Origin of the sequence: Prevotella sp. E9-3 (assembly GCF_022024015.1) — a bacterium.
Lineage (GTDB): Bacteria > Bacteroidota > Bacteroidia > Bacteroidales > Bacteroidaceae > Prevotella.
The window spans coordinates 1,384,115-1,499,457 of record NZ_CP091786.1; the positions used below are offsets into that span (position 1 = coordinate 1,384,115).

The following is a 115,343-nucleotide window of genomic DNA, read 5'->3' on the forward strand; positions in this document are numbered from 1 at the left end:
GTTCGAGCAGAAGCACGCTTGGCTGCATCAATCATCAAGAGCAGTTCCATCAAGTTGTCGGAATTGGGAAAGGTACTCTGTACAAGGAATACATCGCGTCCGCGAATTGATTCCTCATAGCTTACGGCAAACTCTCCATCAGAGAATTTAGTCATAACCATTTTGCCGAGTGGGCAACCCAAACTTTGGCAGATTTTCTCTGCCAGATACCTCGTGGCAGTGCCCGAGAAGACCATGTAAGAGTTTTGTGTACTCATAATTTATGTTAGGTGTTCAAAAACTATTGCTTCAGGCTTTACGAAACGGCTTTCTGGAGTTTGTGGAAATGATCAATGATGTCATTGAAATCCTGACCGTGATGAATGCTGAAACGGTTCCACAGGTCTCCACATATTACTACTCCGCCAAATCCTAATTCGCGACACAGACGAATGTTGTCCAGATTGATGCCTCCCATCGCGTAGACTTTCTTATCAATAAGTCCCCGACGCGATGCCTCCTTCAAAGTCTCGTAGCTCAGCGTCTGCTTGTCGTCGGCGTTACTCTGACTATCAAATATGGTCTTAAGAAAAACGTATTTTGATTCTTTCTTGGCATTGCTTAGTTCTTCAATAGAATGACATGTGCGACTTACGTTACCCTTATAGCCAATAGGCAGACTGTCGTTGGCGTCATTTAAGTGAATGCCTCGCAAACCATACTCTTCACGAAGGTAGAAATGATCGTGAACAGTTATCATTTTGTAATAATCGTCGGGTAGGAGGGTGAGTAACCTTTCTGAATAGATGGGCTCTGAACCGGGTTTGAATAAGTGCAGGTTCTCCATACCTTCTTCAAAAAGGGTAGTAAGAATTTTGTCTTCTTCCACGAAAAACGTGGCTTTGGTCATGATGATAAGTTTCATCTTCTCTTTAACTCTTTCGTTTTGCAAAGTTACGCAAACTTTTTGAGACAACCCACTGTTTTATGGAAAAATTAGATAAACATACATTTTTTTTATATCGAAATGCAATAATAAAAAAGTTCATCCCCCGATTCACATCGAGGGATGACACAACACAAACACAAAATAAAAACACAGTCATTAACGACTGGTAAATATCGTTATAGTAGAGTATTACTGAATGCCGTCTTCACGCAACTTCTGCTGCCAGCGCCAAGCAGTTTTCAGTACCTCTTCTGTAGGAGTCTCAGCTTTCCATCCTAATACTTTATTGGCCTTGTCAACATTGCCCCATACCTTCTCGATATCGCCTTCTCGACGGGGAGCATAGGTCCAATTCAGTTTCACACCTGTTGCCTTCTCAAAGCCTTCAACAACTTCAAGTGTTGACAAGCCCTTGCCGGTACCAATGTTGAATACTTCAACTGCATCGGTGTTAGGATTGTCCAAAACACGTTCCATTGCTTTAACATGAGCTTTAGCAAGATCTACCACATAGATATAGTCGCGGATGCAGGTGCCGTCTGGAGTACCATAGTCATTACCGAAAATCTTTAACTGTGGACGAATGCCGATAGCTGTCTGAGTGACAAAAGGAATGAGGTTCATGGGCACACCGTTGGGCAGTTCGCCAATCAGTGCAGAGGGGTGTGCACCAATCGGATTGAAGTAACGCAGAATAACGCTCTTGATGGGCGCACCGCTATGAATGAAGTCTTGGATAATCTCTTCGTTCACTTGCTTGGTGTTTCCGTAGGGTGAAAGGGCTTTCTGAATAGGTGCGTTCTCAGTGACAGGCAGGTTCTCTTCTGAAGGCTGACCATAAACTGTGCAGCTTGAAGAGAAGATAATTCCTTTAACATTGTATTTAGGCATCAGCTCAAGCAAGTTGATGAGCGATGTCAGGTTGTTACGGTAGTACATCAGAGGCTTCTCAACACTTTCGCCAACTGCCTTAGAGGCTGCGAAATGGATGATACCTTCAATTTTTGGATACTTCTTAAAAATTCCTTCCAATGCTTCCATGTCGCAGCAGTCCACCTTCTCGAAGGCAGGACGTTTTCCGGTGATTTTCTCAATACCATCAACTACGTTAGCGTTAGAATTTGAAAGATTGTCGATTATTACTACCTCATAGCCTGCTTCCTGCAGTTCGACAGTAGTGTGGCTTCCAATAAAACCGGTGCCACCTGTAACCAAAATTGTCTGTTTCATTTATTTTTGTAATTTAAGAACTTTCTGCAAAGGTAGGTAAAATATGCGAGAGCACTCACAGATTAACACATATTAATACATAGTGCCGATTACGCTTTCCTCTCTTGTTTTAGTATTTAAGTTTCATGAATACGGGATAGTGGTCGGAATAGCTCAAATCCTCTTTATGATAGCTCAAACCACTTAACGACTCGTCGTGGAAAATATAGTCTATGCGTATCTTTTTGTTTCCACGCATGGTGTACATGAATCCTTTTCCGCATTCCTTGAATCCGTCAACCAGATTCCCTTTCATTGTGTTGTACACATACGAATAGGGCACATCGTTGAAGTCACCACAGACAATTACTGGGTAGGGACTACTTTGAATTTCCTTAGCCACTATGTTTGCCTGAATGGCACGATTCACCATTCCAAGGGTGTAGTTATCGAAAAATGCGCGTACCAAAGCATTCTCTTCAATGGGATTACCGGCTATCTCTCGTTTGGCTGCTCTGTGCAGTGTGCTGTTGATGCCAGTAGTCTCAAGGTGTACGTTGAAAACACGAATTGTCTTTCCCAGTACATTCACATCTGCCCACATGGCACTATTGTTTGTTTTGTTGTTAAAGTCAATACATTTCGAATCAACGATAGGATAACGGCTGAAGATAATCATGTCATCTTTGCCTTTTGCCACGTTTCCAAAGAATTTCTTGTAATTCTCCGTATTGTCTTTGTTGCCACTGTGGGTCATGTATTCCTGAATGCAGAGGATGCTCACGTTCTGACGTTTCATGGCCGAAAGAATATCTTCAGCCTTAAAACCTGTCAACTCCCGTCCGAAAAGGGCTACGTTGTAGGTAGAAACCGTAAAACTCTCAGGCTCGTCTTCATCGTTCCAGAAACCAAACTGAAACAGTGTTCCGATGAAAGGAATGCAGCACAATAGCGTGATTGACGGAATTACTACCCAATGCCATCTTCTTCTGATAATCCAAAAAAGTAATGTTATGAAGTTGGCAATAATAAGTAAGGGTAATGCGTACACAATGAGAGCCATAGCAGTTTCGTGTACAGGATTTGCATTTCCACCAAAAAGTCCAATTATCGTAAAAATGGAAATCAGCAGTGTGATAACCAATAGCATGAACGAGAAGTATTTGTATATGCCCAACTTAGCCATAAACCTTATTCTCCAATGAATTTCTTGATAATTTCAATAAGGTCTTCTACTCGGAAAGGTTTGGCCATGAATGCATCGCATCCTGCTTCTTTAGCTTCACGTATGTTCTCTTCGAAAGCGTAGGCACTCAATGCAATAATCGGGGTGTCATGATCCACCTCTTTTATAATACGCGTAGCATCGAGTCCGTCCATTTCTGGCATACGAATATCCATTAGGATAAGGTCAGGGCGCTCGTCTTCGTTCATGGTAACGGCTTCTATGCCATTATGAGCACGCAAAAGTCTGTAACGTTTCTGGAGAACGATGCGTACCAGTTCAAAGTTACTCTCTTCGTCTTCTGCCACCAACACGGTCTTCATGTTCGACTCGTCAATATTACTATCTACACGGATTGTACGAACATTCGTTGAAGTACGATTGCTGGTCGCTATACCGCCGAATGTTCCATGGAATGGCATTTCGAAAACAAAGGTGGCTCCTTTGCCTAATTCTGACTCAACTGAGATATGTCCACCCATCTTTTCGACGATAATCTTACATAGTGCCAGTCCTAAGCCATAGCCTTTCTGTTGATCAGCATCTTTTGAGGCATAGACGTCAAAAATATGGTCAATGAATTTGGGATCAATACCGGAACCTGTATCTGATACGAAGAACTCAATATTCTGCCCCTCGTCCTTCATGCGGTATCCGTATGTTATTTCGCCCTTCGGCGTATGCTTTAATGCGTTTGATATGAGATTCGAGAATACCTGTGTCAGTCGATTTTCATCAGTGGTCATTACTACTGGCATCCCCGGCTTGTTAATATTCAATTTTACTGTCTCAGGACAACGGAATTTGAACAGCTGCTTAATGCTGTTCATCAAGGTGTTAAGGTCTGTTGGAGCTTTCTTGATAACGATTTCTCCCGACTCCACACGACTTAAGTCTAGAATCTCATTTACAAGACTCATTAATCGTGTGTTATTGCTCTCAATGATTTCCATATATCCCATACGGTCTTCAGGAGAGTCTGTTTCAACCATGATGCGTGAGAATCCCTCAATGGCATTTAGGGGAGTTCGAATTTCGTGAGACATGTTTGCGAGGAAAAGAGACTTCATCTGGCTTTCTTTAATAGCCTTTGCAGCCTTTTCCTCGTATTCTTTTAGTTTCTTGTTGGCTTGTTCCAAACGATTATTTACCTCTGCCAATTGGTGAGTAGCATCGGCTAACTTTTGGAGCAATATTTCCTTTTCGTCTTGATTCATCATCAATTATTCGTAATCCTAGTATTACTTCACTGAAATTTCGGCACCAAAGTTACATGTTTTTTCTTAAATGTGTGTCGATTTTTCGTGAAAATGTATCGATTTTACGTTATTTTTATTCTAAAACATGTATTTTTACTCGAAATGCTTCAAAAATGATGATTTTATATTAAAAAATATTGTTATTACATCGGAAGACTTTTAGCCTCTCTTTGCTTTTTCCCATGCGCCACTTGTGCTGTGAGTTCTCAAGTATTTGATTCCTCTAAATACATTGATGTTCATAAATAGGAAATAGTAAGGTACGTACAGCAATTTCTGTTTTTTACCTTTTATTGTAAATAAATATCCGGCAAAAGCGGCTAAATAAAAGGCTACCTGCAATATCCATACCCATGTATAGATGGTTCCTGCCTTCATGAATACCAGTAGTACGTTCAGTGGAATCAGTGCCATTAGGGCAAAGGGAGTGATGCTCCATCGTAATACACGGTGTGATACAAAGAAGAAACTTACTTTGGGATATTTGAATGGATTCATCAAATCTTTGAGCCACCAGATGCTTTGCAGTCCGCCAGCTGCAATACGGCGTTTACGCTTGGATTCTTCTTCCATGTTGGCCGATCCGTATTCCATTGCGTATGCTTCGCTGGTGTAAGCTATCTTGTATCCCTTTTTCAGGATGAGCATCGATATCATGAAATCGTCCAGTAAGGCATTACTTGGGGCTTCCTCGTAAACGCTCATGCGCACGGCAAACAGTTCGCCGGCTGCTCCCATGGCTGAGTATAACTCGTTGTCCCAGCGTTTTAGTGTACTCTCGTATTTCCAGTATAATCCTTCGCCTTCTGATGCAGTCTGACCTTCATGACGGGCACGCACTCTTTTCTCGCCACTCACGCATCCTACATCTTCTCTCATGAATTGTCGTACAATTTCTTTGATGCATTGTGTATTGAGCATCGTATTTGCATCTGTGAACACCACAAACTCGGCTTTGTTCTCTTTGAGTCCGTGCTGCATGGCTGCAGCCTTTCCTCTGCGCTCTGGCGAGAACACCAGTTTTATCTCATCGCCGTATTCGCTGAGCAATTCATTGGAATGATCATTACTGCCATCTGTTACCCACATCACGCAGAACTTCTCTTTCGGATAGTCTATCTGACGGATGTTCTCCATCTTCTCATGGATGATGTCTTCTTCATTGTACGCACATATCATCAGTGTTACGTCTGGCCACTGTGTCTGATCCGAAGGTAATTCTACTATAGTAGTTTTCTTTCCGAACAATCGCTTCAGTTTCAGAATTATCCACAACAATAGTCCATAGCCTAAATAGGTGTAGAATACAAGTGCTATGCAAACCCAAAAGATGATTTTAAGTGTAATCATAAGCCAAATGTTAAGTTAGAAAGTTAATAATTATGGTTTTTGTTTTAAAGTCCGAAGAGTACTTTCAGTCCGTTGTCAACACCCGAGAATCCCATGAAGGCAAGGCTCAGCAGTCCTGCTGATACCAACACGATGGCCATTCCCTGCATGCCTTTCGGTACGTTCGACAGTTCTAACTGTTCGCGAATGCCTGCAAATACGGTTAGTGCAAGTCCGAATCCAATAGCTGTTGACAATGCATAGACCACTGAATGAATGAGGTTGAAATCTTTCTGTACCACGAGGATGGCTACGCCAAGCACTGCGCAGTTCGTAGTAATCAGTGGAAGGAAGATGCCCAAAGCCTGATATAGGGATGGTAACGCCTTCTTTAGTACAATCTCTACCATCTGCACAAGTGATGCGATGACCAGGATGAAGACAATGGTCTGTAGGTATTCAAGTCCGAAAGGAGTGAGTATGTAAGTTTGAATTGGCCAGGTCACGATGGTGGCCAGTGTCATAACAAAGGCTACTGCTGCCGACATGCCCAGTGATGTCTCTATCTTCTTTGAAACACCCAAAAACGGACAGATTCCTAAGAACTGTGCGAGTACGATGTTGTTGACGAAGATTGCCGAAATAAAGATAAGTATGTATTCCATAATCCTTTATGCCTTGTTGATTCTGTTGATGATAGCGATAAGAAAGCCTAAAGTGATAAAGGCTCCCGGCGGTAGTACGAATAGAAGAATGTTGTAGGCCTCTGGTATCAGCACAAAACCGAAAACTGAACCTGAACCAAGAATTTCGCGAAATAAGCCAAGGAGTGTCAACCCGAGTGTGAAACCCAATCCGATGCCAATACCGTCGAACAGTGAGGCTACTGGACTTTGTTTGGCAGCAAAAGCTTCTGCACGTCCAAGAATGATGCAGTTTACTACAATCAGTGGAATGAACAGTCCTAATGCTGTGTCTATGTCGGGCAGATAAGCCTTGATCAACATCTGAAGGATGGTTACGAAGGCTGCGATTACCACAATAAACACAGGGATGCGCACTTTGTCTGGAGTGACATTCTTCAGGCATGAGATAACGAAATTAGTACATATCAGCACTGTCATTGTTGCCAGTCCCATGGCCATACCGTTTGTTGCGCTTGTTGTTGTGGCCAGTGTAGGACACATTCCCAACATCAGCACAAAGGTAGGATTCTCCTTTACTATGCCGTTTTTGATAATATTGATATAATTCATAGCTTTATTCCTCCTTCTTTTGTTTGCTGGCTCCACTTTCGCCGTCTGTGTTATGGGTCTTATAGGCCAGATAGGCGTTGTTTACTGCTTTCAGGAATGCACGGCTTGTAATGGTCGAAGCGGTAATGGCATCTATTTGTCCGCCATCTTTCGATACACTCAGCGGTTCTGATGGATTCTTGCCTATGATGTCGCCTTTTTCTCCTTTCTGGAACCATTTGTCGGCCTTGGCACCTAATCCTGGCGTTTCAGCGTGTTCCAATATGGTATAGCCGAGGATTGTTCCTTCAGGATTAAAGCCTACCAGCACCTTCAGATCACCGCCAAAACCTCCTGTAGTACTTTCAACAGCGGCACCTAAATTATTCCCGTTTGAGTCGTTCGCCTTGTAGATGATATAGGTAGTTTCCTTGCCTTTGTCATCTTTTTGGCGGATTGTGTCAGTCTTTTCCACTATTACGTCGTCGCTTTCCATCACTGTCATGATACCATCTGCCAGTGCTTTCTCCTTCTGAGCCTTGATAGGACCACTTGTCAGGTTGTTCACATAGGCAAGAATACCACCCGTGATCACTGCTACTCCAGTGAGCACCAGCGTCATGTTTAGTAAAGTCGATTCAAGTTTCTTCATCTTTCTGCCTCCTTTACTTTTCTGCCGGCTCTTCGCCAAAGCGTTTGGGTTTCACATAATTATTAATAATAGGTGTAAAAGCATTCATGATCAGGATAGCAAACGACATGCCTTCGGGGTATGAGCCCCAGTTGCGGATGATGACAGTCAGCATACCGATACATACACCATAGATAATCTGGCCTTTGTGCGTCATGGGTGAGGTTACATAGTCTGTAGCCATGAAAATGGCTCCCAAAAGCAGACCGCCTGTCAGTATTACTGTTGTTGGATCGGCATAGATAGGGTTGCTCAGGTGAAGGAGTGTGCTGAACACAAATACAGTTCCGATGATGGACACAGGAATATGCCAAGTAATAATCTTTCTCCAAAGCATAAAGGCTAGTCCGGCCAATAATGCCAGTCCACAGATTTCACCAATCGTTCCGGCACCTCCACTTAGGGCGTTGTCACCCAGCAACAGACTGAAGGAGTCTGGCAGTTGGTCTAATATCTCCACATCACCACTCTTGATAGCTTGTTTCATCAGTGCCAGAGGGGTGGCTCCTGTTTCTGCATCGGTATAACTGAACCATTGTCCCTCAATAGGCCATGATGTCATCTGGGCGGGAAATGCCACCAGTAGAGCACATCTGCCTACCAGGGCAGGATTGAAAATGTTCTGTCCAAGTCCGCCAAATGCCATCTTGCCTACGCCGATGGAAAACAACGCTCCGATCAGGATAATCCATATTGGAAGATTTGAAGGTAGGTTCATCCCCAACAACAGTCCGGTGAGAATAGCTGATCCGTCGGAAATGGTGTTTTGCTGATTCTTCAGCATATATTTGTTGATGGCCCATTCCAGTAATACACAGGCTATCACGCTTGTGGCACACACGATGATGGAGCCAATGCCAAAATAAAAGAACGATACCAGTAGGGCGGGAAGTAGGGCGATGATGACACCATACATGTTGCGCTCTACGCTGTCTGTTCCATGTGCGTGTGGCGAAAGTGAAACAATTAGTTTACTCATAGTTATTTCTTTGCATTTCTGTTTCTAATGATTCCCATGACGGTAGATTTTCCCTGACGGATATTGTCGAGCAGTGGACGGTGTGCGGGACACGTGAACTGGCACGAACCGCATTCTATGCAGCTCACAATATCTTCCTTTTCGGCTTTCTCCCAGTTTCTCGTCTCACTGATTTTTGCCAGCAGGTATGGCTCCAGTCCCATCGGACATACGCTCACACACTTAGCACAGCGGATACATGGCTGAGGGTCTTTCCTTACCGCATCATTGCCGCTGAGAATGGTGATGGAGTTTGTACCCTTACACACTGGTACCTCTGTCGAGGTAAGTGCTTTTCCCATCATCGGACCACCAGCGAGCAGTTTGTTGTCGCCTTCGGGCATACCACCGCAAGCATCGATGAGTTCTTGCATGGGTGTTCCCATCCTTACAAGGAAATTGCCAGGATGCTTTAGCTGTTTGCCTGTCACTGTGGTGTAACGCTCAAACAGCGGTTTACGCTTCATCACTGCCTCATATACTGCAAAGGCTGTTCCCACGTTTTGTACAATGGCACCTACATTTACGGGAATTGCGGGTGGGGCAGGGACCTGACGGCCTATCACTGCATCTACCAGTTGCTTCTCACCTCCCTGAGGATAGCGTTGTGCCAGGGCTACCACCTCTACATGGTAGTTTGAAGAGGCAAACACCTCGGCGCATTTCTTAGTGAACAGTTCGATGGCTGCAGGCTTGTTTGTCTCTATGCCGATGTAGCCCACTTTTACTTTTGCTGCCATCATCAACAGCTCCAAACCTACGAGTATCTCGTCGCTCTTTTCCATCATCAGTCGATAGTCTGCTGTGATGTAAGGCTCGCATTCCACTGCATTGATAATCACACATTCTGCTTTGGCTGTTGGGGGAGGGCAGAGCTTAATGAATGTTGGGAAACCTGCGCCGCCCATACCTGTAACACCTGCCGCCTTAATGCGTTCCACAATCTCTTCGGGGGTCAGCTCTGGGTGTGAACTTACCGTTTCCAGTTTTTCTGATATGTCAATTGTATCTTCCCATTCGTCACCCTCCACATTGATGATGATGGCAGGTTTCCGATAGCCTGTAGCATCAATGGCTGTATCTATTTTGAATACTGTACCGCTCACAGATGAGTAGATGGGGGCCGATACAAATCCGCCAGCCTCTGCTATCAACGTACCTACTTTTACCTTGTCGCCTTTCTGTACCACAGGTTTTGCTGGCGCTCCAATATGCTGACTCAGTGGAAAAATGGCTTGTTTGGGCAGGGCTGCTTTCACAGTGGCCACTTCGTGTGTCAGTTTGTTTCCTTGAGGGTGGATACCTCCTATGCTGAATGTCTTGATCTTCATGCGTTAGCCTCCTTTTCTTCAGTTTTTGGCTCAATAGGTTTAGGGACAGGGAAGTTTACTGCTACAATGGCCTTCGTCGGACAGATGTTCACACACTTCCTACACATTCTGCATCTGTTGAAGTCTATGTACGAGCAGTTATTCTCTATAGTGATAGCTCCAAAGGGACATTCTTTTTCGCATTTGCCACAACCTATGCAACTTTGTTTGCATGCTTTCATTGAGACCGCACCTTTGTCTTTGTTCACACAGCCAACATATACTCTGCGGTTTTTTACCCCTTTCTTTCTTAGTTCGATAATGTTTCGCGGACAGACTTTTGTACATGCTCCACATGCTGTACATTTGTTGTCATCAACTTCGGGTAATCCAGTTACCTCGTTGATGGCGATAGCTTCAAACTGGCAAGCGCTCACACAGTCGCCACAACCCAGACAACCATATCCGCAACCTGTTTCGCCAGCTCCGCAGGCATTCATGGCTGCACAGGTGCGCAGACCGTTATATTCAGCTATCTTCGGACGAATTTCACAACTGCCATTGCATCTCACTACGGCCACCTTCGGCTCTCCATTGGCAATGGCCATGCCTAAAAGGTTTGCTACCTGTGTCATTGTCTCAGATCCTCCTACAGGGCACGATAGTCCCTCGATGCTTCCTTCGTTGGCTCCTTTTACCAGCGCATTGGCCATACCGCTGCATCCAGGAAAACCGCATCCGCCACAATTGGCACCGGGCAGCAGACTGCCAACCTGTGCTATGCGCGGATCTTCATAGACAGCAAATTTCTTGGAACATAGGAAAAGTACCAAAGCGGCAATAAGGCCGATGGCTCCAAGAACTATTACTGCAATTAAAATAAAATTCATAATTATTTGTTAATATATAAGTATATCTGTTTTGAACTTTTTGTAGATAGTAGCTAAATCATTCTATAGTAAATCGTACTCTGTTTTCTATCTTATTTTTGTAAATTCCTATTATTATATAATAAGGTATAAGGGAACAGATAGCAGTCAGAGCTGCTACGCCATCGCTGCCGCTATACCATTTGGCAACAATCAGCATCGTAGTCATAAGGGCGAGTGGAATGCCAAAACTAAATAGGATAGCATCACGTGCCGCCTCGCCAGAGATGCTCACAACTACTTCATCGCCAGGAGCCAACGCTCTCGCAGGCGTCTTTATCTCCACAATCTTCTCCTGCTTTTCCGAAGCGGTGCAGTGTTGCGCAATCTGACAGGTACCACATGCCGAAGCTTGGGTTATCCTGACTCTAACAGTGCCCTTTTCTACACTCACTATGGTGCCGGAATGTTTTATGGAGATATTCATTGTTTGCTTAGTAAACTGTATTATTGCACTGCAAAGTTATAATTTTTATGTGTTTTTGTGGTATAGATTTTTGATTATTTTTAAAAAATAGTCTTAATCGTTTGCGTTTTTCAAACTTTTTTGTACTTTTGCATCATCAGTAAATATCATCTTATGGAAACGACAGAGCAGACATTGCAACAAATAGATAGAGCAATCCGTAAAATAGCCGATAAGTTCCCCGCCCAGCACGAGGCTACTCAACTCACCGATATTCATATTTGTGTTTCACAGGATACGGGTGAACTGACGGCTTTCGATGACGATGATAACGAAATCACCCGTTGTGTTATTGAACAGTGGATTGATGAAAAGAGCGATGATTTCTATGAGCAGGCAGCATCTGTTCTTCGCCAGTCCCTTCAGGCTCAGTCTGAACTCGTTGAGTCTATGTCTGTGTTGAAGCCCTTCGCCTTCGTACTCGAAAACGATGAGAAGGACGAGCAACATGAACTTTATGTCGTTGACGATGATACCATCATCATCGATCCTATCATGATGGACAACCTGGATGAGGATCTCAACACCTTTTTTGAGAACTTGATGAAAGATTGTTGAACTAAAAAGCCTACGGAAATGCATATTTATACCGTTTGCTTTTCGAAAATCAAGACAAATAAAAATCGCAAACTAGAACGACGAGGTTAAGAAAAATTGCCTAAATTGTAATTGAAACGTCCTCTATATTGCAACTGAACTCATCTTATATCGCAATTCTTTAACTTTTATACTGCAACTGAACGTCTCTTGCAGTATAACTGAATAGCAATTGCAGTATAGGTTTTATTCAGTTGCAGTATAACTACCATTCAATTGCAGCCTATATTCGGGGAATATTAAGAAAAAAGAGACGCCTTTTTTAATATCATAAACGTAATTCTTTAATTCTCAGTGTGTTGTGAATAATTTGTAACATACCCCATAATTCGCGTGTAGAAGTTCGAAGTAGGAGTTGGTGAATTTCGTGCGATTCTCGCGCGTCTTGACGTAATAAATATGCATTCGTTTAGTGCATATAAATACTAAAGACGGCGCTATACAAAGAAATGAGTGATTTTTGACTTTGTCGGTGAGTCGATTTCTTTCTTTTTGAGTCAGATTTATTGCCCTATATATATAAAAATAAGGTGAGTTTTTTCTCGTTACTCCGATAAAAGAAAAAATATCACTTTTTCTTGAAAAAAGTTTGCAATAGTTTTGGTAGTTTGAGAAAAAGCCGTACCTTTGCATCCGCTTACGAGGAACACCTCCTCACAAGCGACTAAGAAAGAGTTCTTTGAAAGATTTACATAGACAGTGAAGTAGTACAAGAAGCGAGTACTTTTATTAGTACTTGGGTAACAAAAGTCAAACCGTTAAATTCTTGAATGAATTACTGGATAGTTGTTCTGAGACAGAGTAAGAGATACTGGTTCTACTAGTTACACTAGTGGTACTAGTTCTAGAGATACAGATTTTACAATGAAGAGTTTGATCCTGGCTCAGGATGAACGCTAGCTACAGGCTTAACACATGCAAGTCGAGGGGCAGCATGTTGGTTGCTTGCAACCAATGATGGCGACCGGCGCACGGGTGAGTAACGCGTATCCAACCTTCCCCCTAGTAGGGAATAGCCCGGCGAAAGTCGGATTAATACCCTATGTTGTTCATTGAAGGCATCTGATTTGAACCAAAGGTTTTCCGCTAAGGGATGGGGATGCGTCTGATTAGGTTGTTGGCGGGGTAACGGCCCACCAAGCCCACGATCAGTAGGGGTTCTGAGAGGAAGGTCCCCCACATTGGAACTGAGACACGGTCCAAACTCCTACGGGAGGCAGCAGTGAGGAATATTGGTCAATGGACGGAAGTCTGAACCAGCCAAGTAGCGTGCAGGATGACGGCCCTATGGGTTGTAAACTGCTTTTGTCAGGGAATAAAGTGAGGCACGTGTGCCTTTTTGTATGTACCTGAAGAATAAGGACCGGCTAATTCCGTGCCAGCAGCCGCGGTAATACGGAAGGTCCGGGCGTTATCCGGATTTATTGGGTTTAAAGGGAGCGCAGGCCGGAGATTAAGCGTGACGTGAAATGCCGCGGCTCAACCGTGGAAGTGCGTCGCGAACTGGTTTTCTTGAGTGAGTACGACGGAGGCGGAATTTGTGGTGTAGCGGTGAAATGCTTAGATATCACGAAGAACCCCGATTGCGAAGGCAGCCTCCGAGTCCTTAACTGACGCTAAAGCTCGAAAGTGCGGGTATCGAACAGGATTAGATACCCTGGTAGTCCGCACGGTAAACGATGGATGCCCGCTGTTTGCGATATACAGTAAGCGGCCAAGCGAAAGCGTTAAGCATCCCACCTGGGGAGTACGCCGGCAACGGTGAAACTCAAAGGAATTGACGGGGGCCCGCACAAGCGGAGGAACATGTGGTTTAATTCGATGATACGCGAGGAACCTTACCCGGGCTTGAACTGCAGGAGAACGATTCAGAGATGATGAGGCCCTTCGGGGCTCCTGTGGAGGTGCTGCATGGTTGTCGTCAGCTCGTGCCGTGAGGTGTCGGCTTAAGTGCCATAACGAGCGCAACCCTTTTCATTAGTTGCCATCAGGTGATGCTGGGCACTCTGGTGATACTGCCACCGTAAGGTGTGAGGAAGGTGGGGATGACGTCAAATCAGCACGGCCCTTACGTCCGGGGCTACACACGTGTTACAATGGGTGATACAGAGAGCCGGTCGTCCGCAAGGACGATCCAATCCTTAAAGTCATCCTCAGTTCGGATTGGGGTCTGCAACCCGACCCCATGAAGCTGGATTCGCTAGTAATCGCGCATCAGCCATGGCGCGGTGAATACGTTCCCGGGCCTTGTACACACCGCCCGTCAAGCCATGAAAGCCGGGGGCGCTTGAAGTCCGTGACCGCAAGGATCGGCCTAGAGCGAAACTGGTAATTGGGGCTAAGTCGTAACAAGGTAGCCGTACCGGAAGGTGCGGCTGGAACACCTCCTTTCTGGAGAGGACACTATACAGTGGTTTGACAACCCATTGCTTCTTTACTACACAACTGTTTAATAAAGAATAGAGAAAAACGAGGCTGGGCAGAGGCACCCCCTCTGACCGACTTATGAGAGTCCTATAGCTCAGTTGGTTAGAGCGCCACACTGATAATGTGGAGGTCGGCAGTTCAAGTCTGCCTGGGACTACTCTGAGGTAATTGTCAATTATCAATTTTCAATTATCAATTCTCTTAACGGGGGATTAGCTCAGTTGGCTAGAGCACCTGCTTTGCAAGCAGGGGGTCAACGGTTCGAATCCGTTATTCTCCACTATTCGGTTCAGATCACTCAGACAACTCTGAATACTCAGAATACTCAGAATACTCTGAGAGGAACCGAAAGAGATCTTTGACATATTGAGACACAAGACTGTAAGTAAAGACTTTTTAGAAGTCACAAGATTAGAAATAATCTCAATACAGCTGAAAGTATGAGCGATTCTTTCTTTTGCCAGGTATTGCGCTATGTTATAGCGCTGTTACCGGCACGAGTTGGAATGTAGGCGAAATCGAGTTAGGGCGTCTGGTGGATGCCTTGGCTCCCGGAGGCGATGAAGGACGTGATAAGCTGCGATAAGCCTCGGGTAGGTGCAAATGACCTTTGATCCGAGGATTTCCGAATGGGACAACCCAGTCATATGAAGTGTGACTATCCCTGCTTTAGCAGGGAGGCTAACCGAGGGAACTGAAACATCTTAGTACCTCGAGGAAGAGAAAATAACAATGATTCCCCCAGTAGTGGCGAGCGAACGGGGAAGAGCCTAAACCGCCGGTGTAGCAATGCACCGTCGGGGTTGTAGGACCACGCCGTGGCATGTTGATGTGGAGTAGAACCGTCTGGAAAGACGGATCATAGAAGGTGATAATCCTGTATACGAACATAGATTCAGCCTAGTGGTATCCTGAGTAACGCGGAACACGAGTAATTCTGCGCGAATCTGCCGGGCCCATCCGGTAAGGCTAAATACTCCCGGGAGACCGATAGTGAACGAGTACCGTGAGGGAAAGGTGAAAAGCACCCCGATGAGGGGAGTGAAATAGTCCCTGAAACCAGGCGCCTACAAGCGGTCGGAGCTGCATTTTGCAGTGACGGCGTGCCTTTTGCATAATGAACCTACGAGTTACCATCACCAGCGAGGTTAAGCTTCTATGTAGCGGAACCGCAGTGAAAGCGAGCCTGAAGAGGGCGTTGAGTTGGTGGGGGTAGACGCGAAACCGAGTGATCTACACATGTCCAGGATGAAGTCCCGGTAACACGGGATGGAGGTCCGCACCGATAAGCGTTGAAAAGCTTCCGGATGAGGTGTGTGTAGGAGTGAAAGGCCAATCAAACTCGGAGATAGCTCGTACTCCCCGAAAGGCATTTAGGTGCCGCGTCGGATATTCACCGTGAGAGGTAGAGCGACCGATAGGTCAAGAGGGCTTCACCGCCTATCGAGACCTGACGAACTCCGAATGCTCACGGTCTGCAGTCCGGCAGTAAGGGGGCGGGTGCTAAGGTCCGTCCCCGAGAGGAGAAGAATCCAGACCGCCGTCTAAGGTCCCGGAATCCTGTCTGAGTTAGTCTAACGAAGTGTGGCCTCGATGACAGCTAGGATGTTGGCTTGGAAGCAGCCATTCATTCAAAGAGTGCGTAACAGCTCACTAGTCGAGAGGCCGTGCATGGATAATAATCGGGTATAAGACAGGTACCGAAGGCGCGGGATAGCAATAGTAAAAGTATCGGTAGGGGAGCATTCCTGCGACGCCGAAGCCATGGGACGACCCTTGGTGGAGTTTCAGGAAAAGCAAATGTAGGTATAAGTAACGATAAGGAGGGTGAGATTCCCTCCCGCCATAAGACTAAGGTTTCCCGGGCGATGTCATTCAGCCCGGGGTTAGTCGGGTCCTAAGTCTCAGCCGAACGGCGAGGGCGATGGCAGACACGGTTAATATTCCGTGACTTCCCTTACGGGCGATTGTGGAGACGGAGCAGTGACACTGCCGCGCACCGACGGATGTGTGCGTTGACGGGTCTAGGCTGTGAGGATGGCAGGCAAATCCACCATCCGAGCTGATGCCCCATAGTACGGCACTCCCTTCGGGGAGAGCCGATAGTGCAGGTAATCATACTCCCGAGAAAATCCGCTAAGCTTAACCGTTGGGGAACCCGTACCGGAAACGGACACACGTAGTCTGGTAGAACATACTAAGGCGTTGAGAGAGTCGTGGCTAAGGAACTAGGCAAACTGACCCTGTAACTTCGGGATAAAGGGTCCTCCCCTCCGGGGGAGGCGCAGAGAATAGGTCCAGGCAACTGTTTAACAAAAACACAGGGCTGTGCAAACTCGAAAGATGATGTATACAGCCTGACACCTGCCCGGTGCTGGAAGGTTAAGAGGAGATGTCATACGCAAGTTGCAGCATTGAATTGAAGCCCCAGTAAACGGCGGCCGTAACTATAACGGTCCTAAGGTAGCGAAATTCCTTGTCGGGTAAGTTCCGACCTGCACGAATGGTGTAATGATCCGGACGCTGTCTCGGCCACGATCTCAGTGAAATTGTAGTATCGGTGAAGATGCCGATTACCCGCGATGGGACGAAAAGACCCCGTGAACCTTTACTACAGCTTAGCACTGACCTTGGTCATCGGATGTGTAGGATAGGCCGGAGGCTATGAAGCGGCGTCGCCAGGCGTTGTGGAGCCATCCTTGAAATACGGCCCTTCTGCTGCCTGAGGTCTAACGGGTGATAATCCGGACACTGCTTGGTGGGTAGTTTGACTGGGGTGGTCGCCTCCAAAAGCGTAACGGAGGCTTCCAAAGGTGCCCTCGGGCCGATTGGTAACCGGCCTTACAGAGTGCAATGGCATAAGGGCGCTTGACTGGGAGGCAGACATGCCGAGCAGGCAGGAAACTGGGGCATAGTGATCCGGCGGATCCGTATGGAAGGTCCGTCGCTCAAAGGATAAAAGGTACTCCGGGGATAACAGGCTGATCCCCCCCAAGAGCTCATATCGACGGGGTGGTTTGGCACCTCGATGTCGGCTCGTCACATCCTGGGGCTGGAGAAGGTCCCAAGGGTTGGGCTGTTCGCCCATTAAAGTGGCACGCGAGCTGGGTTCAGAACGTCGTGAGACAGTTCGGTCTCTATCTATCGTGGGCGTGGGAGTCTTGAGTGGACCGGTCACTAGTACGAGAGGACCGTGATTGACCGACCTCCGGTCTGCCGGTTGTACCGCCAGGTGCACCGCCGGGTATCCGCGTCGGGTTCGGATAAGCGCTGAAAGCATCTAAGTGCGAAGCCGGCCACAAGATTAGGGCTCCATATAGGGTCGTCGCAGACTACGACGTTGATAGGGTGCAGGTGTAAAGACGGTGACGTCAAAGCCGAGCACTACTAATTGCCCGAATGGTTTCTCCGATTGGCGCTTACTTTCAACTGTATCTTCAGTCTTTGTGTTGATATGTCATAACCTATATTAAGGTGGTTATTGCAGCGGGGTCCCACCTCTTCCCATTCCGAACAGAGAAGTTAAGCCCGCCTGCGCCGATGGTACTGCAATGCAATGCGGGAGAGTAGGAGGCCGCCGTCTTTTTTGAGAAAGCCCTGTTTCAGAAATGAGACAGGGCTTTTCTGTTGTTGGTTATTTTTATTTGTTTCTTTTATTTGTTCCTTTCATCGACTTTTATTAACTTTGCTCCTAAATTTTACATAAGTGTTTGCTTAACTTTGGTCATTAGTAATTAGTATTCATAGTAGGCAAGAGGTCCGAAAGCCTCGTTGCATACTATAAGTGAATCGTTGCAGTCTTGGTGCTTGTCGTGGATATGGCCATTACGATGTGAACAAGCTATGAATGGTTTGCGATCTGGTTAGAAGTCTGGTTTAAAAGCAATGGCACAGCCAACCACGCATGGATTTGTCTCAATAATCTTGCGACAGAAAGCATACATTGTGTCGGGTCTGTTGAGTAGTTTGTGGAAATTATAGTAAGAATTCCCTGCAGTCTGTTCAATACTGAGCATGATATTGTCAACATTCACCATGGCACCTTCAAGCGTTTGAGAAGCACGGTGCAGTGCATCCTCGTTTGCATCTCTTTTTGATACGTAGAACATGATGAGCAAAAAGAATTGCCGCCGTAGTTACCATCAGACTGAGGCGCAGAGACAGGTTCTTTCTGCAATATCTTGTGGGCATTAACAATAAGTTAGTCCAATTGATCATATTACCATTCTGCTTGAATAGGCAAATTTAGTTTTTATGTGAAATTTAAAGTTTCTGCAAAGTTACCACTTTTTTCTGAATAGCACAATTCTTTGAGTGCTTTTCTATCGTATGATTGTCTAACAGATATGTAGAAAAAGATAAATTGTTTTCCATAAATAGCCTTTTGTGTTCCAAGTAAAAAGTGTACCTTTGCACCATCTAAAACATTATTACTTGAGAAATGATCAACCTGAATTCTATGAAACTAACGTTGTTGTGGATATTTGCATTAGCTTCAATTTCAGCCAATGCTCAGCAAGGTGCTCAGATGGTAAAGTCTGTGGCATGGGATAAACAGAGCCTGCTGATAGACGGACGGAGGGTATGTCCAGTGATGGGCGAAGTGCACTACAGCCGTATTCCTGCCAATGAATGGCAGCGTGAGGTAAAGAAAATGAAAGAGGGTGGAGTGACTATACTAGCTACCTATGTGTTTTGGAACCATATAGAAGAGGAAGAAGGCATTTTTCGTTGGGATGGTCAGCGAAACCTTAGACAATTCCTTGAAGTCTGTCAACAGGAGGAGATGCCCGTGATACTACGTATAGGTCCGTTCTGCCATGGAGAAGTGAGAAACGGCGGTATGCCTGACTGGCTGTGGAGTAAAGACTTGAGAATGCGCAGTATGCAACCAGCATTCCTCGTCTGTGTGGAACGACTCTACCGACAGATTTTTACTCAAGTACAAGGACTACAATGGAAAGATGGCGGTCCAGTCATAGCCTGCCAATTCGACAACGAATATCGTGGCTCGGGTGACTACCTGATGGCTTTGAAGCGCATCGCCAACAACATAGGGTTCGACCTGCCTTTCTATACCAGGACCGGATGGCCAGAATTGTCAAAGCCCGTACCCTTTGGAGAGATGATTCCTCTTTATGGTGACTATGCCGATGGCTTCTGGGATAAAGAGGTGAAAGAAGGAGTGGGTAACTATTACAAGGCATTCCAGTTTAAGGAGAGTGAAAAACCGGCCACTGCTATGGGCGAAGCTCCATCAACTACCATCGAGGGTACTTCCTTATCGCAGAATCAGACAGCCTCTGCAGAGACGGAAAAGGGAACTGCTTATCCTTACTTCACCTGTGAACTGGGAGGAGGCATGGCAACAGCCTATCATCGCCGTCCGTTCCTCTATCCCGAGGATGCCTATTCGATGGCATTGGTTAAACTGGGATCAGGGTCGAATCTTCTGGGCTACTATATGTATCACGGTGGTACCAATCCGGAAGGAAAACTGCACACCTTGAACGAAGTACAGACATCACCAGGAACAGCCAATAACGATCTTCCTGTGGTAACCTATGATTTTCAAGCTCCGTTAGGTGAGTTTGGACAGCGCTATGCCCACTACTATAAACTTCGCCCGTTACACTTGTTTATGCAGGATTATGGCGAACAGTTGGCTACGATGGAGGCTCATTTCCCAACTCCTCAAAATTTAAAGAAAGGCGATGATGGATTCCTTCGTTGGTCGGTAAGAACCAATCACGCTTCTTCAAAAGAAGAAAAAAATGGCGCTTTTATTTTTGTGAACAACTATGAACGTTTCTGCCAGTTGTCAGCAAAGAAAAATGTACAATTGGAGGCCGGAGGAGTAAAACTGCCTAAAATGACTATCCCTTCAGGTACAATGGCCATTTTCCCTGTGAATATCGATGGTATCAGTTATGCAACGGCTCAGCTGGTGGCTAAGCGCGAGGGGAAGATCATTATGATGCAGATACCTGGCATTCCCACAACTATTTGTCTTCAGAACGGCAAGATACTGAAGAATGTGAAGGCCAAGGGAATGGCAAAACCTGTCTGTGACAATATCTACTTACTTACTCAGCAAGAGGCAGAATATTTTGGGTTGAATGAACAGCAAGCAACAGACGCTGAACAGATAGCGTTGAATTGCGTTAAAGTAAGAGAGCCCGGCCCACTTCGCAAGATAGTGAAGGGTAGGGCAGAAGTGGCTGAAGCACCCTCAGAACACGACTGGGATAATGCTGCAGTGTATAGCATAAAACTGCCAAATCAAAACGCATCACTATTGCGTATTACCTATCGTGGTGACTGTGCACGTCTGTATGCAGGAGGAAAATTAGTGGCAGACAACTTCTACTATGGCCGACCGTTCTACTATGCACTATGGAGACTGGCAGAACCAGTGAAAGAACTGGAACTGCGCATCCTTCCTCTGCAGCCAGAGGCTCCAATCTACCTGCCAAGAGAGGCAGATACAAGAGCGGGAGAAGAAGTAATGAAAATAGAAATCGTTAACCAAGAATAATTATGAAAAAAATACTTTTAGCATTCTATATGACTTGTGTCCTGTGTGTACAAGGGCAACAAATCATCTCATTGGAAGGCGCATGGGACTTTCTTCAGGGTGATCCTATAGGCTACAGCGGAGGGGTACCCTCCTGTTATAACGACTATGTTATGCTGCCAGGTTCAATGCTCACTAACGGAAAGGGTGACCCCGTAAGCGTAAAAACCCAGTGGACTGGTTCTCTTTACGATTCGAGCTTCTTCTTCAATCCCTATATGGAGAAATATAGAAAGGAGCAAATAGCAAATACAATGGGGCAACAGGATAATACAATGAAGTTTCCATTCTTTCTTACTCCCGATCGCCACTATGTTGGTGCTGCATGGTATCATCGCTCTGTCTATGTTCCCAAAGCATGGAACGATCAGCGCATCACCCTTTTCCTGGAACGCCCCCATATTGAAACGAAGGTGTATGTAAATGGTCATGAAGTGGGTAGACAGATGAGTCTGTCGACCCCTCATCGGTATGATGTGACGAAATATATATTACTTGGCGAGAAAAACGACATCAGTATTCGTGTATATAATGGCATAGAAAATGTATGCGTAGGACAGGATTCGCATAGCGTGACCGATCAGACGCAAGGTAACTGGAACGGTATTGTCGGGCGCATTGAACTACAGGGACAATGGAAGAAGTTATACATCAAGAAAGTGCGTATTGTGCCGAATGTAGAGAAACAAAGTTGTGAAGTGGAGGTTGAATTGAAAAACGACTTCAAAGGTATTCGTGTGTTGCCCATGAACGAATATATGGTGTCACTGCGTGTGCGCCCATTGAAGCCTGGTACAGGTCCATATATTGCCAATGAGATGCGTCAGGCTTATAGCAGCAAAGAACGTTTCATAGTGAATTTGGGCAAGAACATGCAACTGTGGGACGAGTTTTCCCCCCAATTGTATCAATTGACCGTTGAAGCTGGCGATGATGTCTATGAGACAACCTTCGGAATGCGAGACATTAAGACCAATGGACGGCAGTTGTCCATTAATGGGCGCCCCCTCTTCCTTCGAGGAACAGTGGAGAACTGCTGTTTTCCATTGACAGGCTATCCACCTACCAGTGAGCAGGAATGGCTGCATGTGTTCAGAAAATGCAAAGAATATGGACTGAACCACGTTCGTTTCCATAGTTATTGTCCGCCAGAGGCAGCCTTTGCTGCAGCAGACCGTGTGGGCATCTATCTGCAACCTGAAGGACCGTCATGGCCAAACCATGGAGTGAAACTGCACAGAGGTATGAAGATAGACCAGTACTTACTGGAAGAATCGAAACGTATTATAGATGAATACGGTCATCACCCTTCATTCGTGATGATGGCTGCTGGCAACGAACCTGCTGGCGACTGGGTGGCTTATTGTAATGACTGGGTGAAGAAAATGAAGAAATACGATCCTACTAAGATATATGCCGGCGCATCTGTAGGTGGAGGATGGGCCTGGGATGACGGCTCAGAATACCATGTGAAAGGTGGTGCCAGAGGGCTCGATGAATGGAATAGAAAGGCTCCAAGCAGTGATGATGATTACTATAAAGGAATTGAATATCCGCGTAATTATAAAGTAGTTACGGATGAAAATGGGAATGCGGTCCCAAACCATTCGCCTATCATTACTCACGAGAAAGGACAGTGGTGCGCATTTCCCGACTTCAACGAAATTCCTCAATATACCGGTGTGTATAAGGCAAAGAATTTTGAAGTGTTCCGCGACTTGCTTCGTGATAATGGTATGGAAGGTATGGGACCAAAATTTCTGCAGGCTAGTGGAAAACTTCAGACCCTATGCTATAAGTATGAGATAGAACGAAATTTGCGAACCAAAGACTATGCTGGTTTTCAACTCTTAGGACTGAATGACTATAGCGGACAGGGAACTGCCTTGGTAGGTGTGCTCAACGTGTTTTGGCGTGAGAAAGGATATTGTACGGCGGCAGATTGGCGAGAATTTTGTTCAGTCCTGGTACCTTTGGCTCGTTTTCCAAAGTTTGTCTATTCCAATAAAGACACCCTGCGCGTACCAGTAGAGGCATACAACGCTTATAGCATGCCCATCACAGGAGTGAACGCTACGTACAGTATTACTGATGAGAAAGGCAGACTGGTAAAAAATGGAATACTCTTTACAGGTATGTTGCCGGTCGGAAAGAATATCCCCTTGGGCACTGTGCAGATGGCGTTGGATGGTATTCAGAAACCGACCAAAATGATCCTTGCCGTTCAGTTGTCAGGACTAATGCAGAATCATTGGGAGTTCTGGGTATATCCTAGTACCTTTAAACAAGTGTCGAATTTCAAAGATCAAGGCGTGTATGTTGCTGATTCACTTGATGCCAAAGCAGAGAAAGTGCTAAGAAAAGGAGGAATGGTGCTGCTGACAGCTGCAGGTAAGGTGAAACTGGGCAGTGACGTAAAGCAAAACTACCTGCCAGTATTCTGGAACACCAGTTGGTTCAAGATGCGCCCACCACACACCACTGGTGCTTATATAAACCAAAAGCACCCACTGTTTAAATACGATTTTCCAACAGATGATTGGAGCAATCTAAACTGGTGGGAACTGCTGAATAAGGCACAGGTGATGAATCTCATGGAGCTTCCACGTGACTATCAGTCACCTATACAGCCTATTGACACCTGGCATGTGTCGCGAAAGTTGGGTATGCTCATAGAAGCAAGAGTAGGAAAAGGCCGATTACTGATGACCACGATGGATATCACCAACAACTTGGAACATCGACTGGTGGCATGCCAGATGAGACAGGCCATTCTAAACTATATGAAGAGTGACGACTTTCAGCCACAACTGCAGTTGGATATGGAAATCATACGCCATTTCTATACCCGTCAGGCTCCTGCCGTGAATATGTTTACAAACGATTCTCCAGACGAACTGAAACCGAAAATAAAATAGGTAGAATCAGCGTATTAACAACTGAAGAAACTGTTTGCTGTGAATAATGGCAGGACAATTATTCACTTTTCTTACCAAACAGTTTCTTCAGTCTTTTTACTCCCTCTACGCCAAGGATAGTCAGTCCGCCATACTGAAAGGTCTTTGCCATGCCAAAGAGGATGAACCAGAGTACGCCTTTAGCTTCAACACTGATAGGCAGTGCCATCTGAGCGAAGGAGAGTATGTAACAAGGGATACAAAGCAGTAACACTATTACACCAGTGCGGAATGATAATCCTGAGAGCCACTGCTTACATCTTAGTAATAATTCTTTCATACAATCTTTTTCGTGTTAGCGCATGCAAAGGTAAGAAAAAATTTGGGGATGACCAAAAGTTGTCGTATCTTTGCATTCCGTTAACAAACAACAAACACAAATAATTTATGGACTACAAAAGAGTTTTTGAAACCATGGTGAGTGAGACAGAGAAATACCTCACTACCAACAACCTGAAGACAATGGTGCTGGGACTTTCCGGCGGCATTGACTCGACTGTTACAGCTGCCATCTGCCATGAGGTGGTGAAAAGAAATCCGGAGGAAGAACTTAAATTTATTGGCGTTAGTCTGCCTTGCTCCACAAATAGTGTAGAGGAGAACGACTCAGCCTATATGGCTATGAAGGCTTTCTGCGATGAGTATTGGGTGGAAAACCTGCAGAAGGAGTATCTGCTAATGCGTGCCACTTGCGAGCAACACTATGCTTCGACCCATCTGTCGCAGGGAAATATCAAGGCTCGCCTTCGCATGATATATCTTTACAATATTGCTTCAGTGACAGGAGGAATGGTAATGGATACCGACAACCTGACGGAACACTATCTGGGCTTTTGGACTATTCATGGCGATGTGGCTGACTATAACCCTATAGGCGGACTGTGGAAACATGAGGTGTACAATCTGTGTAAATATCTGTTTGAAGAGGTTTATACTGACGAAACACAGGCTCCTTACAAAGCTTTGCGTGCAGCCTATGGTATCACTCCTACTGATGGTAATGGTGTGGCAGCAGGTGGAGATATGGCACAGATAGCTCCAGGACATACCTATGAGGAAGTGGACGATATACTGAAAAGCTACATTCAGACCAAAGATAATGCTGAACACTGTGAGCAGGAACTGGCTCGACTGAACAAGGCATATGGTGCGGAAACTGTAGAACGTGTATTGAAGCGTCATCGCAACTCAGAGTTCAAACGTAAACGTCTGCCTATTGCTATTGAAAGAGGCCTGTATGCAGATTAGAAATAAATATGGACAAGCGTAATGAGCGTTTGTCCATATTTTTTTATTCCCTCAAAAATAGGAAGTTGCTATATTATTTCCCTAAGAAATGGGATGTGAGATAGTCGTTGAACTGTTCCTTGTAGTTGTCGCCAATAGGGAGAAATGTATCAGTGTCCATAATGATGCGATTCTTGTTGACCTCCTGTACCATGTCTAGATTGACTATATAAGAACGGTGGATTCTCATGAAATTCTTTGGAAGGAAATCTTCCATCTTTTTCATCGAAAGAAGAGTGATGACTGGTTTAGGCTGATTGGCCAGGTAGATTTTCAAATACTCGCTCATACCCTCAATGTACCGAATGTCAGAGAGAGTGATACGAATGGTTTTGTAGTCTGTTTTGATGAAGATTGACTCAGAGGACTCACCTACAGTATTAACAGGCTCATTACTGCTAATTCCCTGTTGAGTATGAACAGATGACAACCTTTCTTTGATTTTCATTGCAGCTCTTTGGAAATCTGTAAATCCGAAAGGTTTCAACAAGTAGTCGATGGCATCAACCTTATAGCCCTCGATGGCATACTCACTATAGGCCGTAGTGAAAACAATGAGCGGACGTACGGGCAGTTGTTTGACGAAGTCCATCCCTGATAGATCTGGCATGTTGATATCGCAGAAAATGGCATCAACAGGCTCACAATCCATTATCTCACGTGCCTCAATCGCGCTCTGACACTGGGCTGTTAGTTCAAAAAATGGTATTTTGCTGATGTAAGTGACCAACTGTTGAAGGGCCAGTGGTTCATCGTCAATGGCAAGTACTCTGATCATCTGCTAGTTTCCTTAGTGGTTAGTAAGAATGTTTTCAACATTATAACGGGATTTCAAGAAGAATATTATAAGCATCTGCTTGCTCATCGATGTTCAAATGGTAGCGATTGCCATAGATGAGTTGCAGTCGGCGTGTCACATTCTTCAAGCCTACACCACCTTCAGAAGCTGCCGTATTAGTCTTTTTCTCCGTCTTACTGTTGCGACAACTGAAGAGCAGACGGGGACCTTCTGTCTGCAATTGTATGTCGATAAACGAAGGTTGCTTGTAGCTGACACCATGCTTGAAGGCATTCTCCACAAAGGTGATGAAAATCATGGGAGGAATTTGGAAGTCGGGCAAATGGTCGGGTAGTGTGACAGTGATAGCCACCTTGTCGGTATAACGTAGTCGCATCAGTCGGATGTAACTGTTTAGGAAATCAATGTCACGGGCCAAAGGAACCACCTGCTGAGAACCCTCATAGAGTGCATAACGCATAATCTTAGATAACTCTACAATATTCTCCTTAGCCCGTTCGCTGTCAATGTCAACAAGGGCATGGATATTATTGAGCGTGTTCATCAGAAAATGAGGGTTGATCTGATAGCGCAGATACTCCAGTTGCTGCTTGAGATTCTCTTTCTCTAGTTCCTTCATTCTCGACAGGTCGTCACGCTGCTTGAAATAGAGCTTCACCCCGACATTCATGCCCAGCATCATGATAAGCATAACTGTGGAAATGAAATCCCTCTGGCCGAAGAAGAACGGCGGCTTGTCAATATGATGGAGACGAGGGCGCCTGTGGTCGTCATGTTCTTCAAACCTGTTACGCTCGAAATTTTCCGTTCGCTCTGGGAAATGCCTTTTGTGAGGATGTTCGGGCTTGTTTGCGCATTGAAGTACTATAAAGCAAGAAATGAGCACTACGATGCAGGAGAAATAGAGCACCTTTCGCTGCTTATAGACGAGTAGGGGAGCTAGTAGAATATTGTGGACGAGGAAAGCCAGAAAGAGGTTGAAGGTATGCAGCCATACATTGAACAGCTCGTGCCAGGGGTATGTATCTGTATTGCTGTGATGGAACGCAATACTGATGAGGGGTGCTAAGAACATTGCTATCCATAGCATCACATAGACGAGTATCTCTTGTTTGTGAACAATGCGCAGTTGCATACAATCTTTTACTTACCGATAACCTTGATGGCTTTTCCTTCTTTTCTGATGATAAACAGACCTTTACCTGTGGCAGCATTCGCTTTAAGTTGACGTCCTTTGAGGTCGTAAACGGCAGCAGAGTTGGCAGCAGAAGCCTGGCTGACCGTCTGAATGTCTGTATAAGTCTCAGTATCGTCTGTATTGAAATTGCGTGTTCCACCGCTGTAAGTAATAGATCCATCGGTCTTGATAGCTTTTCCCTGATAATCACTAATAGTCAGTGTACCGGCAGTCATATAGAAATTGCCGGTATTCTCTTCTTCATGCTCAGTGGTGATGGAAGTGGCGGGATCACTGCTCAGCTCAACCTGAATACCATCATCACCAGCTCCATTGAGAGATATGTTACCACTCTCCAAAAGGAAATATTCCTTACAGTGGATAGCATCTTTGATGGAAGTGTTCACATTGAGTGTCATATTCTTGATCTCCAGATATTCTTTGCTATATATACCATGCTTAGAATTGCCAACGATGTTCAGGGTTCCCTTTCCCTTCATCTTGGTATGTCCTTTGATGTGCAGACAGCCATTGTATGTCTCGTTTGCACCATCAGTCAGCGTGTTGACCGTTCCCTTCTGAGCACTGACAGCAATGCGTTTGCCATTCTGAATGTTGATGGCAGGACCGCTGGGATTGGTTAGTGTGAGACCATTCAACTCGACTGTACACTTGAAGGCACCTTCCATGTAGAACTCGCCATCGTTGGATGAACCAGAAAGTGAATAGATGATTTCACCGTCTTCGTTGTCGAGCGTGGCATCGATGCCTTCGAAGGCTTCGCTCTGCTTGATGATAACGTGAGAGGAGCTACCACTCGTAACCGTTACATAGCTACTGATGTTGGAAGCTACGCTGACAGTTGCAGTTGTACCATTGTAAATAATCTCAACCGTGTTCTTGTTAATGGCAAAAGTTGAGATCAGACTGGTCATAAAGACTGCAAAGCTAAGTAGAATTTTTTTCATATTGTTTATACTATTAATAGTTATTGTTTTCTTATTTAATAATGGGCAAAGATACATGAAGATGCCTTGTTTCTCAAATACATTCAACGAATGGTTCGTTCTTTTCTGTGAAAATAGGCAAAAATCGGCACAAAAGTAGAAAATAAAGTTGAAATGCACAAAAAATGTCTGCTATCTTTTGGAGAATCATTATTATTTTGTTATTTTTGTGGCACTAATGAACTGAAAATGACTATAAATGCCATGATTAGAAATAGCATAAAAACTAAAGTTGTCGGAGTGGATGTCGGTTGCGAGCAGACCGTGTTTGCTATTGTCGATGTTCGAGGCAATATATTGACAAAGGAAAGCTTCCCTATGAGTGCGATGAGTAATCTGAATAAGTTTATCTCAGTTATGTGTGAGCGACTTACCACGATGATTGAACAGAATGGGGGCTTACAGAGTATTCGCTCTATAGGAGTCAGCACTCCTAACGGCAACTTTTTGACTGGCAATATAGAGAATGCAGCTAATCTACCTTGGAAAGGGGTTGTCCCGTTAGCCGCAATGATGCGTGATCGTCTGGGGTTAGCAGTCTCCGTAGCCAACGATGCCCATGCCCGTGCTTTAGGTGAATGGACTTATGGATGCGCTCATGGAATGAAGGATTTTATTTTCGTATCAATAGGTCATGGGCTTGGCAGCTGTTTATTTTCTAATGGGCATGTTCACTTAGGTAATGATGGTTTCGCAGGCGAATTGGGACATTGTTATGCCTTTGCAGGTAATCGTAAATGTTCTTGTGGAAACTATGGTTGTTTGGAAGCCTATTGCGCTACGAATGGTATTATACAAACGGCCAAGGAATTAATGGAAGGAACTGATAGACCATCACTGATGCGTGGCGTAGAAGAGTTGACGCCAGAATTGATTCAGCAGTTTTGTGAACAGGGTGATGAACTGGCAATAGATGTTTATCGTCGTACAGGTTTCATATTGGGGCATGTGCTGGCCAATTATGCTTCTGTGTCCAACCCGGAAGCAATCATCCTTGCAGGAGGCATTGTCAAAGCTGGTAAATGGCTTATTGAACCTGCGAATGAGTCTTTTGAGCAGCATGTGTTTCATAATATTGAGAATAAGGTAAAAATAATGCCTTCACTGTTGAATCATGAAGAGCGGAATGTTCTGGGGGCCAGTGCATTGGCTTGGAGTGTGAAGGAATATTCCTTATTCAAGTAATCACATAATCAGACATGTAACCATGGAAGAGAATGTAAAAAGTCGCGTAGTAGGTGTTGATATCAGCGTAAAACGTACCACAATGGCTATTGTGGACATTCGTGGTAATATTATTGCTAAAGATCATTTTCCTACCAGCGATTATCCCAACGTTAATGAATTCGTTTCAGTATTGAGCGAGAAAATTATAATGCTCACTGAAGCTAACGGCGGATATGATAAGATACGCTCTATAGGTATGAGTGCGCCAAGTGCCAATTTCCTGACGGGATGTATTGAAAATGCAGCTAACCTGCCTTGGAAAGGAGTTATTCCATTGGCAGCAATGCTTCGAGACCAAATGGGAATCGCCGTGGCCTTGGCCAATGATGCTCATGTGACTGCATTGGGTGAGTACTCCTATGGCAGTGCTCATGGAATGAGTAATTTTATCATAATCACTTTGGGACATGGAATTGGCAGTTGCGTTTTCTCAGATGGAAAAGCTCATCTGGGAGCTGATGGGTTTGCTGGTGAGATAGGCCATATTTGTATTGAACATGATGGATGGTCGTGTGGTTGTGGCCGTAAAGGTTGCCTAGAAGCTTATTGTGCTCATAATGGAATTGTGCGTACAGCCAACGATTTATTAGCAAGCACTGATAAACCTTCTTTGATGAGGCAGTTGGATGATATTACTCCACGTACTATCTCAGATTGTTGTGCTGCCGGTGATGAATTGGCTATTGAAGTTTATCGTTTGGTAGGTGAGCGTCTGGGTGGGGCAATGGCTGGTTTTGCAACGCTCTTTGATCCCGAGGCAATCATCTTTACTGGTGGCATAGCCAATGCTGGCGACTGGTTGTTCAAACCTGCTCATGAGGCATTTGAATGTCATGTGTTCCGTAATATCAGAGGGCGTGTAAAGTTCCTACGCTCTATGATTGACGATCGTGAGCGTGATGTGCTTGGAGCAAGTGCACTTGCCTGGGGCATAAAGGAATATTCATTGTTTAAATAGATGAACATAGACAGAATTAATCAGATAATTAAAGCCAAACCAAATTTGAGTACCGCCCTCGGGATGGAGTTTTTCTCCACACCCGAGGACGATACGTGTATGGCCCGTATGAGGGTTGATGAGCGTAATCGCCAACCATTTGGTTTCTTGAGTGGTGGCGCTTCGTTGGCTTTGGCCGAGAATGTGGCAGGTGTCGCTTCGTCATCGCTTTGTCCTGGATGTGCCTGTGTAGGTATCGAGGTTAGTGGCAGTCATGTCAAAGCGGTAGCTGAAGGTGATATTGTAACAGCCTACGCAAAATTGTTGCATAGTGGAAAAACTCTTCATGTATGGCAGGTTGATATCAAGGATACTGCTAATGAACTGATATCAAGCGTGAGGGTAACAAATTATATCATAAGGAAAAAATGAAAGTCTTTGCCCAATATAGACTTCCCTTTTCTAAGGTATATACTCGCGTAGAACAGACCGAGGGGTTACCTTTGGAATTACATTCATGCAAGGAATTGAACGGTAAGAGTGGCTTTGTAGTGGCTCCGTTCAGTGTAAGCGAGTATCAGCCCATTTTGTTGATTTTTCCTAACAAGATTGAAGTGCTGAATGTTGAATCTTCTTCCTATGTTGCACCTGATATCATCCGAGAAGAGTTGCACAGGAGCGAATATGCTGTTGACTTTGCCAAATTCCATGGTCAGTTGGAATCAGACATTTTTAGAAAAATAGTCCTTTCGCGTTGTGCATCATTCCAGATGTCAGGAGAAGTTGATGCGCAACAGTTGTTCTTGTTGGCATGTCAATTATATCCACGTCTTTTCATCTCCTTGGTATCATTGCCTGATGGCACTTGTTGGCTGATGGCAACACCAGAGATTCTTCTTGAAGGAATAGGAAAGCAGTGGCGTACCATTGCATTGGCTGGTACCATGCAGCTACAGGGAGATGAACTACAAAGTGAGGGAGAATATGTGAGATGGTCAACGAAGAATATTCAGGAACAGCGATATGTGGCAACCTATATAGCCGAATGTCTGGAAAAATTCTCGTTGGATTTCAGTGAAGAAGGACCGCGTACAGTACGTGCTGCCAATCTTGTTCACCTTCGAAGTGATTTCACTTTCTCACTGGATACTAACGACCGGGTTGGCGACCTGCTGGATGCACTCCATCCCACACCTGCAGTATGTGGATTGCCCAAACTGTCTACTTTCCAGTTTATTTTGAACAATGAGCATACACCAAGGAAATATTATAGTGGTTTTATGGGTCCATTGTCCTTAAAGGGCGATACTCATCTCTATGTCTCTTTGCGTTGTATGCAGGTACAACAAAACTGTTGTCGTCTCTATGCAGGTGGTGGATTGCTGAAAGACAGCCAACTGAATTCTGAATGGTCAGAGACAGAGGCTAAGATGCAAACTATGAGAAACCTTCTTAATTCATAATTTACAATTCATAATTCAGAATTTTGCTTGTGTATTCAGAAAAAGAAAACGTCAATATACTCACTTCACTACTCGTGAAACATGGTATTCGTCATGCTGTTGTTTGTCCTGGAAGCAGAAATGCTCCCATTGTTCATAACTTATGTGAATGCCCTGATATAAAATGTTATCCAGTGACAGATGAACGCTCGGCAGGCTTTTATGCGTTAGGTCTTACACAGGCATTAAAGAAACCAGTGGTCGTATGTGTTACCAGTGGAACGGCTTTGCTCAATCTTGTTCCTGCTGTGGCTGAGGCCTACTATCAGCATAAACCTCTGGTGGTGATAAGTGCTGATCGTCCTCAGCAGTGGATAGATCAACTTGACGGCCAAACTTTACCTCAGCCAAATGCTTTAGGGAATTTCGTGGAAAAAGCAGTCTGTCTTCCTGAACCTCATAACGATGAAGAACGCTGGTATTGTAACAGGTTGGTAAATGAGGCGCTGTTAAAAAAACATGGGCCTGTTCATATTAATGTACCTATTACGGAGCCCCTTTTTGGCTTTAACGTTAGTCAGCTTCCTAATGAGCGATTAATAGAGTGGCACCCCGCCGAGATGTCATCAACTATGCTGTCGCATGTGTCGCACATGTTTTTGCAGGCGAAACGCCCCATGCTGATTAGTGGTCAGCCATTAAATGCTAACTATGATGAGGCAGTGATGCGTGTTCAGGACGATGAGCGCTATGTGCCAGATTTTGTACTTTATATAGGTGGTTCTATTGTGAGTAAACGCTTGAAGCATTTCCTGCGAAGGGCAAAAGAAACATGGGTAGTTAATACTACGGGGGAGGTAACGGATACTTTCATGAATCTAACCAATGTGATTCAAGGCGATGGGGAAGTTGTGGCTGATTATATCCAGTTCATGCTTGAGCAACAGCCACATCCTTTTGTGCAGCTATGGGATGAACTTCTGGAGGATATTCGAGAAAAAGCTGAAAACTATCATCCAGACTATTCCCAGATGGCTGTAGTGAATTATTTTGAGCAGCAAGTGCTTCAGACTTCATCACCTGTGACTCATCGCATAGCACCTATCATTCATTATGCCAACAGTACTGCCATCCGGTTGGCTAATATCTTTGCCCGTCATCTCATTTATTGTAATCGTGGCGTAAATGGCATTGAAGGGTCACTGTCAACAGCTGCTGGCTTTTCATTAGTTACCGATGAACCGGTGTTTTGTGTGATTGGTGACTTGAGTTTCTTCTATGATCAGAATGCTCTTTGGAATCAGAACTTGAAGAATAGTCGATTGCGCATTCTGTTGTTGAATAACGGAAAGGGTGGAATTTTTAATATGCTTAAAGGCTTGGAACAGAGTCCTGCACGTGATGGTTATGTGGCTGCAGCCCATGAAACCACAGCTGAAGGCATTTGTCGGCAGAACCATGTTGAGTACTTGTCAGCAAAGGGTATGAGCGAAATGCAACAAGGCATCGACCGCTTGCTTGCTGCCGATGCCTTGCAACCCATGCTCCTTGAAGTGTTCACCGATGCTTCTGAGGATGAACGGGTATATCGCGATTATTATTCCTATATCGTTAAATAAAAGGAATAGACGGATTCAAGAGTCTAAAGGAGGGGAATAAGCAGACAAAGTCCGCCACAGAAGTATTTCCCTTGCTGCATTGATGCCTGCACTTGGAAGTAGTGGTAGATGGTACAGTCTGCTCCAATATTAACATCTTTTCCATCATATTCACCGATGAGACGCAACTCTGGCAAAAGCGTAGGACTTAGTGTGAGACCACCCACTAAACCATTCCATTTGTTGTTGATGTTGAGTTTCCACTCTCTATAGGTGAGGTGAGTGCCCAAACGTACTATTCCCCATAAGTCGAAATGTTTAGACAGGGCTGCATAATAGTTTCGATAGAAGTTGCTCTTGGACTCTCCTTCTTCTCCAGAACCCCATATGTCGTTGCTTCCAACAGCAACTGCAGGCCAGTATTTACCTTCTTGTATGGGTTGTAAGCGTAGTGAAAAGTATCGGTCTTTTGCATAGAAACCAACCTCACGTTTGGGATCCTTGTTTTTGTGAAATTTCCAAAGGGTATAACCATAGCCAATATTAATCCATCGGAAAGGTGTGATACTTAGGTAATTTGTCCATGAGTCAAACTTCTCACCATCGATTTTCATTTTGTCTGGCATCATCACTTTAGGAATGAAGTGGGCACCTATGCGTGCTACACCAGCGGTATCCATCTCAGCAGTCGGGACATGAATAAGGCCCTGTGAACCTATGTACTGTTGTGCGTTTGCACCCATCAGCATCGAGCATATATATAATAGGATTAATAATCTCTTCATAGTCATCAGTATATTCTCATTGGCAGTACTCTCTCATTCTCCTCAGGATCGGTGGTGTACATACGCATAGCGTTGGCATCACTCTGAGCAATGTAGGTAAGACGGAAGTTGGAAGCAGGCCTGAAGGTCACCATCTTGTCTTTGGTCTTTGTGTTCCAACCTTTTCTGTCGAGCATCACGATAATCTTGAAACCTCCACTTTCTTTATCGTTCCATTTCACAAAGTCATTCTTCTCATGCTTTTGGGCATAGAGGGAAACAGTGCAATACTTGAAATGACGCATTACTTCCATTTGAACTCCAACGTCTTTTCTAAGGTATCTGCCACCAGTGAGCACAAATTCCGTGTCCCAGGGCCTTAAATATACTCTAGCACCTAATACACCCGTAGGCACCCATTCCTTTGGCATATTATTCTGCTCTTCTTTAAACTCCGACTCGTAGGTTCCGTCCCAATCAAAACCTAAGGCCCAACGCTGGGTCAGTCCGGCCTGTGCCTGTAGCATCAGCCAACTGTTCACAGGCATCATCCATTTAATGTCTGCTCCCCAACGCTCTTTACCAAAGAGTCCTGCCGATAGTTTCAAATGTTGACGGGCAGAAGGAAAGTGGAGCTCTTTCGATAGTGCAAGCGTTGACAAACGTATCATGTTGTAGCGCTTATCATAGCCATTGTTGTCAATTGGTAACCATGCTTGAGCAGCCAGTTGCCAGTCCTTTCCCATGTTCCACTTGATGCCAGGCGTTAGATAGACAAGCGTGTTGTAGAGGCGTAGGAAGTTTACATCGGCATAGTGAAGATCCATTCCGCAGAAAATGTCAACTGGAGTGTCTGAAATCTTTGGCTGCACTTTTGCCGGCCAGATTTCGGAGGCCTGTTTCTGTAAGCATTCTGACGTTTGCACTTGGGCTGAAACTGTCAGTATGCCACTACAGAACAGTAACATAATCAGTAGATGTTCCCTGATTGTTACATAAGAAAGCCTGTCTGTCATAACTAAATACTACTTGTCGTTTAAATGTCTGTACGTTTATTGCAGGACACGATAGAGCAGAGAACCTAACGATATAGTGATAGAAACACCGCGTACCCATAGGCGTGTGGTAGTTCCAACCTTAGAATTCTCTATCATTGCCTCATTGGGTTCCACATAAACGATATCTCGCTGTTGCAGATAGTAATATGGCGAGTTTAGAATGTTAGCATCGCGCATATCGAGTTCGTGCACTTCAAAAGTTCCATCAGTAAGTTCACGCAGCACCTTCACTTTGTCACGACGGCCATAGACGGTCATGTCGCCTGCCTGTGCGAGAGCCTCAAGTATAGTCATCTTGTTGCGTCCCGTGTTGAAAGTGCTCGGTTTCTTAACCTCACCCATCACACTTACGTCATAATTGTGTAAATAAGTGTTCACCTGATAGTCAACGTCTTCTTTGACATAGGGAGCTATTTTCTCTTTGATACACTGATTGGCCTGCTCGATAGTGAGACCTTCAATATGTATTTTTCCTATCAGTGGAAATTCAATATTGCCATCGTTGTCAACCAGATATTTATGAATACTTTGGTGACCAGCGATTCGGTTGGCTGTAGCAGTATTACCTGTTGTAGCAGTTTCGTCTCTCACTTGTTGAGTGCGCAAGTTGAATATCGCTACTGCGTCTTTGTTCATTCCAGAGAATACAAGGATAGACAGTTGATCCTTAGGCTTTATATGGATATCGTACATTCCCGATTCTCCATTGTCTTTAAAGTCTTTGGCATTCTGGAAATAGGGAATGTCCTTATAGTTAGAGCATCCCAGGAATATCAGGCTGATTAGCGCAAATAGAATATTTTTCATCGAAAACAATTTTTTTTGTTGCAATGACATCTGATGTTATTATAGTGTATAGAACTTGGCATACCATTCTGCAAAGGCACGCAAACCTTCACGAAGAGATGTTGATGGCTTGAAACCATAGTCACGTTCCAGTGCTGTGGTGTCGGCAAAGGTCACAGGAACATCACCGGGTTGCATGGGTACCAGCTGTTTGTGGGCTTCAAAGTCGTAGTCTTCGGGCAGCACTTTGGCACGAATAAGTTCCTGCTGCAGTATATCTACAAAGTCGAGCAGATTCTCAGGACTGTTGTTGCCGATGTTATAGACTGCGTAAGGAGGTAAGGGAAGTCCGTCTTCACCGTTCTTCTTTTCAGGAGCGCCCTGCATAATACGCACCACACCCTCCACGATATCATCCACAAAAGTGAAGTCGCGTTTGCAGTTGCCGTAATTGAAAATCTGAATAGTCTCTCCCTTGCGCAACTTGTTTGTAAAGCCGAAATAAGCCATATCTGGACGACCAGCAGGACCATATACTGTGAAGAATCTCAGACCTGTTGAAGGAATGTTGTAGAGTTTCGAATAGGCATGCGCCAACAGTTCGTTGCTCTTCTTTGTGGCAGCGTAGAGCGATACCGGATTGTCCACCTTGTCGTCGGTAGAGTAGGGCACCTTCTTGTTAGAACCATATACCGACGATGAAGAAGCATAGACCAAATGTTCAACAGGATAATGGCGACAAGCCTCCAAAATATTGTAGAAGCCAATGAGGTTTGACTGAATGTAGGCATCGGGATTAGTGATAGAGTAGCGTACGCCTGCCTGAGCGGCGAGGTTCACTACAACGGCGGGCTTATACTCAGCAAACAATTTGTCGATACACGAACGGTCGGCAATGTCGCCTTTAACGAAATGATAGGTTATTCCTTCTGGTAGAAGACTCTCGATCTCTTTCAGGCGAAATTCCTTCAACGACACATCGTAATAGTCGTTCATATTGTCGATGCCAATGATTGTAGCTCCTTTTACATTGCGAAACAGTCGTTTCACCAGATTACTGCCAATGAATCCGGCTGATCCTGTAACCAGGATGGTCTTGTCGTTTAAGTCTATTTTCTGCATTTTTATCGTTATTTCATTTTACTTATTTTCCATATTTCTCTATAGCTTCATGGTAGGTGTCAAGACTGCCTATATCGAATCGTCCGGCTGACATGGGCCATGCATGCATGGTGGTATGCTCAACCATATAGTGTGCCAGATTGCCAGGAGCGTCCTTTCCACAACCGTTTTCTACCGAGTGACGCACCAAATCGAGGTCTTTTTTCTTATAAATATAAAATGGTGGAACAGCCCAATGACTCTTTGGCTGTAGCGGCTTTTCCTCCATCCCTGTCACACGATGATTCTCGTCTAATTCAACCACCCCCGTTCGTTGCAATTTCTCGATGCTTGGCTGCTTGTGACACATGATGCACGAAGAGTTTTTCTCGTTGGCAAAGTCCACGAACTCTTTGAACGAGAAAAACAACAAATTATCGGCAGCTACTACCAGGAGGTCATCGTCTATCTGCAGTTGCTCCATAGCATACAGCAGGTCGCAAACGGCACCCAAGCGCGTTTCGTTGGTCTCTGTACCGTCATCCACGATGGTGATGGGCTTTTCGTAGAATTGCTCTTCTGCCCATTTCTCAAAGATGTCAGCAAACTTATGGTTGGTAATGATGATATGTTCATCTACCTCAGGAATTTTGTCGATGTCGTCAAGCATTCTGCCTAAGATTGTATTCTCGCCAATCTTTAACAATGGTTTGGGAAAGTTCTTTGTCAGTTCTCCCAACCTTGTGGCATATCCTGCAGCAATTACGATATTTTTCATAATGCGATAGCAATTATTATTTCTTTTTACTTTTCACTCTCAATGAATCTTGCTCCATCGTCGGGCTTCACCCAGAACACTTTGAAGGTCTTTTCGTATTCAGGGAATTGGGACAGATATTCCTCAGTGAGTTTCTTTTCTATGGCTTCCTTGTTAGAAGGATTAACCAGAGCGATGCAGGCACCTTTGAAACCGGCTCCTGAGAATCGTCCACCATATACACCAGGCAGTGAACGCATGATTTCATAGATGGCAATGAGTTCAGGAGAACCACACTCGTAGTTATGAATAGAACTCTCGCATGAGTCAAACGAAAGCTTTCCGAAAAGTTTTAAATTTCCTGATTCCCAAGCTGTTACTCCTTGTCTAACTCTCCTGTACTCTGAGTAGAAATGTTCTGCTCTGCGGGCAAAGCGTGCAGGCATGGCAATACGTGTCTTGTCGAAAGTGGCCTTAGGAATATCGCGTAGGAACGTCTTGTCAAATGTCTTTAGTGGCTGGTCGGTATAGGCCAGCATATTCCATGCAGCAGTCTTGCATTCGAACACACGAAGGTTATAGTCGCTATTCACCAACGAGCGGGTCAGTCCTGAGAAGAATATGCCAATCTCAAATTCGGGCATCTCGGGGTTGCGTTTAATAATGCGCCACTCGTTTGAGTCACAATCAAGGAACAGTAGTCCATCCTTCTTGCCTAAAGCTATGCAGGCCTGATCTAGCAGTCCGTTGTTCAATCCAATATATTCTCGTTCAGCCTCAGAGGCAATCTTCACTATTTCAAAGGGCTGAAGGGTAATCTCGTTGGCTTTGGCAAAGGCCATCACGTAGGCGATGAGTACTGCAGCACTAGATGACAGTCCGCCAACGGGCAACGACCCTTTGATGACTCCCTCAATACCTCGAGATAGTTCAAAGCGCTTACGTAGGGCATATTTCGCCCCTCGGGCATAGTCGCCCCAGTTATGTTGTTTTACCAGTGAAGGTGTGGCTACATGGAAATTAACTTCTCCTTCGAAAGTCATGGAGGAGAGCTTTACTTCGCCGTCTTCCCTGATGTTGAACCATAGATCAACACCTTTGTCAATGGCAAAACCTGTGACCAATCCATGTTGATGGTCCACATGTGCGCCAAGCGGGCAAACTCGGTATGGCGAGAAAATGTGATATTGGTAGTTCATTTTATAGGTCTGTAGTTTTTATCAGATTAATATTTGAAACTTGAGCCACCCACGAATTCGCGCATGATGCTTGTGGGGGGTATCTCTTTATCGCTCACGGGCAGGAAGAAATGTATGAACTTCATCAGTCGGTGGGCTTCAGAATATTCAGGACAATTCTTTGGTACAGATGCCAGGATGATTTCGGCATGAGTGCGCAATACGGCAAACTCGATGTTGAGGGCCGAGTCGAACATCGCATCAGCAGATTCCTGGAACGGGAATATCCATTTATCCTCGGCATCGCACACATTTTTCCATTGGGCGATGGTCTGCCTGGCAGTAAAGGCCCCTTTGTTGTAGTCGCGAATGATGCGACGAAGCAGTCGGTTGTCGCGCACTGGAATCCAGTTGTGGTCGTCAAGCGAAATACTGGTCAGGGCCGAGATGTATATTTTGTATTTCAGATTGTCGTCGATATTCTTTGTGAGCAGTGGGTTCAGGGCGTGAATGCCTTCAATGATGAGCACCGTATCGCCAGCCAGTTTTAGCTTCTTCCCGTTCCACTCGCGTTTGCCGGTAGCAAAATTGTATTCTGGAACTTCTACGCGTTCACCTTTCATCAGACGGCTTAGATGATCTTCCAACAGCTTGTAATCTACAGTTTCGATGTTGTCGAAGTCATAATCGCCATTAGGCAGTTTAGGCGTGTCCACACGGTTCACGAAATAATCGTCGGTCGAGAACGACAAGGGTCTGAGTCCACAAGCGAGCAACTGAATGGACAATCGCTTGCAGAACGTTGTTTTTCCCGAACTGCTTGGCCCCGTGATGAGTACCAGTCGGATGGGGTTCTTGGGCGCATGAAACCTTTGGTCTATCTCTTCGGCTATCTGTACAATTCTCTTTTCTTGAAGAGCCTCGCTCACTTGGATTAGTTCTGATGCATGACCACGCATGATGGCCTTGTTCACATCACCAGCATTCGACAGTCGCATGATGATGTCCCAACGAGTTTTTTCAGCAAACATGCTAAAAGTCTTGGGCATATCGACCTTTTCCGCTAGTTGTGAAGGATTGTTCCAATCGGGCACTCTTAGCAGCATACCTTCCTGATAGGGTTCCAGTGCCCATACTTTCAGATAGCCAGCTGAGGGAACCAGTGGTCCATAGTAGTAGTCAACCGTATCACCCAGAGTGTAATAGTCTGTGTACACATGTCCGCTTGTTTCCAGAAGTTTTGTCTTGTCGGTCATTCCTCTGTCTGCAAAAATACGTACCGCTTCCTCGTTTGTGGCTTCTGTTCTGCGGAATGGCATGTCACTGTCTATAATCTCCTGCATTCGCTGACTGAATCGTTCTACGTCGCCATCGGCCAGTCCTTCGCCGTTCTTCTTCTTGAAGTTGCAGTAATACCCTCGTGAGAGCGAGTGCTCTATAAACAGCTTTGAGCCGGGAAAAACATCCTGAGTTGCTTTAAAAAGAACAAAACACAGAGATCGCACATATACTCTGTAGCCGCTGCCGGCACGGGCATCGAGAAACTCAACATCGCGGTTCTGGTAGAGTCGAAATTTCAATCCTTGCGAGGCATTGTTCACCTTTGCAGATACCACAGGATAGGGCAGCTTGATGTCGTCAGCAAATTCCTGATAAACATCGAGCAGCGATGTTCCTTCTGGGAAGCTCTTGGTTACATTGTTGTTCTTGCAGCGTATTTGGAGCATGAGAATATAGATATTTTGCCGCAAAATTAATAAATATTTCTCAAATTATTCGTATCTTTGCAAAAAAATATAGACATCGCTTCATATGAGTGCAAGAAATTGGAAAGAAATCAGACAGTTTGAAGAAATTCTCTTCGAAGAGTATAATGGTATAGCTAAAATTACTATCAATCGTCCTCGTTATCGTAATGCCTTCACGCCGAAGACCACACTTGAGTTGAGTCAGGCGTTTGCAATGGTCCGTGAAATGCAGCGGATTCGTGTCGTACTGCTTACTGGTGCTATGAGTGAAGTGCCTGAGGGTAAGACGCTTGCCGATGTGAAACATGCCTTCTGTAGTGGTGGCGACATGCATGTAAAAGGGCGTGGCGGCTATATCGATGATGAAGGTGTTCCCCGTTTGTCGGTGCTGGATGTGCAGATGCAGATTCGCCGACTTCCCAAGCCCGTTATTGCTATGGTGAACGGCTATGCCATTGGCGGAGGACATGTGCTCCACTTGGTGTGTGACCTTACTATAGCTTCCGAGAATGCCATTTTCGGGCAGACAGGCCCCAAGGTGGGATCCTTCGACGCTGGCTTTGGCAGCAGCTATTTGGCACGTATCGTCGGTCAGAAGAAAGCCCGTGAAATCTGGTTCATGTGTCGTCAGTATTCGGCCAAGGAGGCTGAACAGATGGGAATGGTCAACAAGGTGGTGCCCATCGACCAGTTGGAAGATGAGTGCGTGAGTTGGGCCGAAACCATGATGGAACGTTCGCCTATTGCCTTACGTATGATTAAAGCTGGACTGAATGCCGAACTTGACGGTCAGGCAGGTATTCAGCAGTTGGCAGGTGATGCCACGATGCTCTACTATTTTCTCGATGAGGCTCAAGAAGGTGGCAAAGCCTTCTTGGAGAAGCGTAAGCCAGATTTTGACCAGTATCCCCAGATTCCTTAACCCCCCTAACAATCAATTCTATGAAGATAACAGTTACCGAGCGTGTGTTCCACTTTAAACAGCCAGCAGGAACATCGCGTGGCATCTATACTGAACGCCATTCCTGGTTTGTTGAATTAAGAGACGGCAATCGTTGTGGCGTGGGCGAGTGTGCTCCATTGCCCGACCTTAGTTGTGATGCAATGCCCAACTATGGTGAAGTGCTGAAAGCAAAGAGCAAGGTCTTTGTTTTTGCCATTGAGCAGGGCAGTGATGCATTGCAAGCTTTTTTTGAGACCCTGCGCAACTATCCCTCGATGCTTTTCGGATTTGAAACAGCATTGATGAATTTTGAGAGGGATGGTAATAGCCAGTCGCTTACCACTCGTTGTTGTCCTCAGCTCTTTAACACTGCTTTTACCCGTGGCGAGGTGGGCATTCCCATCAACGGTCTTGTGTGGATGGGCTCGTATGAAGAGATGCTGGGGCGCATAGAAGATAAATTGGAAGAGGGCTTTCGCTGTGTGAAACTGAAAGTGGGTGCCATTGACTTTTTGCAGGAATTGGATTTGGTGAAACGTATTCGTCAGCGCTTCTCGTTCCATGATGTTGAATTGCGCCTTGATGCCAATGGCGGTTTCAACCCCGATGAGGCACTTTATAAACTGGAGTTGCTCTCGCAGTATGCCATTCACTCTATCGAACAGCCTATCAAACAGAAACAATGGGCTTTTATGTCAGCACTCTGTCGGGATTCTCCACTGCCTGTTGCACTCGATGAAGAGCTGATAGGTGTCAATGATCCTGATGCTAAACGGCAGATGTTGAATATCATCAAACCTTCATATATTGTTTTGAAGCCCTCACTTCATGGAGGTATGATGGGATGCCGTGAATGGATTCGTATTGCCCACGAAGAAGGTATCGGCTCATGGATAACTTCGGCTCTTGAAAGCAATGTAGGACTCAATGCCATTGCCCAATTCTGTAGCGATGTGTATGGCGATGAGATTACTTTCCCGCAAGGCCTGGGTACAGGGCGGCTGTTTACTGATAATGTGGAAATGGGGTTGGAGGTGCGCGGTGATAAATTATTTATAACTAGTTAGTTATAGTATTTTGTTCAAAGTAAATCGTGAAACTTGAAGAATTCCTTGCCGAATGGCAAAATGACAGTCCTACCGTCTTGGTTCACACCAGTGGAAGCACAGGCAAGCCGAAACCTATGTGGGTAGAAAAACACCGCATGCAGGCCTCGGCTCGTATCACATGTGAGTTCCTTGGACTGCATGCAGGTGATACTGCCTTGCTGTGTCTTCCCCTCGATTATATTGCGGGTAAGATGATGGTGGTGCGCAGTGTTACGTGTGGATTGCGTTTGGTTGATATAGAACCCTCTGGGCATCCCTATTGGGAAGGTGCTGTTGACTTTGCGGCCATGGTGCCTTTGCAGGTTTGGAACCTTTTGCGGGATAAGGACAGTCGTGAGCGGCTGTTGCAGATTAGGCATCTGATTATTGGCGGTGGGGCCATTGACGATTCTCTGGCTACTGAACTGAAATCGTTCCCTAATGCCGTTTGGAGCACATATGGTATGACGGAAACTCTCTCCCATATTGCCCTTCGCCGACTTAGCGGGCCTGATGCGTCCGATTGGTATTCTCCATTTCCCTCTGTTGAAGTGAAGGTGAATGCCGACAATTGTCTTGTAATCAATGCCCCCTTGGTGCACGACGGTCTTCTGGCCACCAATGATATCGTTGAGCTTGCCGATGGGCGGTTCAAAGTGTTGGGACGGAAGGATAATGTCATTTGTTCTGGAGGTTTGAAGATTCAGATAGAGGAGGTGGAGCGATTATTACGCCGGCATCTGTCCCAACCGTTCATGATCACCAAGCGTCCGGATAAAAAATTTGGTGAACAGGTTGTTCTGCTCACCGAATCTGTGGATATCGCCGATGTGGAAGAAGTGTGTCGGCAGGTGTTGCCCAAATACTGGAAGCCCCGTTTCGTTCTTCATGTCAGTCAGCTTCCTTTAACCGCTACAGGCAAACCGGCACGCAAGGAAGCAGAGCACATAGCGGAAGACCTTCTTAATGGATGAGACATCTCCCATCATCCAACTCACATCTTCCATCATCCCTCTTCCATCTCTCCTCTCTCACTGTCCTTCTCGGTAAAAGTCGAGAGCTTCTTCAATCTCCTCTTTTGTGGCCGTTTGGTTGATACGTATATCACCCACATTGCCTAATAGCGTGAAATTGATGCGTCCGGCTATGTTTTTCTTATCGTGAGTCATCAGTTCGAGCAGAGTGGGGTAGTCATTGCAGGTGATGGGCATGCGTCCGTAGTGTTCTATAATGAAGTTGACCACTTTGCACATTTTTTCTGTAGGAAATCCCGTCTTCAGCACACTCAAGTATAGTTCGCAAACCAATCCCCATGCCACGGCATAACCGTGCAGAACAGGCTGGCGCTTCATGGCCAGTGACTCGAAGGCATGACCAACGGTGTGTCCCAGGTTCAGTGCCTTGCGAATGCCCTGTTCGGTTGGGTCCTCCAGCACGATGCGTTGTTTCACCTCCACACTTTCTGCCACCATATGCTTCAGTTGTGTCAGGTCGGGCTGCTCTACATCAAATGCCAACAAACCGTTCAACATTTTCTCTTCGGGGTTGATGCAGCCGTGCTTGAGCATTTCGGCATAACCAGAGAGGATGTTTTCCTGGTCCATTGTCTTGAGGAATACTGTGTCCAGTATCACCGACGATGCATTGCGGAATACACCAATCTCGTTTTTCAGTCCTCCAAAGTTAAAGCCCGTTTTGCCTCCTACAGAAGCATCGACCATGGAAAGTAGCGTGGTAGGAATGTTGATGAGGCTGATGCCACGCTTGAAGGTGGAGGCCGCAAAACCTCCCAGATCGGTTACCATACCGCCACCCAGGTTCACCAGCAACGAGTGGCGGGTAGCACCCTGTTGTTGTAGTTCGCTCCACACATGGCCAACGGCCTCCAGTGTTTTGTGGGTGTCGCCGGCCTCTATCACTATTCGTTCTGCTCCTTTCAAGCAGTCGAATCCTTCTACTATAGGCCAGCACAAACGTGCCGTTGTGGTGTCTGAAAGAACGAAGATGCGGTCGGCTCTGCATTCAGCTATTGCTTCATTCAACGCCCTTTCCAGGTGTTCAGATATGACAACTTTCTGCTTTTCCATTGTTGAGTATTTGTGTCTGTTTTTAAAAGAATAGCGAAGTGATTATTTCACCTCGCTATTAATGATACTCTTTCCGGCGCCCCAGGCGTTGCCCACCTTCTCGCCTACCACACGATACTCCCTCTTGGCAGAGTCGAAGATGACAGGCTGAAGTTTGCCCAAATCGATCTTACCGTCCTCGTCCAGAATACTCTCGTCGGCACTCATGTTTACGATTTCGCCTACTACACGTGCACCGCCGCGGTCGTCCTCGTCAAAGGTTACACATTTGCACTCCAATGTCAGTTTGTATTCATTGATGATAGGAGCATCCACGTTAGGACTCTTGGTAATGGTGAAGCCAGCCTTGGCCACCTTGTCGGGCACTTCATTGGCCGACACGATGCCGAAGTAGTCGCTCTGGGCTATGTCGTCTTTTGTGGCAAAGCTGATGGTAAACGCTTTCTTCAGGCGGATATTCTCGGTTGTTTTGTGGGCTGATAACTGGAAAGTGATGTGCTTTGGTCCGCACTGTCCGCCCCAGGCTGCCATCATCACGTCGGGGTTGTTGTCCTTGTCCCATGTGGCTATCATGATGGCAGGCAGTGGAGTAATAACGGCCTGGTCGCTGAAGTTCTTGCGGCCTTCCACCTCTACCACTTTAATTTTCTCGTTGGAAGCATTTTCGTTCATGGCTTCGTTGCCTTTCTGCTCCTTGTTACCGCAGGCAGTAAAAAGGAGAGCACCTGTCAGCATTATTGCTGAAATTTTCGAAATTGTTTTCATATAAAACTTTGATTATGTGATTGTTATATGTTTTGTGTTAAATGTTTTTGTAGTCAATACTATTGCACCACTTTAAACCTGATGCGGAACGAGCGTTCCTGTTCGTCCCAGTTAGTGCCCAGAAGTTCGAATCGTCCTATCTGACTTGTACTTCTCACATGTTTGCCTATACAGGGACACACGTCGTAGTTGCCTATGCGCACCAGTCGGATGGTCTCCGATGCATCCTCGGGCAGTCGTGACAGTTCCACCCCCTCGGGCAGATTGTCGCGTGTGGCAAATTCATATGTAACAGGCAAGTCCTCTTCTATGAGCTCGTTCATCCGCTGCTCTATCTCGCGCTCGTCCTTTCGGTCGGGCTTGTGATCCAGGTGAAAACTCATCTTGCTCTTTTTCCTTTCCACGTGGGCATTATAGCTGCGTCCACAGCCGAACATCCTTATCATGGTCTGGTTCAGCAAGTGTTCTGCCGTGTGTGCCGGCGGAAACTCGTCCTTATTGTGAGCGTTGAGAATAGGGTCTTCGTTCATTGTCTTTGCAGAAATGCTTTCTCTTTTTTACTCTTTCCAGCGCAAAGGTAGTGCAAAAAAATGATTTAACGAAAGGAAATATCAAAAATGTAAATCATATATCCAAGAAACTGCTACCCTTTGACGGATAGCAGTTTCCTAATTTCTTACTGTGTGACTGTTGTCTTCACTTTTCCTCGCAGATAAATACCGCGACGTGTCGGCTTGTGCTGCAGTTTGATACCCTGCAGACTGTACCAGCCTTCCTCTTTGCCTTCGTCGGTTATGATGCTGTTAATGCTATCATCGGTATTCTGGAGCTCAATCACCAGAGGATCCCACGGAGTACCGACATTACCGTCGCTACTGTAGGTAATCGAGGCGTTCAGCGTCAGAATTTCTTCACCATAGGCAACGCGCAGTTCAATAGGCTGACCGCTTCCTTCTCCTGCTATAAGCAGGTAGTAGAGCCCTTCGCTACATGTGGCAACCCCTCGGCATTCATCGTTAATGAAGGCAGCCACCTCGGCCTCATCAACAGGCTCACCATCATTGACAAGCCTGATAACCATAGACATATTGTCCGGATAATTGGTAGGATCTACCGGTTCGAAGACAGACGGAGCCCTGTGTGCTCTGTTTATTCCGAGTGTCCTGTAGTGTTGGTAATCAACAGTAGGATAGGTAAATACCTTTTCCCGGCTATCTGCGCTATAGTAAAGGTATCCCTTTCCGCTCTCCATAGCTTCCAGATTACCTTCCCATCCATAGGGGCCGTAGTATGCAAATGCGAATTGTGACTTTACTTGATCGCCCGGCTGCGGGTTAGCACCGGCCAGTGCCTCGCCAAGTGGCATTGTTGCAAATGGCGTATAGGGAATCCAGTTCCATCCATTCTTAATCGTTACTGATGAGTTGGGAGATTCTATCTGTTCACCAATCACAATCAGGGGATCAGGTAATTCATGGCTTCCGTCCTTTCGGCTTAGGAACATCTTATACATCGTATTGGCAGACATTTTAGTCAGGGGACCAGACCAGTAAACACCATTGCAGTAGGAGATTCCTTCCGTCTGATCTTTCAGACGCACATTCCATGATGCCACGTCCTTGAAGACCACAGATACAGAGTCGTTTGCTGGAGTTACACCCAGTGATAGCCAGTTCCAGCCCTGCTTCAGACTGAGCGGCTGCTCCACGTACTTGCTCTTGGTGAAGATGACGGGGGTGTCAAACGTACCGTAGCTTTGTGTGGGGTTGAATATTAATGTATCCTGGCTTGTTCCGTTTGGCAGGATCAGACTCACATTAGTGTATGTAATGCCCGTATTCGCATCCCAGATGCGGAAAGTAACAGGCTGGTTCTGGTCTAAATCACACATCTTTCCGTTGATCTCCTGCTGTGCAGTACCATATACAGACAGGGGGATGTAAGCGGTTCCGCGAATCTGCTTGGGAGCAGCCACACCGCGGCATACGCCTTTGATGAAAGCAGCCACGCGACTGTCGGGGTTCTCCATCAGCACACCTCCTATACGCACCTGTCCCGTAATAGTCATCTGATTCTCGTACTTCATCGGGTCAACGGCCCAGTCGGGCATCTGTCCGCGCACCTTCATTACAATGCGCAGGGGCTCCAGAATCTCGTTGTTACCCTGCAGACCTATGGTCACGTCATAGTTACCGATACTTACTAGTGGATTGACCTTGAAGCGTAGCGTTTTCCTGCGCAGCGGCTGCACATTGTCGGTCTGATCACTATCTACAATCGAGAGCCACTGGGGCATATTTAATAAGGTATAGTACTCTACGCTACCGCTCTTGTTTTCGATATTCACGTCGAAGATATAATCATCGCCGTACATCTTATTGATATTCACCGAATCTTTTGTCCACGTCAGCGTGTTCTGCTGTACATAGGCCGTCCAGCGTATGGGCAGTGATGTGTTGCCGTGCAGGTCGTGCACCTGATCGACGGTGATGTTAAGTGTCGTTCCTTCTATGTCACGTGGGCTGATACCGGCTCCCGTCAAGTTAATGACCACTTTACGCTCCGATGCTACGGGCGAGGCTATTATCCGAGTTTCCTCAGGTGCGTTCTTTACGGGGGGAATGGCACGTACGAGTTCAGAATTGGTCGATGAGATCTCAGTATTATGATGTCCTTTTGCCATATTCTGCATGGTTGGCACCTTAGTCTTTACACCGTTCACGTTGTCAGCCTGTTCAAAGGGATAGTAGGCCACCAGTCCGCGTGAATAGACGTCGGCAGTGTCGATTGCGTTGTAAATATTGCCTGTGAGGCAGCTCTCGCTCAGTGCCGCATGCCAGATACGCACCTCGTCCACTTCGCTATCGGTGGTGTTCTTACCTATAATGAGCTCGCTACCCTGAATAGGGGGCACGTCGGCTTCGGCGATGACTGCCGTTCGCTGACCGTCCAGATAGAAACTGGCTGCCTGTCCGCGAACTACATTCAGTGCCAGATGGCGCCATACATTATCCTCGGGGAAGTCCTCGTGGCTGGCTACCGTCTGTTTCTTCTTTCCGTATTCCAGCACCAGGTTCTTCTGTTCATCGTAGTTCAACTGCAGACTGTCCGTCTTGAAAACTACCTGAACAGCAGGGGTGCTATCATCGTGGGTGTTATCACGTTTATACCACATTTCTATAGCATAGCTGTCCCCACGTGTAGTGTTCAAATCTGATATGTTGGCTTTGGCGCCTTCTTTATCTTTAATATGCAGGGCATAGTTCACGTTCTCCAGCTTCCACGAGTTGGGCACCACAAAATTGTGGGTACGTCGCAGGTCAGCGGCCACGTTGCCGTGACCCTCGTCCATGGGCCAGTAGTTGACCAGTCCATACACATAGCCGTCCTTGCTCTGATACATCGTGGAGTAAGCTTCGTTCACATCGTGACTGATATCGTAGAGGCTCAGTGCATGCATATCGGCATTGATATGGCCCAGATAGAGGTAGTTGTCACTGGCAGCGCTGAGGTTCTGCATGCCATCCGTTGTCACGGGCATGTTGTCGAACAGTTTCAGATTTTTACCATCATAACTTGCCAGTACGTCAAAGACAAGATTGGCAGCCTTGAAGTTCAGCGCCAGGAAAATCCACTCGTCTTTGGGCAGCGCATCGGTGCTGATGAACTGATTGCCGGCAACGGTGATTACAAAATGGCCTTCTTCGTCAATACCCAAGGCAAATTTTGTTCCATCTTTACCACTATGCAGAAGGGTACCGCTTTCATGCCAGTTGAACCAGAAGTCCACGGCAAAGTCACCGCTCAGGAATACGGGGTTCTCCGTTTTGGGAGCATCTCCATTGGACTGCAGGCGTAGAGCCACCTCGTGGTTCACCGTCTGCTGGTTCAGTTTGGCCGTTATAATAACATTTTTATCGCTCACATAGCCAGGAACAATATCCTCGTTGAACTCGATAGCCAATTGGTCACCATAATATAGAATACCGTTTGACGGTGCAGGCGTGAAGAGACTTCGCGGACGAGTCAGGTCTTTAACAACCTTAGTCACATCGCTGTAAACGCTCACCAGCTCCGTTCCGTAGGGCGTGGTAGTAAAGGCTCGGAACTCATAGTTGCCTTCGGGATAACTAAGGTTGCTTGACATATCTACGTCGTAGCGAATGTCGCCCGTAGTAGGCAACAGGTCGTTGCTCACACCGGCAGTGTCGGCAGCACTGGTCCACCACGTATGCAGGTCTATCCACTGTGTGTTGCCCTCAAAACGGTATTGTACGCCCACCTTGCGCAGGTTCTTGAACTGACGGTCGAAGTTGGTCAGTTTCAGTTGTAACGTACCGTCCTTACTCTCAGTGTTCAGCACCGGCTCTGTGATAGCCAGTTCGACGGGTGACGATGAGGGTTTGAAGTGGGCGTTGATGGTTACGTCATCATGGATAAGCCCTGGCTGATACTGCGAACAGAAACGCAGGCGTATGCCCTCGTAGTCAAGTATGCTTTGGTCGGTCTGTCGGATGGTGATTTGCTTCGTCACCGTCTCACCCTGAGGCAGCATGATGGAGCGTCCGCTGATGGGCACACCATCCATCAGAATCTGTAGGCCTTTGGTATTGGACGTCTCAGGTACCACCACATTGTAACTGAAGTTCGTTCCTTGGTGCACGCGCGCCATATTAGTGCAATGCAGCGTCAGATGCGCCTCCTGTCCCGAGGCTATGTCGGTCACGGTAACATTCTTCGAAGGGTTCTGCCCCGTGATGCTGATGCTCATGCTGGGCTGTTCCATCTGTTCTGTGCCGTTGCCAAGGGGAGTGCCAGGTTCATAGTATTTAGTCACTTCCTTGTCCTCAAAGGGATTGTATGTCTGTCCGCCATAGAGATAGAAAAAGTCACTATAGCCATTTGTATCCGAGGCATATTTGTTGATGGAGAGGTCGGTGTCGCGGTTTCCATCCTCTACATGATACTCCCATTCGGTGAATGACTCGGTTTTGGTGCCTTCACCAGTGGTACGTCCACCACCATTTTCTGTACTTATGGTTGTGGATACTCCAAATAACCCCAACATGTCGGTTTCCCATCCAAATTTTTCGCCTAAAATACCTCCTATTTTCCAATTAAGAATTCCACTTTTGTTTTTTGTTACAGCATCGCGTTGAGAATAGATATATGATGTACCGCCATCGATGGAGAAATTCTCTGCCACTTTGTTCTTAATGGAGTTAACCTTATTCTCCTCGTTATCCTTGATGCACTTGCGCCAAAGCTCTATCTGATTATTGCACCACTGTACGCTGTCAATACATATTTCGTCCGGGTTCTTCGGTGCCACAAAGCGGTAGTTCCCCTCTTCACCATAACCCGCCTTCCCTTCTTCTATCCACGACAGATAGACTGTTTTTTTGCTGGTATTCTGGTATGCTTCGGCATCTGCTTTTGTAGCGACTGGCGTCAGGAAAGCGTTACGCTGTTCCACCCACTTGGGTATCATCACCGTCTCTATCTCATACTGGCTGTACTTGAAGGACGTTGCTATCTCCTGACCCAGCGAAAGGGCGTCCTCCAGCGCAATGACATACTGCTGGGTGTCGGCGTCCAAGCGTATCAGCAGGTTTCGGCATGAACCCACAATCATGTTGTAAGAGGTACCCACATAGACGTCACCGGCACTGCCTACATAGGGATAGGATGCACTGGTAGATACGGATTCAACCGTAGTGACGGTGGTGGTGGTGTCTCTGTTGTCTTGGCGCTCCCATGTATAGCGACAGCCTATACTAAAATCATTAGTCACTTTCTGTTTATTTATTACCATTACTCCAAATCCAGTAGCTGATTCCGCATCTACACCAGTTAAACAATCAAATACAAGGCTTTCATTGCCATAACCTGAACGTGTAAAATAGTGCGTCTTACTGACCACTTGACCTTTCTTCAGTGTGGTCCTGGACTTTGCCCCTGGCGGGTCGCGTAGCACAAACTGTACAATGTCGGGTCCTTTGGTAATGAAGTTGTTGCCGTTGGTGAGAGCACCCAGCACAATGGCATCCATGTCGTGGAGCACATAGGTACGGTTGTTACGCACCATGCTGACAGAGAAATGACGTGTGTAGGGGCTGGTGATGTTGGGGTATCCCACCTGCCAGGTCAAGTGTCCGCATCCTATACTGTCCAGTTCCATTTCAATGTCCTGAACATCCACAACCTCACCTTCCTTATATTCGATGTCGGGATCATCCACCCGATAAACCACTTTCTGCTCAGAACTCATCTCGTTGGTTATTTTCAACGTTTGGCCCTTCAGGGCGATGATGTCTTCCACAACTTGTTCACCGTCGTGGTTGACGTACCGTTCATAGGCATAGAAGTCGTAGTAGCGCATATCGCCTGTCTCGTAGATGGGGTACCCCAGCAGATAGCTGACGGAGCCGTCTTCTTGAACCGTCCAGATGTTGTTGATGGTGTACTTGTTGCCATCTTCGTCGTTGCCGTAAGTCTTCTCCCTGATACCAAAGACACCAGGCTTATATCCTGTCTCGCTGATCTCAAGTTGCGGTTGTGCATAATAGGTCCACACCTGCTTGGTGTTATAGGAGTAAGCTTGGCTATCTAATGAGTCGTTCAACTCTTTTCGCGGATTGGTGAGGTCAATCTCGGAAAGGGACGAGAATTCTATACCGGGATTGCTGTCTATACTGACGCTCTTGGTGAAGTACTTCAATGGCGGCAGTAGGGCAGAGAACTCACCTGTCAGCGAGTCGGTGCGGATATATATGTATTTAGAGTCGGCACCAGTACCTGTCCAGGCAGTACTCTTGATAGTCGTGGTGTCGCTATCCCAGATGCGATTGGTTGCAGCGGTGCTGATGTGGTCGTCGGCGCAGTTGAAGGATAGCGACTCGTTGTTCAACTCCAGCTTCACAGTGGCAATACCTATATTGTTCTTAGACTCACCGAAACCTACGGCCAACGTGTCGTTGCGCTCACCACCGCCTACGCGGCCCACGAAGTTCACCAGCGTGGAGTCGGCAAAGTCATACGTCACGGCACGGTCAAAGTTGAAGGCGCCTTGTGTGGGAAAACGGCCTTCAGCCACCATGGTGTGGCCGTCGAGCTTGGCCTCCACATAGTGTTTGCCAATGGGCACGCTGATTTTGTAGTAGCCTACGGCATCGGTTTTCTTTACCTCGCCATTACCCGTCACCAGATCACCGTCAACATAAAGCATAATGCCCTCGGCAGGGATGTTTGTGCCCGCATAATAGACGTAACCTTCCATAGGGAAGGAGGAGACGTCCTCGAAATCAGTCTTGTTGTGAACCAGCGCGTTCTGACCAACGAAGAGTACACTCTTTCCGGGATTGAACTCATGGATGCCAAACAACGGTGTGACTGTATAGGTGGTGCCTGCCTCGCTAAAGGGTACACCTTGGATGACATAGTTGCCGTCTGCATCAGTCTTGGCTCTTAGCGCTAAAGCTGAAGGCGTACGGTCTGAAGAAGTAGCATTTTGGATATCCGTACCATGGTGCTTATGATAATCGGTGCCGGTGCGTGAATAGTCGAAAAACTGTGTGCGGAGACCCTCGTCGAAGGTCCAGTAAGTTTCCAGCCCATCCTCATTGCCCACAAGCAGGTGGTTGTAATTCTCCATGATGTCATCTTCGCTGAGGCATTTCGTCCACAGGCGGAACTCGTCGGCCGAGCCTTTGAAATGTCCTAGCTCAAACTGCGTGGCATTGCCGAGTGACAGCTTGTCGGTTAGGGGGATGCTGGCTTTCTTAACAACAGGCTCGTTCCTTTCATTGATAGTCATGACGTAGCACGTCATTAGGGTGCCGCTGCGGGTCAGTGCCACGTGGTTATAGTTGTTCACATTCAACTTGATGCCCTCGAAGGATTGGTAGGTGGCGCTATCGCTGAAAGTCAGCTCTCCGCTGGCGGTCATGTTCAGGCTCACACAGTTGTCGATTTTAATAATCTGTCCATTGCTGAGCGATTCGGGGTACAGCCATAGCTGAACGGAAAAATCACCGGAAGAGAATTTCTCTGTAGCATATTCGGTTGAGGGGTAGTCCCATTTCACAAAACCTGATGAATCATTGAAATACATTGAATAGAACTGGGACTTTTTATTGTCGCCAGAACTGTTCTTCGTCATAATCACATCCACCCCCTTCACGGCAATGCCCGACGAGCCGTAGGCGATACGTCCGGTCACGGTACCGGTGCTCTTGGCGAATCCGATGTCTTTAATATCATTTTTTGACTCAGTACCATCAGAGCACTTATCTGCCACGGAGATGTTGTAGTCGTAAAATACGCCAGGCAAAGCCGTCTCATCAGTATAGAACAGATATTCGTCGGCACTACTCATTTTGGTCAGTTCATTATATTCAGAGCCATTATTCTCCGCTTCGCGACGACTTATGGTGTAAGTCTTTGTCTCGGAACCTTGATTATTGACATGCCACGTCAGTTTTACCGCACCCTCATACACCCCTTTCGATGCATCTAAGTCATAGAACTGCGTACCCTGACCAATGGCTCTCAGAAGGATGGAGTCTTTGTTGAGCACCGTAGAACCAATGAGACCCTCAATGCGGTAGTTGTGAGGAGAACATACACTCAACTGTTCTTCAGTAAAAGGAAATCCGCTATTGGGGTCAATTCCGTTCTGGCGGTCGCTGTGCAAATCAGTGGTGCGGTGCTCCCACCTGAAGGTACTCTGTCCATTAGACGGTATGATGGTATCAACGGGAGTAGTCTCCTTATCTATGTAAATATAGAATTTGTTGCCAATGTTTTTGGGGTAGCCGTCAGACGACCATGTGAATACGAGACGATCGTCCTGCTGTTCAACGTTGAGGTTGTTTACAGGCACCCTGCGTGTGCAGTCCACCGTCACAGATGTCTTTGTTCCATCACGTTTGTCACCTTCATTCCACTCGTTCGAAACGAAATATATATCGTAGGTATGAGTTTGTTCTGTGGTCATTTCCTCATCAACGAAAAAACAAGTGTTCCGATTGTTTGCTATAAGCTTTTTATCATCACGATAGACCACCCACTTGTAGTTGGTGAAATTGCCGGGAATGGAACCTGCGTTCCACGACAGATTTACTTTGTTTTCAACTTGGTTGAATACGCCGCTGGTACCTGTTGCCGGTGACACCCATTGTGCGTATAGCTTTACAGGGCCTTTGTCAGTAGATGAGGCAGTGATTGTAGCCTGGTCACTGTAAAAGGTGCCGCTACCGTCTGCCTTGGTATTCCATCCGATGAAACAATAGCCATCGCGTGTCATAGTACAGGCTTTCAGTTTACCGCCGTTTTCTATAATCTGATTGGTCATGGTAACGTCGGAGCCGTTAGGATAGAAAGTGATGTCCTTGTAGTAATAATCCTTATACGAATAATTTTTAGTGTTGAAGCTTACTTGTTGGTCAAATTGTAATGACTTGTAATTGTTGAAAATGGAATACACCATCATCGCAGTATATTTCCAAGAATTAGCACTGCTGGAATTCCTGTTGTCAAAAGTAAAGTGTTTTTCGTTTTCTTGTTCATTCTTACCTATACCCATTTTTGAGAGTCTTGAGAGAAGGTATTGCGATCCGCTCGCATTTTGATAATCTTCCGTCCAATCTATTGAGGTGTTCTCAATATAATCATTCTCACTAAGATATAAGGCAACAGTTTGAACATGTCCCTTACCAACCTTTGAACTGAGTACATAATTCCATTCTACCTCCCTTCGTGTATAAGATGGCACATTCTCGTTATAGGTAAAAAGTGACATGATAATCATTTTGGATTTCTTCTGGGAAAAACCCCATGTTATAAATTGGCACCCTCCTTCATATATATTATCTGTAATAAAGGTATTATTAGGGAAGCCATTATAAAGCTGGCCAAAATTTAAAGTAGGCTGATCATCATAAGAGGCCCAATGAGATTTCCAGGTCTTAAATTTCCACGGACTTGATGCATTCATTGTTCCAGCCACTAAAAGCATTACGAGTACAAGGGCTGTCTGGCTGAACAGAGAAGTAATATGTTTCATCATTTTTCAATTTATAATTCTTTTTCCAAGTTCATTGTTGCAGGATAGTATCTGCCCGCCTTCAGCGTGGCAGAGGCTGTGCCGGTGTAGGTGCCGGCACTATTGGTCACAGAGAAGAATAGTACTTGTCCGTTAATAGGGAAAAGCACCACATATACACCGTCTGTCGTTTCTGTATCAAGGGTAATATGGAGTGGCGTTCCTGTAGGTGGTAAATTGTCGGGAACTGACACCTGGGCAGGATCTGCATTGGGGACTAAAACATAAGTCTGCGGAAAACCGGCAGAAAGGTCTGTACCATAACTGATACTGAGCGTTCCGACAGGGATAGGATTGTCGTTTTTGTCCTTAAATGTGAACTTGCATGCTGCCAGCAGTGGTTTCATTTCGGCTCGGGTGGCTGTAGCTGTGGTTTCTGTCACCGATGTGACTTCAGCAACACCATAGACATAGTGGAAATCCTTTGCCATATCAGCAAGTAGGCCCGTCTGATGGGCAAGGCTAATGGAAAACTTGCCTCGGTTCTCTACAGATGTGATAGGAGGCGTGGCAGGATAAAGAAGCGCAATTTTGTCCTCCGTAATACAACAGACCTCACCTGAAAAGGACGAGGTGGCACTACCAGAGGCGGCAGTAAGGGTGCCGTAATTCATTGTGATGTCGGTGAAACTGGTAAGGTTCAGGTAAGTGATGGGATCACCGGCTTTCCACGCAGCTCCCAGCGTAGTTGTGTTGTCTGTGAGCGTAGCACGTGACAGGGGCACTTCGGCAATGGTTAGCTGGCGCACATTTCTGCCGTCACCATCTATGGCCTGACCGTCATCGTTGGAGCACGCTGAAAGTACAGCCGAAACGCACAAGGCGGTTAAGGCAGTCAGCGTTATGTTCTGCATCTTATTCATAAGTCAATTGTAAATGTTTAATTGTTTCAGTTCTGGTTCCAATTCTCTTCGTTGCCTGCAGAGGAGGGCGTCTGTATAAAACCGTCACCATCACTACCTGCTTCTTCGTAACCCGATATGGTGGCACTTATGTTCGCATCTCCGCTAGCAGAAGACAAATGGCGATGGCTGGTGATATGAACCACACACAACATGGGCGACTGATAATCTTTTTTCATCATGATAATATGCTGTTTAGTCTGATTAATTTACTTTTACGTTCCAAAGTTAGATAATAACACGTAAACTATTAATAAATCAGTTGTTGCAATATCGAAAAACAATGTTGCAAAAATGAAAAATGCAGAATATCAAGACGTTACGCTTGCATACGTTCGTCTTGTAATGGATATTGTTACATTTTTTTATTTACGAAAGGGAGGCGATAAAGTCGGTAGGGGAGCTGCCGATGAACTTCACAAAGTTGCGGTAGGCTGTATGGCGGTTGCGGAAACCTACATCAAAATAGAGGTGCTTGTGGTCCTGAGCAGGATTGAGGCGCAACTGTGCAGCCATGTAGCTGATGCGCTTCTCGTTCATATAGTCATTGAACGTCATTCCGGTATGTTCCTTGATACAACGGGCCACATAGATGCGGTTGGTGCCGATGGCGGTACATAGCGTCTCGACCGTGGTGTTGGGATTGCGCCATATCTCCCACTCGTCCATCATCTGGCAAATCATAGGCCAGTAATCGTAGGTTGTTTCATCCACTTCTTCCGTATTGACATGGGATGGGAAAGGCTCTGGAACAGAGGAATCTATTTGAGAATTGGGCGACGGAATGACGCGGATATGACGCTCAAAATAGGTGAAGTAGTAAATTCCACAAGTACCCCACAGAATATGCAGGATCAGAAAAATAGGATTGTTAATAAAGACGTTTCCGCAATAGAAAAGGGTAGTGCCCTGCGCGAAGAGTGTAAACCGACGCACCCACTGGTAGTCGGCACTCGAACGGCGCCAGTTGTAGGGAATGACAAGCAGTATGATTGAATATACGAAAAGAAAGGCAATGCTGAGAAAGCGAATTAACACATCCCATTCGAAGATATGTTCACGCAGATCGGCCCATGAATGTAAAAGTTGGAACTGAAAGCCGAAAACCACCGGCAAAGTCACAATAATAGACGGTAACCAGAGCAAAAACAGCCAGCGACCTCGCAACTGCCCCGGACGCATCACCTCAATAGGATAGCCTGTGGCAAGGGTGATGGCATAAAGACCCGCAAATGACTTCAAGGGGTCCAGAAGTGTCCATTCCCTAATATCCCACAAATCGAGGGAAATACCGGTTACAGACACGATGACACAGGCAGAGCATAAAAGGGATAAGAGGGAAAAATAGGTGCGTGAGCGGTCTGGCACCTCCTTGCGTTGCTTCCATAACAGAATGCCGCAAACCAGGGATACTGTCAGAAAAACTCCGAAGATGAATATAATTATTTCTGGAAACATGAGAGTTTGCTACAGTTGAGGATTCCCTCATGCTGTTTGTCGGTTGATGTATTATGTGTTGGCTTTGCCATTGTTTATGGACCATTTGATTTTGCAAAGATAAAGTTTTTTATTTATAAAGAAGTAGGAAATTGGATTTTTTTTAGGTTTACGGGTTCGTTACAGCAACAATATCTTTTTCGGTGTTGATTAAATATGTGCTTTGATATCTGTAATTTTATACACTTTCAGACTGTATATTTATTACGTCAAGACGCGCGAGAATCGCACGAAATTCACCAACTCCTACTTCGGACTTCTACACGCGAATTATGGGGTGTGTTACGAATTATTTGTAATACACTGATAATTAAAGAATTACGTTTATGATATTAAAAAAGGCGTCTCTTTTTTCTTAATAATCACCGAATATAGGCTGCAATTGAATGGTAGTTATACTGCAAGTGAATAAAACCTATACTGCAATTGCTATTCAGTTATACTGCAAGAGACGTTCAGTTGCAGTATAAAAGTTAAAGAATTGCGATATAAGATGAGTTCAGTTGCAATATAGAGGACGTTTCAATTACAATTTAGGCAATTTTTCTTAACCTCGTCGTTCTAATTTGCGATTTTTATTTGTCTTGATTTTCGAAAAATTTAGTGAATGAATATGCAAGATTAGACAGACTTTTTCAAAAAACGGTAGTTGCTACAGCTTCAGTACCACACCGCCACGAGGTTGCAACTTTACCTGCACGGTGGCATCGCGCTGAAGGGTGAGCGTGTGCTGAGTGCCGTTAAGAAGGTCGGTTGCGGTATAGGTTTTCTCCTCAATGCCTAGATAGTCGAAGGCATGCGACGTGAGGTTGACGGACATGTCTATGGGCTGATCGGCAAAGTTTACCACCACAAGCAGGGTGTCTTGCTTGCAACTGCGCAGGAAAGCATACTGACCGCCATACTGTTGATTGGCATACATCAGGTCGAACATTTTGCCATTGGCAATGGCCTTTTCTGTGTGGGCAATGTTAAGTATGCGGTTGTAGAGTGCGGACAATGCCTTTTCTTCTTCGCTGAGCTGCCCTTTGGCTGCCCGTACCAGCGTGTCCACCGACCAGTAGTCGAAAATCGTAGTGCGACCATCGCATCCGCTGAAGCCTTCCTGGTCCATTCCGCGCTCGCCATACTCCTGTCCGGCATAGAGCATGAAAGGATTCTGCTGCAGAAGGACAGAGATGATAAGGGCGGGGATGGCTTTGGCGCCACTGCCTGCAAAGAAATCGCTGGCGATGCGCTGTTCGTCGTGGTTCTCGAGGAAATAGAGCATGTGGTCGCGGATGTCGTCGGTGTGTTGCCATGCATGTGTGATGTCGTGTGAGCCGCGCCGATGGCACACTATGTCGCGCAGTACGTCGTACATGCCCACCTTGTCGTACAGGTAGTCGAAACCGGCTGCGATGTAGTTGCGGTATTCATTGGGATTGTACACTTCGCCAATGAACACCAGATTGGGATATTTCTCTTTTACTTGTGATGTGGCCCATCCCCAGAAAGCTGCCGGCACCATCTCAGCCATGTCGCAACGGAAACCGTCAATGCCCTTGGAGGCCCAGAACAACAGAATGTCGAGCATCTTTTTCCAGGTGTTGGGAATTGGGTTGAAGTGGCCTATGCCGCCAGCATAGTAATCGATGCCGTAGTTCAGTTTTACGGTCTCATACCAGTCGTTTTGTCCCGGTGCGTTGCAGAAACAGTCGTTACCGGTGGCCTTGGCGGGCTCTTCGTGATATGGAGTTTTCTCGCCGTGGTAGAGGTCGAAGTAGGGGGTGAACTGCTGTCCGGGACAGTAGTAGAAATTGTTGCGCTCGGGATTGAAACCCTGTGTGCTGTCATCGTCGGCCCCTAAGTCGCGCACTCCCTTTGGCGCACAGATGCTCTTATACTGTCGGGCAACGTGGTTGGGCACAAAGTCGATAATCATCTTCAGACCGGCACGATGGGTGCGGCTGACAAGTTTCTCGAATTCCTCCATTCTTTTGTCCACGTTGACGGCCAAGTCGGGGTCAACATCGTAGTAGTCGGTAATGGCATAGGGTGAGCCGGCGCGACCTTTTACAACAGCGGGGTGCTGGCGGGGAATGCCATACTTGGAATAGTCGGTCATGGTGGCATGACGAATCACGCCTGTGTACCATACGTGGGTGATGCCCTTTTCTTGCAAGCTTTTCAGCACTGATGGAGTGAAAGCGTTAAACTTTCCGCAGCCATTCTCTTCGATGGTGCCGAAAGGTTTACGCGCTTGCATGGTATTCCCATACAAGCGCGTAAAAATCTGATAGATGATAATCTTATTGGATGCCATGAGCTGTCACGGTATTGTTGATTTTTGCTATCATTCCCTGCAGAGCCTTGCCAGGTCCGCACTCGGTGAAGTCGTCGGCACCGTCGGCAATCATTGACTGTACGCACTGTGTCCAACGTACGCTGGAGGTGAGCTGGGCAATGAGGTTCTGCTTGATTTCAGCAGGGTTGGTGTGAGGCTTTCCGTCCACGTTCTGATAGATGGGGCACTTAGGCTCCTGGAACTCTGTTTTCTCGATGGCGGCCTGCAGTTCGTCCTTGGCAGGCTGCATCAGGGGACTGTGGAAAGCACCGCCTACCTTCAAGGGCAGTGCACGCTTGGCACCGGCTGCCTTCAGCTGTTCGCAGGCCTCGTTGATGGCTTCTACATTACCGCTGATAACCAGCTGGCCAGGGTTGTTATAGTTGGCACATACCACTACGTTGCCTTCGCGGTTGATGCCGGCACAGATTTCTTCAACTTTCTCATCGGGAAGACCAATGATGGCTGCCATCGTTGAGGGAGCTGCCTCGCAGGCTTTCTGCATGGCCATTGCACGGGCATACACCAGTTTCAGACCGTCTTCAAAGGAAAGGGCACCTGCAGCTACCAGTGCTGAAAACTCACCCAGAGAGTGACCGGCTGTCATGGCGGGCTGGAATGCATCGCCCATGCAGATAGCAGAGATTACAGAGTGCAGGAATACTGCAGGCTGGGTAACCTTTGTCTGCTTCAGGTCCTCGTCGGTTCCTTCAAACATAATGTCGGTAATTCTGTAGCCCAGAATCTCATTAGCTTTCTCAAACAATTCTTTTGCCTTGGGGTTGTTGTCGTAGAGGTCTTTGCCCATTCCTACGAACTGTGCTCCCTGACCAGGGAATACAAATGCTTTCATTTCTTTCTTATTCTATTAAATAATATACAAATATGGTTGCAAAGTTAGACTTTTTTTGCGATTCCTGCAACTTTTCATAAACAAAAAAGGAGGGACGAGCCCTCCTTCCATGTGTTATCCTGTGTTCTTGGTGTGTTTAGAATGAAACGGTTTCTACCAGTTCCATCATTTTGAAGAAATCGGCTTTGGCGTCCTTCAGGTAGTACATCACGCCGTTTTCGCAATTTTCTCCCAGAGCAGTCTTCAGCACCGGCATTTTCTCTATCAGTGCTCTGCCAACTTCAGGACGGTTGTCCTCTACCAATTTGCACGCAATACGGAGAGTCTGTCCTTTGAATGCGCAGATTTCTGCTTTCTGGTTGTTCTCTATCTGACGGGTGGCATTGGTTTTTCCAAAAGCCATGATGTAAATTTTGTCCTCAAAATAGAGCATGGCTCCGTAGGGACGTACACGTGGCTGGTCGCCTTCTACTGTAGCAAGGTAGAATGTTCCTGCCTTCTCCAGAAAATCGAATACTTTCTTAGTTGCTTCCATATCAGATGAATTTTTTAGAGTTATAACATTTCTTCAATTTCCTTCTCAAAATCTTTCGGCTCTGTAGTAGGAGCATAGCGCTTGATGGTTTCGCCATCTTTAGAGATAAGGAACTTGGTGAAGTTCCACAGTATATCGCTGTCTTTCTCTACGCTCTTGCTGATGGTTTTCAGCATGGCATGGGTGGCTTTGGCCTTCAGTCCTTTGTATTCCTCGGTAGGAGCCTGAGACTTCAGATACTCGAAAATAGGTTCTGCATTGGCACCATTCACGTCAGTCTTCTTCATAATCTGAAAGGTTACGCCATAGTTCAGCTGACAGAACTCTTCAATCTGGGCATCGTTGCCCGGATCCTGCTCCTTGAATTGGTTGCAAGGGAAACCTATGATTACGAGGCCCTTGTCCTTGTATTTCTGATTCAGTTCTTCCAGTCCGGCAAACTGGGGGGTGAATCCACACTTGCTGGCAGTATTGACTATCAGCAACACTTTTCCCTGAAACTCGGAGAAGTCAATCTCCTTACCTTTGCTCGTTAGAGCTTTGAAATCATAGATCTTCTTCATATTCTTTATTTGTTTATATCGTTTACGATTTTTGATGTTGCAAAGATAGAGAGTTTGTTTTATATCGCAAGCGATTTATGAAAATATTTAATAATGATTAACAAAAAGTCGTAGGCGATATATTTTGAGGAGGTCTATTACAATATAATATATTGAGAAGGTACTTTTTTTGTGTGATGCTACTTTGGCACGGTATTTGCAAATGTTATGGCAGAATTATTAAAATAAACATTTCTAATATAGAGTTATGCAAAAAGGTAATATCGGGGTTACAACCGAGAATATTTTCCCCGTCATCAAAAAGTTTCTCTACAGCGATCATGAGATTTTCCTGCGCGAGATGGTTTCAAACGCCGTTGATGCATCGCAGAAAATGAAGACCCTGGCTGAAAAGGGTGAGTATAAAGAAGAACTGGGTGACCTCACAGTTCGTGTGAACTTGGACACCGAGAAGGGTACCATCACCATCAGCGACCGCGGTATTGGTATGACCGAAGAGGAAATTGACAAGTACATCAATCAGATTGCCTTCTCGGGTGTTACTGACTTCCTGGAGAAGTATAAGGACAATGCCAATAATATCATTGGTCATTTTGGTTTGGGTTTCTACTCTTCGTTCATGGTATCAAAGAAGGTAGAAATTATTACTAAGAGCTATAAGGAAGGTTCAAAGGCTGTGAAGTGGAGCTGTGACGGAAGTCCTGCCTACGAGATTGACGATGCCGAGCGTGACAGTCGTGGCTCAGATATTATTCTTTATATAGACGATGACTGCAAGGAATTCCTTGAGAAACAGAAGATTGAGGGCCTGTTGAACAAGTATTGTAAGTTCATGCCTGTGCCTGTAGCTTTTGGAAAGAAGCAGGAGTGGTCGAGCGATGAGAAAAAGATGGTGGACACTCAGGAGGATAATATTATTAATAATGTGGAACCTCTGTGGACCAAAGCTCCCTCGTCGTTGAAGGAGGAAGACTACAAGTCGTTCTACCGCACACTCTATCCTATGCAGGACGAGCCTCTGTTCTGGATTCACCTGAATGTGGACTATCCTTTCAACCTGACGGGTATTCTGTATTTCCCACGCATCAAATCGAACATAGAGATTCAGCGTAACAAGATTCAATTGTATTGCAATCAGGTGTTCGTGACCGATCAGGTGGAGGGTATTGTGCCTGAGTTCCTTACCCTGCTGCATGGCGTAATCGATTCACCCGACATTCCTCTGAATGTGAGCCGCAGCTATCTGCAGAGCGACCGTGAGGTGAAGAAGATTTCTACATATATCACTAAGAAAGTGGCCGATCGCCTGAAGGCTATCTTCAATGAAGACCGAAAGGCCTATGAAGAGAAGTGGGACGACCTGAAACTGTTTATCAACTACGGTATTCTGTCAGAACAGGATTTCTACGATCGTGCTAAAGATTTCTCACTCCTGAAAGATACAGAAGGTAAGTATTTTACTTTCGATGAGTATAAGCAACTGATTGAGGCTTCGCAGAAGGATAAGGACAACCAGCTTGTATATCTCTATGCTACTGACAAGGAAGAACAGTACAGTTATATTAAGGCCGCGCAGGACAAGGGTTACTCTGTGCTGCTGATGGACGGACAGTTGGATGTGCCTTGTATTCAGACTTTCGAACAGAAATTCGAGAAGAGTCGTTTCACCCGTGTGGATGCCGACATCATTGATCGTCTGATTGTGAAGGATGAAGCTCCTAAGAGCAATCTGTCAGATGAGGAACGTGACAATCTGTCAGCGGTATTCCAGTCACAGGTTCCTTCACTTGAGAAAGCTGAGTTCCGTGTTGAAGTAGATGCCTTGGGTACTGAGGCTCGTCCGGTGGTGATTACTCAGAACGAGTGGATGCGCCGCATGAAGGAAATGAGCCGCTATCAGAGTGGTATGAACTTCTATGGACAGATGCCCGATTCGTTCAATCTGGTACTTAACAGCGACCACGCTTTGGTAAAGAAAGTACTTGACGATGCTCAGGCTGCACTGACCGAACAGCTGAAACCAATCGACAGTGAGATAAAGGGACAGGAAGCTCGTTTGGCTATTCTGAACCAGCAGACTGAGAAGAAAAAGCCCGAGGAAATCACTCAGGAAGAAAAAGATGACAAGGCTAATACTCAGAAGTCTATTGATGAGCAAAAGCAGAAACGCCAGCAGCTTATCGCTGACTATGCCAAAGGTAATGATATCGTTCATCAGTTGATAGATTTGGCATTGTTGCAGAACGGCATGCTGAAGGGCGAGGCACTTGACAAGTTCCTGAAACGTTCTGTTGATCTGATTAAGTAATAAGAGGATAGATACTGAAAAAGTCCGAACTGATTGAATGGTTCGGACTTTTTTATTTAAACTTAAGTTTCAGTTCCTGGAAGTCATAACTCCTTTTCTTCTTAACTTCTTAACTTATTTACATCTAAACTTCTAGAGAAACTTCAGTTAGCAACCTTTCGACGTCATAATGTTCAGTACCATTTCGTCGGTGGGCCCCATGCCGTTGGCTCCAATTGAAGTGAGATTATGAATACATTTGTCAACACAGTCATCGACAATGCCTTCATTCGAAGTGACACACTTGCCTTCCATGGATAGAAGGGCAGAGAGAAGAGCAGTGGAAACACCCGAGGTGATTTTCAATGAGCACGATGGTTTGGCACCATCGCAAATCATTCCTGTAAGATTGGCCACCATATTCTTCACTGATCGGCAAATGTGCTCGTAATCGCCACCCATGAGATAGGTGATGCCAACACTAGAGCCAATACTGGCAACCACACATCCGCAGAGTGCTGAGAGCATGCCAAGCGACTGTTTGGTATAGATGACGGTGAGATGGCTGAGCATGAGGGCACGAAGCAGTTCTTCTTCTGTGTTCTCGTTCTCTTTGGCATAGACACATACAGGATTCGTTGCACAAATGCCCTGATTGCCTGAGCCACTGTTCGACATGACGGGAATCATGGCGCCACCCATACGGGCATCGCAGGCAGAAGCTGTACGAGAAATGATGTGGGCATAGATACTATTACCGAATATGCCTTTGGCCATAGGACGCTCAATGGTTTTGCCTAAGTTGTGACCGTAGTTGCCTTTTAGGGCTTCGCGTGCAGCATTCATATTGTACTTGCGGGTTTCTTCAATGAAGCGAATCTCATCGAGTGGAGCTGTGGTGGCGAAGTCATAGACCATGCGCAGGTTGAGTGATATAGGCTCTTCACTTGGCGCCTTCCGGGAATCGTCGGCACAGGATGTGTCTTCATTGGCATCCTTGAAATGGGTATGCGTTTTTTCAATGATGGCAGTCTGGTGCTTGTCACCAGCCGTTACAGTAACCTCAACATAGAGCTTTTCGGTGATTCCCTTTTTCAATCGGATGTCTATTCGGTTCTCTTTGACGAATTGTTTCCCCTCTTCAAGAGACAATGGAGTTAGATCCTTCAATACTTCCAGTTGATACTCACTCTTTCCAATAAGTGCGCCTAAGGCAATGGCTATTGGAAGTCCTATCATTCCAGTACCTGGAATGCCTACTCCCATTGCGTTTTTCAGGATATTAGCACTTAACAGTACTTCTATGTGCTCGGGCTTACAACCAAGCATTTCAGTAGCCCGGGCAGTACAGAGCGCTACACACATAGGCTCTGTACAACCAATGGCCGGTACTACTTCTTCTTTAACGAGGGCAATGATGCGCTCGCGGGTTTCTTTATCAATCATTTTTTATAATTGTGAAGTCCAATATTCAGGAACTTCAAATATTCTTCGATATCTTCATCGTACGAACGAAGACCATTCAGAGGTTTGCCTGTGTGTGGGTCAAGGAGTACATAGAATGGTTGGGTGTTGGCACCAATCTTTGTACGTTGCAGGTAGCTCCATTTGTCACCAACAGTGCGAAGGGTACTCTGACTGCCATCGGCCTCGGTCACCTCAATGGGATGGGGAAGAGGAGTTTTGTCGTCAACATACAGCGAAATAAGAATATATTCGTTGTTCAGAATGCTCTGTACCTTCGGATCAGTCCATACAGCTGCTTCCATCTTGCGACAGTTCACACATCCGAAACCAGTGAAATCCACCATTACAGGCTTGCCTTCAGCACGAGCTGCTGCCATACCGATGTCGTAGTCTCGGTATTTTGCCTCGACAGACCCCTGATAGAGGTTGAAGTCCTGAGTGTTCATAGGAGGAGTGAAGGCTGAGATGGCTTTCAGGGGAGCACCCCATAATCCTGGAATCATATAGATGGCAAACGACAGTGAAATAAGAGCAAGGAAAAACTGTGGTACATTGGTATGTTGATTGTCATCATCGTGAGGGAATTTTACCCATCCCAACAGGTAGAAACCTAAGAGGGCAAACATAACAATCCACAAGGATACGAATACTTCACGGTCGAGTAGATGCCAGCCGTAGGCCAGGTCGGCAACAGAAAGAAACTTCAATGCAAAGGCTAGCTCAATGAATCCGAGTACCACTTTAACCGTGTTCATCCATCCGCCAGACTTTGGCGCACTCTTCAGTAGTGAGGGGAAAAGAGCAAAGACAGTGAAGGGAATGGCCAGTGCTATGGCAAAACCAAGCATGCCGATAGTAGGTGCTATGATGTCGCCTTGTGTGGAAACGGCTACTAATAGAAAACCAATGATAGGACCTGTGCAAGAGAATGACACCAAAGTGAGTGTGAAGGCCATCAGGAAAATTGACAACAGTCCCGTTGCAGATTCTGATTTCTGATCAATCTTGTTCGACCAACTGGAGGGAAGTGTCAGTTCAAAGGCTCCAAAGAAAGATGCCGCAAACACAACCAGCAGTGCTGCAAAGAAAATATTGAAAATGGCATTCGTTGAAAGAGCGTTCAGGGCTGATGCACCAAACAAAAGAGTAACGAAGAGTCCCAACAATACGTAAATGACGATAATTGAGACACCATAGGTGAATGCTTCGCGAATGGCTTTCGAACGATCTTTGTTACGTTTTAAGAAAAACGATACAGTCATAGGAATGATGGGCCATACGCATGGTGTAAGAATAGCAATAAAGCCACCTAAAAGTCCCTGAAGGAAAATGAACCACCACGAGGTTGTAGGGGCATTGTTGCCTCCTTCAGTAAAATTCTTCAGGTCACTGATAATCGGACTCCATAGATCATTGCCTGCAGTAGAAGTAACGGCTGCCAGCGTGTCGGGTGACTCAGAGACTACACTGTCAGTACTTTCTTTCTCATCGTTAGCAGTTTCAATTCCTTTATCATCAGTTTTTGCATCATCCTTTCCGCTTACAACTGGTGCATTGCCAGCGGCTTTGAATGCTACTTGAGTGGGGGGCATGCACATCTCATCGTTGCAAGCACCATATTCAAGATAGGCATCAATTGTATATTTCGGTTTGGTGAAGCGAATTTTCTGAACAAATGTACCTTTCTTTTCGAAAAAGCGAAGGGTCATGCCAAACATTTGGTCAAACTGCTCAGTGACTTTTCCACGTGGCTGGAGTTTTCCAACCAGTTCTGCTCCTTCAAGTTTGACAGTGTTGAACGTTGCCTCGATGGGACCGTCTTGTCCTAAATCGGTAGAATAGACGTGCCAGCCATTGTCGATAGTTGCCGTGAAAAGAATTTCGGCAGTAGCATCGTCAAGAGCTTTGAGTTCTGTCTTAAAATGAACGGGATTCATCATCTGGGCGTGTACAGCTACGCTCAGCAGCATGAAAAATAGTGCAAAGTTTAGTTTTCTCATTGTACCTTTATTTCTGTTTTGTGTGTATGTTTGTGTACAAACAAAAAAAGACCCATCATTGGGCCTCCTTATTCGTTTGCTTGTAGTCGGTAAGGGAATCGAACCCTTATGCCAAGATTGAGAATCTTGTATCCTAACCGTTAGATGAACCGACCGATTAGATGCTAGAAATTCTTAAAATTGTAAGGGGATTGTAGTCGGTAAGGGAATCGAACCCTTATGCCAAGATTGAGAATCTTGTATCCTAACCGTTAGATGAACCGACCTTGTTTGCGGAAGCTGGGGGATTCGAACCCCCGGTACAGTCACCCGTACGGCAGTTTAGCAAACTACTGGTTTCAGCCACTCACCCAAACTTCCTCGGTTTTGCATTTTGATGCTACCGAAAAGCACTTTCTCTTAAATGCGGTGCAAAGGTATATACTTTTCTTGATTCTTGCAAATTTTCCTGCTATCTTTTTTGAGTTTCTTCTAAAAAAAGTAAGAATTATCTCCTAATACCTTATTTATTTATAGATAAGACTCAGAAAAATGAGAGGTAGTTTGACTGAAGCTAAAATAAATTTTGGCCAAAATTCAAATAATAATGGCCAAAATTTTTAAAATAATGGCCATTATTTGTTGAAGGGGAATAATAACAAGTATTAGTCTAAATGGAAAAGCTCGGGAAGCGGAATGGTAACTGGAGAGTTGTCGGGGTTCACTTCCATGATGTCTGCCATCATGTCCCACCAGCGTTGAGTGATGGGATCAACGTTTTCTGTATCTTGTGAATTGCCCTCTTTAGTACATTCTTGATAGGCAAAGAGAATATTTGTGTCTTTATCCCAATAGATACTATAGTTCTCTACGCCTTGTTCCTTGATCATCTGTTTCAGTTCAGGCCAGATGGCGGCGTGACGTTTTTCGTACTCTTTCTCGAAGCCTGGCTTGAGAAACATTTTGAATGCAAATCTCTTTCTCATAAGTGTTAGTCGTTTTTTGTTAATGTTAAGTAATATCCTAATCTGTAAAGGTTGAAAATTCTTAAGCTAGGTCTTTTCCCTGTAAGGTTTCGGCGTTCAATAGGTCCGAATAGACGGTGCCATAATCGGATAAATGATCGGACAATCCCCAGATGAATACCGTCTACGAGAGTTAGCAGGCGTGAGTAACCACGAAGTTCTGAACGAAATTGATGAAGAGTGTTGATACTCCGGTCTATTTTATCCATATAGGCTTCATTAGTTTCGAAGTCGGTCATTAGGGTAGGGTTGTCAATATGGGTGATGCTGACTTTTGATTCTCTTAGCATTTTACCGAATATGACATCTTCATAACCACTTTTTCTGAAACGTTCATCAAAGGGATTGGCTATGATTATTTTTCGCTCTATCAAAAAGTTCGTAGAACGAAAATGTTGATAAGGTCTTAGTTTTCGCTGTTCAGCCGTATGCATAGGCTCGCAATGCTTCTCGTACAGATAGCGTAAGTTCTGATTGTTGCCATTTCCAATTTTTATGCCTCCATTGATAATTCCCTGAGCATCAGTATTTAGATAGTCGGTAATGAAGGATTGGCTGGTAATCTGCATATCACAATCAAGGAATAGTAACCAATTGTATTGACTTGCCTGGGCAAGAAAATTGCGAGTAGCAGCACTCCCTGTGTTTTCCGGCTTCTCGATGAATCGGCAGTTCGTAAAGTCGTTGATTATTCTGTTTTCTTTGATGCTGTCTTTTATAGACGAACAATCATCTGCCACAAGAATTTCGTAAAGGAAATTGTCGCCGTTACTTTTTAGTTGTTGGCATTGACGAGCAATGGCTTCTACAATCTTGACGCATACAGTATTATATACGGGTATTAATATGGAAATTTCATTCTTCATCGGCACAAAAGTACACAAAAACTTTGAAGTTCACAAATATTTTTGTACCTTTGCACCCGCTTTCACGAGTTGATAGCATGAAATTCAATCAAATTACAAATTAAACACTTACATTTAAAACATGGCAACAAAAATCAGATTGCAGCGCGGTGGCCGTAAGAGCTATGCTTTCTACAGCATCGTAATCGCCGACGCTCGTGCACCACGTGATGGTCGTTTCACTGAGAAGATTGGTTCTTACAATCCTAACACCAATCCCGCCACGGTAGACTTGAATTTCGACCGTGCATTGTACTGGTTGGAAGTAGGCGCTCAGCCCACTGACACCGTTCGTAACATCCTGAGCCGCGAAGGCGTTATGCTGATGAAGCATCTGCGTGGTGGCGTGAAGAAGGGTGCTTTCGATGAGGCTACATGCCAGAAGAAGTTCGATGCATGGAAGGCTGACAAGCAGAAGGGTCTGGAGAAGGTTGCTGCTGACGAGGCTAAGGCTAAGAATGAAGCAGCCGCTAAAGCTCTCGATGCCGAGAAGAAGGTAAACGAGGCTATTGCTAAGAAGGTGGCCGACAAGAAAGCTGCCGCTGCTGCTGCCGCCGCTGAGGCTGCTGCAGAAGAAGCTGCTGCTGAGGCTCCCGCTACAGAAGAGGCTCCTGCTGAGGCTTAATTTCGAAAGAACACAAGCAGAAAGATTAGAGGCTGTACTTTATATGAGTACAGCCTCTTTTTTGTGTTTCTCTCTGCTCATATGAGCATGCTTATTATTTTAGAACAATTTCATTTCAGGTTCACAGATTTTGCAATAACGAGGAATAGAAATCTTCATATTGCTTAGCCACTTTCAGATAGTCGTGATGTCGATGAATGTATTCGATGCTCTGCTGTTTGAGTATTGGCATTCGTTCTGGATGTAATAGCAGTTGTTCCAGTTCGTAGTAAACACTTTCATAGTTAGGCTGAACGTTGATAATGGGACGTAGTTCGTTTTCACCAAGTATCTCGTAGTTTTCTGGTTCGCCTCCACCCACGCAGATGATACCTTTCGACATGGCGAGTAATGGATTCATGGAAGGGGTGTAACTATAAAGTTGATCAAGGATGACGTCAGAAGTGTTCATCAGTTGTTGATACGTGTCAAAGGGAACGCCTTCTACTTTTGTCAGTTCCATCCTGTCAGGATATTTTTTCTTAAGGTCTTCGGCGGCTTTGAGCATAATGTCTGTACCCTTGTATTGGCTACGCCCTTTGCTGATGCCGATGAATACCTTAATGGGTAAGGAAGAATATGCTGATTGGAGCGTCTGGTTATTTGACGGTTGGGATGGTTCGATAGGAAAAGGAATATATTGTGTCTTTTCAGGGAAATTAGGCCTGTAGCACACGTCATATTCATACAGACCAGTTACAATGCCGTCGCAGTTGCTGGCTATATATTTGTTTAGTTGCTCCTTGGCAGTTCCCAACCAGTCGCGCTGTTCTTTCAAGGCTGGCTCGTCTGTACGTATCTGGTCGCCAAAGTTGAAATCACTATAGCGCAAAGGCTTTCGCTCTATACACTCATTCACCCAGTAGTAGTCCATTCCAAAAGCCCCAAGTACCATGGCTTTGTTTTGACGCCGAAGAATGCGGTAAATGGACAACAAACGTTCGGCCTTCAGTTCAATAAATATGGGGTTGATGAGTTGTACTACGTCGAAATCTTTCCATGTGAGCAGCAACCGGTAAACCTTTAACAATAGTGAGATGCCATTCAGTTTTCCGGGACTTCTTTCAAGGTCAATGTCGCGTGGGTAGTTCTTCCAGAAATCACCGTTTGAGGCAACGACTACTTGATGACCAAGATTACGAAGCCCTTTGGCTAAGGTGTTGTGGACATTGCTATATTCACCCAATAGGAGTATTTTCATTATTCTGTGTCTATTATAAAAAAGATCTTTATCTTTCTTTTTTCATTAGTGGTAGGGTCTTCATCAGTAAGGAAAGCCCTACTTTGATGTTTGCAAGTCTTCGGAACCAGCTGTATTTCTGTGTGTAGTTACGGTCGGGAAGAGGATAGAGTCCTATTCTGCTTAATTCTTGAAGACGGTGGTCCAAGTAAGTTCGACGGCCTGTAAGTACAATAATGTTATAGATATAATCCATGGTCAGTTGGTGTACACGCCGCTCCAAGGCTAAACGATCATCGGTTGGTAGAGTGTCAGACAGCTTATGTAACTTACTGATTACTGTTTTCATGTCGTTCAGCCGTTTAACAAGTGCTCTGTCGCTACGGTTGTGAATCACAGAAGTGGAGCGTTGTCTGTAGAAGTAGGCTTTGGCGGTTGTCTGTATAGCCATATCTGCACGTAACAGTAGTTGGGGGACAAACTCCTCGTCTTCTCCATAGAAGATACCTTTAGTGAATTGTAGATTCCCAACAATTGTTTTTCGGAATAGGTATGTACATGCAGATCCGTGAATATTCATCCTTCTCAGCATGGATTGTCCGCTCATTTCTTGGCTATCCTCATATTGAATCGTTGTTTCTTCAGAACTGTCGAAATCGAACATGATTAAGTCGTAATGGCCATAGCGAGCAAGGTCTAAAACATGCTCATAGCCAGGACGTACTAAATAGTCATCGCCATCAATAAACTGAATAAACTTTCCGGTGGTCATGCTGAGACCCATGTTGCGGGCTGTTGATACGCCTCCATTAGATTTTCTTACGTAAGTGATATCGTCGACATAATTGTTCAGCTGATTAATGAAAGCATTAGGAGAACCATCGTCAACAACGATGATTTCACGCTCAAAAGGTCGCAATGTAAGAGCCAAAATGCTATCAATGCATTGGCAAATCATCTGTATGGGCAAATCGTAGCATGTGATGATGAAGCTTACGAGCGGCTGTGTTGTATCTTGTGAAAGAGAGTGTTTAGTTTGCATATATTCTTTATTCCTATTAGGTCCAAAGCTACAGCTTTAAGTCTGTTCTTAAAGGATAGGCCTGTGGCAAAGGGGGTGATGATTCTATTCGGTAGGATGGGTGAGTGGCCAGTAAACTCGAATACATCCATTTGTATGTTCAGTGCATTCATGTAGAACCGACTGTCATTGAGTATTTCTGGATAAATAGCCATAGCCATGTGGGCATCGAGAAGCATGCTTAGTTCTGTGCCTTTTGCTTTGTTGGTGATGCCGTTAGGGTTCATCCAGTAGTGGTATGTGCCTATATCGGTGGTGACAATGCATTTTGCTTGTTGGGCAAGTAGGGGGAGGGTGGCCACGTCCTCAAATACTTTTCCGATGGGGAAACAGACATTGGCAAATAATTCTTTCTTGAATAATTTGTTACATGCGTAGGTGTGCTCATAGGCATAGCCTTTCAGCCAATAACTGATGATGTCAGAGTATTCTGTATTTTGAAACAACACAGTCCTTTCGTCACTGGATCCGGAATGCCATATATAGGGATATTCAAGTATGTCAATGTCTGTCCTCCTGCTGAGTAGTTCCATGAGGGGTTGGTAAGTATCAGGTGCAATAAAGTCATCAGAATCTACAAAAGTGAGATAGTCGCCGGTAGCTTTCTTGATGCCTGCATTGCGCGCTCCACTCAGACCGCAATTGCTTTGATGTATCACAGTGATGCGAGTATCGGTTATTGCCCATTCATCGCACTTCTTTGGACAGTTGTCTGGCGATCCATCGTCAACCAGAATAATTTCCATATCAGTATATTGCTGAGCTAATACACTTTCCACACATCGGTCAAGTGTGTGTGCAGTGCGATAGACAGGAATGATGATACTCAATTTCATGTATGCAAAAATATAAGAAAATAACGGAAAAACAAAATAAAAGTTGCCTTTTTGCGTTAGAAAAAAGTAATATTATGAAGAAAGATCGTTCAGATAGTTATGATCATGTGCTGAAATATACCAGTATCTTCGGCGGCGTTCAGGGACTAAACCTATTGATAGGCTTGGTGCGCAATAAAATTGTGGCTTTGCTCCTTGGACCTGCAGGTATGGGACTGGTGTCGCTTTTCAATACTTCTGTCAATTTTCTTTCTCAGGCTACCAACCTTGGCATTTCGTTCAGTGCAGTGCGTAATGTGTCTGAATTGTACGATAAAGGGGATGAAGAACAATTGACCCACTATGTGGGGGTTGTGCGTGCATGGACTCTGCTCACAGCATTGTTGGGTATGGTGGTCTGTGCCTTGTTAGGCCCTGTTTTGAGTAATTATACGTTTGACTGGGGCGATCATACTCTTCATTTCGTGTTGCTTGCTCCTGCCGTCGGTTTGATGGCTATTACTGGAGGTGAAACGGCCATCCTGAAGGGGGCAAGGCAATTGAAGGCATTGGCTGTTATTCAATTGTACAATGTATTCATTGCCCTGCTTGTAGCTATACCAATTTACTATTTCTTTGGCATGAGCGGTATTGTGCCGGTTATTGTATTGGTCGCTCTAGCAGCCATGGTGCTCACAATCCGACACTCTTACCGGTTGTTTCCCTTAACGCTTAGTCGCTTATGGCGGCGCCTTTCTGATGGAAAGGATATGATACGTTTGGGTGTAGCATTTGTGTTTGCTGGCATACTGGGTAGCGGTGCTGAAATGTTCATCCGTTCTTATTTGAATGTAGAAGGTGGACTTGACGTGGTGGGTTTCTATAATGCAGGCTTCATGATTACTGTGACTTATGCCAGTATGGTGTTTACATCGATGGAAACAGATTTTTTTCCTCGTCTTTCAGCCGTTTGTCGTCAGCGAGTCGAGATGCGAAAAACGGTTAACCGTCAGATTGAGGTGGCAATATTACTTGCATCACCCATGCTTTGCATGTTGATAGTGGGTATGCCTTTTATTATTCCCTTATTGTTTTCATCAGAGTTCGAAAGTGTTGTAGAGATGGCTCAAGTGGCTGTGTTCTCTATGTATATAAAGGCAATATCTCTCCCAATAAGCTATTTGACGTTGGCACGTGGCGATTCATTCGCGTTTTTGCTGTTGGAGGCCGTGTTCGATGTGGTAATGGTGTTTTTTGTGGCCTGGGGCTATCACTATTGGGGACTCTTCGGAACGGGATTGGCGCTATCGTCGGCTTATCTGGTTGATATCTTACTCGTGTATCTATATGCGTTTTTCCGTTATGGCTACCATGTGTCCTATCCTGTACTACAATATGTTGCTATGCAATTACCTTTGGGTATTGCTGCTTATGTGGTGACAAAGGTCGATAATGATTTCGTATATTGGACGCTGAGTGGTATTTTTTGTTTGGTGAGTCTGTCCATATCTATTTCGATCCTCTATCAGAAGACAGCCCTTTGGGATGCTTTGAAGACTAAGTTAAACAAAAAACTCCGTGGCAATAATGACTAAGGTGACGGTATTAATGGCTGTCTATAATTCCGAAGCTTTTCTAAAGGAAAGTATCGATTCTCTTTTAGGCCAGACAATGAAAGAGATTCAGGTGGTCTGTGTTGATGATGCTTCGACTGATGGTTCGTTGGCCATCTTGAATGGTTACGCTCAGCGTGATAGTCGTATTGAGGTAATTCATCTGGTTGAAAATAAAGGGCAGGCTCATGCTCGAAATGTAGGGCTGAAACATGCAAGAGGAGAGTATGTGTGTATGCTGGATGCCGACGATTCTTTTTCACCTGATGCTTTGTCGGAAGCAGTGAAGGTCATGGAACAAGAGAATACAATTGACTGTGTGTTGTTTGATGTGTCGATGGATTGGCCTCAACGTTCAGAATTGTACTCTATGCCTGTGTTTCATTTGCCTGAAGCTAATAATCTGTCGCAAGAAACTAGTGTGGAGAATCCGACGATTAGTGGTGAGGAGGCTTTTCAACTCAGTCTTACCTGGAAAATTCATGGACTCTATTTAGTGAAGAATAATATTCATCAGAAGTACCCTTATGATGAAACCTGTCGGTTGTATAGTGACGATAATACTACAAGAATGCATTATCTGGCATCACGCAGAGTGGGGCATTGTAAAGGGATATACCATTATAGGCAGCATGGTGAATCTATGACTCACAAAGTGTCGGTTCGTAAATTTGACTATTTGCGTGCCAACGAGTCAATGAAACAAACAATGACGGATGTGGGCGTATCGTTGGAAATGATGAAACTCTATGAGAACCATCGCTGGCTGAATCTGATAGGTGTATATATGTTTTACTACGTCCATGGTAAAGAACTGGAAAAAGATGAACGGCAGTATGGCTTGAAAGAACTATTTAGGACGTGGCAGATTATTGACCGATCTCTGCTTTCGATGGAGACGATTAATAAATTCGGTTATAGACCAATGCGCTATTGGTGGGCATTTCGAGTTCAGGAATGGCTCTATTTCACTCTCCGTGGCTTGTTGGGAAAGAATTATTGATAAGGAATTATTAGTCGTTGGGTTGTTTTTGTAGATCCTTTTATTTGAAAACAGGTAGGTATATAAAAAACGAATGCCGCCAAACTTTTGTTTGACGGTATTCATTTTACCATTAAGTCCGTTAGATATTACTCAGCGGTCTCCTCAACAGCAGTTGTGTCGGCCTCGGCAGCAGCAGCAGCCAGAGAGTCAGCAACAGCCTGGAACTTAGCAGCGATAGAGTCAGCCTCAAGACCGGTGGTGTCACCAACGAGAGCCCAAACAGCAGCTGAATCGATAACGTTCTCAGCAACTTCTTCTACCTCAGGTACTTCAGCCTCAGCAGCCTTCTTCTCACCGCAAGCTACAAACAGAGCAGCTGCAACGAACATAAATGCAATCTTTTTCATTTCTTTGCTTTTTAAAATCTGTAAAACAATCATTTGTTGATTAAAACGCTGCAAAGGTATATATTTTTTCAATACGGCGTTGCATTTTTTTTGTTTTTTTTTGAGCCGTTTTTGTAACTTTTTTGTAAATAGTTGATTTTTAGTGATTTACGAAATGTTAAAAATGCTATCATTTTGCGCGAATGAGAAATAATGCGCAGAAATGGATTATTTTTCCCTAAAATGTGCTACCTTTGTGCTCATAATCAAGGCACCTATATAATATATGATAGATTCGTCAGTTTTTCAAGGTAAAAAAGCTGCATATGCAACCTTAGGTTGTAAATTGAACTTTTCTGAAACTTCGACTTTTGGTAAGATGTTGGAGGAGTTGGGCGTTCGTACAGCCGGAAAAGGGGAAATTGCAGATTTGTGCCTTATCAATACATGTTCAGTGACTGAAGTAGCTGATCATAAGTGTCGCCAGGTGATACATCGATTGGTTCGTCAGCATCCCGGCGCCTTTGTAGTAGTAACTGGTTGCTACGCTCAATTAGAGGCTGAGAATGTGGCAAAGATTGATGGCGTTGATTTGGTGTTGGGCTCCAATGAGAAAGCCAATTTGATTCAGTTTTTGTCGGATGCTTGGATAAGCAAGGAGGCTGATAGCTCTAAGGTTGTTGAAAATGAACAAGATAAGAATGCTTCTTTTTTCGTTCGTAAAACTAAAGAAATAACATCTTTTGCACCTAGTTGTTCGCGCGGCAATCGTACACGTTATTTCTTGAAAGTACAGGACGGTTGTGACTATTTTTGTACTTATTGTACTATTCCTTATGCACGCGGCTTTAGTAGAAATCCAACTATTGCTTCACTTGTCGAACAAGCTCGTAAGGCTGTTGAAGAGGGCGGAAAGGAAATAGTGCTCACGGGTGTGAATATTGGTGATTTTGGGAAGACAACAGGCGAAAGCTTTGTTGATTTGGTGAAGGCTCTTGATGGGGTAGAAGGAGTGAGCCGCTATCGAATCAGTAGTCTTGAACCAGACCTGATGAGCGACGAGCTGATAGACTACTGCGCTCATAGCCGTGCTTTTATGCCACATTTTCATGTGCCTCTTCAAAGTGGTAGTGATACTGTGCTAAAACTTATGCATCGTCACTACGACCGTCAGTTGTTTGCTGATAAGATAATGACAATAAAATCTCTGATGCCTGATGCCTTTATTGGTGTCGATGTGATGGTGGGGTGTAGAGGTGAAACTCCGGAATGTTTTGAAGAAACCTATGAATTCCTCAATTCGTTGCCCGTTACCCAACTTCATGTCTTCCCCTATTCTGAGCGTCCAGGTACTTCAGCTCTTCGCATTCCTTATGTGGTGAGTGAAAAAGACAAGAAACTTCGTAGTCGTCGCCTTTTGGAATTGTCTGATAGTAAAACGCATGCTTTTTATGAAGCACATATCGGAAAAGAGGCAGAAGTACTGCTGGAGAAAGCCACGCGTGGTCGTGCAATGCATGGATTTACGAAGAACTATGTACGCGTGGAATTGTCGGCTGCAGATGCTTGTCCTGAGTTTGACAACCATCTGCTACGTGTCAGATTGGGGGATTTTAATCATGACAAGACGGCTCTGCGCGTAGCTCAAATTCTAACTCCTCATTCGGCATAGTGTGATAATCTGATTGCGAATAACTTGTACCCGAAACCTCTGACTGTATATGGATAAGTTGGCTATTGTTATATTGAATTGGAATGGTGCGAAGATGCTTGAGAAGTATCTTCCTAGCGTTCTTGAATATTCAAAGGAGGCTGTTGTCTATGTAGCTGATAATGCTTCGACTGATGATTCTGTTGCATTACTGAAAGAAAAGTTCCCCAGCTGTCGTTTGATTTTGCTTGACAAAAACTGGGGGTTTGCAGAGGGTTACAATAAGGCCTTGGAGCAAGTGGAAGCCGAATACTATCTTTTGTTGAACAGTGATATTGAGGTGACTCCTCATTGGCTTCTGCCAATGCTGGCCTATATGGATGCACATAGTGAAGTTGCGGCTTGTCAACCAAAGTTGTTGTCGGTGTTTAACCGCGATTCCTTCGAATATGCAGGTGCCTGCGGCGGTTATCTTGATAGTTTGGGCTATCCTTTCTGCCGTGGTCGTATATTTGATGTCGTAGAGCATGACCATGGACAATACGATCAACCAGCTTCTGTTCTGTGGGCTTCCGGGGCAGCTCTACTCGTGCGCGCGCGTAATTATAAAGAGGTGGGAGGATTGGATAGCCGATTCTTTGCCCACAATGAAGAAATCGATTTCTGTTGGCGATTACGTATTCGAGGCTATCGGATAGTTTGTGTGCCTGAAAGTAAAGTGTATCATGTAGGTGGTGGAACTTTGCCGAAATCGAATCCGATGAAGACCTATCTGAATTTCAGGAATAATTTGACCATGCTATATAAGTGTCTTCCTGATGGCGAACTTCGTAGGGTGATGCATATTCGCTGGTGGCTGGATTATTTGGCTGCTACTGAGATGCTGCTTTTGAAACATAATTGGGGAGATTTTAAAGCAGTGTTCCGTGCACGTCGTGATTTTCGCAGATGGCGTAATGACTTTGATGCTGATCGTAAGCTTATTCAGTCGGCGAGGGTAGGGCAGGAAATACCAGAACAACGTTCATTTTCTTTGCTTTGGCAGTATTATGTCAAAGGGCGTAAGCATTTTTCTGAACTGCCATAGTTGACGGTTAGAATCATTGCGACCAACTACAGGTGCGTTTCCCTTAAAAAACAAAACGATGCGTTTGGCTCATTCAAACGTGTCGTTTAGCCTCTCAGATTGTACCTTTTGCGATAGGAGAGCATCTGGACTGAACGACAGGTTTTCCCAATTTTGCCACATTGCCACTTTGCCACTTTGCCACATTAAGGATTTTCGACTACACGCGCTTGGTGGAAAAAATACTTATGACTTAACTTTAATATATTATTATATATAATATATTATATATAATAATATATTAATTAATATTTAATTTATATTCATTCTTTATTATATTTGTATTCTATTTATATTCTGTTTGTATTCTTATTATTTTCTTGTGCCTAACTTTGCACTATTGAAAATCCTTAATGTGGCAAAGTGGCAAAGTGGCAAAGTGGCATAATGAATACTTTTAGTAGTTTACGATGACAGGACTGTCTGTCTCTTTCTTCCATGCTTTTACCCAATCGAACCATTCTTTGGCTGAACGGAATCCTTCTTTCTCATTGGCTGAACAGTAAGCAACTTTGTAGTTTAGTTTTGTTCCATTTGCTTTAATTACGAAGGTATAGTTGCACCCCTGTTGTTGTTTACCTTTAGGATCGCGAGCTTTCTCTTCTATAATATTCTGTTGTGGTAGATTGATAGCTAAGCCCACGGTTTCACGGTTCCAATTGATAGTATCACTTGCAGGCCAATCCGTTCCCCAGCAAGCTCTCGTCCCCTTATGGTCTGAATATTCTTCGGAGCCTTTCACGTCGATGATTCCTGTTGAGAATACATAGTCACTGGCATCACGGTCAAACTCTATATTGACATCGGTGTCTCTGCGGCCAGCATACTGAGTGTAACGGATAACCATGTTTAATGGCTTTTGTTGAGGATCTATTGTCCATCCTCTGTCTATTATTTCGACGATAGTGCGTAGTGGACCGTAACTTATTATACGTTGCGTTCGTGATTTCACAGGGTCGATCATTGTTGGCTCGTTGCCATTCCATCCGCGAAATGCCCCAAGTCCGAAGGTGTTGCCTACCCATAATACATCATCTCCATAGTATTCCTGTTTTTGTTCGGCTGAAGTGTAGAACTGTGTTTGCTGGAGCTCTAAACGGTGAAGTTTTTTGCCATAGATGTCGAGCGTCTGTCGCTTGTCAAAATAAACGCGGATGCCATTCAATTCGCTCTCAAAACACACGCCGTGGTGATGCTGGAGATTGTAAGGATTTGCACAGTCACCGCGAGCTGTTATACTTTCGATGAAGTTGTTGTGACGATTTTTTTCTTTAACTTTATCGTTGCGCATCAACATTTCTGTGTACACCCGAGCAGGGTAGTTTCTTGGGGCTCCTTCATGATAGAGGGTTATGATATATTTTTTTTGTTGATGCGCTTTCAGATCTGAAAGAAAACATAGCTCATCGTTTATGTCATCCTGATTTAAATCATCTAATTGGCAAGCAACTTCTTTCGTTGCGCTTGAGTCGCTATTGGCGTATTCCTCAACCAATGCTGAGCTTATCTCTCCATACTTTTGTAGAGGAATGATGATGGGGTGATCGGTGCGAGGATTGTCACTTTGGTTTGATACGTTAACGACAATCTTTGTTTGGGCTACAGCGTTCATGGAAACTAGTAGCAAGAGTAAATATACTTTTGACCTCATGTTTTGATAAGTTTTCCTTACAAAAGTACTAATTTTGTAATTTTCTTTTAAATTATTTAGGTTAATATTTGGTTTTTAAAAATATTTTTAGTATTTTTGCAACGCAATTTAACAGAAGCTAAGATTTGTTAGTGCGAAAGATCTATTTTATATTGGTTGCGCTAATGTTCGCCTGCCTTGGTTGTGAATGGCGAATGAGATCAGATGTAACATCTTACGATGCTAATTCGTTTGTGTTACGTTATGATCGTATGGAATCTTTCTTTCTTACTTCTGGCGATTTTTCTGCTTTGCAGCAGATGCAGACTCATTATCCTCTTCAAACACGACTGCTTATTGAGAATCTCTTACAATTAGGCAAGGTTGAGGATGCTCATATTAATACCATTTTTTATTCTTATTATCAGGATACTACACTTCAGCGAGTTATTTCTGATGTGGGCCGTCAGTATGCGCGTATGGACGATTTGGATCATCAGCTGAAAACGGCTTTCGAGCGTTTGTCGCGTATGCTGCCTAATGTTCCTGTGCCTATGGTCTATACACAAATTGGCTCGTTCGATCAGAGTATTGTAGTGGGTGATAGTGTAGTAGGAATCTCGTTGGATAAATATCTGGGTAAGGATTATCCTTATTATGTGCATTATGGCTATTCTGAGCGTCAGCGTTCAATGATGACTCGTGATTTTATTGCCCCAGACTGTTTGAGCTTTTATTTGTTGAGCCTGTATCCTGTGCCATCTGATTCTCTTCGTCAGCAGCATATGGGTAATATTCAGCATGTCGTAAATACAGCTTTGCGAAGACTCGTTTTTCGTAATGAATATGTAAGTCGGGCAAATGAACTGATGTTGGCGGGCGGACATATTTCTTACGACCAATTACTTCGCGGAAAGTGGTAGGCTTTCTATATTTTAGCGTTTAATCGTATTTTACTTTATATAAATTGTTTCTCAAGTATAAAAAGTTTTTTTGTACTTCAATTTTATTTCGTACCTTTGCATGTATAAATTCAAGAGCGGTATAATTGCTCTTCATAAGGTTTAAACCAAAAGGAATAGTTTGATATTGAATATGAAAAAATCATTTTTGTTGTTAGTGCTTTTTTTGACGGTCGCACTTAGTAATTCGGTTGCTCAACAACTTGTTTTGAAAGATATAGTTAATGGCGCTTTTCGTGGTGAGGGTATGACTGCCATTACTCCTCTTGCCGGCAGCGACCAATATGCAGCTATCAGTGCTGATGGTAAGCAGATTATCAGCTATTCATTCAAGACGGGAAAGCAGTCTTCAGTATTGTTTGATGCGGCTAAGGCACGAGGCGCAAAAATTGAACGTGTAGATGGCTTTGTGATGAGCCCTGATTCAAAGCACATGCTGGTGCAAACTCAAACGAAATCAATCTATCGCCGTTCGTTTACAGCTGTTTACTATATTTATAATTTGGCTAACAACAAACTTGAGCCCTTGAGTGATGGAGGCCCCCAGCAAACTCCTGTGTGGAGTCCTGATGGTACGCAAGTGGCTTTCGTCCGTGACAATAATATACACTTGGTGAAATTGTTGTTCAATAACTCTGAGAGTCAAGTGACGAAGGATGGCAAAGCCAACGAGATTATTAATGGCATACCCGATTGGGTGAACGAAGAGGAGTTCTCGTTCAATTCTGCTATGACTTTCTCTGCTGACTCCCGCCAGATTGTTTGGGTTCGCTATGATGAGAAAGATGTTAAGGAGTATTCTCTTCAGCAGTTTCGTGGAGCGTATCCTTCTATCGATAGTCTGGCAACATATCCCGGTTTCTATTCATACAAGTATCCAAAGGCCGGTCAGCAGAATTCAAAGGTTAGTGTGTTGAGCTATGATATCAAAAGCCATCAGACAAGAAAGCTTGAACTGCCTCTTGACGCCGATGGTTATGTGCCTCGCATTATGCCTACAAGCGACCCGACGAAAGTTGCAGTGTTCACCTTGAATCGCCATCAAGACATACTTCGCGTGTATATGGCTAATCCGCTGAGTACTGTTTGTCAGTTGGCCATTGAGGATAAAGTAGATAAGTATATTAATGAAAATGTTTTTGCACAGGTTAAAATCACTGACAAGCATATTGTGCTGACAAGCGAACGTGATGGTTACAATCATATCTACCTCTATACGCTGACAGGACAGTTACAGCGTACTGTCTCAGACATTGTTATTCCAGGAGTCGTTGCAGAAGGTAAGCATACCGTTGTTACCGATGTGTATGGTTATGACGAACTGACTGGCGATTTGTATTTTGCCGCCTTACCCAACGGTCCTCTCAATCAGAAAGTCTTTGTATCGAGGAAGAATGGAAAGGTAGAATGCCTTACCGAAAAGGATGGATGGAATACTGCAGTGTTCTCTGGTGATTTCAAAAACTATATCAATACTTGGAACGATCTTAACACTCCTACGAAGATAACGCTCAGAAATGTTCAGGGAAAAGTAACTGCCACATTAGTGGATAATAAGGAGTTGACTGAGAAATATTCAATCTATGCCAAGGGAAAGAAAGAACTCTTTTCTTTCACCACTGGCGAAAATGTTGAACTCTATGGATGGATTGTAAAGCCTGAAAACTTTAATCAGCAGAAGAAATACCCCGTGGTGCTTTTCCAGTATGGAGGACCAGGAAGTCAGCAAGTGAAGAATACTTGGAACATCGGTATGAATGGGCAGGGAGCAATCCTTGAACAGTATATGGCTCAGCAAGGGTATATAGTTGTTTGTGTGGACAATCGTGGAACCGGAGGTAGAGGAGCACAATTTGAAAAGTGTACCTATCTGCGCTTGGGAGAAAAAGAGGCAAAAGATCAGGTGGAGACAGCCCTATGGTTAGGTCGTCAGAGCTTTGTTGATGCTAGTCGCATTGGCATATGGGGATGGTCTTATGGCGGTTGGAATACACTTATGTCAATGAGTGAGGGTAGAGGTGTTTTTGCTGCAGGAATAGCCATTGCTCCTCCTACAAGTTGGCGATTCTATGATACCGTTTATACTGAACGATTTATGCGTACTCCTGCTGAAAACAAACAGGGATATGATGAAGTAAACCCAATGGCTCGAGCCTCTCAGTTACATGGCGCTCTGTTACTCTGCCACGGACTTTGTGATGATAATGTACACTATCAGAATACGGCCGAATACGTTGAAACATTAGTACAGGCAGACAAGGACTTCAGACAATTGGTTTATACTAATCGTAATCACAGTATTTACGGAGGAAACACGCGCAATCATTTGTTCCGCCAGTGTATGAATTTCTTCGGAGAACATTTGAAATAAGTGGGCAAGAAAATGCTTTGTTGAAAAATTACTAACAAATATTACCATAACATGAAAAGACTAACATTACTACTACTATCAGTCCTGATCGTGGTTACATCGGTCAGTGCCCGTGCTAAGAGAAAGCGGTTTGAACCTGTACAGAAACTGCCAACTATCGAGATTATCACCAAGGTGAATGATTATTGGCAACAGCATCACAAGCCGCAAGTACGTTCGTTCTGGGATGAAGCAGCCTATCATACCGGAAATATGGAAGCCTATAGGCTTTTAGGAGTGGCAAGATGGAAAAACTACAGTGAAGATTGGGCCCGCCACAATAAATGGATGGGAGCACAGGGACAAGATCCTTCAAAGTGGAAATACAAAACTTACGGCGAAGGTCATGATTTTGTTCTTTTTGGGGATTGGCAGATTTGTTTTCAAACCTATCTCGATTTGTATGAACTTAATCCAGATCCATTCAAAATTAAACGTGCCATTGAAGTGATGGACACTGAAGTCCGTTCTAAAGAAAACGATTTTTGGTGGTGGGCTGATGCTCTTTACATGGTGATGCCTGTTATGACTAAGCTTTATAAGGCCACTGGCGAAGTGAAATATCTGGACAAGCTGTATGAAAATTTCCGCTGGGCAGATGAACTTATGTACGATAAGGATGAACAATTGTACTATCGTGATGCGAAATACATTTATCCTAAAGTGAAGACAGCCTGCAATGGAGGCAAAAGTTTCTGGGCACGTGGCGATGGATGGGTATTGGCCGGACTTGCCAAGGTTCTCAATGACATGCCGGCAGATTATAAACACCGTCCGTTTTTCGTACAACGTTTCCGTGAATTGGCTGAGGGAGTGGCTCGTGTTCAGCGTCCTGGCGGCTATTGGAGTCGTTCTATGCTTTGTGAAGAGGATGCACCAGGCCCTGAAACTTCAGGAACTGCATTCTTTACCTATGGTATGTTGTGGGGTATGAATCATGGACTGTTGGATCGCTCTGTCTATGAGCCCGTGGTCAGCAAAGCATGGACTTACTTGGTGACTACCGCTTTACAGGAAGATGGTAGTGTGGGTTTCGTTCAGCCTATAGGCGAGAAGCCAGATCCTACAAAAACTGTAGATGCTCATTCTCAAGCAAATTTTGGGGTGGGAGCTTTTCTCCTTGCAGCCTGCGAGAAAGTGCGTTTTGACGATAAATCGGTGGGTGCCAATTCTGCAGTAGCCAATAACTCTAAGTCCGTCAAGGTATCTGTTTCAAACAATACTGCCGATTTTATTCAGCAAGTTGTTGAACTTGATGCACAGACCATCTACAACAAGCTATCTATTCAGGGAGGTAGGCAGTTTGTCGTTTTTGATGAGGGTGGACTTGAAGTTCCCTATCAGTTGAGTTACGATGGAAAGGTGTTACTTGATGCTGGTGTACGTCCACATGGAAAACTCACGTTTACAATAAAGAAAGGTACCCCCAGAAATTATTCAACTGTTTGCTATGGCCGCGTTTACAATGAACGAAAGGATGACTATGCATGGGAAAATGATCGTGGGGCTTATCGTGTCTATGGACCTGCTTTGCAGCGTACTGGAGAACGTAGCTATGGTACTGATGTGTGGTCTAAAAATACGCCTGAATTAGTGGTTGAACAACGATATTGGATTGAAGATGTGGTTATGATGCCGGCTGTAGAAAAACTTCGTAAGGAGAATAGGCAGCGTGGTGACTCGCTCTATAGGTTGAATTCTTATCATAATGATCACGGGCGTGGCATGGACCTCTATAAAGTAGGAGCCACCCTGGGGTGTGGCACACCTGCACTGATGGTAAACGGAGAACTTCAATATCCTTACTGCTTTAAGACCGCAGAGATACTTGATAACGGGCCTATGCGTACTACGGTGCACCTGACCTATAATCCTGCAACTATTAATGGTGATACTGCTGTGGTGGAGCATCGTTATATACAATTAGACAAAGGCTCTAATTTTAATAAGGTGACAGTCTGCTACAATGGTCTCACAAAGCCTGTGAGTTTGGCTACAGGGTTCGTAATCCATTCTGAAGAAAAAGAGAATGTTGTATTGGCTAATAATTATCTTCTATATGCCGACCCAACAGACAATGTGCGTGTGAATAATTGTGTCTTGTATGTAGGAGTCATATTCCCTGATGGCCCTGTCGAGTCTAAAAAACTCCTTTTCGATCAGCCAAAAGGTGGTAATGAGGGGCATGCGTTAGGAATAAAAAATAGCTATCGTGGTGAAAACTTTACCTATTATTTTGGATCAGCATGGTCAAAATATGATGTACGCTCAATGGAGGAATGGAAACAGCGTTCTGCGTGGGCGTTGAAAACTATTGAAGAACCTTTGTTGGTAACAATTGGGGAATAGTACTAAAAATATAATAAAATATTTGGAAGTTTCGCGTTTTTTCTCTATTTTTGCAAAAAATAATGATAATATGCGAAGAAGGCTAATCATATTCTCAGGAATTATCTGTTTGACAGTTGCTTGTTTACAGGCTTCTCCAATGATGATGGAGATGGCAATGGGTGTAGCTGAACAGGTTGAGCCAGAGCGTGCAATCAGTATTGACGTAGAAGGTAATAAAGTAGATGTAAAGGGAGCGAGTGGAATGCTTCTTGAAGTTGTATCAATTACTGGACGTCAGGTGGCATCTTATAAAATCGAAGGGCCAGCTCAACAGGTGGAACTCAATGTGCCTAAAGGCTGTTACATTCTGAAGATTGGGAAGGTCGTAAGAAAAATAACTGTCCGTTGAGAATCTGAAATAGAACCTATGGAAGTACTGAGCGATCAGGAACTGAAGAAACTTCTCGCTGATTCAAAGACACAACGTAAGGGATTCGAGATAATGGTATGCCAATACAGTGAACAGCTGTATTGGCATATTCGTCGTATAGTGGTCACTCACGAGGATGCTAACGACGTTCTTCAAAATTCCCTTGTCAAGGCCTGGAATGGGTTAGATAGTTTTCATGGTGATTCGAAACTCATTACTTGGCTTATGCGCATAGTTATTAATGAGAGTCTTGATTTTATTCGTAAACAGAAACGTATTACTGAACTCAGCGTTGATAATGTAGATACAGGACTGGCTCAGCAGTTGATGGCCGACGATTATTTTGATGGTAATGAAACAGAGGCGCTGTTGCAAGAAGCGATAGCTCAATTGCCTGAAGTACAACGAACTGTGTTTACTTTGCGATATTTTGATGAAATGAAATATAGTGATATGAGTCGTGTCACAGGTACTTCAGAAGGAGCCCTTAAAGCTTCATATCATATAGCGGTAAAAAAAATACGTGACTTTTTTGAAGGTCATGATTAAACTATTACTATTTGAATACGTCAATAAAGAAAAATGTATATGACGAATGACGAGAAATATTTGAAAAAGCGCGTGGGAAATAGAAATCCTTATGGAGTCCCCGAAGGGTATTTCGAGCGTCTGACACCAGAATTGATGCAGCGCCTGCCTGAATACCCTGAACGCAAACTGAATATTGTCGAACCTAAGTTCGGTAGTAAGGTGCGCCCAATTATCATGCGTATGCGCCCCTTGCTATATACTGCAGCATCTCTTCTGATAGCAACATTCTGCATAGCAGTCTATTTTGACTCTAAAGATGCTGATAATACTCAGCAACTTTCAATACAAACGGAAACCTCTGATGCTTATTATGATGAAGTGGCCGACTATGCAATGGTTGACAACTATGATATTTATGCATGTCTTACAAGCGATTACTAATTATGGGAAAGAAATTTGCATTGATTGTCGCTCTATTTTCAATAGTAATTAGTTTAGCAGCTCAGAAAACTGAGAAGTTTTCTCCTGAAAAGTTTGAGCAGGAATTGCGCACCTATATTGAAAAAGAAGCAAAGCTAACTCAGCAAGAGTCTGAACGCTTTTTCCCTCTTTATAAAGAGATGAAAAAGAAGCAACGCGGATTGTTTAAGCGTCTGAAAGAAGCTGAGTTTGTTAAACCGCATACTGAAGATAGCTGTAAAAAAGTTGTTCAATATCGGGATTATCTTGAAGTAGAACTGAAACGTATTCAGCAGAACTATCATAATCGCTTCTTGGAAATTCTGCCAGCCTCTAAGGTTTACGACATAATTAAAGCTGAAGATAAGTTTCATAGGCATAAGTTGAAAGAGTGGGGAGGAAAGAGAGGTAAAAGACCCCAAAAGCACGATTAAATAAGCGGTTTGAGGAAAATGGAAAGCCTTTTCGGATGTTTTTAAGTGCTTTTCGTTAAAGAATGTTACTTACAGATTAATTCTTAATAGAACATTCTTATTTTCCGAAAAATGTTTGTACCTTTGCATCCGCAATCGAAAAAGGTACTCTGGTGCGTTAGTTCAGTAGGTTAGAATGCCTGCCTGTCACGCAGGAGGTCACGAGTTCGAATCTCGTACGCACCGCAACCTACATCGATAGCAAATTTAATGGACTGGTGCGTTAGTTCAGTAGGTTAGAATGCCTGCCTGTCACGCAGGAGGTCACGAGTTCGAATCTCGTACGCACCGCCAAAAATAAGCTCATCGGAAACGGTGAGCTTTTTTTGTCGTTAATAATGTTTTCGATGGAAGTGTACTTGGCATAAAGCCTGTGATTTGTTTGGCTCGAGTCGTTCTAGTAAGTTAGTCAAGAATGTGCTAAAGAAAACGTTTGTCTATTACAATCAAATATGAAAAGAAAATTATTACTTAGTTGCTTGCTTGTGTGTATTAATCTGGTTCTATTGAATGCACAGGATAATACCCGTAATCTTACACTTTATCATCAGTATAAGCCAGCAGAGATTAAAATGACAAATGGAAAGGTGGTGAAGACAGCCTTTGCAAATGTGTTTTTGAAAAATGCCTCCCTTCTTTTTAAACGAGGGGATGCTACGATGGAGGCCACGATGTCAACAATATCTACAGTTGATATAGGCAAACATCATTTTATAAATATTGATAATATGTTGGCTTGTGAAGTAGGGATTGTAGGAGTGAATAAGCTGTATTGTGTCACCTTGCTTGATTTGGACTCTTATAAAGCCATGCTTCGTAATGATGTGAATATTACGAATTTGTCTATTGGTGATCAACTAAGTTACACCACCATTGATCTTACTCCTACTGAAGGTATCGCTCTTCCTTTGATACGTCAATATTACTATTTGCTGGATGGAAAAATTGTGCGTGCGCATGAACGCGAATTGGTTAGAAGATTGCCAAAAGAAAAGAAGCGAATTTACAAAACCGTTATTTCAATGGATTCTTTCAGTTGGGTTGACGCGGAAAGTCTTCTGAAACTTTTGGAAGCTATTTCTGAATAGAATTCATTGTCCTGTTAAACTTTTTCGGAGTGTTCTGTCCTAATACAAATTATTTTTTATAATTTTGCGCTTCGTTATGAGGTACTTTATTACTTTGAGTTACGATGGAACATGTTTTCATGGATGGCAGATTCAGCCCAATGGTTCTTCTGTGCAAGAAGAATTACAGCGTGGACTTACTCTGCTATTAAGACATGATACTCCTATTACTGGCGCTGGTCGAACTGATGCCGGAGTTCATGCTCGAATGATGGTAGCTCATTTTGATACTGACGTGGTTTTTGATGCTAATCAGTTGGTATATAAACTGAATAAGTTACTGCGTCGTGATATCGCTATCCAAAAAATAGAACGGGTGTCTGATGATATGCATGCCCGTTTCTCAGCTACTAAGCGTACCTATTATTATTATATACATACTTGTAAGTCACCATTTGATCGTCATTATTCCTGTGAGATTCACTATCCGTTAGATTTTGAGAAAATGAATGAGGCAGCAAGTATATTGATGGAGTATGAGGATTTCGGAGCTTTCTGTAAGTCGCATGCTGATGTTAAGACCACTCTTTGTTGTGTGACAGAGGCACGGTGGCATCAGACATCTCCTACAACCTGGTATTTTGAAATTACAGCTAACCGCTTTTTGCGTAATATGGTTCGCGCTGTTGTTGGAACGCTTATTGAGGTGGGGCGTGGACGAATAACATTAGATGATTTTCGGCGTGTGATAGAAGGTAAACGGCGAAGTGATGCTGGTGAGTCTATGCCGGGGAATGCTCTTTTCTTGGAACGGATAGAATATTGATTGTTGTATTCTTAGAATGAATATCTTTTTGTAAATGTGGTTAGTTTTAGCATTTTTGTCGGCAACTTTATTGGGTGTCTATGATTCCCTGAAAAAGAAAGCCTTGAAGGATAACGCTGTTATACCTATTTTGTTTTTAAATACTTTATTCTCGTCTTTTATTTTTATTCCCTTTATCTTCCTAAGTAGAGAGACGCAACTGCTTGATGATACTGTCTTTTATGTTGGTTCTGGTGGATGGGAACTGCACAAGTATATCGTTTTGAAAGCATTTATTGTGCTGTCAAGTTGGATACTTGGCTATTTTGGAATGAAGCATCTCCCGCTAACAATAGTTGGTCCAATTAATGCAACTCGTCCAGTAATGGTGCTGATTGGTGCACTGTTGGTGTTTGGTGAACGTTTGAACGGTTGGCAATGGTTAGGTGTGTCATTGGCGGTGACTTCTTTCTTGCTTCTCAGTAAGAGTGGAAAAAAGGAGGGAATTGATTTTAAGCATGATCATTGGATTTATATGATCGTAGGAGCGGCTGTCTTAGGCGCTGTTAGTGGATTATATGACAAATATCTCATGGCTCCAGTCTCTGAAGGTGGGGTGGGGCTTGACCGTATGATGGTCCAGTCATGGTATAATATATATCAATGTGTACTGATGTTCTTTATGCTTGTTTTGCTATGGTGGCCTAAGCATAAGTTGACAACACCTTTCCATTGGGATTGGGCTATACTTGGAGTAAGCTTGTTCCTTTCTGTAGCCGATTTTATGTATTTCTATTCCCTTTCTCTTCCTACTGCAATGATTAGTATAGTAAGTATGGTTCGGAGAGGGTCGGTAGTGGTGAGCTTCTTGTTTGGGGCTCTTTTCTTCCGGGAAAAGAACTTAAAGGCTAAGGCTTTCGACCTCATTTTAGTGCTTTTGGGAATGGTGTTCCTCTACATCGGTAGTCGATAAAAATGAAAATAATAGACTTTTTTTATTGCTAATTCAAAAAATAGTTGTAAATTTACACCCAAATTATCAACAATAACTAAAAAATAAACAAAATCAGAGTAAAATGAAAGTATTGAAAAATTCATTTATCTGCCTTGGTGCAGCAGCACTGATGCTAGTTTCTTGCGATCCAAAACCTGTTTCTTCTTATTCAGGTCTTGATGCCGCAAAGTTTGATACTGTGATAAACGAAAAGCCTGTGAAGCTCTTCGTTTTGAAGAATCAGAATGGAATGGAAGTCAGCATCACAAACTTTGGTGCCCGTGTTGTATCGCTTATCGTTCCAGATCGCGATCGCAAGCCTACTGATGTCGTTTTGGGTTATGATAATATTGCACAATATGCAGACAGAGAAAACTCTCCCAGTGATTTTGGCGCCACTATTGGACGTTATGCAAATCGCATCAATCAGGGAAAGATCACTGTTGAAGGCGTAGAATATCAGTTGCCACAGAATAATTTCGGACATTGCCTGCATGGAGGTCCCACTGGTTGGCAGTATCAGGTTTTTGATGCTGAACAGATAGATGATCAGACACTGAAGTTGACACTTGTGAGTCCTGATGGCGACAATAATTTCCCCGGTACTGTAACTGCTGTGACTACTTATCGTGTTACTGATGACAATGTTCTTGATATTGTGATGGAAGCTACAACCGATAAGGAGACAGTTGTAAACATGACCAATCACTCTTATTTTAACTTGAACGGAACCCCCACTGAGCCTGCTATGGATATGGTAATGTATATTAATGCTGATACATTTACACCTGCAGATTCAACCTTTATGCCTACTGGCGAGATTCGTAGCGTTGAAGGAACTCCTATGGACTTCCGTATAGCTCATGCTATTCAGGATTCACTCCGCATGGATGATGAACAGGTTAAATTTGGCAACGGTTTTGACCACAACTGGATTCTGAATACTAATGGCGATGATACAAAAGTGGCTGCTTCACTCTATTCTGAAAAAACTGGTATTCTGTTGGAGGCTTTCACTAACGAGCCAGGTATGCAAGTTTATACAGGTAATTTCCAGGGTATCGGCGGCCAAGAAAATGTAGTGCGCAAGGGTGGCGTTAAGTATCCTCAGCGTCCTTCAGTATGCTTGGAGAGTCAGAAATATCCAAATTCTCCCAACCATCCTGAATGGCCTTCACCATACTTAAAGCCAGGCGAAACTTATCATAGCCATCTGGCATTCAAGTTCTCTGTGAAATAATAATAAATAGCTACTAACATACTTTTCAAAACATTATTAATAACTATGGATTGGAGTTCTCATGAATTTATATGGCTCGATTGGGTAGTTCTTGCTCTCGGCCTCTGTGGAGTTGTCGCTGCTGTATGGTATGCCATTTGGAAAGACAAGAAGGCTCAGCAAGGTGAAGATTCGTCAGCCTACCTTTTTGGAAAAGGCGAACCTTGGTATGTAATTGGCATGGCAATCTTTGCTGCGAATATTGGTTCTGAACACCTTGTAGGCCTGGCTGGTACTGGTGCAAAAGACGGCGTAGGAATGGCCCATTGGGAAATGCAGGGTTGGATGATCCTGATTCTTGGCTGGTTGTTTGTTCCTTTTTATCAGTTGCTGATTACCAAGATGGGCAAAATCATCACGATGCCCGATTTCTTGAAGTTCCGTTATACCCAGCGCACAGGATCATGGCTCAGTATCATTACTTTGGTTGCCTATGTGCTTACGAAGGTTTCAGTGACAGCTTTTACTGGTGGTATTTTCTTTAAGTTCCTTCTTGGTATTCCTTTCTGGTATGGTGCTATTGGCCTTATCGCCATTACTGCTGTGTTCACTGTCTTTGGTGGTATGAAGGGCGTGATGACCTTGTCAACCATTCAGACACCCATACTTATTATTGGTTCGTTCTTGGTTCTCTTCTTGGGATTGTCTGCTCTTGGTGATGGTAGTATCACAGAGGGTTGGGCTGCCATGATGGCCGCATGTAATGCAGCACACGATGGCTTCGGAACTACTCATATGTTCCATACCGATGTTGCAGATCCCATGTATCCGCAGTTCCCTGGCTATGTGGTTTTCTTAGGCGCTTCTATCATAGGCTTCTGGTATTGGTGTACTGACCAGCACATCGTTCAGCGTGTACTTGGTCAGGTGCCAGGCGAGGATAATAAAGACGTTATAGCTCGTGCACGTCGTGGTACCATTGCTGCCGGTTTCTTCAAGATCCTTCCTTGTTTTATGTTCTTGATTCCGGGTATGATTGCTTATGCCTTGTCACTCAAGACTGGTAGCGGTATTGAAATGGATATCACCAACCACGAGTCAACCGATGGTGCTTTCGCTATGATGGTGAAGAATATTCTTCCTGCAGGTATTAAGGGTATTGTGACTATTGGCTTTGTTTGCGCTCTTGTTGCTTCATTGGCAGCATTCTTTAATAGTTGTGCCACCTTGTTCACGGAGGATTTCTATAAGCCCATGAAGAAAGGTATGACCGAAGAACACTATGTATTCGTAGGTCGTGTGGCAACAGTGGTTGTTGTATTGCTTGGCCTTGCATGGATGCCTATCATGATGAATATGGGTAATCTGTATAGCTATCTGCAAGACATTCAGTCACTCATCGCTCCTGCCATGGTAGCAGTGTTCACTCTCGGTATCTTCTCTAAGAAAATTACCCCTAAAGCTGGTGAATGGGGACTTATCGGAGGCTTCCTTGTTGGTATGCTTCGTTTGGTAACCAATGTTATTACTGACTCTGGTAAAGCTGCCATGGATGGTGCTTTTTGGGAGAACACAGCTTGGTTCTGGCAGACCAATTGGCTCATTTTTGAGTGCTGGCTTTTAGTATTCATTATCGCATTGATGGTGGTCGTCAGCTTCTTCACTCCTGCACCTTCTAAGGCTCAGGTTGATGCTATCACATTTAGTGACGACTTCAAGAAGAGCATACGCGAAAGTTGGAACGTTTGGGATGTTCTTGGAACCTTGGTGGTTATCGGCCTTTGCGCATGCTTCTATGCTTACTTCTGGTAATATTTAATTTCCATAGAGTAGTAGATTACTGATTAGTGGTCTACTACTCTATAGAAACTTATCATTACTTTAGGTAAACAATTATTTTATTATACAAAAACGAAAAGATGACATTTTATAACGAACATTCCAAAGTCTGGGTATCAGTAGACTGTATCATTTTTGGCTTTGACGAGAATAAGTTAAAGGTGCTTATAGGCCGACGCCGGATGGATCCCGGACGTGGGGAATGGAGTCTCTACGGTGGTTTCGTTGGTTTAGACGAGAGTTTAGACGGTGCTGCCGAGCGAACATTGACAGAACTAACAGGTTTGCGCCATATCTTCATGCGACAGGTTGGAGCTTTTGGTAATGTGGATCGTGATCCAGGCGAACGCGTTATTTCTGTTGCCTATTATGCTCTTATCAACGTGAAAGATTACAGTGAGAATCTTCGTAAACAGTATGGTGTAGAGTGGGTTAATATAGGTGATCTTCCACAATTATATTCTGACCATAATGAGATGGTGATGAAAGCATGGAAGATGATGAAGCAGAAAATGAAGTCAGAGCCCATTGGCTTCCGTCTATTGCCTCAATTGTTTACCCTTACCCAATTGCAGCGTTTGTATGAGGCTGTGAGTGGTGAAGAGATTGACAAGCGTAACTTCCGTAAGCGTATTAAGGATATGGACTTTATTGAGAAGACCGAACTCATTGATAAGGTTACCTCAAAACGTGGAGCAGCTCTATATAGGTTCAATAAAAATGTCTATAATGAAGATCCAAACTTTAAACTCTAAGAAACTATGTTAGAAGAACTTAAGCAAAAAGTATTCAAGGCCAATCTTGACTTGGTAAAGCAAGGATTGGTAATATTTACCTGGGGCAATGTTTCGGGTATAGATCGTGAGAAAGGACTTGTAGTCATTAAACCTTCTGGCGTAAGTTATGATGAGATGAAGGCCGAAGATATGGTTGTAGTTGATTTAGAAAGCGGTAAAGTAGTAGAAGGTGATCTGAATCCTTCAAGTGATACTCCTACTCACTTAGTGCTATACAAGTCATTCCCTAATATTCAAGGCGTTGTTCATACACATTCTACTTATGCGACAGCATTTGCTCAGGCAGGTCGTGATATTCCCAATATTGGTACTACTCATGCCGATTATTTTTATAAGGATATTCCCTGTACCCGTGATATGACTAAAGCTGAAGTGGAAGGTCAGTACGAATTGGAAACAGGCAACGTTATTGTTGATGAGATTCTGAATATCCGAAAAATTAATCCTGATCACACCCCCGCTGTGCTGGTGAAGAATCATGGTCCTTTCTCTTGGGGTACATCACCCGATAATGCTGTCTATAACGCAAAGGTGATGGAACAGTGTGCCAAGATGGCTTTTGTTGCCTTTTCTGTGAATCCTGATCTGACGATGAATCCTCTTCTCATTGAAAAGCATTATAGTCGTAAACATGGTCCTAATGCTTATTATGGCCAAAAGAAGAAATAAGGTTTAGAATTAGTGACAATTGACACATTTTTTGTTGATACAATAATGATTATTGTTGATATATAAATTTGAACCAATAATATTAATAAATAAAGAGTGAAATTATAAGAAACTATTAACTAACAAAAATTATAACATTATGAAAGCATTTGATAATTTTGAAATTTGGTGGGTAACTGGAGCACAGCTTCTTTATGGAGGTGATGCAGTTGTTGCAGTTGATGGACATTCAAAGGAGATGGTAGATGGCCTGAATGCCTCTGGCAATATCCCTGTGAAAATTGTTTATAAGGGTACTGCAAACAGTTCTAAAGAAGTAGAACAGGTAATGTTGGCAGCCAATAATGAGGAGAAATGTATCGGTATCATCACCTGGATGCACACCTTCTCACCTGCTAAGATGTGGATTAAGGGCTTGCAGGCATTGAAAAAGCCAATGCTTCACTTCCATACACAATATAATGCTGAGATTCCCTGGGCAACGATGGATATGGACTTCATGAACTTGAACCAGTCTGCTCACGGTGATATTGAGTTTGGACATATCTGTACTCGTATGCGTGTTCCTCGTAAGGTTGTCTGTGGCTACTGGAAAGACGAGGCTGCTCAGAAGCAGATTGCCGTTTGGGCTCGTGTGGCTGCTGGTGTGGCCGATGCTCACAACGTTCGTTGCCTGATGTTTGGTATGAACATGAACAACGTAGCCGTTACTGATGGTGACCGCGTAGAGTTTGAACAGCGTTTGGGCTATCACGTAGATTACTATCCTGTTAGCTCTCTGATGGATTACTTTAAGAAGGTAACCGATGCTGAGGCTGATGAATTGGTTGAAGAGTATAAGAAGCTGTATACCATTAAGATAGATGAAAGTGGTGAAGCAGTTTATTGGGAGAAAGTGAAGAATGCCGCTAAGGCAGAAATTGCTCTTCGTCGAGTATTGAAGGATGAAGGAGCAACAGCTTTCACTACCAACTTCGATGACTTGGGCGATGCTGATATCGATGCTCCAGACTTCTGTGGCTTTGATCAGATTCCAGGTCTTGCTTCTCAGCGTCTGATGGAAGAGGGCTATGGCTTCGGTGCCGAAGGCGACTGGAAGACCGCTTGTCTGTATCGTACTCTTTGGGTAATTTCTCAAGGACTGCCTACAGGTTGTTCTTTCCTTGAAGACTATACACTTAACTTTGCTGGCGATCGTTCATCTTGTCTGCAGAGTCATATGTTGGAGGTTTGTCCGCTTATTGCTGTTGATAAACCAAAGCTGGAAGTTCATTTCTTGGGTATTGGTATTCGCAAGCAGCAGACTGCACGCCTTGTGTTCACTTCAAAGACTGGTCGTGGTATCAAGGCTACCGTTGTTGACTTGGGCAACCGCTTCCGCCTGATTTCTCAGGAGGTAGAGTGTATTGAGCCTAAGCCAATGCCTAATCTGCCTGTTGCTAGTGCTCTTTGGGTTCCACAGCCTACCTTTGAGATTGGCGCTGGCGCATGGATTCTCGCTGGCGGTACTCACCACAGTGCTTTCTCTTACGATATTACTGAGGAGTATTGGGAAGACTTTGCTGAGATGCTGGGAATTGAATATGTCAAGATTAACAAGGATACTAAGACTTATGAGTTCAAGCAGAACCTCCGCAACAACGAGGTTTACTTCATGCTCAATAAGGCTCTCCGTTAATACTATATGACTATGACAGCAAAGCAAACAATTGAATCAGGTAAAGCCATTCTCGGAATCGAGTTTGGCTCTACCCGTATTAAGGCTGTCCTCATCGATGAGGAGAATAAACCCATTGCCCAAGGTTCACACGAATGGGAAAACCAATTAATAGATGGCCTTTGGACTTATAGCACTGAGGCCATCTGGTATGGTCTGCAGGACTGCTATGCTGAGTTGCGTAAGGATGTACTGAAACAGTATGATTGTGAGATTGAAGCCTTGGCTGCTATCGGTTTCTCAGCCATGATGCACGGCTATATGGCTTTCAACAAGGATCATCAGATTCTTGTACCTTTCCGTACTTGGCGTAATACCAATACAGGTAAGGCTGCTGCAGCTCTGTCAAAACTTTTCAATTATAATATTCCTCTGCGTTGGAGTATCTCTCATCTCTATGAGGCAATCCTTGATAATGAGGAACATGTAAGCGATATCAAGTATTTGACAACACTTGCAGGCTATGTGCATTGGCAAGTTACAGGTCAGTTCGTTCTTGGAGTAGGTGATGCTTCTGGTATGATTCCCGTAGATCCCAAGACGAAGACCTACGATGCTACAATGGTGAAGAAGTTTGATGAGCTGATTGCTCCAAAGGGCTTCTCATGGAAATTGTTAGATATTCTTCCAAAGTCGCTCAATGCTGGTGAAGAGGCAGGCTTCCTTACTCCTGAGGGTGCCAAGAAACTTGACGTCAGTGGTCATTTGAAGGCAGGCATCCCTGTATGTCCTCCTGAGGGTGATGCTGGAACGGGTATGGTAGCTACCAATGCTGTAAAACAGCGCACTGGTAATGTAAGTGCAGGTACATCTTCATTCTCAATGATTGTGTTGGAGAAAGAGTTGTCTAAGCCTTACGAGCCTATTGACATTGTTACGACTCCTGATGGTTCTCTTGTTGCTATGGTTCATTGCAACAACTGCACCAGCGATATCAACGCATGGGTTGGTCTTTTCAAAGAGTATCAACAAATGTTGGGTGTGCCTGTTGATATGAACGAACTTTATGGCAAACTTTTCAATAAGGCCCTTGAGGGCGATGCTGACTGTGGTGGACTGATGGCTTACAACTACGTGAGTGGTGAGCCTGTTACTGGTCTTAGCGATGGTCGCCCATTGTTTGTTCGTTCTGCCAACGATAAGTTCAACCTTGCCAATTTCATGCGTAGCCACCTTTATGGCGCTATCGCTGTATTGAAGTTCGGTAATGACATTCTTTTGAAAGAAGAAAATGTTAAGGTTGACCGTATCACAGGTCATGGAGGCTACTTCAAAACTGCTGGCGTCGGACAGCGTATGCTGGCTGCTGCCTTGAACTCACCCATCTCTGTTATGGAGACTGCTGGCGAGGGCGGTGCTTGGGGTATTGCCCTGTTGGCCGGTTATTTGGTGAACAATGCTAAGCACCTTTCACTTGCTGACTATTTGGAGGAAGTCGTGTTTGCCGGAAATACTGGTACAAGCATTGAACCTACGGCCGACGATGTGGCAGGCTTTAACAAGTATATCGAGAACTACAAAGCCGGACTCGCTATTGAGCAGGCTGCTGTAGCTAGTAAAAAATAATATGAAAGAGAACTCATTAAACGTCTATCTAGATGAAATCGGTCAGTCCTCTCTTCTCTCAGAAGATGAGGAACGCCGACTTTCCATTCGTATCAAAAATGGTGATGAACGTGCCTTGAACAAATTGGTTGAGGCCAATCTTCGATTCGTGGTCAGTATAGCCCGTAATTATCAGGGGCGAGGACTTGCTGTCGATGACTTGATCAGCGAGGGCAATATCGGATTGATGAAAGCGGCCCGCAAATTTGATGGTGAGCGAGGATTACGCTTTGTAAGCTATGCTGTTGTGTTTGTTCGTCAGCAGATTGAGAAGGCTTTGCTTCAGGAAAGCGATGAAATGCGTGTGGAGAGTGCCCCAACAGGGGTTTCGCGTTCGGTCGATGCTCCTTTAGGTGGACGTGCCAATATGAGTCTCTTGTCAGTATTAACGGATGCTACTGCTCCTTTGGCCGATGAACGTGTATATAGCGCAGCCATTGCCGATGCCGTAGAATATGCTCTGCACACGCTCGATGAGCGAGAAAAAAAAGTGATTACCGCCTATTTCGGTATTGAGCAAGAACATCTTACTATGGCTGAGATAGCCTTTGATATGGGGCTGAAGCGTGAACGGATACGCCAGATTCGCGATCGAGGCCTGCGCCGATTGAAGAAAAATTACAAGCGGCGCTTGGCTGAACTTCGATAAGGAGCAGGCAGATTTAAGAGGAACACTCATATACAATGAAGTGTTCCTCTTTTTTTTGTGTTACTGATGAATTATTACTACCTTTGCAGAAAAATAGACAAGTATTAGAATAAAAGGTGCTTTGTGCACATTTCGTATAATATCTATGGCAAAAGAGCAGTCTTCACTCCGGGAGCGTCAACGAATCAATTTGAAGCAGCCGCGGCGGTATAAGGTTTATATTCACAACGATGATTTTACCACGATGGAATTTGTGGTGAAAATCCTCGTAGAAATATTTTTTAAGAGCGAAGCCGACGCCGAAGCGTTGATGCTTCAAGTACATCATTCCGACAAGGCTTTGGTTGGTATCTATAGTTACGATGTAGCTGTTTCGAAAGTCAATAAAGCAACAAGCATGGCTCGCGAATCGGGTTTTCCTCTTCGCTTGACCATTGAACCAGAAGAAGAATAGTAAGTATGGAAGAAATACAGAAGACCGAACGTGTAACGACGCTTTTTCGTAAAGCAACAGAGCTTTGCCAGGAGTACAGGCATGAGTTTGTTATGCCCGAGCATTTGTTGAAGGCATTTATCGACGATTCATATTATGCCCATATATTAGATGAGTATTATCCCTCTGAAAGGTTGAATGCCGACTTGAAAGAACACTTGCTTGAGACCGAGCAGGTTCCGACTGATCGTTCATATATGGTAGAGCCGTCTGAACAGATGAACCAGTTGATTGAGATTGCCTGTCAGCATGTAGTGAACAGCAGTGCCAAAGCGCTCGACATACCTCATTTATTAGATGGACTTTTGTCGCTCAATGATTCATGGGCTTGTTATCTGCTGAAAAATGCGATTAAGGATGATGAACCCTTATTTCTCAGTCATATCATAACCGCTGTTGACTGGCTTGATACTGTCGATGATTCTTTTGGTGACGATGATGAGGATGATGGCGAGTCAGATTATCCTTTTTCCGATGCTCCACCAAAGATGGATGCTTGGAAAAAACTGGTGACCTGTATGAATGATTGTTATGAGCAGCAGAATCCTCTGATAGGTCGTGAGGCAGAATTGCAGCGAACCATTCAGGTACTTTGCCGCCGTGATAAGAATAATCCATTACATGTAGGTGAGCCTGGTGTGGGCAAGACCTCCCTTGTGTGGGGACTGGTCAGAATGATTGAGGAAGGCAAGGTGCCTGAACGACTTGCGGGTTGTAAAGTGTATCAGCTTGACATGGGAACACTTCTGGCCGGTACTCAGTATCGTGGTGACTTTGAGAATCGCATTAAGATGATTATGGAAGGAGCAACGGCCGAGAAAAATGAGACCGGCGCGTCTGTTCCTACTATTATCTATATTGACGAGATTCACACCATGGTGGGCGCCGGTGCCACGAGCGACAGCTCGATGGATGTCTCAAATATGCTGAAGCCTTATCTCGAAGCTGGCAATATACGCTTTATAGGGTCAACCACCTATGAAGAGTATAACCGCCATTTCTCACGTTCCAAAGGACTCATCCGGCGCTTTCAGCAGATTGATATTACTGAGCCTACTATAGAAGAGACAAAAAACATCCTTCACCAATTGCAACCTCGCTACGAAGAGTTTCATTACGTGAGATATGACGATGCTGCTATTGATTTTGCTGTTGAGGCCAGTGCAAAATTCGTGAACGATCGTTTCTTGCCTGATAAGGCCATCGACCTGATAGATGAGGCAGGAGCTGCTAAGGAAGTTGTCTCTCAATCATCGACTATGGCTGTTACCAAAGCTGATATCGCCGATGTACTGGCTAAAACCTGTAAAGTAGATGCACTGGCAGTTGCCGTGGATGAGGATTATGAACGACTGGAGACGCTGGCTTCAAGAATGCAGGCTCAGATTTATGGTCAGGACGAGGCTATACGGCAAGTGGTTGAGTCGGTACAGATGTCTCGTGCAGGACTGCTCGATGACAACAAGCCATTGGCATCGCTCCTTTTCGTAGGTCCTACAGGTGTGGGAAAGACCGAAGTTGCTCGTGTGTTGGCCCAAGAATTGGGTATTGAACTGATTCGCTTCGATATGAGTGAATATACAGAGAAGCATACGGTGGCTAAACTGATTGGCTCGCCCGCAGGCTATGTTGGTTATGAAGATGGCGGCCTTTTGACCGATGGCATTCGCAAAACACCTAACTGTGTGTTGCTCCTCGATGAGATTGAGAAGGCACATCAGGATATATACAACATTCTGTTGCAGGTGATGGACTATGCTCGCCTGACGGACAATAAAGGACATAAGGCCGATTTTCGTAATGTAGTGCTTATCATGACTTCCAATGCCGGTGCGCAGTATGCCTCACAAAGCGTTGGCTTCAATCATACTGTAAGTCGTGGCGAGGCTATGATGAAGCAAGTGAAAAAGACATTTAAGCCCGAGTTCTTGAATCGTTTGTCAGGTGCGGTGGTATTCCATGATATGGACAATTCGATGGCTACACTTATTCTGCAAAAGAAACTGCGTCAGTTAGAGGAAAAACTGTTGGCCAAGCAAGTGACCATGACTCTTACCCCTGAGGCTGTTAACCATCTGTTGAAAGAAGGATTCACTGCCGAATATGGTGCACGCGAAATGGATCGCGTGATTGCTCAGCAGCTAAAACCATTGTTGATGCGTGAGATTCTTTTCGGTAGATTAAAGCATGGCGGTAGCGTCACAGTAAGTGTAGAAAATGCCCATCTTGCTATCGTAGGCTGCGAATCTTCTGCAATTTCATAATCATCAACATCCAACATTCTCTTTTTTATTCAATATTCAACACCTTTTTCATGGCTGTTTATCAACTGGACAACGAACTTTGGTTTCCTGATCCCCATCTGGGCGAGCCTGATGGGTTGGTTGCAGTGGGTGGTGACCTCTCGGTCGATCGCTTGCTCTTGGCCTATTCTAATGGTTTCTTTCCTTGGTTCTCCTATCAAGATTGTAAAGAACCCTTGTGGTACTGTCCGCTTCAGCGCTTCGTCATTTTCCCAGATGAGATTCATGTGAGTCATTCTATGAAGCAACTTATTAAGAGCCAGCGTTACGAAGTTACTTTTAATCAGAACTTTGATGGGGTGATTCGTGGATGCGCTTCAGCACAGAACAGGAACAAAGAGGAGGGTGCCTGGTTAGGTCCTCAGATTATCGAGGCTTATACCGAATTATATCGTCAGGGGTTTGCTGCGAGTGTTGAGGTTTGGCGAAAACATCAGGATGGCGATGAAGCCTCGTGCTCTACTGAGACGTCAGATAATGGTCAGTTAGTGGGCGGGCTCTATGGAGTTACCATCGGATCATCATTCTTTGGAGAGAGTATGTTTTCCTTGGAACCAAGTGCCTCGAAATTGGCGTTGATCTGTTTGGCTCATGTGTTTAAGAAGAATGGCGGACAATTAATCGACTGCCAGCTTGAAACACCTCACTTGCGTTCTATGGGCGGACGATATATTTCTTATGAGGAATATCTGAAATTGATTCAATATTGAAGTCCAATCGCTTTTGTCTTTATAGCGCTAAATTGTAAGTATATTCACTTTCTTGCTGTATATTTATAACGTTAGAACGCGTGAGAATCGCACGAAAATCACCAACTCCTACTTCGGACTTCTACACGCGAATTATGAGCATGTTGTGAATAATTTGCAACCGATTGATCATCAGTTATTTACAATATATATCATCAAAACGGCCTCTCTTTTTCCTAATATAATCCTGAAAAAAGGCTACAATAGAACTTCTATTATACCATAACTGCATTCATTCTATACTGCAATTGACGTTCAGTTATGATGCAATTGAAGTTAGGTTTCGGTATAATAGACAGTACGTTTCGGTATAAGATGCATTCAGTTGCGGTATAATAGACTTTTTACTGCACTAAAGGTCGTTTTTGGGTATCCTAGCCGTTCTAGTTTGCGATTTTTCTTTGTCTTAATTTTCGAAAAACAAACTGAATAAATATGTGCTTTTGGGGACTTGTTACACCATCCGGTACTCACATAGATTGTCTGCTGTTCCTTTATTAGAATGCAGGTAATTCCGGTTCGTTGATTCCCTTTATGGCCATGCATTCCATCTCGATGAGCCATCCTGCCCGACAAACTGGTGCATGAAGTATAACCACAGGATGATTAGGGAAACGTTCATCGTAAAGTGAACGCACCAAACGGTAGTCGGCAATATCGCGCAGATATACAATCATGGGTCCAACATCCTCATAGGTGCAGTCGGCTTCAGCTAATAAGGCTTCGACGTTCTCCCACATGCGCAGTGTTTGCTGTCTGATATCACCCACGTGTTCTATTTGACCCTTGTTGTTGATGCTGGCAGTGCCTGATATGAGAACGTGTCGGCGGTCGGCATAGTCAATACGAGTACCACGTTCGAAACTCACACCATAGTCGCTGGTGCGGTTCAAATGGGTTGGCGCATACAAATAGTGTATCTGCTCTGGCTGAATGCCTGCTATGGCATAAGTGTCCATCTGGGTGAGTACTGCAGCGTCCTGTTGTCGGCCACCGATGCCTGTCGAGGCAATGAAATGAGTGTCTTGGGTGAGTCCTTGCGTGAAAAAAACGCGGTTTCGAGCCTGAACAACTCCTTGATAGTTTACATCAACATCGTTTACAAATAGCCACGTGCGTACACAGTTGTCCTTTAATGTACATTCCTCCTGAGCAAGTTGCATAATGTATTCGTTAAAGAGCAAACGTGTCTGATATTCAGAATTTACGGCTGTATTATGGGCACCGGCTCCCCATAGGTGACGGAACTGACCGTGACTCACCTCAAAGAGACCGCTGGGTAACTGGCGTGTGGTTACATTCTTCATGAGATATGCCCATAAGGCTATTTTCGAACCGTCAAGGGGTGCCTGTTCTATAATACTCTGGGCGCAGGAATCATCGTCGGCCAGTACTACAGCATCGGCCTGATTGGCTGCATCACTCAGAAAATAGCGTTTCAGTACAGTCTGTGCACCTTTCAATTCGTTTTCTATAATATGATGGTAATCATTCAGTAGGGCGTTCAGTTGCTCCTGAAAGGTGAGACCGTCACCCTGAATGTGTAGCATCAGGTGGTATTCTTCTACCTCATTTCCGTTTTTAAACTCAAACAGCTCGGCTTTGGTATTCGAAAAAGTTAGTATTTTTCTCATGATAGATTCTTTTAGGCTGCAAAGGTAGAAATTTTTTTGTGATAAAGATTGACGTTGATTGTTTTTTTTAGAAAATACCTAAACGGAGGTATGCCTATTCACTTGATTGGCATGTTTTTTGCAGTCGGATACTTAGAAAGAATGAAAAGAAAAAGAATCATTATAGTGTGTAGAAAGGAGGAGTGATGATATGGCATTTGTAGATTATTATAAGATTTTGGGCGTTGATAAAACGATTCCGCAGAAGGATGTGAAGAAAGCCTATCTGAAACGGGCTAAACAATTCCATCCCGACTTGCATCCTGACGACCCTAAAGCGAAAGCAAAGTTCCAAGCTTTGAACGAGGCTTACGATGTGTTGAACGATCCTGAAAAACGACGCAAGTATGACCAGTATGGAGAGCAATGGCGTCAAGCAGATGCTTACGGTAGTGGTAGTGCTGGCAGAGCGGGTGGGGGATCACCGTTCGATGGATTCGATTTCTCCAGTGCAGGAAGTGGCTTTAGTTCATTCTTTGAAAACCTTTTCGGTGGTGGCGGTCGTAGAGCAGGCTTTGGTAATGCAGGTGGTTTCGGTTCTGGCTTTGGTGGTTTTGGTAGTCAACAACCTCAGGAGTCACAGGCATCTGTGAGCATTGATCTCTATACAGCATTGCTGGGTGGTGAGGTGATTGTGGGACTGCCTGGAGGTCAGAAACTTAAACTGAAAGTGAAACCGGGTACCCAACCCAACTCAAAAGTCCGTTTGCGCGGTAAAGGAAATGCAGGCCAGGATCTTATCCTGACCTACAATGTATCGCTGCCAACGAGACTGTCTGAACGTCAGCGTCAGTTGTTAGAGGAAATGAGACGTAGCTGATGTTCGGCGCGTACCAGATCTTCTGGCGTGTCGATACCAACGGTTTCAATGTCGGTGATACCAACCTTGATGCGATAGCCGTTTTGTAGCCAACGAAGCTGCTCCAAACTCTCAGCTATTTCAAGCGGACTTTGGGGCAGTTTTGTTATTTCTTCCAGCACCTCGCGACGGTAGGCATAGAGGCCGATATGTTTTAAGAAGGGAAATGAAGAAAGCCATTCGCTTTTTTCTTTGCCCCTGATGAAGGGGATTACGCTACGGCTGAAATATAAAGCATATCCATTAACGTCGGTCACAATTTTGGGGGAGTTGGGGTTCTCGGCTGCCTCAATACTTTCAAAAGGCTTACCCAAAGTGGCTATCTGTGTCTGAGCATCCTCGAAAAGTGCCTTTACTGTAAGCAACTGACTCTTTTGAATAAAAGGTTCGTCACCTTGGACATTGATGATGATATCGGCATTCGTACCAATCAGTGTTGCTGCTTCCTGAATACGGTCGGTACCACTTTTGTGGTGGGGAGAAGTCATCACGGCATTGCCGCCAAAGGCCTTGACGGCTTGGAGAATACGCTCATCGTCTGTGGCCACATAGGCCTCGTCGAGCACATCCATCACTTGTTCGTAAACACGCTGAATAACAGGCTTTTCTCCCAATATGGCCAGCGGTTTGCCAGGAAAGCGGGTTGAGGCATAGCGGGCTGGAATTATAGCAATTGTTTTCGCCATTTTTAATGAAATTATTTTTACATAATAACCAATACGACAATGAGTCGTATCGGGCAGATAATTGCATGCAAAGATACGCATTATTCGCCAAATATGCGTTAAAAAAAGTAATATATTTTTGCTATATAAACAAATCTTCGTACCTTTGAAGTTGAAACTAAATACCTCGAATATTTTGAAACAATACATATTTATATTACTAAGCTTGTTCGTTCTTTCTTCGTCGGCTCAAAAGATAACATTAGGTTCGTGTACATTGAAAGACGGCGGTGAATACAAAGGAGAAATGTCGGCAGGAAAACCTCATGGTAAAGGAAAAACTATGTGGAAAGACGGCGACTGGTTTGAAGGTGAATATGCCAAAGGCAAGCGTCAGGGATACGGCGTCTATAACTTTTCTGACGGCGAAAAATACGAAGGCCAGTGGATGCAAGACCATCAGCACGGTCAGGGTACATACTACTTCTCTAACAACAATAGGTATGTAGGACTGTGGTTTCGCGATGTACAACAAGGTCATGGTATCATGTACTATTTCAATGGTGATAAGTATGATGGTAACTGGCGTGAAAACAATCGTGACGGAAAAGGCCTCTACACTTTTGTAAGTGGTGCTTACTATGATGGTGAGTGGAAAGGCGATAAGAAAAATGGTCGCGGACTTTTCTGTTGGGAAGACGGAAGTTGCTATGATGGTGAGTGGAAATCGGATCTTAAGGTGGGACGAGGAACCTTTAAATATGCGAATGGTGATGTTTATACCGGTCAGTTCCAAAACGATTTGATGCACGGCAAAGGTATTTACCGTTTTCATAATGGTGATGTCTATGAAGGTGACTATTTCCAGGGAGAACGGAGTGGAACAGGCATTTTCAATTTTGCCAATGGCGATCGCTATACAGGACAATTCTATAACGGAGACCGTCAAGGACAGGGCACACTCGTCTGGAAAAATGGAAACACCTATGTAGGACAGTGGAAAAATGATGAGCCTAATGGGCGTGGTAAACTGACCACTAAGCAAGGTGATGTTGTTGACGGACAATTCAAAAATGGACAGCCTGAAGGCGAATGCATAGGCCACATGGCTGACGGTTCAAAGTTCAAGGCTGTATTTAGAGGCGGAAAACGTCATGGGTTTGCAATAGAGGAAACCAAAGATGGTATGCGTTTTGAAGGGAATTATGCCGATGGAAAGCGCGATGGTAAATTTATTGAGAAAGACCGCAATGGCAATATCGTGGCGCAAGGTACTTACAGTCTTGGCCGCCGACAATTGAACAGATAAAAACCATAATCAGAACATATTTAACTCAATAACTCAAAATCATTCTTTTGTACCTATGATCATTGATACGTTGGAAAATCTCGAAAAGTACGAATCGCTGAACCCATTGTTTAAGGATGTGGTGGCCTTTCTGAAAAACAATAATCTGAATAATCTTGATGAAGGAAAACATGTCATCAAGGGTGATGATTTGTTCGTAAACATACAAGTAGCCAAAAGTCGTACACCCGACGAGGCTGTGATAGAAACTCATGTGAGGATGGTTGATATTCAGATACCATTAGATACTGCTGAAGTATATGGATATACCCCCCTGTGCCGTTTACCACAAACACCATATAATGCAGAAAAAGATATTACCAAATATGAAGGCAAGGCTGAGAGCTTTGTTCAATGCCAGCCAGGAATGTTTGCTATATTCTTTCCACAAGACGGGCATGCGCCATGCATATCATCGAATAAGCAGATCAAAAAGGCAATATTCAAGGTAAAGGCCTGATTGTGATTCAATAATAATTCACGATATAACCTAATAGATAAAACCATTATGAAAGCAAACTCTGAAACTAAGGGAACAAGCAAGAAAGTCCACATTGGACTCGTTCAGAACGATTCATGGCTCGAGCCGTTTGAAGACGCAATTCGCGGCAGACATGAACATGCTGTTTGGAAAATCAATCAACTGACAAGAAACGGAAAGATAACCCTGAGCGACTTTGCATCAGGCCATCTCTATTTCGGACTACATAAGCAGATACGTGGATGGGTGTTCCGTGAGTGGGCACCGAATGCTACCGACATATATCTTATCGGCGACTTCAACGATTGGAAAGAAGATGAGAAATATCGTTGTAAGCGTATAGAAGGCACGGGCAACTGGGAGCTTCGCCTTAAGGAAAAGGATTTGAAGCATGGTCAGTTGTACAAGATGAAAGTGAAATGGAATGGTGGTGAAGGTGAACGCATACCAGCATGGTGCCGACGTGTGGTTCAAGATGACCAGACAAAAATATTCTCTGCTCAGGTATGGAATCCGGCTGTTCCCTATGTATGGAAAAAAGCAGGCTTTAAACCCAAGAAAAATCCACTTCTTATTTATGAATGCCATGTGGGAATGGGAGAAGATGCTGAAAAAGTAGGTACCTACGAGGAGTTCCGCCTTAACGTTTTGCCACGAGTCGCCAAAGATGGTTACAATGCAATTCAGGTGATGGCTATTCAGGAACATCCCTATTACGGTTCGTTCGGTTATCATGTGTCATCGTTCTTTGCCCCAAGCAGCCGTTTCGGTACGCCAGAAGAACTTAAGGCTCTTATCGATGAGGCCCACAGACTGGGTATCTCTGTGATAATGGATATTGTTCACTCACATGCAGTGAAGAATGAGGTTGAGGGATTAGGCAATCTTTGTGGAGATCCCAACCAATTTTTCTATCCCGGTGAACGTCATGAACATCCGGCTTGGGACTCTCTCTGTTTCGACTATGGAAAAGACGAGGTGCTGCATTTCCTCCTTTCAAACTGCAAATACTGGTTGGAGGAGTTCCATTTTGATGGATTCCGCTTTGATGGCGTAACCTCAATGCTTTATTATAGTCATGGTCTTGGCGAGGCTTTCTGTGGATATGGAGATTATTTTAATGGCCATGAGGATGACAATGCCATTTGTTATCTGACTTTAGCCAACTGCCTGATTCATGAAGTGAATCCAGAGGCTATTACCATTGCCGAAGAAGTTAGCGGTATGCCTGGCCTGGCTGCAAAATTTGAGGACGGAGGCTATGGATTCGATTATCGAATGGCGATGAATATACCTGATTACTGGATTAAAACCATCAAGGAACAGAGCGATGAAAACTGGAAACCTTCGTCTATATTCTGGGAAGTCAAGAATCGTCGTCCTGATGAAAAGACAATCAGTTATTGTGAGAGTCACGACCAAGCCTTGGTGGGTGATAAGACAATTATATTCCGTCTTATTGATGCTGATATGTATTGGCACTTTGCCAAGAAAGATGTCAATGGCGTAGCTGAACGAGGCATTGCTCTTCACAAAATGATCAGACTGGTAACGGCTGCTGCCATCAATGGTGGCTACCTGAACTTTATGGGCAATGAGTTCGGACATCCTGAATGGATAGATTTCCCGCGTGAAGGTAATGGGTGGTCGTATAAATATGCCCGCCGACAGTGGCATCTTGTAGATAATCCAGACCTCTGTTATCACTGGTTGGGCGATTTTGACCGTGAGATGCTGAAGGTAATTAAATCTGTGCGTAACTTCCAGAATAAACCCGTAGTTGAAATATGGCATAACGATGGTGATCAAGTTTTGGCATTCATGCGCGGCGATCTGGTGTTCGTGTTCAATTTCTCACCCACTCAATCCTTTACTGACTATGGATTCCTGGTGCCAACAGGATCATATGAGGTAGTGTTGAATACCGATGCAGTTCAGTTCGGTGGTCATGGGTTCGCAGATGATACAGTTACTCACTTTACAAATTATGATCCGCTCTATGTACAGGATCATAAAGAGTGGTTGAAATTGTACATTCCCGCTCGTTCGGCTGTAGTGCTTAAAAAAATCTGATGAATAGTAATACTCTAAATAGAATAGGCAGCACCACCACTACGCAAGTGGTGTGTGCTGTCGTTTTTTGTACATTTTCTTTAGCTTGGCTGTGTTGGTTCCAGGCTGATTTGTTGATGGTAGCTCAGCATGTGTGGAGTGGGGGACAGACACATTATAATCGTGTAGTAAGTCCTCTTGCCATTACTTTTGCCTTATTGGCTATTCAACAGATTGTATTTCGAACCACAGGATTGGCAAAGCGTACTCATGCCTTGACCTATTTCCCTTCAATGTTGCTGCTGGCAATAATAAGTGATATCAATCCTCAGTTTTCTGATTATTGTATTTCTTCTCGCTGGTGGTGGATAACTCCTTTGGCATTGCTGACCTGGGGATTGGTAGTATGGGTGTCGCGACTGGCTTTGCCATTCGATAATTCAAAAGTGAATACTGGCTTTTTCTCACGTCGCGTGTGGGGAAATGTGTTGCAAATGGTGATGATGATGCTGATGGTTGCAATGCTGAGCATCACCAACGCTGTGGCACATTATAGGTCTCATGTAGAGGTTTCTATAATGAACGGTGAACTTGACGAGGCTTTGCGAACTGGTGAGCGTTCATCTGAAACAGATGTCCACTTGACTATGTTGCGTGCCTATGCATTATCGTTGAAAGGACAATTGGGTGAGCGGCTGTTTGAATATCCTATCGTAGGTCATAGCGATGATCTTCTTCCCATGATGAAAGGACGCTCGAGGGTCGTGTTGCTCTCGCGAGATAGTATTTACAACTATTTTGGAGCCAGACCAATAGGTATATCTACCATGAATCGTTACTTCGACTTGTTGGAGAAAGATTCGTTGGCCACTACTGCTGTGGCAGATTATCGTTTGTGTGGTTGTCTTATAGATGGTCGATTGGATGATTTCGCTTACTATCTTCCTAAGTATTATGATGTAAACCAGCCATTGCCAAAACATTTCCGTGAAGCTCTGATATTGTATAATCACCTGAAGTATAACCCATCATTGGTGTATAAGGATGATGTGATGGATGAAGATTGGAACAATTTTCAAGAATTGAGAGACGCATACAAAAGTCCCAATGAACGAAAAGCTGTATTGGCTGAACGTTATGGTGGGTCGTATTGGTATTACTATTATTATTGCGCTAATAGAAAGAAATAGTTCTGTAATAATGGCATAAGAAAGTAATGTATCATAAAAAAGTGATTCCCGCAAAAAAGGAATCACTTTTTGTATTTCCGGTGTATGTAAGTATAATGGTTCTGCCTTATTTTTCTTTTAATAAGTCAGGGCGAAGCTTGCGAGTGCGTTCAAGCGCTTGGTCTAATTCCCATGCACGGACTTTCGCTTCGTTACCACTCAGTAGAATCTCTGGCACTTTCCATCCCTTGTAGTCAGCGGGACGGGTGTAGATAGGAGCTGCAAGAAGGTCGTCTTGAAAGCAATCACTAAGAGCACTTTGCTCATCTCCAATCACACCAGGTACTACTCTGACAATAGCATCAGCAATCATTGCAGCAACAAGTTCACCGCCAGTAAGAACGAAATCGCCAATAGATATTTCTTTTGTAATCAGATGATCGCGAACCCGCTGGTCGATACCTTTGTAATGGCCAGCCAGGATGATAAGATTTCCTTTCAAAGACAACTCATTAGCCATATGCTGGTCAAACCGCTCACCATCGGGTGAAGTGAATATAACTTCATCGTAATCACGCTCAGCCTTTAGTGCGGTGATGCATCGGTCGATGGGCTCACACTGCATCACCATTCCTGCACTTCCGCCATATGGGTAGTCATCAACCCGGCGCCATTTGTCGAGCGTATAGTCACGCAGATTATGAAGCCGTATCTCGGCCAGTCCTTTCTTTTCGGCACGTGCCAAAATGGATTCGTGCACAAAACCCTCTAACATTTCGGGTAGTACGGTGATAATGTCTATTCGCATTCGTAAAAAACTTTTATTCTTTCTATGTTCTTTTCAGCTTCTGCACGCCCCATATCGTAAACAGCCTTCATTTGCTGAGGGTCGTGAGATACATGGCCGATAGGTATTTTCTCTGAAGGTCTGATTACCAGACAACGTTGTTCTTTTTCTGCCTGTCTGACATATTCCAATTGACGATTGTACATTGTATGCCGAATGTCAAGTGCTTTAATCATATTGGGATATTTCCTTAAAGCAATCCGCATAAGTGGCATCAAACGATTGTGCTCTTTTTGGTAGCCATCTGGTTGCGTGAGTACTACAACGTTATGTCGATATCCCAATTGTTCGAAATGTTCTAAAGGAATAGAGTCGGCTACACCACCATCAAGTAGTTTGAAATTGTCTATTTCAACAACTCTTGAAGCAAGTGGCATGGATGCTGAAGCACGAATCCAATCGTATGTAGTTGAATTTGAATGTTCTAATCGTTTATAGACTGCACGTCCAGTAGTGACATCTGTACATACTACAATAAACTCCATAGGATTCTGTTCAAAAGCTTCGTCATCAAATCGGTCGTAGGTCGTTGGAACAATGTGATAGGCAAACTCAGCATTGAAATAATCTCCTGTGAGTAGCAAGGACTGAATGCCACTGTAGCGTTTGTCGTTAGCAAAACGCATGTTGTATCGGATAGCTCTTCCTGGTTGACGGGATTTATAGTTACACCCGAAGGCTGCACCTGCTGATACTCCAATAAGTGAATCCGGCCAGATGTCGTGTTCCATCATTACGTCACATACACCTGCCGAAAACAGCCCTCGCATGGCTCCACCTTCAAGTACTAATCCTCGTTTCATCATTTGTCTTATTACTTTATGCTAAAAAGCATTTCGTCTGTTTTCTTTTGAATTAAATCATGCGTTTCTTATTTCGAAAACTAAACACTTTCTATTTATTTTATCAGCATTCAGTAAAAACAAAGAATCGGAAACCTTTTAATTGGCTTCCGATTTTCTTTGAGGTGCCTGGCGGATTCGAACCGCCGTAGACGGTTTTGCAGACCGTTGACTAAGCCACTCATCCAAGGCACCAGTCTTGCTTTCTTTTTTGCGGATGCAAAGGTAATATGTTTTTTTTGTTCTGCCAAATTTTTTGATTACTTTTTTTGAGTTCACATCCTTTGCAATTGGCGCAAGGACTATTCTTTTGGCGAATTGTACCAGCAATTAATCGTGTAGCGTAAATGATACAGCCAATTATTATCAATGATACGATGATGTACTGCATTATTTTCTTCTTATGGGAGAATAGGGAAAAATGGCATAACTGGTTCTATAGTCGGGAAAGTCGGCGAAGCATCAGTTTGTTTAGAACCTGTATGCGGTGACCACTGCGAACAATGTCTTCGCGTACATTGTTTATATTATTAAAGAGATCGCTAAAAGCGTTTAGCATGGGGTTGGGCTGAGCAGTATCTTCAATTGCATTGGGGTTAACAACAACACGGAGCCCCTTTGGTTGCATTTTTACTTCAACGTCTGCATCGGTCATGATTGGGTCACCATCGTAATGGATGGCTCCAGGGGTGGCACGGTGAATATTAATACGACTTGCCTTAAAGGTTTTGATTCGTGAATTACTGCTCAATGTTTTGGCAAATAGATCCATTGCAATCTTTGGTGCATCAATCACATCAAAAGGCTCCATGATGATAACATCCATCATACCATCTTGCATTGATGCGCCCGGTGCAATGTAGGCATTGTTGCCATATTGAGCAGCGTTGGCACATGCAATGAGAAATGCTTTGTAGTGATGAGTACCTGTTTCGTCATCGACAATATAGGTCTCTGGTTTGTATTTAAGGCCTTCTTTCAGTACATTCTCTACGTAAGTGATAGGGCCACGCTTTCCTGCTTCAGCAAACTTTAATGAGATGAAAGCGTCAAATCCCATTCCACAGGTGCAGAAAAAAGGAAGATTATTGATGATTCCATAATCAAAAGACTCTATCTGAGCCTTATTGATGATGTCGATAGATTTCTTGATGTCCATGGGCAGGCAAAGGTGGCGGGCCAATCCATTACCACTACCGCAAGGAATAATAGCAAGTGCTGTATTGGTGTGGACAAGTGAACGAGCCACTTCGTTGACAGTGCCATCGCCACCAACGGCAACGCAAATGTCAGTGCCATTCTCTACGCATTGCTTAGTAATCTGTGATGCATGGCCTGCATACTCTGTGAATACTACTTGGGCGTCGAATTGTGAGTGGTCTAACTTCTGCTTAATAAGTTGGGGTATATTATCTTTGTTGTGA

92 protein-coding genes, 8 tRNA genes, 3 rRNA genes and 1 pseudogene (2 of these 104 running past the window's edge) are annotated in these 115,343 nt (G+C 44.5%); 50 read left to right on the top strand and 54 right to left on the bottom strand.

Annotated features, from left to right (window positions below; translation table 11 throughout):
- The 13 genes from L6475_RS04885 to L6475_RS04945 form a co-directional block, all read right to left on the bottom strand.
- On the bottom strand, positions 1–257 hold the start of the coding sequence (locus L6475_RS04885; RefSeq protein ID WP_237823033.1) for a ribose-phosphate pyrophosphokinase. It extends 682 nt beyond the left edge of the window; 257 of the gene's 939 nt are visible here — the first part of the coding sequence; it begins with the start codon at positions 255–257; the stop codon falls past the left edge of the window.
- Between the two features lie 38 nt (positions 258–295).
- Positions 296–904 (bottom strand): thiamine phosphate synthase, encoded by a 609-nt coding sequence (locus tag L6475_RS04890; RefSeq protein WP_237823034.1) that lies wholly within the window; start codon positions 902–904, stop codon positions 296–298.
- Positions 905–1,117: 213 nt separating this feature from the next.
- Complete coding sequence (galE, locus tag L6475_RS04895) at positions 1,118–2,158, bottom strand: UDP-glucose 4-epimerase GalE (RefSeq protein WP_237823035.1); 1,041 nt, start codon at positions 2,156–2,158, stop codon at positions 1,118–1,120.
- A gap of 109 nt (positions 2,159–2,267) precedes the next feature.
- Entirely contained in the window at positions 2,268–3,323 is a 1,056-nt protein-coding gene (locus L6475_RS04900; protein ID WP_237823037.1) for an endonuclease/exonuclease/phosphatase family protein, read from the bottom strand.
- 5 nt (positions 3,324–3,328) lie between these two features.
- Positions 3,329–4,582: an ATP-binding protein gene (locus tag L6475_RS04905; protein ID WP_237823039.1), complete on the bottom strand. Its 1,254-nt coding sequence runs from the start codon at positions 4,580–4,582 to the stop codon at positions 3,329–3,331.
- A gap of 198 nt (positions 4,583–4,780) precedes the next feature.
- On the bottom strand, positions 4,781–5,971 hold the full coding sequence (locus L6475_RS04910; RefSeq protein WP_237823041.1) for a glycosyltransferase family 2 protein: 1,191 nt from the start codon (positions 5,969–5,971) through the stop codon (positions 4,781–4,783).
- A gap of 44 nt (positions 5,972–6,015) precedes the next feature.
- Positions 6,016–6,615 (bottom strand): electron transport complex subunit RsxA, encoded by a 600-nt coding sequence (rsxA, locus tag L6475_RS04915; protein ID WP_237823043.1) that lies wholly within the window; start codon positions 6,613–6,615, stop codon positions 6,016–6,018.
- A gap of 6 nt (positions 6,616–6,621) precedes the next feature.
- A complete protein-coding gene (gene rsxE / locus L6475_RS04920) occupies positions 6,622–7,206 on the bottom strand; it encodes an electron transport complex subunit RsxE (RefSeq protein WP_237823060.1) in 585 nt (194 codons plus the stop codon).
- Positions 7,207–7,210: 4 nt separating this feature from the next.
- On the bottom strand, positions 7,211–7,837 hold the full coding sequence (locus tag L6475_RS04925) for an RnfABCDGE type electron transport complex subunit G (protein ID WP_237823061.1): 627 nt from the start codon (positions 7,835–7,837) through the stop codon (positions 7,211–7,213).
- Between the two features lie 13 nt (positions 7,838–7,850).
- Complete coding sequence (locus L6475_RS04930; RefSeq protein WP_237823062.1) at positions 7,851–8,855, bottom strand: RnfABCDGE type electron transport complex subunit D; 1,005 nt, start codon at positions 8,853–8,855, stop codon at positions 7,851–7,853.
- Positions 8,856–8,857: 2 nt separating this feature from the next.
- Positions 8,858–10,225 (bottom strand): electron transport complex subunit RsxC, encoded by a 1,368-nt coding sequence (gene rsxC / locus L6475_RS04935; RefSeq protein ID WP_237823063.1) that lies wholly within the window; start codon positions 10,223–10,225, stop codon positions 8,858–8,860.
- Positions 10,222–11,094 (bottom strand): Fe-S cluster domain-containing protein, encoded by an 873-nt coding sequence (locus tag L6475_RS04940; RefSeq protein WP_237823064.1) that lies wholly within the window; start codon positions 11,092–11,094, stop codon positions 10,222–10,224. The genes rsxC and L6475_RS04940 overlap by 4 nt, the downstream gene beginning before the upstream one ends.
- Positions 11,095–11,152: 58 nt before the next feature.
- Positions 11,153–11,560 (bottom strand): SoxR reducing system RseC family protein, encoded by a 408-nt coding sequence (locus L6475_RS04945; RefSeq protein ID WP_237823066.1) that lies wholly within the window; start codon positions 11,558–11,560, stop codon positions 11,153–11,155.
- 153 nt (positions 11,561–11,713) lie between these two features.
- Between L6475_RS04945 and L6475_RS04950 the strand changes: the two genes are divergently transcribed.
- The 6 genes from L6475_RS04950 (at position 11,714) to rrf (ending at position 18,206) form a co-directional block, all read left to right on the top strand.
- A complete protein-coding gene (locus L6475_RS04950; protein ID WP_237823068.1) occupies positions 11,714–12,157 on the top strand; it encodes a hypothetical protein in 444 nt (147 codons plus the stop codon).
- Positions 12,158–13,057: 900 nt separating this feature from the next.
- Positions 13,058–14,587, top strand: a 16S ribosomal RNA gene (locus L6475_RS04955).
- 119 nt (positions 14,588–14,706) lie between these two features.
- Positions 14,707–14,780 (top strand) — tRNA-Ile (locus L6475_RS04960).
- A gap of 49 nt (positions 14,781–14,829) precedes the next feature.
- A tRNA-Ala gene (locus L6475_RS04965) sits at positions 14,830–14,903 on the top strand.
- Between the two features lie 231 nt (positions 14,904–15,134).
- Positions 15,135–18,035: ribosomal RNA gene (locus L6475_RS04970) — 23S ribosomal RNA — on the top strand.
- A gap of 58 nt (positions 18,036–18,093) precedes the next feature.
- Positions 18,094–18,206 (top strand): 5S ribosomal RNA (gene rrf / locus L6475_RS04975).
- Together the 16S, 23S and 5S rRNA genes with 2 tRNA genes alongside form the textbook arrangement of a ribosomal RNA operon.
- Before the next feature lie 280 nt (positions 18,207–18,486).
- Here rrf and L6475_RS04980 read toward each other — a convergent pair.
- A complete protein-coding gene (locus L6475_RS04980; RefSeq protein WP_237823070.1) occupies positions 18,487–18,732 on the bottom strand; it encodes a hypothetical protein in 246 nt (81 codons plus the stop codon).
- Positions 18,733–19,082: 350 nt separating this feature from the next.
- Between L6475_RS04980 and L6475_RS04985 the strand changes: the two genes are divergently transcribed.
- A complete protein-coding gene (locus L6475_RS04985) occupies positions 19,083–21,161 on the top strand; it encodes a beta-galactosidase (protein WP_237823072.1) in 2,079 nt (692 codons plus the stop codon).
- A gap of 2 nt (positions 21,162–21,163) precedes the next feature.
- Positions 21,164–24,118 (top strand): sugar-binding domain-containing protein, encoded by a 2,955-nt coding sequence (locus L6475_RS04990; protein ID WP_237823074.1) that lies wholly within the window; start codon positions 21,164–21,166, stop codon positions 24,116–24,118.
- Between the two features lie 58 nt (positions 24,119–24,176).
- Here L6475_RS04990 and L6475_RS04995 read toward each other — a convergent pair whose 3' ends face one another.
- Complete coding sequence (locus L6475_RS04995; protein WP_237823076.1) at positions 24,177–24,437, bottom strand: hypothetical protein; 261 nt, start codon at positions 24,435–24,437, stop codon at positions 24,177–24,179.
- 107 nt (positions 24,438–24,544) lie between these two features.
- Here L6475_RS04995 and nadE point away from each other — a divergent pair, with 107 nt between their 5' ends.
- A complete protein-coding gene (gene nadE, locus L6475_RS05000) occupies positions 24,545–25,405 on the top strand; it encodes an NAD(+) synthase (protein WP_237823078.1) in 861 nt (286 codons plus the stop codon).
- Positions 25,406–25,478: 73 nt separating this feature from the next.
- Here the strand turns inward: nadE and L6475_RS05005 are convergent, their stop codons facing one another.
- The 3 genes from L6475_RS05005 to L6475_RS05015 are packed head-to-tail and all read right to left on the bottom strand — an operon-like array spanning position 25,479 to position 28,388.
- On the bottom strand, positions 25,479–26,222 hold the full coding sequence (locus tag L6475_RS05005; RefSeq protein WP_237823080.1) for a LytTR family DNA-binding domain-containing protein: 744 nt from the start codon (positions 26,220–26,222) through the stop codon (positions 25,479–25,481).
- 40 nt (positions 26,223–26,262) lie between these two features.
- The gene (locus L6475_RS05010; RefSeq protein ID WP_237823082.1) at positions 26,263–27,378 is read right to left on the bottom strand and encodes a sensor histidine kinase; all 1,116 of its coding nucleotides are present in this window, start codon (positions 27,376–27,378) and stop codon (positions 26,263–26,265) included.
- An 8-nt stretch (positions 27,379–27,386) separates the two neighbouring features.
- Positions 27,387–28,388: a carbohydrate-binding domain-containing protein gene (locus L6475_RS05015; RefSeq protein ID WP_237823084.1), complete on the bottom strand. Its 1,002-nt coding sequence runs from the start codon at positions 28,386–28,388 to the stop codon at positions 27,387–27,389.
- Positions 28,389–28,631: 243 nt separating this feature from the next.
- Between L6475_RS05015 and L6475_RS05020 the strand changes: the two genes are divergently transcribed.
- The 5 genes from L6475_RS05020 to menD are packed head-to-tail and all read left to right on the top strand — an operon-like array spanning position 28,632 to position 33,652.
- A complete protein-coding gene (locus tag L6475_RS05020; protein ID WP_237824023.1) occupies positions 28,632–29,612 on the top strand; it encodes an ROK family protein in 981 nt (326 codons plus the stop codon).
- Positions 29,613–29,634: 22 nt separating this feature from the next.
- Positions 29,635–30,612, top strand: a complete 978-nt coding sequence (locus tag L6475_RS05025) for an ROK family protein (protein ID WP_237823087.1) — start codon at positions 29,635–29,637, stop codon at positions 30,610–30,612.
- Positions 30,613–31,023: a PaaI family thioesterase gene (locus tag L6475_RS05030; protein WP_237823090.1), complete on the top strand. Its 411-nt coding sequence runs from the start codon at positions 30,613–30,615 to the stop codon at positions 31,021–31,023. It abuts the gene before it with no gap.
- Entirely contained in the window at positions 31,020–32,054 is a 1,035-nt protein-coding gene (locus L6475_RS05035) for an isochorismate synthase (RefSeq protein ID WP_237823093.1), read from the top strand. The genes L6475_RS05030 and L6475_RS05035 overlap by 4 nt, the downstream gene beginning before the upstream one ends.
- Before the next feature lie 29 nt (positions 32,055–32,083).
- Complete coding sequence (gene menD / locus L6475_RS05040; protein ID WP_237823096.1) at positions 32,084–33,652, top strand: 2-succinyl-5-enolpyruvyl-6-hydroxy-3-cyclohexene-1-carboxylate synthase; 1,569 nt, start codon at positions 32,084–32,086, stop codon at positions 33,650–33,652.
- 23 nt (positions 33,653–33,675) lie between these two features.
- Here the strand turns inward: menD and L6475_RS05045 are convergent, their stop codons facing one another.
- Genes L6475_RS05045 through L6475_RS05075 form a run of 7 tightly spaced genes read right to left on the bottom strand, consistent with a single transcriptional unit; the run spans position 33,676 to position 41,002 of the window.
- Positions 33,676–34,416, bottom strand: coding sequence for a YjbH domain-containing protein (locus L6475_RS05045; RefSeq protein ID WP_237823098.1), 741 nt, complete (start codon positions 34,414–34,416; stop codon positions 33,676–33,678).
- A gap of 5 nt (positions 34,417–34,421) precedes the next feature.
- Positions 34,422–35,411 carry a hypothetical protein gene (locus L6475_RS05050; protein WP_237823101.1) on the bottom strand — a complete coding sequence of 330 codons (990 nt, stop codon included), beginning with the start codon at positions 35,409–35,411 and terminating at the stop codon, positions 34,422–34,424.
- Positions 35,412–35,447: 36 nt separating this feature from the next.
- Entirely contained in the window at positions 35,448–36,260 is an 813-nt protein-coding gene (locus L6475_RS05055; RefSeq protein ID WP_237823104.1) for a polysaccharide biosynthesis/export family protein, read from the bottom strand.
- 39 nt (positions 36,261–36,299) lie between these two features.
- The gene (locus L6475_RS05060) at positions 36,300–37,361 is read right to left on the bottom strand and encodes an NAD-dependent epimerase/dehydratase family protein (RefSeq protein ID WP_237823107.1); all 1,062 of its coding nucleotides are present in this window, start codon (positions 37,359–37,361) and stop codon (positions 36,300–36,302) included.
- 22 nt (positions 37,362–37,383) lie between these two features.
- Positions 37,384–38,118, bottom strand: a complete 735-nt coding sequence (locus L6475_RS05065) for a nucleotidyltransferase family protein (protein WP_237823110.1) — start codon at positions 38,116–38,118, stop codon at positions 37,384–37,386.
- A 26-nt stretch (positions 38,119–38,144) separates the two neighbouring features.
- Complete coding sequence (locus L6475_RS05070; protein ID WP_237823113.1) at positions 38,145–39,296, bottom strand: galactokinase family protein; 1,152 nt, start codon at positions 39,294–39,296, stop codon at positions 38,145–38,147.
- Between the two features lie 26 nt (positions 39,297–39,322).
- Entirely contained in the window at positions 39,323–41,002 is a 1,680-nt protein-coding gene (locus tag L6475_RS05075) for a nucleoside kinase (RefSeq protein WP_237823116.1), read from the bottom strand.
- 85 nt (positions 41,003–41,087) lie between these two features.
- Between L6475_RS05075 and menB the strand changes: the two genes are divergently transcribed.
- From menB to L6475_RS05090, 3 genes are read left to right on the top strand one after another with little or no spacing between them, the layout of a single operon-like run.
- A complete protein-coding gene (gene menB, locus L6475_RS05080) occupies positions 41,088–41,945 on the top strand; it encodes a 1,4-dihydroxy-2-naphthoyl-CoA synthase (RefSeq protein ID WP_237823119.1) in 858 nt (285 codons plus the stop codon).
- Between the two features lie 20 nt (positions 41,946–41,965).
- Positions 41,966–43,033, top strand: coding sequence for an o-succinylbenzoate synthase (locus tag L6475_RS05085; RefSeq protein WP_237823123.1), 1,068 nt, complete (start codon positions 41,966–41,968; stop codon positions 43,031–43,033).
- A 26-nt stretch (positions 43,034–43,059) separates the two neighbouring features.
- A complete protein-coding gene (locus L6475_RS05090) occupies positions 43,060–44,028 on the top strand; it encodes an AMP-binding protein (RefSeq protein ID WP_237823126.1) in 969 nt (322 codons plus the stop codon).
- Positions 44,029–44,085: 57 nt separating this feature from the next.
- Here L6475_RS05090 and aroB read toward each other — a convergent pair whose 3' ends face one another.
- The 11 genes and pseudogenes from aroB to L6475_RS05145 all read right to left on the bottom strand — a co-directional run bounded on the left by aroB (position 44,086) and on the right by L6475_RS05145 (position 62,687).
- Positions 44,086–45,141 (bottom strand): 3-dehydroquinate synthase, encoded by a 1,056-nt coding sequence (gene aroB, locus L6475_RS05095; protein WP_237823129.1) that lies wholly within the window; start codon positions 45,139–45,141, stop codon positions 44,086–44,088.
- Positions 45,142–45,183: 42 nt separating this feature from the next.
- Complete coding sequence (locus tag L6475_RS05100) at positions 45,184–45,906, bottom strand: flavin reductase family protein (protein WP_237823132.1); 723 nt, start codon at positions 45,904–45,906, stop codon at positions 45,184–45,186.
- A gap of 59 nt (positions 45,907–45,965) precedes the next feature.
- Positions 45,966–46,421, bottom strand: a pseudogene (locus L6475_RS05105) (hypothetical protein); the annotation flags it as partial.
- 161 nt (positions 46,422–46,582) lie between these two features.
- Positions 46,583–55,975 carry a LamG-like jellyroll fold domain-containing protein gene (locus L6475_RS05110; protein WP_237823138.1) on the bottom strand — a complete coding sequence of 3,131 codons (9,393 nt, stop codon included), beginning with the start codon at positions 55,973–55,975 and terminating at the stop codon, positions 46,583–46,585.
- 8 nt (positions 55,976–55,983) lie between these two features.
- The gene (locus tag L6475_RS05115; RefSeq protein WP_237823141.1) at positions 55,984–56,874 is read right to left on the bottom strand and encodes a hypothetical protein; all 891 of its coding nucleotides are present in this window, start codon (positions 56,872–56,874) and stop codon (positions 55,984–55,986) included.
- 26 nt (positions 56,875–56,900) lie between these two features.
- Positions 56,901–57,095, bottom strand: a complete 195-nt coding sequence (locus tag L6475_RS05120) for a hypothetical protein (RefSeq protein ID WP_237823144.1) — start codon at positions 57,093–57,095, stop codon at positions 56,901–56,903.
- Positions 57,096–57,282: 187 nt separating this feature from the next.
- Positions 57,283–58,371: a helix-turn-helix domain-containing protein gene (locus L6475_RS05125; protein ID WP_237823147.1), complete on the bottom strand. Its 1,089-nt coding sequence runs from the start codon at positions 58,369–58,371 to the stop codon at positions 57,283–57,285.
- A 691-nt stretch (positions 58,372–59,062) separates the two neighbouring features.
- On the bottom strand, positions 59,063–60,715 hold the full coding sequence (locus L6475_RS05130; RefSeq protein ID WP_237823150.1) for an alpha-amylase family glycosyl hydrolase: 1,653 nt from the start codon (positions 60,713–60,715) through the stop codon (positions 59,063–59,065).
- On the bottom strand, positions 60,702–61,589 hold the full coding sequence (gene fabD / locus L6475_RS05135; RefSeq protein WP_237823153.1) for an ACP S-malonyltransferase: 888 nt from the start codon (positions 61,587–61,589) through the stop codon (positions 60,702–60,704). Before fabD ends, L6475_RS05130 begins: the two co-directional genes overlap by 14 nt.
- Positions 61,590–61,725: 136 nt before the next feature.
- A complete protein-coding gene (locus tag L6475_RS05140) occupies positions 61,726–62,124 on the bottom strand; it encodes a pyridoxamine 5'-phosphate oxidase family protein (RefSeq protein ID WP_237823156.1) in 399 nt (132 codons plus the stop codon).
- Between the two features lie 20 nt (positions 62,125–62,144).
- Positions 62,145–62,687, bottom strand: a complete 543-nt coding sequence (locus tag L6475_RS05145; protein WP_237823159.1) for a glutathione peroxidase — start codon at positions 62,685–62,687, stop codon at positions 62,145–62,147.
- A 247-nt stretch (positions 62,688–62,934) separates the two neighbouring features.
- Here L6475_RS05145 and htpG point away from each other — a divergent pair, with 247 nt between their 5' ends.
- A complete protein-coding gene (gene htpG / locus L6475_RS05150; protein ID WP_237823162.1) occupies positions 62,935–64,995 on the top strand; it encodes a molecular chaperone HtpG in 2,061 nt (686 codons plus the stop codon).
- Positions 64,996–65,142: 147 nt separating this feature from the next.
- On the opposite strand, the gene L6475_RS05155 is transcribed toward htpG, so the two are convergent.
- The 7 genes from L6475_RS05155 to L6475_RS05185 form a co-directional block, all read right to left on the bottom strand.
- A complete protein-coding gene (locus L6475_RS05155) occupies positions 65,143–66,420 on the bottom strand; it encodes a serine dehydratase subunit alpha family protein (protein ID WP_237823165.1) in 1,278 nt (425 codons plus the stop codon).
- A complete protein-coding gene (locus tag L6475_RS05160; protein ID WP_237823168.1) occupies positions 66,417–68,441 on the bottom strand; it encodes a cytochrome c biogenesis protein CcdA in 2,025 nt (674 codons plus the stop codon). The genes L6475_RS05155 and L6475_RS05160 overlap by 4 nt, the downstream gene beginning before the upstream one ends.
- An 83-nt stretch (positions 68,442–68,524) precedes the next feature.
- A tRNA-Glu gene (locus L6475_RS05165) sits at positions 68,525–68,596 on the bottom strand.
- A gap of 39 nt (positions 68,597–68,635) precedes the next feature.
- Positions 68,636–68,707: transfer RNA gene (locus tag L6475_RS05170), tRNA-Glu, on the bottom strand.
- A gap of 7 nt (positions 68,708–68,714) precedes the next feature.
- Positions 68,715–68,801, bottom strand: a tRNA-Ser gene (locus L6475_RS05175).
- Positions 68,802–69,085: 284 nt separating this feature from the next.
- On the bottom strand, positions 69,086–69,406 hold the full coding sequence (gene rhaM / locus L6475_RS05180; RefSeq protein ID WP_237823171.1) for an L-rhamnose mutarotase: 321 nt from the start codon (positions 69,404–69,406) through the stop codon (positions 69,086–69,088).
- 5 nt (positions 69,407–69,411) lie between these two features.
- Positions 69,412–70,311: a glycosyltransferase family 2 protein gene (locus L6475_RS05185; RefSeq protein ID WP_237823175.1), complete on the bottom strand. Its 900-nt coding sequence runs from the start codon at positions 70,309–70,311 to the stop codon at positions 69,412–69,414.
- Positions 70,312–70,432: 121 nt separating this feature from the next.
- Here L6475_RS05185 and L6475_RS05190 point away from each other — a divergent pair, with 121 nt between their 5' ends.
- The gene (locus L6475_RS05190) at positions 70,433–70,975 is read left to right on the top strand and encodes a 30S ribosomal protein S16 (protein ID WP_237823178.1); all 543 of its coding nucleotides are present in this window, start codon (positions 70,433–70,435) and stop codon (positions 70,973–70,975) included.
- A 121-nt stretch (positions 70,976–71,096) separates the two neighbouring features.
- Here the strand turns inward: L6475_RS05190 and L6475_RS05195 are convergent, their stop codons facing one another.
- Genes L6475_RS05195 through L6475_RS05205 form a run of 3 tightly spaced genes read right to left on the bottom strand, consistent with a single transcriptional unit; the run spans position 71,097 to position 74,111 of the window.
- Positions 71,097–72,215, bottom strand: coding sequence for a glycosyltransferase (locus L6475_RS05195; RefSeq protein WP_237823181.1), 1,119 nt, complete (start codon positions 72,213–72,215; stop codon positions 71,097–71,099).
- A 28-nt stretch (positions 72,216–72,243) separates the two neighbouring features.
- Positions 72,244–73,236: a glycosyltransferase family 2 protein gene (locus L6475_RS05200; protein WP_237823184.1), complete on the bottom strand. Its 993-nt coding sequence runs from the start codon at positions 73,234–73,236 to the stop codon at positions 72,244–72,246.
- Complete coding sequence (locus L6475_RS05205; RefSeq protein WP_237823187.1) at positions 73,188–74,111, bottom strand: glycosyltransferase family 2 protein; 924 nt, start codon at positions 74,109–74,111, stop codon at positions 73,188–73,190. The genes L6475_RS05200 and L6475_RS05205 overlap by 49 nt, the downstream gene beginning before the upstream one ends.
- Before the next feature lie 74 nt (positions 74,112–74,185).
- On the opposite strand from L6475_RS05205, the gene L6475_RS05210 reads away from it, so the two are divergent.
- The gene (locus L6475_RS05210) at positions 74,186–75,685 is read left to right on the top strand and encodes an oligosaccharide flippase family protein (protein ID WP_237823190.1); all 1,500 of its coding nucleotides are present in this window, start codon (positions 74,186–74,188) and stop codon (positions 75,683–75,685) included.
- On the top strand, positions 75,678–76,706 hold the full coding sequence (locus L6475_RS05215) for a glycosyltransferase family 2 protein (protein ID WP_237824025.1): 1,029 nt from the start codon (positions 75,678–75,680) through the stop codon (positions 76,704–76,706). Before L6475_RS05210 ends, L6475_RS05215 begins: the two co-directional genes overlap by 8 nt.
- Positions 76,707–76,834: 128 nt before the next feature.
- Here L6475_RS05215 and L6475_RS05220 read toward each other — a convergent pair whose 3' ends face one another.
- Positions 76,835–77,095: a hypothetical protein gene (locus L6475_RS05220; RefSeq protein WP_237823194.1), complete on the bottom strand. Its 261-nt coding sequence runs from the start codon at positions 77,093–77,095 to the stop codon at positions 76,835–76,837.
- 265 nt (positions 77,096–77,360) lie between these two features.
- Between L6475_RS05220 and mtaB the strand changes: the two genes are divergently transcribed.
- Together mtaB and L6475_RS05230 are read left to right on the top strand one after the other, a co-directional pair.
- A complete protein-coding gene (gene mtaB, locus L6475_RS05225) occupies positions 77,361–78,746 on the top strand; it encodes a tRNA (N(6)-L-threonylcarbamoyladenosine(37)-C(2))-methylthiotransferase MtaB (RefSeq protein ID WP_237823197.1) in 1,386 nt (461 codons plus the stop codon).
- 49 nt (positions 78,747–78,795) lie between these two features.
- Entirely contained in the window at positions 78,796–79,812 is a 1,017-nt protein-coding gene (locus L6475_RS05230; protein ID WP_237823199.1) for a glycosyltransferase family 2 protein, read from the top strand.
- Between the two features lie 436 nt (positions 79,813–80,248).
- On the opposite strand, the gene L6475_RS05235 is transcribed toward L6475_RS05230, so the two are convergent.
- Complete coding sequence (locus L6475_RS05235) at positions 80,249–81,502, bottom strand: DUF4861 domain-containing protein (RefSeq protein ID WP_237823224.1); 1,254 nt, start codon at positions 81,500–81,502, stop codon at positions 80,249–80,251.
- A gap of 251 nt (positions 81,503–81,753) precedes the next feature.
- On the opposite strand from L6475_RS05235, the gene L6475_RS05240 reads away from it, so the two are divergent.
- The 22 genes from L6475_RS05240 (at position 81,754) to aat (ending at position 103,944) form a co-directional block, all read left to right on the top strand.
- On the top strand, positions 81,754–82,404 hold the full coding sequence (locus tag L6475_RS05240) for a gliding motility protein GldB (RefSeq protein WP_237823227.1): 651 nt from the start codon (positions 81,754–81,756) through the stop codon (positions 82,402–82,404).
- A gap of 172 nt (positions 82,405–82,576) precedes the next feature.
- The gene (locus L6475_RS05245) at positions 82,577–84,814 is read left to right on the top strand and encodes a S9 family peptidase (RefSeq protein ID WP_237823230.1); all 2,238 of its coding nucleotides are present in this window, start codon (positions 82,577–82,579) and stop codon (positions 84,812–84,814) included.
- Between the two features lie 51 nt (positions 84,815–84,865).
- A complete protein-coding gene (locus L6475_RS05250) occupies positions 84,866–87,202 on the top strand; it encodes a DUF4861 family protein (protein WP_237823232.1) in 2,337 nt (778 codons plus the stop codon).
- A 70-nt stretch (positions 87,203–87,272) separates the two neighbouring features.
- A complete protein-coding gene (locus L6475_RS05255; protein ID WP_237823235.1) occupies positions 87,273–87,593 on the top strand; it encodes a T9SS type A sorting domain-containing protein in 321 nt (106 codons plus the stop codon).
- 18 nt (positions 87,594–87,611) lie between these two features.
- Positions 87,612–88,163, top strand: a complete 552-nt coding sequence (locus tag L6475_RS05260; protein WP_237823238.1) for an RNA polymerase sigma factor — start codon at positions 87,612–87,614, stop codon at positions 88,161–88,163.
- Positions 88,164–88,196: 33 nt separating this feature from the next.
- Positions 88,197–88,586 (top strand): hypothetical protein, encoded by a 390-nt coding sequence (locus L6475_RS05265; protein ID WP_237823241.1) that lies wholly within the window; start codon positions 88,197–88,199, stop codon positions 88,584–88,586.
- Between the two features lie 2 nt (positions 88,587–88,588).
- The gene (locus tag L6475_RS05270) at positions 88,589–89,038 is read left to right on the top strand and encodes a hypothetical protein (RefSeq protein WP_237823244.1); all 450 of its coding nucleotides are present in this window, start codon (positions 88,589–88,591) and stop codon (positions 89,036–89,038) included.
- Between the two features lie 151 nt (positions 89,039–89,189).
- Positions 89,190–89,263: transfer RNA gene (locus L6475_RS05275), tRNA-Asp, on the top strand.
- A gap of 31 nt (positions 89,264–89,294) precedes the next feature.
- Positions 89,295–89,371 (top strand) — tRNA-Asp (locus L6475_RS05280).
- A 158-nt stretch (positions 89,372–89,529) separates the two neighbouring features.
- On the top strand, positions 89,530–90,165 hold the full coding sequence (locus L6475_RS05285; protein WP_237823247.1) for a hypothetical protein: 636 nt from the start codon (positions 89,530–89,532) through the stop codon (positions 90,163–90,165).
- A 76-nt stretch (positions 90,166–90,241) separates the two neighbouring features.
- The gene (gene truA, locus L6475_RS05290) at positions 90,242–90,970 is read left to right on the top strand and encodes a tRNA pseudouridine(38-40) synthase TruA (RefSeq protein WP_237823250.1); all 729 of its coding nucleotides are present in this window, start codon (positions 90,242–90,244) and stop codon (positions 90,968–90,970) included.
- A gap of 34 nt (positions 90,971–91,004) precedes the next feature.
- Positions 91,005–91,922 (top strand): DMT family transporter, encoded by a 918-nt coding sequence (locus tag L6475_RS05295; protein WP_237823253.1) that lies wholly within the window; start codon positions 91,005–91,007, stop codon positions 91,920–91,922.
- A gap of 103 nt (positions 91,923–92,025) precedes the next feature.
- On the top strand, positions 92,026–93,183 hold the full coding sequence (locus tag L6475_RS05300) for an aldose epimerase family protein (RefSeq protein ID WP_370641660.1): 1,158 nt from the start codon (positions 92,026–92,028) through the stop codon (positions 93,181–93,183).
- 45 nt (positions 93,184–93,228) lie between these two features.
- On the top strand, positions 93,229–94,974 hold the full coding sequence (locus L6475_RS05305; protein ID WP_237823257.1) for a sodium:solute symporter: 1,746 nt from the start codon (positions 93,229–93,231) through the stop codon (positions 94,972–94,974).
- A gap of 107 nt (positions 94,975–95,081) precedes the next feature.
- On the top strand, positions 95,082–95,756 hold the full coding sequence (locus L6475_RS05310) for an NUDIX domain-containing protein (protein WP_237823260.1): 675 nt from the start codon (positions 95,082–95,084) through the stop codon (positions 95,754–95,756).
- A gap of 6 nt (positions 95,757–95,762) precedes the next feature.
- Positions 95,763–96,467, top strand: a complete 705-nt coding sequence (locus L6475_RS05315; protein ID WP_237823263.1) for an L-ribulose-5-phosphate 4-epimerase — start codon at positions 95,763–95,765, stop codon at positions 96,465–96,467.
- Positions 96,468–96,606: 139 nt separating this feature from the next.
- A complete protein-coding gene (gene araA, locus L6475_RS05320) occupies positions 96,607–98,145 on the top strand; it encodes an L-arabinose isomerase (RefSeq protein WP_237823265.1) in 1,539 nt (512 codons plus the stop codon).
- A 6-nt stretch (positions 98,146–98,151) separates the two neighbouring features.
- Positions 98,152–99,750, top strand: coding sequence for a xylulokinase (locus tag L6475_RS05325; RefSeq protein ID WP_237823268.1), 1,599 nt, complete (start codon positions 98,152–98,154; stop codon positions 99,748–99,750).
- A gap of 1 nt (position 99,751) precedes the next feature.
- Positions 99,752–100,438 carry an RNA polymerase sigma factor RpoD/SigA gene (locus L6475_RS05330; RefSeq protein WP_237823271.1) on the top strand — a complete coding sequence of 229 codons (687 nt, stop codon included), beginning with the start codon at positions 99,752–99,754 and terminating at the stop codon, positions 100,436–100,438.
- Positions 100,439–100,583: 145 nt separating this feature from the next.
- A complete protein-coding gene (locus L6475_RS05335) occupies positions 100,584–100,892 on the top strand; it encodes an ATP-dependent Clp protease adaptor ClpS (protein ID WP_237823274.1) in 309 nt (102 codons plus the stop codon).
- A gap of 5 nt (positions 100,893–100,897) precedes the next feature.
- Positions 100,898–103,195 (top strand): AAA family ATPase, encoded by a 2,298-nt coding sequence (locus L6475_RS05340; protein ID WP_237823279.1) that lies wholly within the window; start codon positions 100,898–100,900, stop codon positions 103,193–103,195.
- Between the two features lie 50 nt (positions 103,196–103,245).
- Positions 103,246–103,944: a leucyl/phenylalanyl-tRNA--protein transferase gene (gene aat, locus L6475_RS05345; protein ID WP_237823282.1), complete on the top strand. Its 699-nt coding sequence runs from the start codon at positions 103,246–103,248 to the stop codon at positions 103,942–103,944.
- A gap of 536 nt (positions 103,945–104,480) precedes the next feature.
- On the opposite strand, the gene L6475_RS05350 is transcribed toward aat, so the two are convergent.
- On the bottom strand, positions 104,481–105,617 hold the full coding sequence (locus L6475_RS05350; RefSeq protein WP_237823285.1) for a Rid family hydrolase: 1,137 nt from the start codon (positions 105,615–105,617) through the stop codon (positions 104,481–104,483).
- A 190-nt stretch (positions 105,618–105,807) separates the two neighbouring features.
- Here L6475_RS05350 and L6475_RS05355 point away from each other — a divergent pair, with 190 nt between their 5' ends.
- Positions 105,808–106,476, top strand: a complete 669-nt coding sequence (locus tag L6475_RS05355) for a DnaJ domain-containing protein (RefSeq protein WP_237823288.1) — start codon at positions 105,808–105,810, stop codon at positions 106,474–106,476.
- Here the strand turns inward: L6475_RS05355 and kdsB are convergent.
- On the bottom strand, positions 106,446–107,201 hold the full coding sequence (gene kdsB / locus L6475_RS05360) for a 3-deoxy-manno-octulosonate cytidylyltransferase (protein WP_237823293.1): 756 nt from the start codon (positions 107,199–107,201) through the stop codon (positions 106,446–106,448). The two genes, L6475_RS05355 and kdsB, sit on opposite strands and share 31 nt — an antisense overlap.
- A 172-nt stretch (positions 107,202–107,373) precedes the next feature.
- Here kdsB and L6475_RS05365 point away from each other — a divergent pair, with 172 nt between their 5' ends.
- Genes L6475_RS05365 through L6475_RS05380 form a run of 4 tightly spaced genes read left to right on the top strand, consistent with a single transcriptional unit; the run spans position 107,374 to position 112,251 of the window.
- Complete coding sequence (locus L6475_RS05365; protein ID WP_370641677.1) at positions 107,374–108,489, top strand: phosphatidylinositol-4-phosphate 5-kinase; 1,116 nt, start codon at positions 107,374–107,376, stop codon at positions 108,487–108,489.
- 55 nt (positions 108,490–108,544) lie between these two features.
- Positions 108,545–108,988, top strand: coding sequence for a YhcH/YjgK/YiaL family protein (locus L6475_RS05370; RefSeq protein ID WP_237823299.1), 444 nt, complete (start codon positions 108,545–108,547; stop codon positions 108,986–108,988).
- A gap of 48 nt (positions 108,989–109,036) precedes the next feature.
- Positions 109,037–111,082 carry an alpha amylase C-terminal domain-containing protein gene (locus L6475_RS05375; protein WP_237823302.1) on the top strand — a complete coding sequence of 682 codons (2,046 nt, stop codon included), beginning with the start codon at positions 109,037–109,039 and terminating at the stop codon, positions 111,080–111,082.
- Entirely contained in the window at positions 111,082–112,251 is a 1,170-nt protein-coding gene (locus L6475_RS05380; protein ID WP_237823305.1) for a DUF6057 family protein, read from the top strand. The genes L6475_RS05375 and L6475_RS05380 overlap by 1 nt, the downstream gene beginning before the upstream one ends.
- 106 nt (positions 112,252–112,357) lie before the next feature.
- Here L6475_RS05380 and trmD read toward each other — a convergent pair whose 3' ends face one another.
- The 4 genes from trmD to L6475_RS05400 all read right to left on the bottom strand — a co-directional run.
- On the bottom strand, positions 112,358–113,038 hold the full coding sequence (trmD, locus tag L6475_RS05385; RefSeq protein ID WP_237823308.1) for a tRNA (guanosine(37)-N1)-methyltransferase TrmD: 681 nt from the start codon (positions 113,036–113,038) through the stop codon (positions 112,358–112,360).
- The gene (locus L6475_RS05390; RefSeq protein WP_237824031.1) at positions 113,029–113,880 is read right to left on the bottom strand and encodes a patatin family protein; all 852 of its coding nucleotides are present in this window, start codon (positions 113,878–113,880) and stop codon (positions 113,029–113,031) included. The genes trmD and L6475_RS05390 overlap by 10 nt, the downstream gene beginning before the upstream one ends.
- A gap of 162 nt (positions 113,881–114,042) precedes the next feature.
- Positions 114,043–114,114: transfer RNA gene (locus L6475_RS05395), tRNA-Cys, on the bottom strand.
- A gap of 241 nt (positions 114,115–114,355) precedes the next feature.
- Positions 114,356–115,343, bottom strand: partial view of a diacylglycerol kinase family protein gene (locus L6475_RS05400; RefSeq protein WP_237823311.1) — the 3' portion only. 53 nt of this gene lie beyond the right edge of the window; only the last 988 of its 1,041 coding nucleotides appear in the window; its start codon lies off the right edge, out of view; its stop codon occupies positions 114,356–114,358.

Bases quoted from the DNA above. Each gene is read 5' to 3' on its own strand.
- L6475_RS04890 (WP_237823034.1), bottom strand. From the start codon at position 904: ATGAAACTTATCATCATGACCAAAGCCACGTTTTTCGTGGAAGAAGAC.
- galE (WP_237823035.1), bottom strand. From the start codon at position 2,158: ATGAAACAGACAATTTTGGTTACAGGTGGCACCGGTTTTATTGGAAGC.
- L6475_RS04900 (WP_237823037.1), bottom strand. From the start codon at position 3,323: ATGGCTAAGTTGGGCATATACAAATACTTCTCGTTCATGCTATTGGTT.
- L6475_RS04905 (WP_237823039.1), bottom strand. From the start codon at position 4,582: ATGATGAATCAAGACGAAAAGGAAATATTGCTCCAAAAGTTAGCCGAT.
- L6475_RS04910 (WP_237823041.1), bottom strand. From the start codon at position 5,971: ATGATTACACTTAAAATCATCTTTTGGGTTTGCATAGCACTTGTATTC.
- rsxA (WP_237823043.1), bottom strand. From the start codon at position 6,615: ATGGAATACATACTTATCTTTATTTCGGCAATCTTCGTCAACAACATC.
- rsxE (WP_237823060.1), bottom strand. From the start codon at position 7,206: ATGAATTATATCAATATTATCAAAAACGGCATAGTAAAGGAGAATCCT.
- L6475_RS04925 (WP_237823061.1), bottom strand. From the start codon at position 7,837: ATGAAGAAACTTGAATCGACTTTACTAAACATGACGCTGGTGCTCACT.
- L6475_RS04930 (WP_237823062.1), bottom strand. From the start codon at position 8,855: ATGAGTAAACTAATTGTTTCACTTTCGCCACACGCACATGGAACAGAC.
- rsxC (WP_237823063.1), bottom strand. From the start codon at position 10,225: ATGAAGATCAAGACATTCAGCATAGGAGGTATCCACCCTCAAGGAAAC.
- L6475_RS04940 (WP_237823064.1), bottom strand. From the start codon at position 11,094: ATGAATTTTATTTTAATTGCAGTAATAGTTCTTGGAGCCATCGGCCTT.
- L6475_RS04945 (WP_237823066.1), bottom strand. From the start codon at position 11,560: ATGAATATCTCCATAAAACATTCCGGCACCATAGTGAGTGTAGAAAAG.
- L6475_RS04950 (WP_237823068.1), top strand. From the start codon at position 11,714: ATGGAAACGACAGAGCAGACATTGCAACAAATAGATAGAGCAATCCGT.
- L6475_RS04980 (WP_237823070.1), bottom strand. From the start codon at position 18,732: ATGTTCTACGTATCAAAAAGAGATGCAAACGAGGATGCACTGCACCGT.
- L6475_RS04985 (WP_237823072.1), top strand. From the start codon at position 19,083: ATGAAACTAACGTTGTTGTGGATATTTGCATTAGCTTCAATTTCAGCC.
- L6475_RS04990 (WP_237823074.1), top strand. From the start codon at position 21,164: ATGAAAAAAATACTTTTAGCATTCTATATGACTTGTGTCCTGTGTGTA.
- L6475_RS04995 (WP_237823076.1), bottom strand. From the start codon at position 24,437: ATGAAAGAATTATTACTAAGATGTAAGCAGTGGCTCTCAGGATTATCA.
- nadE (WP_237823078.1), top strand. From the start codon at position 24,545: ATGGACTACAAAAGAGTTTTTGAAACCATGGTGAGTGAGACAGAGAAA.
- L6475_RS05005 (WP_237823080.1), bottom strand. From the start codon at position 26,222: ATGATCAGAGTACTTGCCATTGACGATGAACCACTGGCCCTTCAACAG.
- L6475_RS05010 (WP_237823082.1), bottom strand. From the start codon at position 27,378: ATGCAACTGCGCATTGTTCACAAACAAGAGATACTCGTCTATGTGATG.
- L6475_RS05015 (WP_237823084.1), bottom strand. From the start codon at position 28,388: ATGAAAAAAATTCTACTTAGCTTTGCAGTCTTTATGACCAGTCTGATC.
- L6475_RS05020 (WP_237824023.1), top strand. From the start codon at position 28,632: ATGATTAGAAATAGCATAAAAACTAAAGTTGTCGGAGTGGATGTCGGT.
- L6475_RS05025 (WP_237823087.1), top strand. From the start codon at position 29,635: ATGGAAGAGAATGTAAAAAGTCGCGTAGTAGGTGTTGATATCAGCGTA.
- L6475_RS05030 (WP_237823090.1), top strand. From the start codon at position 30,613: ATGAACATAGACAGAATTAATCAGATAATTAAAGCCAAACCAAATTTG.
- L6475_RS05035 (WP_237823093.1), top strand. From the start codon at position 31,020: ATGAAAGTCTTTGCCCAATATAGACTTCCCTTTTCTAAGGTATATACT.
- L6475_RS05045 (WP_237823098.1), bottom strand. From the start codon at position 34,416: ATGAAGAGATTATTAATCCTATTATATATATGCTCGATGCTGATGGGT.
- L6475_RS05050 (WP_237823101.1), bottom strand. From the start codon at position 35,411: ATGACAGACAGGCTTTCTTATGTAACAATCAGGGAACATCTACTGATT.
- L6475_RS05055 (WP_237823104.1), bottom strand. From the start codon at position 36,260: ATGAAAAATATTCTATTTGCGCTAATCAGCCTGATATTCCTGGGATGC.
- L6475_RS05060 (WP_237823107.1), bottom strand. From the start codon at position 37,361: ATGCAGAAAATAGACTTAAACGACAAGACCATCCTGGTTACAGGATCA.
- L6475_RS05065 (WP_237823110.1), bottom strand. From the start codon at position 38,118: ATGAAAAATATCGTAATTGCTGCAGGATATGCCACAAGGTTGGGAGAA.
- L6475_RS05070 (WP_237823113.1), bottom strand. From the start codon at position 39,296: ATGAACTACCAATATCACATTTTCTCGCCATACCGAGTTTGCCCGCTT.
- L6475_RS05075 (WP_237823116.1), bottom strand. From the start codon at position 41,002: ATGCTCCAAATACGCTGCAAGAACAACAATGTAACCAAGAGCTTCCCA.
- menB (WP_237823119.1), top strand. From the start codon at position 41,088: ATGAGTGCAAGAAATTGGAAAGAAATCAGACAGTTTGAAGAAATTCTC.
- L6475_RS05085 (WP_237823123.1), top strand. From the start codon at position 41,966: ATGAAGATAACAGTTACCGAGCGTGTGTTCCACTTTAAACAGCCAGCA.
- aroB (WP_237823129.1), bottom strand. From the start codon at position 45,141: ATGGAAAAGCAGAAAGTTGTCATATCTGAACACCTGGAAAGGGCGTTG.
- L6475_RS05100 (WP_237823132.1), bottom strand. From the start codon at position 45,906: ATGAAAACAATTTCGAAAATTTCAGCAATAATGCTGACAGGTGCTCTC.
- L6475_RS05110 (WP_237823138.1), bottom strand. From the start codon at position 55,975: ATGATGAAACATATTACTTCTCTGTTCAGCCAGACAGCCCTTGTACTC.
- L6475_RS05115 (WP_237823141.1), bottom strand. From the start codon at position 56,874: ATGAATAAGATGCAGAACATAACGCTGACTGCCTTAACCGCCTTGTGC.
- L6475_RS05120 (WP_237823144.1), bottom strand. From the start codon at position 57,095: ATGATGAAAAAAGATTATCAGTCGCCCATGTTGTGTGTGGTTCATATC.
- L6475_RS05125 (WP_237823147.1), bottom strand. From the start codon at position 58,371: ATGTTTCCAGAAATAATTATATTCATCTTCGGAGTTTTTCTGACAGTA.
- L6475_RS05130 (WP_237823150.1), bottom strand. From the start codon at position 60,715: ATGGCATCCAATAAGATTATCATCTATCAGATTTTTACGCGCTTGTAT.
- fabD (WP_237823153.1), bottom strand. From the start codon at position 61,589: ATGAAAGCATTTGTATTCCCTGGTCAGGGAGCACAGTTCGTAGGAATG.
- L6475_RS05140 (WP_237823156.1), bottom strand. From the start codon at position 62,124: ATGGAAGCAACTAAGAAAGTATTCGATTTTCTGGAGAAGGCAGGAACA.
- L6475_RS05145 (WP_237823159.1), bottom strand. From the start codon at position 62,687: ATGAAGAAGATCTATGATTTCAAAGCTCTAACGAGCAAAGGTAAGGAG.
- htpG (WP_237823162.1), top strand. From the start codon at position 62,935: ATGCAAAAAGGTAATATCGGGGTTACAACCGAGAATATTTTCCCCGTC.
- L6475_RS05155 (WP_237823165.1), bottom strand. From the start codon at position 66,420: ATGATTGATAAAGAAACCCGCGAGCGCATCATTGCCCTCGTTAAAGAA.
- L6475_RS05160 (WP_237823168.1), bottom strand. From the start codon at position 68,441: ATGAGAAAACTAAACTTTGCACTATTTTTCATGCTGCTGAGCGTAGCT.
- rhaM (WP_237823171.1), bottom strand. From the start codon at position 69,406: ATGAGAAAGAGATTTGCATTCAAAATGTTTCTCAAGCCAGGCTTCGAG.
- L6475_RS05185 (WP_237823175.1), bottom strand. From the start codon at position 70,311: ATGAAGAATGAAATTTCCATATTAATACCCGTATATAATACTGTATGC.
- L6475_RS05190 (WP_237823178.1), top strand. From the start codon at position 70,433: ATGGCAACAAAAATCAGATTGCAGCGCGGTGGCCGTAAGAGCTATGCT.
- L6475_RS05195 (WP_237823181.1), bottom strand. From the start codon at position 72,215: ATGAAAATACTCCTATTGGGTGAATATAGCAATGTCCACAACACCTTA.
- L6475_RS05200 (WP_237823184.1), bottom strand. From the start codon at position 73,236: ATGCAAACTAAACACTCTCTTTCACAAGATACAACACAGCCGCTCGTA.
- L6475_RS05205 (WP_237823187.1), bottom strand. From the start codon at position 74,111: ATGAAATTGAGTATCATCATTCCTGTCTATCGCACTGCACACACACTT.
- L6475_RS05210 (WP_237823190.1), top strand. From the start codon at position 74,186: ATGAAGAAAGATCGTTCAGATAGTTATGATCATGTGCTGAAATATACC.
- L6475_RS05215 (WP_237824025.1), top strand. From the start codon at position 75,678: ATGACTAAGGTGACGGTATTAATGGCTGTCTATAATTCCGAAGCTTTT.
- L6475_RS05220 (WP_237823194.1), bottom strand. From the start codon at position 77,095: ATGAAAAAGATTGCATTTATGTTCGTTGCAGCTGCTCTGTTTGTAGCT.
- mtaB (WP_237823197.1), top strand. From the start codon at position 77,361: ATGATAGATTCGTCAGTTTTTCAAGGTAAAAAAGCTGCATATGCAACC.
- L6475_RS05230 (WP_237823199.1), top strand. From the start codon at position 78,796: ATGGATAAGTTGGCTATTGTTATATTGAATTGGAATGGTGCGAAGATG.
- L6475_RS05235 (WP_237823224.1), bottom strand. From the start codon at position 81,502: ATGAGGTCAAAAGTATATTTACTCTTGCTACTAGTTTCCATGAACGCT.
- L6475_RS05240 (WP_237823227.1), top strand. From the start codon at position 81,754: ATGGAATCTTTCTTTCTTACTTCTGGCGATTTTTCTGCTTTGCAGCAG.
- L6475_RS05245 (WP_237823230.1), top strand. From the start codon at position 82,577: ATGAAAAAATCATTTTTGTTGTTAGTGCTTTTTTTGACGGTCGCACTT.
- L6475_RS05250 (WP_237823232.1), top strand. From the start codon at position 84,866: ATGAAAAGACTAACATTACTACTACTATCAGTCCTGATCGTGGTTACA.
- L6475_RS05255 (WP_237823235.1), top strand. From the start codon at position 87,273: ATGCGAAGAAGGCTAATCATATTCTCAGGAATTATCTGTTTGACAGTT.
- L6475_RS05260 (WP_237823238.1), top strand. From the start codon at position 87,612: ATGGAAGTACTGAGCGATCAGGAACTGAAGAAACTTCTCGCTGATTCA.
- L6475_RS05265 (WP_237823241.1), top strand. From the start codon at position 88,197: ATGTATATGACGAATGACGAGAAATATTTGAAAAAGCGCGTGGGAAAT.
- L6475_RS05270 (WP_237823244.1), top strand. From the start codon at position 88,589: ATGGGAAAGAAATTTGCATTGATTGTCGCTCTATTTTCAATAGTAATT.
- L6475_RS05285 (WP_237823247.1), top strand. From the start codon at position 89,530: ATGAAAAGAAAATTATTACTTAGTTGCTTGCTTGTGTGTATTAATCTG.
- truA (WP_237823250.1), top strand. From the start codon at position 90,242: ATGAGGTACTTTATTACTTTGAGTTACGATGGAACATGTTTTCATGGA.
- L6475_RS05295 (WP_237823253.1), top strand. From the start codon at position 91,005: ATGTGGTTAGTTTTAGCATTTTTGTCGGCAACTTTATTGGGTGTCTAT.
- L6475_RS05300 (WP_370641660.1), top strand. From the start codon at position 92,026: ATGAAAGTATTGAAAAATTCATTTATCTGCCTTGGTGCAGCAGCACTG.
- L6475_RS05305 (WP_237823257.1), top strand. From the start codon at position 93,229: ATGGATTGGAGTTCTCATGAATTTATATGGCTCGATTGGGTAGTTCTT.
- L6475_RS05310 (WP_237823260.1), top strand. From the start codon at position 95,082: ATGACATTTTATAACGAACATTCCAAAGTCTGGGTATCAGTAGACTGT.
- L6475_RS05315 (WP_237823263.1), top strand. From the start codon at position 95,763: ATGTTAGAAGAACTTAAGCAAAAAGTATTCAAGGCCAATCTTGACTTG.
- araA (WP_237823265.1), top strand. From the start codon at position 96,607: ATGAAAGCATTTGATAATTTTGAAATTTGGTGGGTAACTGGAGCACAG.
- L6475_RS05325 (WP_237823268.1), top strand. From the start codon at position 98,152: ATGACTATGACAGCAAAGCAAACAATTGAATCAGGTAAAGCCATTCTC.
- L6475_RS05330 (WP_237823271.1), top strand. From the start codon at position 99,752: ATGAAAGAGAACTCATTAAACGTCTATCTAGATGAAATCGGTCAGTCC.
- L6475_RS05335 (WP_237823274.1), top strand. From the start codon at position 100,584: ATGGCAAAAGAGCAGTCTTCACTCCGGGAGCGTCAACGAATCAATTTG.
- L6475_RS05340 (WP_237823279.1), top strand. From the start codon at position 100,898: ATGGAAGAAATACAGAAGACCGAACGTGTAACGACGCTTTTTCGTAAA.
- aat (WP_237823282.1), top strand. From the start codon at position 103,246: ATGGCTGTTTATCAACTGGACAACGAACTTTGGTTTCCTGATCCCCAT.
- L6475_RS05350 (WP_237823285.1), bottom strand. From the start codon at position 105,617: ATGAGAAAAATACTAACTTTTTCGAATACCAAAGCCGAGCTGTTTGAG.
- L6475_RS05355 (WP_237823288.1), top strand. From the start codon at position 105,808: ATGGCATTTGTAGATTATTATAAGATTTTGGGCGTTGATAAAACGATT.
- kdsB (WP_237823293.1), bottom strand. From the start codon at position 107,201: ATGGCGAAAACAATTGCTATAATTCCAGCCCGCTATGCCTCAACCCGC.
- L6475_RS05370 (WP_237823299.1), top strand. From the start codon at position 108,545: ATGATCATTGATACGTTGGAAAATCTCGAAAAGTACGAATCGCTGAAC.
- L6475_RS05375 (WP_237823302.1), top strand. From the start codon at position 109,037: ATGAAAGCAAACTCTGAAACTAAGGGAACAAGCAAGAAAGTCCACATT.
- L6475_RS05380 (WP_237823305.1), top strand. From the start codon at position 111,082: ATGAATAGTAATACTCTAAATAGAATAGGCAGCACCACCACTACGCAA.
- trmD (WP_237823308.1), bottom strand. From the start codon at position 113,038: ATGCGAATAGACATTATCACCGTACTACCCGAAATGTTAGAGGGTTTT.
- L6475_RS05390 (WP_237824031.1), bottom strand. From the start codon at position 113,880: ATGAAACGAGGATTAGTACTTGAAGGTGGAGCCATGCGAGGGCTGTTT.